This is a genomic window from Sulfitobacter sp. W027 (assembly GCF_025143985.1).
GTDB lineage: Bacteria > Pseudomonadota > Alphaproteobacteria > Rhodobacterales > Rhodobacteraceae > Sulfitobacter.
This window is the reverse complement of sequence record NZ_CP083564.1, coordinates 2,946,100-3,055,000: the sequence shown is the minus strand read 5'-3', so window position 1 is coordinate 3,055,000 and position 108,901 is coordinate 2,946,100. Positions and strand designations below refer to the sequence as shown.

General features: G+C 60.8%; 96 protein-coding genes, 1 tRNA gene, 2 rRNA genes and 1 riboswitch (2 of these 100 running past the window's edge). Of the genes, 55 read left to right on the top strand and 44 right to left on the bottom strand.

What is annotated here, in order from left to right:
• The 4 genes from K3759_RS14935 to aspS form a co-directional block, all read left to right on the top strand.
• Positions 1 to 2,830 (top strand): 23S ribosomal RNA (locus tag K3759_RS14935); it begins 4 nt to the left of the window's first position.
• Between the two features lie 180 nt (positions 2,831 to 3,010).
• Positions 3,011 to 3,125: ribosomal RNA gene (gene rrf / locus K3759_RS14930) — 5S ribosomal RNA — on the top strand.
• 220 nt (positions 3,126 to 3,345) lie between these two features.
• A tRNA-Met gene (locus tag K3759_RS14925) sits at positions 3,346 to 3,422 on the top strand.
• 354 nt (positions 3,423 to 3,776) lie between these two features.
• Positions 3,777 to 5,552, top strand: coding sequence for an aspartate--tRNA ligase (gene aspS / locus K3759_RS14920; RefSeq protein WP_259982964.1), 1,776 nt, complete (start codon positions 3,777 to 3,779; stop codon positions 5,550 to 5,552).
• 30 nt (positions 5,553 to 5,582) lie between these two features.
• On the opposite strand, the gene K3759_RS14915 is transcribed toward aspS, so the two are convergent.
• The 4 genes from K3759_RS14915 to K3759_RS14900 form a co-directional block, all read right to left on the bottom strand.
• Positions 5,583 to 6,314, bottom strand: coding sequence for a BglII/BstYI family type II restriction endonuclease (locus K3759_RS14915; protein WP_244152172.1), 732 nt, complete (start codon positions 6,312 to 6,314; stop codon positions 5,583 to 5,585).
• Entirely contained in the window at positions 6,298 to 6,930 is a 633-nt protein-coding gene (locus K3759_RS14910) for an MT-A70 family methyltransferase (protein WP_007118014.1), read from the bottom strand. Before K3759_RS14910 ends, K3759_RS14915 begins: the two co-directional genes overlap by 17 nt.
• A gap of 112 nt (positions 6,931 to 7,042) precedes the next feature.
• On the bottom strand, positions 7,043 to 7,519 hold the full coding sequence (locus K3759_RS14905) for a hemerythrin domain-containing protein (RefSeq protein ID WP_259982959.1): 477 nt from the start codon (positions 7,517 to 7,519) through the stop codon (positions 7,043 to 7,045).
• A gap of 58 nt (positions 7,520 to 7,577) precedes the next feature.
• Positions 7,578 to 7,751 carry a hypothetical protein gene (locus tag K3759_RS14900; protein WP_259982958.1) on the bottom strand — a complete coding sequence of 58 codons (174 nt, stop codon included), beginning with the start codon at positions 7,749 to 7,751 and terminating at the stop codon, positions 7,578 to 7,580.
• A gap of 155 nt (positions 7,752 to 7,906) precedes the next feature.
• Between K3759_RS14900 and K3759_RS14895 the strand changes: the two genes are divergently transcribed.
• Positions 7,907 to 8,629, top strand: coding sequence for a GNAT family N-acetyltransferase (locus K3759_RS14895; RefSeq protein ID WP_259982957.1), 723 nt, complete (start codon positions 7,907 to 7,909; stop codon positions 8,627 to 8,629).
• Between the two features lie 21 nt (positions 8,630 to 8,650).
• Here the strand turns inward: K3759_RS14895 and K3759_RS14890 are convergent, their stop codons facing one another.
• The gene (locus K3759_RS14890; RefSeq protein WP_259982954.1) at positions 8,651 to 9,370 is read right to left on the bottom strand and encodes a response regulator; all 720 of its coding nucleotides are present in this window, start codon (positions 9,368 to 9,370) and stop codon (positions 8,651 to 8,653) included.
• A 126-nt stretch (positions 9,371 to 9,496) separates the two neighbouring features.
• Here K3759_RS14890 and mce point away from each other — a divergent pair, with 126 nt between their 5' ends.
• Entirely contained in the window at positions 9,497 to 9,901 is a 405-nt protein-coding gene (gene mce / locus K3759_RS14885; protein WP_259982952.1) for a methylmalonyl-CoA epimerase, read from the top strand.
• Between the two features lie 2 nt (positions 9,902 to 9,903).
• Positions 9,904 to 10,197, top strand: coding sequence for a DUF1467 family protein (locus K3759_RS14880; protein WP_007118008.1), 294 nt, complete (start codon positions 9,904 to 9,906; stop codon positions 10,195 to 10,197).
• Here K3759_RS14880 and K3759_RS14875 read toward each other — a convergent pair.
• The 4 genes from K3759_RS14875 to trpS all read right to left on the bottom strand — a co-directional run bounded on the left by K3759_RS14875 (position 10,130) and on the right by trpS (position 13,320).
• On the bottom strand, positions 10,130 to 10,864 hold the full coding sequence (locus tag K3759_RS14875) for an EI24 domain-containing protein (RefSeq protein ID WP_259982950.1): 735 nt from the start codon (positions 10,862 to 10,864) through the stop codon (positions 10,130 to 10,132). The two genes, K3759_RS14880 and K3759_RS14875, sit on opposite strands and share 68 nt — an antisense overlap.
• Positions 10,855 to 11,427: a nitroreductase family protein gene (locus K3759_RS14870; protein ID WP_259982948.1), complete on the bottom strand. Its 573-nt coding sequence runs from the start codon at positions 11,425 to 11,427 to the stop codon at positions 10,855 to 10,857. The genes K3759_RS14875 and K3759_RS14870 overlap by 10 nt, the downstream gene beginning before the upstream one ends.
• Before the next feature lie 300 nt (positions 11,428 to 11,727).
• Entirely contained in the window at positions 11,728 to 12,198 is a 471-nt protein-coding gene (locus tag K3759_RS14865) for a VOC family protein (RefSeq protein WP_259982946.1), read from the bottom strand.
• A gap of 105 nt (positions 12,199 to 12,303) precedes the next feature.
• Complete coding sequence (gene trpS / locus K3759_RS14860; protein WP_259982945.1) at positions 12,304 to 13,320, bottom strand: tryptophan--tRNA ligase; 1,017 nt, start codon at positions 13,318 to 13,320, stop codon at positions 12,304 to 12,306.
• Positions 13,321 to 13,394: 74 nt separating this feature from the next.
• Here trpS and K3759_RS14855 point away from each other — a divergent pair, with 74 nt between their 5' ends.
• Entirely contained in the window at positions 13,395 to 14,081 is a 687-nt protein-coding gene (locus K3759_RS14855; protein WP_259982943.1) for a rhomboid family intramembrane serine protease, read from the top strand.
• On the opposite strand, the gene murJ is transcribed toward K3759_RS14855, so the two are convergent.
• The 4 genes from murJ to K3759_RS14835 all read right to left on the bottom strand — a co-directional run bounded on the left by murJ (position 14,078) and on the right by K3759_RS14835 (position 20,373).
• Positions 14,078 to 15,619, bottom strand: coding sequence for a murein biosynthesis integral membrane protein MurJ (gene murJ / locus K3759_RS14850; RefSeq protein WP_259982941.1), 1,542 nt, complete (start codon positions 15,617 to 15,619; stop codon positions 14,078 to 14,080). The genes K3759_RS14855 and murJ overlap by 4 nt on opposite strands.
• A gap of 110 nt (positions 15,620 to 15,729) precedes the next feature.
• Entirely contained in the window at positions 15,730 to 16,281 is a 552-nt protein-coding gene (locus K3759_RS14845; RefSeq protein ID WP_259982940.1) for a CHAP domain-containing protein, read from the bottom strand.
• A 128-nt stretch (positions 16,282 to 16,409) separates the two neighbouring features.
• The gene (locus K3759_RS14840) at positions 16,410 to 19,190 is read right to left on the bottom strand and encodes a [protein-PII] uridylyltransferase (RefSeq protein WP_259982939.1); all 2,781 of its coding nucleotides are present in this window, start codon (positions 19,188 to 19,190) and stop codon (positions 16,410 to 16,412) included.
• 1 nt (position 19,191) lies between these two features.
• Positions 19,192 to 20,373: a penicillin-binding protein activator gene (locus K3759_RS14835; RefSeq protein ID WP_259982938.1), complete on the bottom strand. Its 1,182-nt coding sequence runs from the start codon at positions 20,371 to 20,373 to the stop codon at positions 19,192 to 19,194.
• Positions 20,374 to 20,460: 87 nt separating this feature from the next.
• Between K3759_RS14835 and rsmI the strand changes: the two genes are divergently transcribed.
• The 4 genes from rsmI (at position 20,461) to K3759_RS14815 (ending at position 23,697) form a co-directional block, all read left to right on the top strand.
• Positions 20,461 to 21,318: a 16S rRNA (cytidine(1402)-2'-O)-methyltransferase gene (gene rsmI, locus K3759_RS14830; RefSeq protein WP_259982937.1), complete on the top strand. Its 858-nt coding sequence runs from the start codon at positions 20,461 to 20,463 to the stop codon at positions 21,316 to 21,318.
• A 22-nt stretch (positions 21,319 to 21,340) separates the two neighbouring features.
• Positions 21,341 to 21,742: a YraN family protein gene (locus K3759_RS14825; protein WP_259982935.1), complete on the top strand. Its 402-nt coding sequence runs from the start codon at positions 21,341 to 21,343 to the stop codon at positions 21,740 to 21,742.
• 105 nt (positions 21,743 to 21,847) lie between these two features.
• On the top strand, positions 21,848 to 22,783 hold the full coding sequence (gshB, locus tag K3759_RS14820) for a glutathione synthase (protein ID WP_259982934.1): 936 nt from the start codon (positions 21,848 to 21,850) through the stop codon (positions 22,781 to 22,783).
• Complete coding sequence (locus K3759_RS14815; RefSeq protein ID WP_259982932.1) at positions 22,780 to 23,697, top strand: alpha/beta hydrolase; 918 nt, start codon at positions 22,780 to 22,782, stop codon at positions 23,695 to 23,697. Before gshB ends, K3759_RS14815 begins: the two co-directional genes overlap by 4 nt.
• Here the strand turns inward: K3759_RS14815 and K3759_RS14810 are convergent.
• The 4 genes from K3759_RS14810 to cobU all read right to left on the bottom strand — a co-directional run bounded on the left by K3759_RS14810 (position 23,660) and on the right by cobU (position 27,100).
• The gene (locus K3759_RS14810; RefSeq protein WP_259982930.1) at positions 23,660 to 25,177 is read right to left on the bottom strand and encodes a YifB family Mg chelatase-like AAA ATPase; all 1,518 of its coding nucleotides are present in this window, start codon (positions 25,175 to 25,177) and stop codon (positions 23,660 to 23,662) included. The two genes, K3759_RS14815 and K3759_RS14810, sit on opposite strands and share 38 nt — an antisense overlap.
• Before the next feature lie 73 nt (positions 25,178 to 25,250).
• Complete coding sequence (locus tag K3759_RS14805) at positions 25,251 to 25,880, bottom strand: glutathione S-transferase (protein ID WP_259982928.1); 630 nt, start codon at positions 25,878 to 25,880, stop codon at positions 25,251 to 25,253.
• A 120-nt stretch (positions 25,881 to 26,000) separates the two neighbouring features.
• Positions 26,001 to 26,582 (bottom strand): histidine phosphatase family protein, encoded by a 582-nt coding sequence (locus K3759_RS14800; protein WP_259982926.1) that lies wholly within the window; start codon positions 26,580 to 26,582, stop codon positions 26,001 to 26,003.
• Positions 26,579 to 27,100, bottom strand: coding sequence for a bifunctional adenosylcobinamide kinase/adenosylcobinamide-phosphate guanylyltransferase (gene cobU / locus K3759_RS14795; RefSeq protein ID WP_259982924.1), 522 nt, complete (start codon positions 27,098 to 27,100; stop codon positions 26,579 to 26,581). The genes K3759_RS14800 and cobU overlap by 4 nt, the downstream gene beginning before the upstream one ends.
• A gap of 99 nt (positions 27,101 to 27,199) precedes the next feature.
• Here cobU and K3759_RS14790 point away from each other — a divergent pair, with 99 nt between their 5' ends.
• The 5 genes from K3759_RS14790 (at position 27,200) to K3759_RS14770 (ending at position 32,908) form a co-directional block, all read left to right on the top strand.
• Complete coding sequence (locus K3759_RS14790; RefSeq protein WP_259982922.1) at positions 27,200 to 28,078, top strand: RNA polymerase factor sigma-32; 879 nt, start codon at positions 27,200 to 27,202, stop codon at positions 28,076 to 28,078.
• An 81-nt stretch (positions 28,079 to 28,159) separates the two neighbouring features.
• On the top strand, positions 28,160 to 29,353 hold the full coding sequence (gene coaBC, locus K3759_RS14785) for a bifunctional phosphopantothenoylcysteine decarboxylase/phosphopantothenate--cysteine ligase CoaBC (RefSeq protein ID WP_259982920.1): 1,194 nt from the start codon (positions 28,160 to 28,162) through the stop codon (positions 29,351 to 29,353).
• A gap of 10 nt (positions 29,354 to 29,363) precedes the next feature.
• A complete protein-coding gene (dut, locus tag K3759_RS14780) occupies positions 29,364 to 29,816 on the top strand; it encodes a dUTP diphosphatase (RefSeq protein ID WP_259982918.1) in 453 nt (150 codons plus the stop codon).
• Complete coding sequence (locus tag K3759_RS14775) at positions 29,816 to 30,847, top strand: molybdopterin-synthase adenylyltransferase MoeB (RefSeq protein ID WP_259982916.1); 1,032 nt, start codon at positions 29,816 to 29,818, stop codon at positions 30,845 to 30,847. The genes dut and K3759_RS14775 overlap by 1 nt, the downstream gene beginning before the upstream one ends.
• Before the next feature lie 48 nt (positions 30,848 to 30,895).
• Positions 30,896 to 32,908: a M3 family metallopeptidase gene (locus tag K3759_RS14770; RefSeq protein ID WP_259982913.1), complete on the top strand. Its 2,013-nt coding sequence runs from the start codon at positions 30,896 to 30,898 to the stop codon at positions 32,906 to 32,908.
• Between the two features lie 19 nt (positions 32,909 to 32,927).
• Here K3759_RS14770 and K3759_RS14765 read toward each other — a convergent pair whose 3' ends face one another.
• The 6 genes from K3759_RS14765 to K3759_RS14740 form a co-directional block, all read right to left on the bottom strand.
• Positions 32,928 to 33,866 carry a glyoxylate/hydroxypyruvate reductase A gene (locus K3759_RS14765; protein WP_259982911.1) on the bottom strand — a complete coding sequence of 313 codons (939 nt, stop codon included), beginning with the start codon at positions 33,864 to 33,866 and terminating at the stop codon, positions 32,928 to 32,930.
• A gap of 3 nt (positions 33,867 to 33,869) precedes the next feature.
• Positions 33,870 to 35,009: a rod shape-determining protein RodA gene (gene rodA, locus K3759_RS14760; protein ID WP_259982909.1), complete on the bottom strand. Its 1,140-nt coding sequence runs from the start codon at positions 35,007 to 35,009 to the stop codon at positions 33,870 to 33,872.
• Positions 35,006 to 36,955, bottom strand: coding sequence for a penicillin-binding protein 2 (gene mrdA, locus K3759_RS14755; RefSeq protein ID WP_259982907.1), 1,950 nt, complete (start codon positions 36,953 to 36,955; stop codon positions 35,006 to 35,008). The genes rodA and mrdA overlap by 4 nt, the downstream gene beginning before the upstream one ends.
• A gap of 15 nt (positions 36,956 to 36,970) precedes the next feature.
• Complete coding sequence (locus tag K3759_RS14750) at positions 36,971 to 37,510, bottom strand: rod shape-determining protein MreD (protein WP_259982905.1); 540 nt, start codon at positions 37,508 to 37,510, stop codon at positions 36,971 to 36,973.
• Positions 37,507 to 38,409 carry a rod shape-determining protein MreC gene (gene mreC / locus K3759_RS14745; protein WP_259982903.1) on the bottom strand — a complete coding sequence of 301 codons (903 nt, stop codon included), beginning with the start codon at positions 38,407 to 38,409 and terminating at the stop codon, positions 37,507 to 37,509. Before mreC ends, K3759_RS14750 begins: the two co-directional genes overlap by 4 nt.
• A 71-nt stretch (positions 38,410 to 38,480) precedes the next feature.
• On the bottom strand, positions 38,481 to 39,527 hold the full coding sequence (locus K3759_RS14740) for a rod shape-determining protein (RefSeq protein ID WP_040700660.1): 1,047 nt from the start codon (positions 39,525 to 39,527) through the stop codon (positions 38,481 to 38,483).
• Positions 39,528 to 39,717: 190 nt separating this feature from the next.
• Here K3759_RS14740 and K3759_RS14735 point away from each other — a divergent pair, with 190 nt between their 5' ends.
• Positions 39,718 to 40,299, top strand: a complete 582-nt coding sequence (locus tag K3759_RS14735) for a VOC family protein (RefSeq protein WP_259982901.1) — start codon at positions 39,718 to 39,720, stop codon at positions 40,297 to 40,299.
• Positions 40,300 to 40,584: 285 nt separating this feature from the next.
• Here the strand turns inward: K3759_RS14735 and K3759_RS14730 are convergent, their stop codons facing one another.
• Positions 40,585 to 42,153, bottom strand: coding sequence for a 2-isopropylmalate synthase (locus tag K3759_RS14730; RefSeq protein WP_259982899.1), 1,569 nt, complete (start codon positions 42,151 to 42,153; stop codon positions 40,585 to 40,587).
• Between the two features lie 299 nt (positions 42,154 to 42,452).
• Between K3759_RS14730 and K3759_RS14725 the strand changes: the two genes are divergently transcribed.
• Together K3759_RS14725 and K3759_RS14720 are read left to right on the top strand one after the other, a co-directional pair.
• Positions 42,453 to 43,121, top strand: coding sequence for an SDR family NAD(P)-dependent oxidoreductase (locus K3759_RS14725; RefSeq protein ID WP_259982897.1), 669 nt, complete (start codon positions 42,453 to 42,455; stop codon positions 43,119 to 43,121).
• Positions 43,118 to 44,644, top strand: coding sequence for a cryptochrome/photolyase family protein (locus K3759_RS14720; protein ID WP_259982895.1), 1,527 nt, complete (start codon positions 43,118 to 43,120; stop codon positions 44,642 to 44,644). The genes K3759_RS14725 and K3759_RS14720 overlap by 4 nt, the downstream gene beginning before the upstream one ends.
• A gap of 6 nt (positions 44,645 to 44,650) precedes the next feature.
• Here K3759_RS14720 and K3759_RS14715 read toward each other — a convergent pair whose 3' ends face one another.
• The 3 genes from K3759_RS14715 to K3759_RS14705 form a co-directional block, all read right to left on the bottom strand.
• Positions 44,651 to 45,016 (bottom strand): antibiotic biosynthesis monooxygenase, encoded by a 366-nt coding sequence (locus K3759_RS14715; RefSeq protein WP_259982893.1) that lies wholly within the window; start codon positions 45,014 to 45,016, stop codon positions 44,651 to 44,653.
• Positions 45,017 to 45,120: 104 nt separating this feature from the next.
• Positions 45,121 to 45,801, bottom strand: a complete 681-nt coding sequence (locus K3759_RS14710) for a DUF1236 domain-containing protein (protein WP_259982892.1) — start codon at positions 45,799 to 45,801, stop codon at positions 45,121 to 45,123.
• Between the two features lie 230 nt (positions 45,802 to 46,031).
• Positions 46,032 to 47,507, bottom strand: coding sequence for a nitrilase-related carbon-nitrogen hydrolase (locus tag K3759_RS14705; protein WP_259982889.1), 1,476 nt, complete (start codon positions 47,505 to 47,507; stop codon positions 46,032 to 46,034).
• A 203-nt stretch (positions 47,508 to 47,710) separates the two neighbouring features.
• On the opposite strand from K3759_RS14705, the gene K3759_RS14700 reads away from it, so the two are divergent.
• Together K3759_RS14700 and gltX are read left to right on the top strand one after the other, a co-directional pair.
• Positions 47,711 to 49,285, top strand: coding sequence for an MORN repeat-containing protein (locus K3759_RS14700; protein ID WP_259982888.1), 1,575 nt, complete (start codon positions 47,711 to 47,713; stop codon positions 49,283 to 49,285).
• Between the two features lie 65 nt (positions 49,286 to 49,350).
• Entirely contained in the window at positions 49,351 to 50,688 is a 1,338-nt protein-coding gene (gene gltX, locus K3759_RS14695) for a glutamate--tRNA ligase (RefSeq protein ID WP_259982886.1), read from the top strand.
• Positions 50,689 to 50,777: 89 nt separating this feature from the next.
• Here the strand turns inward: gltX and K3759_RS14690 are convergent, their stop codons facing one another.
• Positions 50,778 to 51,368 (bottom strand): gamma-glutamylcyclotransferase family protein, encoded by a 591-nt coding sequence (locus tag K3759_RS14690; RefSeq protein ID WP_259982885.1) that lies wholly within the window; start codon positions 51,366 to 51,368, stop codon positions 50,778 to 50,780.
• 101 nt (positions 51,369 to 51,469) lie between these two features.
• A riboswitch (glycine riboswitch) is annotated at positions 51,470 to 51,556 on the top strand.
• A 149-nt stretch (positions 51,557 to 51,705) separates the two neighbouring features.
• Here K3759_RS14690 and gcvT point away from each other — a divergent pair.
• The 3 genes from gcvT to gcvP all read left to right on the top strand — a co-directional run bounded on the left by gcvT (position 51,706) and on the right by gcvP (position 56,182).
• Positions 51,706 to 52,839 carry a glycine cleavage system aminomethyltransferase GcvT gene (gene gcvT / locus K3759_RS14685; protein WP_259982884.1) on the top strand — a complete coding sequence of 378 codons (1,134 nt, stop codon included), beginning with the start codon at positions 51,706 to 51,708 and terminating at the stop codon, positions 52,837 to 52,839.
• Between the two features lie 21 nt (positions 52,840 to 52,860).
• A complete protein-coding gene (gene gcvH, locus K3759_RS14680) occupies positions 52,861 to 53,220 on the top strand; it encodes a glycine cleavage system protein GcvH (protein WP_259982883.1) in 360 nt (119 codons plus the stop codon).
• Between the two features lie 115 nt (positions 53,221 to 53,335).
• Positions 53,336 to 56,182, top strand: coding sequence for an aminomethyl-transferring glycine dehydrogenase (gene gcvP / locus K3759_RS14675; RefSeq protein WP_259982882.1), 2,847 nt, complete (start codon positions 53,336 to 53,338; stop codon positions 56,180 to 56,182).
• Between the two features lie 32 nt (positions 56,183 to 56,214).
• On the opposite strand, the gene K3759_RS14670 is transcribed toward gcvP, so the two are convergent.
• Positions 56,215 to 58,746: an ABC transporter permease gene (locus K3759_RS14670; protein ID WP_259982880.1), complete on the bottom strand. Its 2,532-nt coding sequence runs from the start codon at positions 58,744 to 58,746 to the stop codon at positions 56,215 to 56,217.
• Positions 58,743 to 59,411, bottom strand: a complete 669-nt coding sequence (locus K3759_RS14665) for an ABC transporter ATP-binding protein (protein WP_067623362.1) — start codon at positions 59,409 to 59,411, stop codon at positions 58,743 to 58,745. Before K3759_RS14665 ends, K3759_RS14670 begins: the two co-directional genes overlap by 4 nt.
• 49 nt (positions 59,412 to 59,460) lie before the next feature.
• Between K3759_RS14665 and K3759_RS14660 the strand changes: the two genes are divergently transcribed.
• Positions 59,461 to 60,117, top strand: a complete 657-nt coding sequence (locus tag K3759_RS14660) for an arylesterase (RefSeq protein WP_259982876.1) — start codon at positions 59,461 to 59,463, stop codon at positions 60,115 to 60,117.
• Between the two features lie 50 nt (positions 60,118 to 60,167).
• On the opposite strand, the gene K3759_RS14655 is transcribed toward K3759_RS14660, so the two are convergent.
• Positions 60,168 to 60,374 carry a cold-shock protein gene (locus tag K3759_RS14655; protein ID WP_067623368.1) on the bottom strand — a complete coding sequence of 69 codons (207 nt, stop codon included), beginning with the start codon at positions 60,372 to 60,374 and terminating at the stop codon, positions 60,168 to 60,170.
• A 331-nt stretch (positions 60,375 to 60,705) separates the two neighbouring features.
• On the opposite strand from K3759_RS14655, the gene K3759_RS14650 reads away from it, so the two are divergent.
• Together K3759_RS14650 and preA are read left to right on the top strand one after the other, a co-directional pair.
• The gene (locus tag K3759_RS14650) at positions 60,706 to 62,037 is read left to right on the top strand and encodes an NAD(P)-dependent oxidoreductase (protein ID WP_259982874.1); all 1,332 of its coding nucleotides are present in this window, start codon (positions 60,706 to 60,708) and stop codon (positions 62,035 to 62,037) included.
• Between the two features lie 25 nt (positions 62,038 to 62,062).
• Positions 62,063 to 63,376, top strand: coding sequence for an NAD-dependent dihydropyrimidine dehydrogenase subunit PreA (preA, locus tag K3759_RS14645; protein ID WP_259982872.1), 1,314 nt, complete (start codon positions 62,063 to 62,065; stop codon positions 63,374 to 63,376).
• A 333-nt stretch (positions 63,377 to 63,709) separates the two neighbouring features.
• On the opposite strand, the gene K3759_RS14640 is transcribed toward preA, so the two are convergent.
• Positions 63,710 to 64,336 carry a TetR family transcriptional regulator C-terminal domain-containing protein gene (locus tag K3759_RS14640; RefSeq protein ID WP_259982870.1) on the bottom strand — a complete coding sequence of 209 codons (627 nt, stop codon included), beginning with the start codon at positions 64,334 to 64,336 and terminating at the stop codon, positions 63,710 to 63,712.
• A gap of 156 nt (positions 64,337 to 64,492) precedes the next feature.
• On the opposite strand from K3759_RS14640, the gene K3759_RS14635 reads away from it, so the two are divergent.
• The 6 genes from K3759_RS14635 (at position 64,493) to K3759_RS14610 (ending at position 70,844) form a co-directional block, all read left to right on the top strand.
• Positions 64,493 to 65,743: a Zn-dependent hydrolase gene (locus tag K3759_RS14635; RefSeq protein WP_259982869.1), complete on the top strand. Its 1,251-nt coding sequence runs from the start codon at positions 64,493 to 64,495 to the stop codon at positions 65,741 to 65,743.
• Between the two features lie 73 nt (positions 65,744 to 65,816).
• Positions 65,817 to 67,277, top strand: coding sequence for a dihydropyrimidinase (gene hydA, locus K3759_RS14630; protein ID WP_243261493.1), 1,461 nt, complete (start codon positions 65,817 to 65,819; stop codon positions 67,275 to 67,277).
• Positions 67,278 to 67,351: 74 nt separating this feature from the next.
• A complete protein-coding gene (locus K3759_RS14625) occupies positions 67,352 to 68,137 on the top strand; it encodes an ABC transporter ATP-binding protein (protein WP_067938593.1) in 786 nt (261 codons plus the stop codon).
• Positions 68,137 to 68,997, top strand: coding sequence for an ABC transporter permease (locus tag K3759_RS14620; protein WP_259982867.1), 861 nt, complete (start codon positions 68,137 to 68,139; stop codon positions 68,995 to 68,997). The genes K3759_RS14625 and K3759_RS14620 overlap by 1 nt, the downstream gene beginning before the upstream one ends.
• Complete coding sequence (locus K3759_RS14615) at positions 68,997 to 69,836, top strand: ABC transporter permease (RefSeq protein WP_259985653.1); 840 nt, start codon at positions 68,997 to 68,999, stop codon at positions 69,834 to 69,836. The genes K3759_RS14620 and K3759_RS14615 overlap by 1 nt, the downstream gene beginning before the upstream one ends.
• 27 nt (positions 69,837 to 69,863) lie before the next feature.
• Positions 69,864 to 70,844, top strand: a complete 981-nt coding sequence (locus K3759_RS14610; RefSeq protein WP_259982866.1) for an ABC transporter substrate-binding protein — start codon at positions 69,864 to 69,866, stop codon at positions 70,842 to 70,844.
• A gap of 228 nt (positions 70,845 to 71,072) precedes the next feature.
• Here K3759_RS14610 and K3759_RS14605 read toward each other — a convergent pair whose 3' ends face one another.
• Together K3759_RS14605 and K3759_RS14600 are read right to left on the bottom strand one after the other, a co-directional pair.
• Entirely contained in the window at positions 71,073 to 71,624 is a 552-nt protein-coding gene (locus K3759_RS14605; protein WP_259982865.1) for a L,D-transpeptidase, read from the bottom strand.
• Between the two features lie 143 nt (positions 71,625 to 71,767).
• Positions 71,768 to 71,974: a cold-shock protein gene (locus tag K3759_RS14600; protein ID WP_007117950.1), complete on the bottom strand. Its 207-nt coding sequence runs from the start codon at positions 71,972 to 71,974 to the stop codon at positions 71,768 to 71,770.
• Positions 71,975 to 72,351: 377 nt separating this feature from the next.
• Between K3759_RS14600 and K3759_RS14595 the strand changes: the two genes are divergently transcribed.
• Positions 72,352 to 73,329 carry a response regulator gene (locus K3759_RS14595; protein WP_259982864.1) on the top strand — a complete coding sequence of 326 codons (978 nt, stop codon included), beginning with the start codon at positions 72,352 to 72,354 and terminating at the stop codon, positions 73,327 to 73,329.
• Positions 73,330 to 73,626: 297 nt separating this feature from the next.
• Here the strand turns inward: K3759_RS14595 and ettA are convergent, their stop codons facing one another.
• On the bottom strand, positions 73,627 to 75,282 hold the full coding sequence (gene ettA, locus K3759_RS14590; protein WP_259982863.1) for an energy-dependent translational throttle protein EttA: 1,656 nt from the start codon (positions 75,280 to 75,282) through the stop codon (positions 73,627 to 73,629).
• Between the two features lie 356 nt (positions 75,283 to 75,638).
• On the opposite strand from ettA, the gene K3759_RS14585 reads away from it, so the two are divergent.
• The 3 genes from K3759_RS14585 (at position 75,639) to K3759_RS14575 (ending at position 78,311) form a co-directional block, all read left to right on the top strand.
• Positions 75,639 to 76,076 carry a universal stress protein gene (locus tag K3759_RS14585; protein ID WP_007117947.1) on the top strand — a complete coding sequence of 146 codons (438 nt, stop codon included), beginning with the start codon at positions 75,639 to 75,641 and terminating at the stop codon, positions 76,074 to 76,076.
• Between the two features lie 11 nt (positions 76,077 to 76,087).
• A complete protein-coding gene (locus tag K3759_RS14580; protein WP_259982862.1) occupies positions 76,088 to 77,635 on the top strand; it encodes a sodium:alanine symporter family protein in 1,548 nt (515 codons plus the stop codon).
• A gap of 82 nt (positions 77,636 to 77,717) precedes the next feature.
• Complete coding sequence (locus tag K3759_RS14575) at positions 77,718 to 78,311, top strand: nicotinate-nucleotide adenylyltransferase (protein WP_259982861.1); 594 nt, start codon at positions 77,718 to 77,720, stop codon at positions 78,309 to 78,311.
• On the opposite strand, the gene K3759_RS14570 is transcribed toward K3759_RS14575, so the two are convergent.
• Positions 78,303 to 79,136: a DMT family transporter gene (locus tag K3759_RS14570; protein WP_259982860.1), complete on the bottom strand. Its 834-nt coding sequence runs from the start codon at positions 79,134 to 79,136 to the stop codon at positions 78,303 to 78,305. The two genes, K3759_RS14575 and K3759_RS14570, sit on opposite strands and share 9 nt — an antisense overlap.
• A 100-nt stretch (positions 79,137 to 79,236) precedes the next feature.
• Here K3759_RS14570 and dacB point away from each other — a divergent pair, with 100 nt between their 5' ends.
• Positions 79,237 to 80,832 (top strand): D-alanyl-D-alanine carboxypeptidase/D-alanyl-D-alanine-endopeptidase, encoded by a 1,596-nt coding sequence (dacB, locus tag K3759_RS14565; protein WP_259982858.1) that lies wholly within the window; start codon positions 79,237 to 79,239, stop codon positions 80,830 to 80,832.
• A gap of 7 nt (positions 80,833 to 80,839) precedes the next feature.
• Here dacB and K3759_RS14560 read toward each other — a convergent pair whose 3' ends face one another.
• Positions 80,840 to 81,262, bottom strand: coding sequence for a tellurite resistance TerB family protein (locus K3759_RS14560; RefSeq protein WP_067622015.1), 423 nt, complete (start codon positions 81,260 to 81,262; stop codon positions 80,840 to 80,842).
• Between the two features lie 122 nt (positions 81,263 to 81,384).
• Between K3759_RS14560 and K3759_RS14555 the strand changes: the two genes are divergently transcribed.
• From K3759_RS14555 to K3759_RS14545, 3 genes are all read left to right on the top strand, one after another.
• On the top strand, positions 81,385 to 82,965 hold the full coding sequence (locus K3759_RS14555; RefSeq protein WP_259982856.1) for a lysine--tRNA ligase: 1,581 nt from the start codon (positions 81,385 to 81,387) through the stop codon (positions 82,963 to 82,965).
• Between the two features lie 60 nt (positions 82,966 to 83,025).
• On the top strand, positions 83,026 to 83,439 hold the full coding sequence (locus K3759_RS14550; RefSeq protein ID WP_259982854.1) for a DUF4864 domain-containing protein: 414 nt from the start codon (positions 83,026 to 83,028) through the stop codon (positions 83,437 to 83,439).
• A gap of 147 nt (positions 83,440 to 83,586) precedes the next feature.
• A complete protein-coding gene (locus K3759_RS14545) occupies positions 83,587 to 85,875 on the top strand; it encodes a glycoside hydrolase family 55 protein (RefSeq protein WP_259982852.1) in 2,289 nt (762 codons plus the stop codon).
• Between the two features lie 60 nt (positions 85,876 to 85,935).
• Here the strand turns inward: K3759_RS14545 and K3759_RS14540 are convergent, their stop codons facing one another.
• A complete protein-coding gene (locus tag K3759_RS14540) occupies positions 85,936 to 86,607 on the bottom strand; it encodes a hypothetical protein (RefSeq protein ID WP_259982850.1) in 672 nt (223 codons plus the stop codon).
• A gap of 118 nt (positions 86,608 to 86,725) precedes the next feature.
• Positions 86,726 to 86,911: a PLDc N-terminal domain-containing protein gene (locus tag K3759_RS14535; protein ID WP_259982848.1), complete on the bottom strand. Its 186-nt coding sequence runs from the start codon at positions 86,909 to 86,911 to the stop codon at positions 86,726 to 86,728.
• 181 nt (positions 86,912 to 87,092) lie between these two features.
• On the opposite strand from K3759_RS14535, the gene K3759_RS14530 reads away from it, so the two are divergent.
• The gene (locus K3759_RS14530) at positions 87,093 to 87,449 is read left to right on the top strand and encodes a PRC-barrel domain-containing protein (RefSeq protein ID WP_259982847.1); all 357 of its coding nucleotides are present in this window, start codon (positions 87,093 to 87,095) and stop codon (positions 87,447 to 87,449) included.
• Positions 87,450 to 87,687: 238 nt separating this feature from the next.
• A complete protein-coding gene (locus K3759_RS14525; protein WP_259982845.1) occupies positions 87,688 to 87,957 on the top strand; it encodes a GlsB/YeaQ/YmgE family stress response membrane protein in 270 nt (89 codons plus the stop codon).
• Positions 87,958 to 88,018: 61 nt separating this feature from the next.
• On the opposite strand, the gene uvrB is transcribed toward K3759_RS14525, so the two are convergent.
• Positions 88,019 to 90,223 carry an excinuclease ABC subunit UvrB gene (gene uvrB, locus K3759_RS14520; protein WP_259982844.1) on the bottom strand — a complete coding sequence of 735 codons (2,205 nt, stop codon included), beginning with the start codon at positions 90,221 to 90,223 and terminating at the stop codon, positions 88,019 to 88,021.
• A gap of 87 nt (positions 90,224 to 90,310) precedes the next feature.
• Entirely contained in the window at positions 90,311 to 90,595 is a 285-nt protein-coding gene (locus K3759_RS14515) for an antifreeze protein (protein WP_259982842.1), read from the bottom strand.
• Between the two features lie 141 nt (positions 90,596 to 90,736).
• Between K3759_RS14515 and K3759_RS14510 the strand changes: the two genes are divergently transcribed.
• On the top strand, positions 90,737 to 91,048 hold the full coding sequence (locus K3759_RS14510) for an ETC complex I subunit (protein ID WP_259982840.1): 312 nt from the start codon (positions 90,737 to 90,739) through the stop codon (positions 91,046 to 91,048).
• Between the two features lie 1,066 nt (positions 91,049 to 92,114).
• Here the strand turns inward: K3759_RS14510 and K3759_RS14505 are convergent.
• Both K3759_RS14505 and K3759_RS14500 read right to left on the bottom strand, forming a co-directional pair.
• Positions 92,115 to 93,539: an amidase family protein gene (locus K3759_RS14505; protein ID WP_259982839.1), complete on the bottom strand. Its 1,425-nt coding sequence runs from the start codon at positions 93,537 to 93,539 to the stop codon at positions 92,115 to 92,117.
• A gap of 209 nt (positions 93,540 to 93,748) precedes the next feature.
• Positions 93,749 to 94,555 carry an IclR family transcriptional regulator gene (locus tag K3759_RS14500; RefSeq protein WP_259982838.1) on the bottom strand — a complete coding sequence of 269 codons (807 nt, stop codon included), beginning with the start codon at positions 94,553 to 94,555 and terminating at the stop codon, positions 93,749 to 93,751.
• Between the two features lie 173 nt (positions 94,556 to 94,728).
• Between K3759_RS14500 and K3759_RS14495 the strand changes: the two genes are divergently transcribed.
• The 7 genes from K3759_RS14495 (at position 94,729) to K3759_RS14465 (ending at position 103,936) form a co-directional block, all read left to right on the top strand.
• On the top strand, positions 94,729 to 96,285 hold the full coding sequence (locus K3759_RS14495; RefSeq protein ID WP_259982837.1) for a M81 family metallopeptidase: 1,557 nt from the start codon (positions 94,729 to 94,731) through the stop codon (positions 96,283 to 96,285).
• Between the two features lie 35 nt (positions 96,286 to 96,320).
• A complete protein-coding gene (locus tag K3759_RS14490; RefSeq protein ID WP_259982835.1) occupies positions 96,321 to 97,931 on the top strand; it encodes an ABC transporter substrate-binding protein in 1,611 nt (536 codons plus the stop codon).
• 105 nt (positions 97,932 to 98,036) lie between these two features.
• On the top strand, positions 98,037 to 98,978 hold the full coding sequence (locus K3759_RS14485) for an ABC transporter permease (RefSeq protein ID WP_259982834.1): 942 nt from the start codon (positions 98,037 to 98,039) through the stop codon (positions 98,976 to 98,978).
• A 1-nt stretch (position 98,979) separates the two neighbouring features.
• On the top strand, positions 98,980 to 99,867 hold the full coding sequence (locus K3759_RS14480) for an ABC transporter permease (protein WP_259982832.1): 888 nt from the start codon (positions 98,980 to 98,982) through the stop codon (positions 99,865 to 99,867).
• Positions 99,868 to 99,870: 3 nt separating this feature from the next.
• Complete coding sequence (locus K3759_RS14475; protein WP_259982831.1) at positions 99,871 to 101,556, top strand: ABC transporter ATP-binding protein; 1,686 nt, start codon at positions 99,871 to 99,873, stop codon at positions 101,554 to 101,556.
• Positions 101,553 to 102,725 carry a M20 aminoacylase family protein gene (locus K3759_RS14470; protein WP_259982830.1) on the top strand — a complete coding sequence of 391 codons (1,173 nt, stop codon included), beginning with the start codon at positions 101,553 to 101,555 and terminating at the stop codon, positions 102,723 to 102,725. Before K3759_RS14475 ends, K3759_RS14470 begins: the two co-directional genes overlap by 4 nt.
• Before the next feature lie 71 nt (positions 102,726 to 102,796).
• Complete coding sequence (locus K3759_RS14465) at positions 102,797 to 103,936, top strand: M20/M25/M40 family metallo-hydrolase (protein WP_259982828.1); 1,140 nt, start codon at positions 102,797 to 102,799, stop codon at positions 103,934 to 103,936.
• A gap of 205 nt (positions 103,937 to 104,141) precedes the next feature.
• Here K3759_RS14465 and K3759_RS14460 read toward each other — a convergent pair whose 3' ends face one another.
• Positions 104,142 to 105,941, bottom strand: a complete 1,800-nt coding sequence (locus tag K3759_RS14460) for a hypothetical protein (RefSeq protein ID WP_259982826.1) — start codon at positions 105,939 to 105,941, stop codon at positions 104,142 to 104,144.
• 218 nt (positions 105,942 to 106,159) lie between these two features.
• Here K3759_RS14460 and K3759_RS14455 point away from each other — a divergent pair, with 218 nt between their 5' ends.
• From K3759_RS14455 to K3759_RS14445, 3 genes are all read left to right on the top strand, one after another.
• The gene (locus K3759_RS14455; protein WP_259982825.1) at positions 106,160 to 107,185 is read left to right on the top strand and encodes a glycosyltransferase family 2 protein; all 1,026 of its coding nucleotides are present in this window, start codon (positions 106,160 to 106,162) and stop codon (positions 107,183 to 107,185) included.
• Positions 107,166 to 107,588 (top strand): GtrA family protein, encoded by a 423-nt coding sequence (locus K3759_RS14450; RefSeq protein WP_259982824.1) that lies wholly within the window; start codon positions 107,166 to 107,168, stop codon positions 107,586 to 107,588. Before K3759_RS14455 ends, K3759_RS14450 begins: the two co-directional genes overlap by 20 nt.
• A 489-nt stretch (positions 107,589 to 108,077) precedes the next feature.
• A protein-coding gene (locus K3759_RS14445; protein ID WP_259982823.1) for a TRAP transporter substrate-binding protein crosses the window boundary here: on the top strand, positions 108,078 to 108,901 show its 5' portion. Its footprint extends 307 nt past the window's final position; 824 of the gene's 1,131 nt are visible here — the first part of the coding sequence; the start codon lies at positions 108,078 to 108,080; its stop codon lies off the right edge, out of view.

Here is a 108,901-nt window from a genome sequence, read left to right as displayed (position 1 = left end):
AAGCGCGAAAAGGGCGTTTGGTGAATGCCTTGGCAGTAAGAGGCGATGAAAGACGTGATACTCTGCGATAAGCCATGGGGAGCTGAGAATAAGCTTTGATCCATGGATTTCTGAATGGGGCAACCCACCTGATACTTTGTTATTACTGCACTTCGGTGCAGCTAATAACTTGGTAAACCAGGTATTTTTAGGCTGAATATATAGGCTTAAAAAGGCAAACCCGGGGAACTGAAACATCTAAGTACCCGGAGGAAAGGAAATCAATATGATACTCCCCTAGTAGCGGCGAGCGAACGGGGACCAGCCGAGCCATGACTGTGGTTAGAATGCGTTGGAATGCGCAACCAAAGTGGGTGATAGTCCCGTATAAGAAGCATGATTGGACGTATTAAGTAGGGCGGAACACGTGAAATTCTGTCTGAAGATCGGAGGACCACCTTCGAAGGCTAAGTACTCCTTACTGACCGATAGTGAACCAGTACCGTGAGGGAAAGGTGAAAAGCACCCCGACGAGGGGAGTGAAACAGTACCTGAAACCGAACGCCTACAATCAGTTGGAGCATCCTTGCGATGTGACAGCGTACCTTTTGTATAATGGGTCATCGACTTGGTCTCACGAGCAAGCTTAAGCCGTTAGGTGTAGGCGTAGCGAAAGCGAGTCTTAATAGGGCGTTGAGTTCGTGGGATCAGACCCGAAACCGAGTGATCTAGGCATGGCCAGGTTGAAGATAAGGTAACACTTATTGGAGGACCGAACCCACATCTGTTGAAAAAGATCGGGATGAGCTGTGCCTAGGGGTGAAAGGCCAATCAAACTCGGAGATAGCTGGTTCTCTGCGAAATCTATTTAGGTAGAGCGTCGACCGAATACCACCGGGGGTAGAGCACTGGATGGGTAATGGGGCCCCACAGGCTTACTGATCCTAACCAAACTCCGAATACCGGTGAGTACTAGTCGGCAGACACACGGCGAATGCTAACGTCCGTCGTGAAGAGGGAAACAACCCTAACCTCCAGCTAAGGCCCCTAATTCATGGCTAAGTGGGAAAGCAGGTGAGACGACCAAAACAACCAGGAGGTTGGCTTAGAAGCAGCCATCCTTTAAAGATAGCGTAACAGCTCACTGGTCTAAATAAGTTGTCTTGCGGCGAAGATGTAACGGGGCTCAAGCCATGAGCCGAAGCTGAGGATGCATTTATTGCATGGTAGCAGAGCGTAGTGTGACATAGTTCCATGTGTCCTTATCGTCCCTCGGGACGGATTGGACACAAGGAGCTTTCTGTGAAGCTGGCGCGTGAGCGATCCGGTGGAGAGATCACTAGTGAGAATGATGACATGAGTAGCGACAAAGAGTGTGAGAGACACTCTCGCCGAAAGTCCAAGGGTTCCTGCTTAAAGCTAATCTGAGCAGGGTAAGCCGACCCCTAAGGCGAGGCCGAAAGGCGTAGTCGATGGGAACCAGGTTAATATTCCTGGGCCAGATGGAAGTGACGGATCTCGAGGGTAGTTCATCCTTATCGGATTGAATGGGCTGCTTAGAGGTCCCTGGAAATAGCTCCATCGCTAGATCGTACCCTAAACCGACACAGGTGGACAGGTAGAGAATACCAAGGCGCTTGAGAGAACTATGTTGAAGGAACTCGGCAAAATACCTCCGTAAGTTCGCGAGAAGGAGGCCCGGTTTCTAGGCAACTAGAGGCTGGGGGCACAAACCAGGGGGTGGCGACTGTTTATTAAAAACACAGGGCTCTGCGAAGTCGTAAGACGACGTATAGGGTCTGACGCCTGCCCGGTGCCTGAAGGTTAAAAGGAGGGGTGAGAGCTCTGAATTGAAGCCCAGGTAAACGGCGGCCGTAACTATAACGGTCCTAAGGTAGCGAAATTCCTTGTCGGGTAAGTTCCGACCTGCACGAATGGCGTAACGACTTCCCCGCTGTCTCCAACATAGACTCAGCGAAATTGAATTACCGGTCAAGATGCCGGTTACCCGCGGTTAGACGGAAAGACCCCGTGCACCTTTACTACAGCTTCACACTGGCATTAGGCCGAACATGTGCAGGATAGGTGGTGGGCTTTGAAACCGAGACGCCAGTCTCGGTGGAGCCTCCCTTGAGATACCACCCTTGTTCTGCTTGATGTCTAACCGCGGACCGTTATCCGGTTCCGGGACCCTGTGTGGCGGGTAGTTTGACTGGGGCGGTCGCCTCCTAAATCGTAACGGAGGCGCGCGAAGGTTGGCTCAGAGCGGTCGGAAATCGCTCGTTGAGTGCAATGGCAGAAGCCAGCCTGACTGCGAGACTGACAAGTCGAGCAGAGTCGAAAGACGGCCATAGTGATCCGGTGGTCCCAAGTGGGAGGGCCATCGCTCAACGGATAAAAGGTACGCCGGGGATAACAGGCTGATACTGCCCAAGAGTCCATATCGACGGCAGTGTTTGGCACCTCGATGTCGGCTCATCTCATCCTGGGGCTGGAGCAGGTCCCAAGGGTACGGCTGTTCGCCGTTTAAAGAGGTACGTGAGCTGGGTTTAGAACGTCGTGAGACAGTTCGGTCCCTATCTTCCGTGGGTGTAGGATACTTGAGAGGAGTTGCCCCTAGTACGAGAGGACCGGGGTGAACGATCCACTGGTGGACCAGTTGTTATGCCAATAGCAGTGCTGGGTAGCTATGATCGGACAGGATAACCGCTGAAGGCATCTAAGCGGGAAGCCCCCCTCAAAACAAGGTATCCCTGAGAGCCGTGGTAGACCACCACGTCGATAGGCCAGAGATGTAAGCGTGGTAACACGTTCAGTTGACTGGTACTAATTGCTCGATAGGCTTGATTTGATCCAGTAGAAGCAAGACTTCAACTTATCAATCAAAAGCATACACATACAATCAGTTGTACATGACTTGGAAAACAAACGCTTTGCGCTCCAATGGAGACGGTGCGGGAACGGGCATCCTACGGATACCCTGCCTCCCGCCGTCGCTCTGCAGAGCAAAGCGCGTCAGGAATTTATTTGGTTTGGTGATCATAGCGCGAGCAAAACACCTGGTCCCATCCCGAACCCAGCCGTTAAGTGCCGTAGCGCCGATGGTACTGCGTCTTAAGACGTGGGAGAGTAGGTCATCGCCAAACCTAATAAGTTCCTGATAATCAGTATCTCTCTACGATGATCATTCAAAACCGCCGCTGCATAACATGCAGCGGCGGTTTTGCGTTGGGAAAAGCGGAAAGGTGCCGCAGACTTCAGCCGCGCAAGGCTAAAGGCGCCGACTAAAATCTCAAGAAAAATATGAATTTTCTGTACGAATACCCTTGCAGCCCTCACGCTATAAGTTTAGACCGAGGGCATTGGCGCGGGATGGAGCAGCCCGGTAGCTCGTCAGGCTCATAACCTGAAGGTCGTAGGTTCAAATCCTACTCCCGCAACCAATAAAATGAAGAAGCCGCTGGCCCTCGGGCCAGCGGCTTTTCTTTCGGCTGCTGTAAGGTTCGATAGGCAGCAAACGGTACGAAGATCGGCGGATCTTAACGGTCTATGACGGCCAGTGGGCAGGGCAGATCAAGGCAATTCGCCCAAAGAAGTTAACCGTCATCCAAGCCTTCCCTGTTATCGAGCTGAGAAAAACCACTATTAACAAAACCACCAATCCGCCCTGCCAATATCCATTTAAGCCACGCAATTTTCCTGCCTCGCGCGGCGTTATTGCCAGCAAACTCTTGACTTCCTGACCGTCAAACGGTGTACCTGCGCGAAACCTGAATTAGCCCTAGGAAGGGACCATCATGCACGCCTATCGCAGCCACACCTGTGCCGATCTGAGCCTTGAGAACAAGGGTGACAATGTGCGCCTGTCCGGCTGGGTACACCGGGTGCGGGATCACGGCGGGGTGCTCTTCCTTGACCTGCGCGACCATTACGGGATCACCCAAGTGATCTGCGATCCCGACAGCCCGGCCTTTGCCGAAATGGAAAAGGTACGCGCCGAGTGGTGTGTGCGCATCGATGGCACCGTAAAAGCACGGGATGAGAGCCTGATCAATCCGAAGCTGCCAACGGGCGAGATCGAAGTCTACGCACGCGACATCGAGGTGCTTGGCGCGGCTGCTGAGCTGCCGCTGCAAGTGTTTGGCGATCAGGAATACCCTGAGGAAACGCGCCTGCGTTACCGTTACCTCGACCTGCGTCGTGAGAAGATGCAAAAGAACATGACACTGCGCTCGGACGTGGTGACCTCGATCCGCAAGCGCATGTGGGACCAGAAATTCCGTGAGTTCCAGACCCCGATCATCACCGCATCCTCCCCCGAAGGGGCGCGCGACTTCCTCGTGCCGTCGCGCCTGCATCCGGGCAAGTTCTACGCGCTGCCGCAGGCGCCGCAGCAGTTCAAACAGCTGTTGATGGTTTCGGGCTTTGACAAATACTTCCAAATCGCGCCTTGCTTCCGCGACGAAGACCCGCGCGCCGACCGCTCGCCCACCGATTTCTACCAACTCGACATGGAGATGTCCTTTGTCACTCAGCAGGATGTGTTCGACACCATCCAGCCGGTGATCGCGGGCATTTTTGAGGAGTTCGGCGGCGGCAAAAAGGTCGACGAGACCTGGGAGCAGATTTCCTACAAAGACGCGGCGCTGTGGTATGGCTCGGACAAGCCTGACCTGCGCAACCCTATCAAGATGCAGGTCGTATCCGATCATTTCCGCGATTCCGGTTTTGCGATCTTCGCCAAGCTGCTTGAGCAGGACGGCACCGAGATTCGCGCGATCCCCGCGCCCACGGGCGGTAGCCGCAAGTTCTGCGACCGCATGAACGCCTTCGCCCAGAAGGAAGGTCTGCCCGGCATGGGCTATATCTTCTGGCGCGATCAGGGCAACGGCATGGAAGCGGCAGGTCCACTGGCCAAGAACATCGGCCCTGAGCGCACCGAAGCGATCCGCCAGCAGTTGGGCCTTGAGGTTGGCGATGCGGCGTTTTTCCTTGGCGGCAAGCCCAAGTCCTTTGAGGCTGTCGCAGGTCGCGCCCGGAACGTGATCGGCGAGGAGTTGAACCTCACCGACAAGGACCGCTTTGCCTTCGCTTGGATCGTTGATTTCCCGATCTACGAAAGAGACGAAGAGACCGGCAAGATCGACTTTGAGCACAACCCATTCTCCATGCCGCAGGGCGGGATGGATGCGCTGCAGGGCGATCCGCTCCAGGTGCTCGGCTACCAGTACGACCTCGCATGCAACGGCTACGAGCTGGTCTCGGGCGCGATCCGGAACCACAAGCCGGAGATCATGTTCAAAGCGTTTGAGATCGCTGGCTATGGCGAAGATGAGGTGCGCAAGCGTTTTGGCGGCATGGTTAACGCCTTCCAATACGGCGCGCCGCCCCACGGTGGCTGTGCTGCGGGCATCGACCGGATCGTCATGTTGCTGGCCGGAGAGGCGAACATCCGCGAAGTCATCCTCTTCCCGATGAACCAGCGCGCCGAAGACTTGATGATGAATGCGCCTTCCGAGCCCACAAGCGATCAGTTGATGGAGCTTGGCCTGCGGGTCATCCCGCAGGAGTGATCCTGTCTGAATAAAAACGTCACCCCTGGCTCAGTCGGGGGTGATATTGCCCGGTAGGATGCCCAGCACCAACACCGGGCAGCCGCCACTGCGGCCCGCGGCGATGCGGCTGATGAGTTTATGGGTGCCGGTGGTGCTGGCTCCAAATTTCGCGCTCACGGTTTTGTCGGTCTCATTGCCGAATTTATCCAAGCAATTTCCCAATGATTTGAAAAAGTCGTTCGACAATTCGCGTGTCACGATCACGCCTACGTCGATGACGCCAGCTTCGAAAAAGCTGCGGAAGGCGTAGAGGTCGCGGTCATAGGTCTGGTCTTTGCTGTTCCACTCATAGTCAAAGGCCACGCGCGCGCGCCAGAAGTCGACCATGTGGTTGTGAATGAAATCCTCGCGGATGATGCGGTCGACTTCGGGGGCACTGTCGCCCTTGCCGGCAGTCAGTTGCACCAATAGGTCGGCCTTGATCCGTACTTCCTCGTGGAAATTCTCGGCCGCCGCATATTGGGCGAACCGGGTCGTGGCCGACATGCGGTTGCCCCCCGGTGCGCGGATTTCGCTGCGGCTGATGGTGAACTGACGCAGCACGCGGATGATTGCGGCCAGTTCTTCCGGCGCACGCTGTTGCAAGACGGCGGCTGCGCTGCGGTAGCTGGTGACGGAGTAGCGGTCGCGCAGATCGGCAGGCAGCAGGTCTTCGACAAGCCTGTCGCTGTCGAAAACCGCATCGTCGATGCGCCGCGCCAGATTACTCAGCCGCGACACTGGAATTGTAGCTGTAGGTCTTCCAATCGGGCTTGTAATCCGCCTCGGCCTGATTGCCCCAAACGGTCCAACCATCGCGCACACCGCGCCCAAAAAGTTCGAGGTAGGGGCCCCAAGAGCAGCTTTCGATCAGATCATATTGCTCGTCCGGCTTGCGCGAATGCTCCCGCTTGCGGGTCTGCATCATGTTTACCTGACGCCGTCCGGCATCCAGCGTGCGGACGTTCTTGCCGCGCACGCCAAAAAGCAGAATTTCGGTTACATTGCGGAAATAGAACCCTACACCGCGCCCGTCACTGCCGCCATCTTTGCGGATTTTGTGCCAGATGATGTTGGATTTATACTCAAATCCCCACGCCTTAAGCACCTGAAGCCCTTCAGGCAGCAGCGCGTTGGGCACCCACATGTAGCAATGTGCACGGTCTTCGAGGTGATCGGCCACCGGCAGGGCGCATATGTCATCCACCGTCATCGTGGGATAACGGGCCAAGCGCTTATGCTCTGGCGCGACCTTGCCGGTACGGTTGGTGAAGCGCCACGGCGGGTCCGCCATGACGCAGCCAAACCGGTCTTTGCCCAGGAAGTCGCGTAGGTCTTGTGATGGATTATCGCTCATATCCAATATATTGCGTTTCCTCGGGCTTTCTTGCAACCGCTACCTGCCCAGAGGGGCTGGATATCCACAAGAACGTTAAGAGAACACATTTAGCAGGGCAAAGCGGCTTGGGTCAATCCTCAAGACTGTCTTCGCGCTTTTCCTCGATGAGCTTGGCTTCCTTTTCCTTGCGCTTCAGGAACTTGTCGCCAAATTCTTCGTTCTGCTCTTCGCCAATGACCTTTTTGGCGCGGGTAAAAAGCTCGTCTTCTTCCTCGTCCATATGATGTTCGTAATCATGCTTGAGCTTCTTGAAACGAGTCAGCCAAGCTGAGGAGGACATGTCGGTTTCGCGCAGTTCTTCCATAAGATCGTCAAGCTGCTGATGCTCATGGACCGAATGACGCGCGTGATCTTGGCCCCATGTCTCGGACATCAGCTTGGAATAGAAGGTTTCTTCCTCGGCGGCAGCGTGGGATTTAACGTCGTTGTAAAAACGGTCCCAGGCGTCGCGGCGCTCGGCGCTGTCGCCTTCGGTATCGGCAATGGTATTGAGCAGCGTGCGGTGCTCATCGTGATCTTCTTTGATTGCGTCATAAATGGAGGGCATGGGGAATATCCTTCGGAGTTACCTGTTGGTAACGCCGCAGGGACGGGCAGGTTCCTGCCTAAAAAACCGCACCAGAGGCCGCTTGGCTAGCGACCTGTTGGAACAGCCCGCCCGCTTGGGCGTGAAAGGCCGCCATCAAGACAATCGCTAGCCCGAGAACATTTGCGCCCACGACAATCCAATCAACCGGCGTTTCAGCCCCTGCGGTGTCATTGGCGTGTTTCTGGCTCATCTCACCCTCCCCGGGTGGCGGTTCTCTGTCAGCATAATGCTGAAGGTTGAATGTGGCGTGAATGTGTAACTCGAATGCCAAGACTGGGGTCTGTGGCGATTAATTCAAGTTTATTCATCTTGGCGGGTCGGAGGGGGCGGTGCATAACTTTGGCTATGAACAACAGATCAGCCGAACGCCCTGTCGGGTTTGCTATTGAGAATTGGGTCGAGCCTCCGCGGCCCGGCGGTGAGGTTATTACCGGTCGCTATGTGATGTTGGAGCCGCTGTCGGCGGAGAAACATGCCGCCTTGCTGTACCCTGCCTATGTGGGGGAGGATCACGTTTGGGACTACCTGCCTTACGGCCCATTCTCTTCGGCTGCGCAATATCACCGCTGGGTGCGCGACAATGCGGGCAAGCCCGATCCCTATTTCATGGCGGTGAAAGACCGCGCGCGGGACCAATGGGTGGGCGTGGCAAGTTTTCTACGGATCAAGCCCGAAGCAGGCAGTATCGAGGTGGGCCATATCAATTTCAGCCCTGCCTTACAGCGCACCCCTGCGGCGACCGAGACGATATTTCTGATGATGGAATGGGCCTTTGATGCGGGCTATCGCCGGTTTGAGTGGAAGTGCGATGCTTTGAACCGCCCATCTCGCCGCGCGGCGCAGCGTTTGGGGCTGAGCTATGAAGGTGTCTTTCGGCAAGCGACCATCGTGAAAGGGCGCAACCGCGACACGGCTTGGTTTGCCGCGATTGATGCGGAATGGCCAGCGCTGAAAGAAGCGTTTGAAGCTTGGCTTTCCCCCAGTAATTTCGACGGGCAGGGAAAGCAGAAAGAACGGTTGGGCGATTTGACCCGCCTTGTTCGCGTGGCAGGCGACCCGACGCTTTAACTGGCCTGTCTCTTGGCCCTCTCAGATTGCAATTTTCTCCGAGAGGCGAATTTGGATCATTCCAGCTATGGTCGCGGCCTCTGACCCCGCCGGTTGGCCAAGGGCGCGTTTGTGGGCCAAAGCTCTCGCAGCCTCCTCCAGCCGGAGGTCATTGGCCGAACGGGCGACGCCGCAGAGGAATTGCGCAACATAATCGAGGGTGTTTTCGTCGGGTTCGCCCCCGAGCACACCGGCGATATGGGCGATATCATCCTGAAACCCTATGCGGTCCGGCGAGACATCCTCATCCGGGAGGACGCGCGGCCCGGCGGGGCGGCGTTCTTCGGGGAGGGTTGCGAGAATGGCCTGTTGAAAGGAGGAGAGCGAAGTAATCGGTTTCGCGATAAATCCATCCACCCCGGCAGCGCGGGCATCAGGTTCCATATGGCTGTCGCCTGAAATGGCAATGATCGTTTCCACCCGTGGCGTGCTTTGCGTAAGTTCGGCAATCAGGTCCAGCCCGCTGCCGTCCGGCAAGCCAAGGTCTACCAATGCCACGGCGGGGCGATATACCTGCAGATGACGCCGGGCAGAGCGCAAACTATCCGCCCGTCTGATCCGCGCGCCAGAGCGTAGGCACAGCAAGCGCATCGCCTCGCAAGCGAAACGGCTGTCTTCCACCACCAAAACGGTGAGACCCAGCAGCGGCCGCTCCGCCGTGGGGGTGAGGGTGGTTCTTTCAAAGGGGTCCGTGTCGTCCATGTTCGCCTCCAACAACATCTGCGACTCAATCGTTACGCCGCGTTGGCTAATGACGCGTTAACGTGACGCATTGTTGTTCAGCGGATCGGCGGGCATAAAGCCGGCGAAACACGAGGAGCATTCAGGATGATCGGACGTCTTAACCATGTGGCCATCGCCGTGCCGGATCTCGATGCGGCGGCGGATCAGTATCGCCACGCGCTTGGCGCCAAGGTCGGCGCGCCGCAGGCCGAACCGGATCACGGGGTGACCGTGATCTTTATCGAACTGCCTAACACTAAGATTGAACTGCTGCACCCGCTGGGCGACGACAGCCCGATCAAAGGCTTTTTGGAAAAGAACCCGGCGGGGGGCATCCATCATATCTGCTATGAGGTCGAGGACATCATCGCGGCGCGGGACCATTTGAAATCTACCGGCGCACGGGTCTTGGGCACAGGGGAACCAAAGATCGGCGCCCATGGCAAGCCGGTGTTGTTCCTGCATCCCAAAGACTTCAATGGCGCGCTTGTCGAGCTTGAGGAGGTCTGAGCATGGGGATCGTTTCGGGCCTCGTGCTCTTTGCCGTAATCTGGTCGATGACCTTTATGGTTGCCCTGCCAATCCGGGTGCAGACCCAGGGGGACGCGGGCGAAGTTGTCCCCGGCACCCATGCGGGCGCCCCGGCACAGCATCATCTGGGGCGCAAGGCGCTTTGGACGACACTGGTCGCCGCGATCATCTGGGCGATCTGCGCCACGATCATTCTGTCGGGCTGGATCAGCGTGGCGGATATCGAAGGCTGGCTGCATCCGAATGCGGCACCAACGCATGGTACAGGTGGGTAAAGGTCGCCGCCCCTAGGATCGGGATCAACAGGTTTAGCAGCGGTACCGACAGCGGCACCGCCATGAGCACCCCCGCCATCCAGATCGTGCCCGCATGGCGGCGGCGCAGGCGCTTTGCCTCGTCCCGCCCGTGCCGGCGCAGCGCGGCGAGGGTGAAATACTCACGCCCCAGCAGAAAGCCGTTCAGCCCCCAAAAGATGAACAGCGCCGCCGGGGCGAACAGCAGGTAAAGCACCAGCGCCAGCAGGTTTGCCCCCACCAGCACCCCCATGAAGTTAACCGTATCACGGATCGCATCGGCCATCCCGACACGGTGGGCGGGGGGCAGCTGCGGATAATGCACCTCTTCCACCGCGTCGGCCACTTCATCGAGAAACATCGAGGTGATCGCCGAGGCCACGGGCACCATCAGGAAGACCGAGAGGACCATCAGCAGGATCAGCGCGCTCCAACTGAGCAGATCGTCGAGCCAGTTCACTTCCCCCAACACCGGCAGCCATGCGTCCTCGGGCGTGACCCAGTCCACCAGATAGGCAAAGCCCGCCGTGGCCGCGATCAGCAGCGCCAGCGACAGGCCAACGCCCAAGAGCACGACCTTGCGAAAACGCGCATCGCCCAATTGACCGAGCGCGCGGGTGAAGGACCGCAGGATCGCGCTTACAGCCATTTGGTGATCTCGTCGATATTGGGGCGCGGGCGTTCAGGTGGCGGGGCGGTTTCGGTGCCGATATGGATGATTCCCGCGATGCGCTCATGTGGGGCAAGGGCGAAGCCTTCCTCCATGAAACCACGGTCATGGCTGGGCCATCCGCTGAGCCAGTTTGCCCCCCAGCCTGCGGCAAGCGCCGCGTTGAGCAGCGCAAGGCAGACGGCCCCGGCAGAATAGGTCTGCTCTAGCGGCGGGATTTTGGGTGAAGGCTTTTGCACTTCAATCACCGCCACAGCGAGGTTGCCTTGATCGAACTGGCCGCGCCCTTTGGCGATGTCCTCTGGCGCAAGGCCAAGGGCCGCGCCACGTTGCTCTGCCACCTCGGCCAATTGTGCCATTGCTGTGCGGTCGATGACGACAAAGCGCCAAGGCTCCAACTTGCCATGATCCGGCGTGCGGGCGGCGGCGGTCAGGAGGGGGTGCAGGGCGTCGGCATCGGGTACCGGCAGACCAAGGGTCTTGGCCGGGCGCGAACGGCGGTTTTGCAAAAAGGCGAGGGCGGAGGGGTCAGCTACGGGCATTGCGGTCTCTTACAGGTCTAGTTGCCGCGCCATATCGTCAATCGACCGGCGCAGGAAGGCGTCAAAGGTAGGCGAGGGATGGCGGGCGTAGCGGGCGCTGACCAGAAACTGCGTTCATCTCAGTAATGCCTGCGGTCATCGTGTCTCTCCTATTCGAGAGCGAACCTGTCTTAGTAGATGGGGATTGTCCATTGCCGTGGGAGGGTGAACGCTGGTGGCAGGAAGTGAGGAGAGGGCGGGTTTCGGTATTTGGAAAAGGATGAAGGGGAGGAGTGGGCTGTTCTTTCGGCAGCGTTGCGCTCAGTTTGCCTCGGCCAGTAGGGCGGCGACATCGAGGGGGGTGTTGACCATTTTGAGGTCGCCTTGCGCATCGCGCGGCCAGTCTGCTTGGGGCCGGTCCCGGTACAACTCGACACCGTTGTTGTCGGGATCGCGCAGATAGACCGCTTCGCTGACGCCGTGATCGGCGGCGCCGTCCAATGTGATGCCAGCCTCAAGCACCCGGCGCAGGGCGCGCGCCAATTGCTGCCGGTCGGGGTAGAGAAAAGCGCTGTGATAGAGGCCGGTATGGCCCGGCGGCGGCGGGGTGGCGCCCGCGCTTTCCCATGTGTTCAGCCCGATGTGGTGATGATAGCCGCCCGCGCCCAGAAAAGCGGCCTGATCGCCGTAGCGTTGGGTTACGGCAAAGCCCAGCAAGTCGCTGTAAAAATGAATGGCGCGGTCAAGGTCGGCGACCTTGAGGTGCACATGGCCGATGGTGGGATGAGTCATCGCTTGGTCCTTTCGCTCTCCATTCAAGATGGCAGCGAGAGGGGGCAGGCGCAATTGCGCAGAAGAGCAGGGGGGCTGTGCGGCATTGCGCGCAGCCCCGGCCTGTTAGCCGACCATGCCGATGATCTCATAGGTGCGTTTGAGGATCGGGGCGGTAATTTCACGCGCCTGCTCCGCACCGCGGGCGAGGATGCGGTCGATCTCGGCCGGGTCGGCCATCAGCCGCTGCATTTCGGCGGTGATCGGGCCTAGTTTGGAGACAGCCAGTTCTGCCAGCGCGGGTTTGAAGGTGCCAAATTGCTGGCCGCCGATTTCGGTCAAGACCTGATCGATGGATTGATCGCTGAGCGCGGCGTAAATGTTCACGAGGTTGCGCGCTTCGGGGCGGTCTTTCAGGCCCTCGGCCTCGGACGGCAGCGCGTCGGGGTCGGTTTTGGCCTTGCGGAACTTCTTGGCGATCGTGTCTGCGTCATCGGTGAGGTTGATGCGGCTTGCAGGCGATGGGTCGGACTTCGACATTTTCTTGGACCCGTCGCGCAGGGACATGACGCGGGTGGCCGCGCCTTCGATGACCGGTTCGGTCAGCGGGAAGAAGTCGACGCCGTAGTCGTGGTTGAACTTTGCCGCGATGTCGCGGGTCAATTCTAGGTGTTGCTTCTGATCCTCGCCCACCGGCACATGGGTGGCGTGGTAGATCAGGATATCGGCGGCCATCAACGCGGGATAGGCGAAAAGGCCAAGCGAGGCGGCTTCGGCATTCTTACCGGCCTTGTCCTTCCACTGGGTCATCCGGCCCATCCAGCCCATGCGGGCGACGCAGTTGAAGACCCATGCAAGCTGCGCATGTTCGGGCACCTGGCTTTGGTTGATCAGGATTGATTTCTCGGGGTCGATGCCTGATGCGATGAAACCGGCGCAAAGTTCGCGGGTGCTCCGCTTGAGGTCTTCGGGTTTCTGCGGGACCGTGATCGCGTGCAGATCGACCATGCAATAGATTGACTGAACGCCCTGTTCCTGCGCATCGGCGAAGCGTTTGAGCGCGCCCAGATAGTTGCCCAGATGCAGGTCGCCTGAGGGCTGAATGCCGGAAAACACGCGCGGGGTGAATTGGTTCTCGGACATGGAACGTACCTCTGGGCTGGAAAGTCTTGCGCGGCAGGCTTACTTCTGGCCGCGAACCCCGTCAAGGAGCGCCCATGCAAGACCCTGATTTCCAACCCCCTGTGAACCCGCTGCCGCCAGCGGTTATCGTGCTGTTTTTGGCCATCGCCGGGGTTGAGGTGGTGCTATCGCTCGCCGAAGCCGGGCTGGTTGGCGGCCCCGCCGCCGTCGGCTGGCGGCTTGGGCTGGTGCGCGACTTTGGCTTTTCCGGGCTAATCTTTGACGCGATGATCGGCGCTGGCCAGTACCCGATTGAGCATATCTGGCGCGTGGTGACCTATCCATTCATCCATCTGGGCTTTACCCATGCGATCTTTGCCGTGGTGCTGCTTTTGGCCTTGGGCAAGTTGGTGGCTGAGGCGATGGGGCAGGTGGCTTTTTTGGTGATCTTCGTGCTGTCGGGCATTGGCGGAGCGCTTGTCTATGGGGCGCTGCTCAACGATCCGGTCTGGTTGGCGGGCGCCTATCCCAATGTTTATGGGCTGATCGGGGGCTATAGTTTCGTAATGTGGCGGCGGCTGCTTGGCTCAGGCGGGCCGCAGTATCAGGCGTTCACGCTGATCGCCCTACTGATGGGGCTACAGCTTTTCTGGGGCATCTTTTTTGAGACCGGCTTTTTGTGGGTCGCCGAGTTGGCCGGGTTCTTCTGCGGCTTCGGTCTGAGCTTCTTGGTCGCGCCCGGTGAATGGGCGCGACTGAGGGCGCGGTTGCAGCAGCGTTAACCGCGCCGAACCGCGCGTTTGAACTCGGACAGGCGGAAGGCGCCGATCAACTGGCCGATGCCAAAGTAGCTGACCGCGCCGATGGCGATGAGCAGCACCAGCGCTAGCCCGCGCCACCATGGCAGGCCCAGCATCGGTTGCAGGGCGGCATTGCCCAGCCAGAGGGCGACGCCCATCGCGGCGGAGGCGATGAGGATGCGCCAGATACGCTTGTGGAACCGCGCGTCGAACTTAGCCGCATCGCCAAACCGCCGCGCGCCGATGGCGAGGCAGGCAAACATCGTCCAGCCCGCCAGCGTGGTCGCAACGGCCGGGGCGATCCAGCCAATGAAGGGGGCAAGACCAACCGCGAGGGCCGCATTCACCACCATGGCGACCACGGCGAAATAAAAGGGGCGGCGGGTGTCTTCGCGGGCGAAATAGACCGGTTGCAGGATCTTTTGCAGCACGAAGGACGGCAGGCCGAGGCCGTAGATCATCACCGCTGTGGCAATCGCTGCGGTGTCATCGACGCCAGAGGCGCCGCGTTGGAACAATACGGTAACCAATGCGAAGGGCACCACCATCAGCGCCACTGCCGAAGGGATCGTCAGGGCCAGCGAAATCTCGGCGGCACGGCTGAGCGCAGTTTGCGCGCCGTCGTTGTCCCCGGCACGCAGGCGGCGCGAAAGGTCAGGCAGCAAGACGATGCCAACGGCAATGCCCACGACGCCCAAGGGCAGCTGATAGAGACGGTCTGCGGCAAAGAGCCATGAGACGGCCTTGTCATATTGGCTGGCGACCAATTGCCCGACCACGAGGTTGATCTGCATAACGCCGGAGGCCAGCGCGGCGGGCAGGGCGATGACGATCATCGCGCGCATGTCGGGGGTCCAGCGGGGCCGCGAGGGGCGCAGTGGATAGCCCGCTTGGGCGGCAGCGCGCCATGTCAGCGCAAGCTGCGCCACACCGGCCAGCGGGATCGACCATATCAGCCAAAGCGCCACGTCGCCCCCAGTGAGGGCGGCAAAGGTCATGGCGGCGATGACGAAGATATTCAGCAGCACTGGTGCTGCGGCGGCCACGGCAAAGCGCCCCGTGGCATTGAGAATGCCCGAGAACAGCGCCGAGAGTGACATGCACAGGATATAGGGAAAGGCGATGCGGCCAAATTCGACCGTCATATCGAAGCGGGCGTCGCCCACGAAACCCTCAGCCGTCAGCCAGACCAGCGCGGGCATGAACACCATGCCCAAGGCGGTCAGCGCCAGCACGACCAGCGACAGCCCGTTGAAGGCGTCGCGGGCGAATTTGCCAGCACCTTCCTCGCCCTCCAGCTTTTTGGCAAACATCGGCACGAAGGCCGCGTTGAACGCACCTTCGGCAAAGAAACGGCGGAACATATTGGGCAGGCGGAAGGCGGCAACAAACGCGTCCATCACCGGGCCGGGGCCAATGAGCGACAGCAGCAGCACTTCACGCAGGAAGCCAAGCACACGGCTGAGCAGGGTCCAGACCCCAACGGTAAAGAAGCCGGACATAAGACGAATAGGTTTCATTGGGGGAGCCTTAAGTTGCGCTGGGTGATCCCTAGCGCGGCGGCTCATCCGGTGCAATGCGGGGTGATTGGCCATGATGGGCCGCTTACCCCGCTTTGGCGGTACAACGCTTACCCGCCGGTCGGGTAGATAAAGCCGTTAACAGGATAGGTGCTTCCAAAGGCGCCGGGCTGGCTTTCGACCCGTACCGCGGACCAGTCGTTGCTGTCCGACACGTCGATCACGGCCATTTTCAGCGAGACTTCGTTGCGTTTCCAGTTGGCGTGATCCACCCGGATTTCGCGCGGCGAGACGACATCGGACACCACGGCGATATGCCCCATGGGTAGGGAGTTGGTTCCGCTAAACGCCATAACCGCGCCGACCACCGGCTCATCTCCGCGCGGATACAGCCCCTTGGCCTTGTCCCACCACGTTTCCGCGTTGCCGCGAATCTGAATGCCGCTGACATTGCGGGCAAAGGGCACGCACCACACGCGTTGGCCCTTGGCACGCATGTCCTTGGCGGTTTGCACTGCCATGAAGTGACGTTGGGGATTCAAGCCGCCGAAGTCATAGCTTTCTGGCATATCGGGCGTTTTGGCGCAGGCTGCTGTCAAAAGAAGTGTGGCGCAAAGGGCCATAAGGCCCCGGTTCGGCAGTGCTGCGCGTGTGACGCTCATATGTCCCTCATTCATGGAATCCCGCGCTGATGGCGGGTTGTATGGGATTTTGAGGATCCGGCGTCAAAAGCAAAGTGCGGAAATAGCGGGTGGCGAGAAACTGCCGGTAAGACGCATCCAAAGGAACCCTAGCCCTCGGCCCGCTCAACCCCGGCAGCAATCGCTTCGCGTAGGCGTTTTTCCAAGGTCCGCTGTTTGGCCTCGGTATAGTATTTCAGCCCGAACATGTCTTTTACGTAGAAGGTATCGACCACTTGCTCGCCAAAGGTCGCGATCACGGCGTTGGCGATATAGACATTCGAGGCGGCCAAGGTGCGGGTCAGGTCATAGAGAAGGCCGGGCCGGTCACGGGTATCGACCTCGATGATGGTATAGATTTCCGAGCCTTCATTGTCGAAAGTGATATGCGTTGGCACCTTGAAAGCACGTTCGCGTTTCTTGACCTTATCGCGGGACTTCAACGCATCACGGGCGACGATCTCCCCCCGCAGGGTCTTTTCAATCGTGTCGCGCAGGCGGGGCAGGCGCGAGGCTTCATAGGCGTTGCCTTCGCTGTCTTGTATCCAAAAAGCATCGGTCACAAAGCCGTCTTTGGTGGTATAACTGCGCGCGTCGACGACATTGGCTCCGACCAGCGCCAATGCCCCTGCGAGCCGGGCAAAGATGCCGGGGTGATCGGCCATGACAAAGCTGGCGCGCGTGGCGCCGCGATCTTCGTCTGGGTGTAAATCGATGCGGATGTCGTCATTGCCGATGTCGCGCAGCAGTTCTGCAAAGGCGACGTGAGCGGTGACATGCAGACCCTGCCAATAGGGCGGGTAGTGGCGGGCTGTCTCTTGCTGCAAAAGCTTGCGCGGCCAGTCGGAAAGCGCGGCGCGCAGGGCTTTCTTGGCCTCCGCCCCCCGGTTCTCACGGTTGAGGTCTTCAAGCCCGGTTTCAAGTGCCCGTTCGGTCTGGCGATAGAGCGCCCGGATCAGCACCGCTTTCCAATTGTTCCACGTGTTTGGCCCAACGCCGCGAATGTCGCAGACCGTCAGCACACACAGCAGGTCGAGCCGTTTGACCGTCTGCACCGCCTTGGCAAAATCGCGCACCGTGCGCGGATCGGCGATGTCGCGTTTCTGGGCCATGTCGGACATTAGCAGGTGATAGCGCACCAGCCATTCCACGGTATCGACCTCATCACGTTTTAACCCCAGCCGTGGGCCAATGCGCCGCGCGAGTTTGGCCCCGATGATCGAGTGATCCTCAGGCCGCCCTTTGCCGATGTCATGCAGCAGCAGTGCGACGTAAAGCACCTTGCGATTGACCCCGCGTTTCAGGATCGACGAGGCGACGGGCAGTTCTTCTTCCAATTCCCCCTTCTCGATCCGCGCAAGGTTGGCGATGCATTGGATGATATGTTCGTCCACGGTGTAGGAGTGGTACATGTTGAACTGCATCATCGCCACGATGGGCTCAAACTCCGGGATGAAGGCGCCCAAGACGCCCAATTCATTCATCCGCCGCAGGGCGCGTTCGGGATTGCCGTGTTTAAGCAGCAGATCAAGAAAGATGCGCCGCGCTTCGGGGGTGCGGCGCATGTCGTCGTCGATCAAGGCCAGATTTGCCTTGATCAGCCGCATGGCGTCGGGGTGGATTAACATCCCCGTGCGCAGCGCCTCTTCGAAAATGCGCAGCAGGTTCAGTTTGTCTTGCAGAAATTCGTGGTCGTCTTTCACGGCGATGCGGTTGTGCACCACCTGAAACCCTTCGCGCATCTTGGGACGGCGGCGAAAGATGCGCTCCAGCAACGGTTCGGCCTTCATATGTGAGGCTTCCAAACCGCTGACGAAGATGCGTGTTAAATCGCCCACCGCCGTGGCATGGCGGAAATAGGCCTGCATGAAGACCTCGACGCCCCGGCGTCCGCCGATGTCCTGATAGCCCATCGCCTGTGCCACCTGCACCTGCATGTCAAAGGTCAGTTGTTCCGTCGCGCGACCGGCGAGCAGGTGAAGGTGCCCGCGCACCGACCAGAGAAACGCTTCTGCCTCGCGGAAGGTGTCATATTCATCGGCACGGAAAACACCCAGATCGACAAGATCGGCAACCCGGTCAACATCATGAATGAACTTGGCGATCCAAAAAAGCGAATGCAGATCGCGCAGCCCGCCTTTGCCCTCTTTCACGTTGGGCTCGACCACATAGCGCTCACCCTGTTTCAAATGGCGGTTGTCGCGCTCCTCCAGCTTGGCTTCGATAAAGTCTTTCCCGGCGCCCGAAAAAAGATCGTTCTTGAGCCGCTCGGAAAGCTCTTCCGCAAGGGTGATATCGCCGTCGATAAAGCGGTTTTCCAGCAGCGCCGTCTGGATGGTGAAGTCATCCGCCCCAAGACGCAGGCAGTCTTCGATGGTACGGGTGGCGTGGCCGACCTTCAGCTTTAAATCCCAAAGGATATATAGCATCGATTCAATAACGCTCTCAGACCACGCGGTCGCTTTGTAGGGGATCAGGAAGAGCAGATCGACGTCGGAATGCGGGGCCATCTCCCCCCGGCCATAGCCCCCCACGCCTATCATGGCGAGCCGCTCACCCTCGGTCGGGTTTGGATTGGGGTGCAGGACCTGCGTGGCGATCTGTAAGACACAGCGCAGCAGTTGGTCGGTGAGATAGGTATAGGAAGAGGTCATCGCCCGTGCGTCAAAGGGCGATTCAGCAAAGCCCGCGGCAATGGCCTTACGGCCTGCTTGTTGGGCGTCCCGGATAAGGGGGACAATCTCACCCCGCAGCGCGGTACCTTCCAGCGTGCTGTCGCGCTGCGAGAGTGCCTGCCAGATCGCCGCGTCGTTAAAGATCTGGTCGGGCGCGCAGATCAGGCGCGGGTGTCGACGCGCGCCTGATGTTGTTGTCGGTTTCGCTAGGTCCAATTCAGAAACCAGCTCCGCCAAAGCCGCGTGGCGCTGGGTCCAGCACGACGACACGGCTATTGCGGATCGTGGCTACGGCCAGCGCACGCTCGTTGGTGCCGTCCCGGCGCAGACGGAAGATGCCGCTGGCGCCTTGGAAACCCGCTCCTTGGGTCAGTGCCGCCCCGGTGAGCGCATTGGATTTGCCACCCTTCACCAAAGACCCAATCGCCGCGATCCCGTCAAAGGCCAGCCCGGCCAAAGGATGGGGCTCGCTGCCATAGGCCGCCTTATAACGGATGGAGAAAGCACCACTCGCCGCTGTGTCAGGCAGGGCAAACCAGCCGCCCTGTACGCCGGGCAGAGCCAGCGTTTGCTGCGGGATGTCCCAACGGGTCAGACCTACATACTGCGTGGTTGCAGACTGAATGCCGGCCTGGGGAAGAAGCTCTGCGAAAAGCGGCAAGGCGCTAGCTGAGGAAGTGGTGAGGAACAGCGCATTCGCATCGCTGCCTTCGATGGTCGCTTTAACCCGCGGCACGGCGGCCACGACCGATTCTTGGCTCAGCGCATAGTCAACGGTGCCCGCCAGCGTCGCGCCATTGGCGCTGATCGCCTGCACGATCGCATCGCGGCCCAATTGACCGGCAAGGTCTTGGCCATGCAGGACAACCATTTTGTCCTTGCCGTTGCGCTTGGCAAAGCTGACCAAACGGTTGGCGGTATTGGCAAAGGTCGGCCCGAGCACGAAGACATTGCCACCTGCAATGGTCGGATTGTTGGAGAAAGAGATCACATTGACGCCGGAGGAGGCAACCGCCACCCCGGCCGCATTGGCCGCTTCGCCGTAAACCGGCCCGAGGATAATTTTAGCCCCCTCATTCACCGCCTGAGAGGCCGCGGCGGCGGCTTTGCTGGCATTGCCCGCGGTGCCGTAGACGCGCAGATCAATCTGGACCCCACCCAGATCACGCATGGCAAGACGCGCCGCGTTCTCAAGGTTCTTGGCCAGCAGCTCATCGCTGGCAGAGCCGCCACGCGGCACCAAAAGCGCGACCGGTACGGGGGCCGAAGGATCAATGCTTGGGCCGCCAGAATTGGCGCCGCCGATGGCAACTGGCTGACAAGCCGCCAGAATGACCGCGAAGAGAGGCAGCAAAAGCAAGTGCATCTTCTTGCGGAAGGCTCGGAAACAGGCAATCATTTGTATTCACTCCCCGGTGGTGGCAAGACGACGACGGTCGCCGGAACATGGCCGCGATCATAGTCACTGCGAAAGGCGGGTCCAGCGTTGAAATTCCTCAAGACAGAGCTAGCCCCGGGACTTTATTTCGTGGGCGTCCCAATTGGCACCGCGCGCGATATCACGCTGCGCGCGCTGGACACGCTCGCCTCGGCAGATCTGCTGGCGGCGGAGGACACCCGTAGCCTGCGCCGACTGATGGAAATTCACGGGGTGCCGCTAGAGGGGCGCAGGGTGATCGCCCTGCACGACCACAGCGGCACTTCGGTGCAAGAGCGGCTTATCGCAGCAATCAGAGAAGGAAAATCGGTGGCCTATGCGTCAGAGGCAGGGATGCCCCTGATCGCCGACCCCGGCTTTGAGTTGAGCCGTGCCGCCGCCGAGGCCGGGGTGATGCTGACCTGCGCGCCGGGGCCCTCGGCCGTGCTGACCGCGCTGGCGCTGGGCGGCTTGCCGACGGACGCATTTTTCTTTGCGGGTTTTCTGCCCAATAGCAAATCCGCCCGGATCGCGGCGCTGGAAAAGCTGCGCGACGTGCCCGGGACGCTGGTTTGTTACGAATCGCCGAAACGACTTGGGGCGATGCTGCGCGACGCGGCCACCGCACTGGGCGCGGGGCGCAAGGCTGCGATGTGCCGGGAGTTGACCAAGAAATTTGAGGAGATCCAGCGCGACACGCTCGAAAATCTTGCAGAGATCTATCAAGCCCAAGCACCAAAAGGCGAAGTGGTCGTGTTGATTGATCGAGGCCGTTCAGACTCTGTTAATCAACTTGATCTAGAAACTGACCTACAACGGGCGCTGAAGGAACTGTCAATGCGTGACGCTGTCGATTTGGTGGCACAGGCCCATGGCCTGCCACGGCGGCAAGTTTATCAAGCGGCATTGGCGCTCGGCAAGGGTTAGGACAGAGATCGGAGTAATGTAGATGGCGCAGGGTGATACAGGAACGATGCGAATTCCGGCCAAACGCCAACGGGGTCGCATGGCCTATCACGCCGGGATCGCCGCCGAGAATAGGATCGCGCAAGACTACGAAAGGCGGGGCTTTGCCATTGCCCGCCGCCGCTGGCGGGGTCGCGCCGGAGAAATTGATTTAATCCTACGCGATGGAGCCGCCTTAATCTTTGTCGAAGTGAAGCAAAGCCGAAGTTTCGCGCGCGCCGCGGAGAGCCTTTCTGCCCGACAGATGCAGCGCATTTACCGCTCTGCCGAAGAATTCCTGGCGGGCGAGCCTGCCGGTAGCCTGACTGAAGTGCGTTTTGATGTGGCGCTTGTCGATGGGCAGGGGGCTACGGAAATCATTGAAAACGCCTTTGGCCACGGCTGACCCATTGCGCATAGGCCCCTGCTGCGCCATCTAAGAAGCGATCCCAAAAGCCTGCACCGTCGGTCCGGGTCGGGTCACCATAGAGGTTAGCAGCGGGAGACGCCGATGAAGATCGCCTTTCAAATGGACCCGATCGGGGACGTGAATATCAACGCCGACAGCAGCTTCCGGCTGGCCGAAGAGGCGCAGGCGCGCGGGCATGAGTTGTTCTTTTATACACCCGATCATTTGGCCTACCAAGAGGGGCGGATTACGGCGCGGGGCTATGACTTTACCGTGCAGCGCGTACAGGGCGACCACGCCCAGTTCGGAGAAGAGCGAGAGGTCGATCTGGCCGACTTCGACGTGGTTTGGCTGCGCCAAGACCCGCCTTTCGACATGCATTACATTACCTCGACCCATCTGCTGGACCGGTTGAAACAAACCACTTTGGTGGTCAACGATCCTTTCTGGGTGCGCAATTACCCCGAGAAGCTCTTGGTTCTCGACTTCCCGCATCTGACGCCGCCCACAACGATCGCGCGCGATCTATCGACCATCAAAGCGTTCAAAGCGAAACATGGCGATGTGATCCTAAAGCCGCTCTATGGCAATGGCGGCGCCGGGGTGTTCCGGCTTGACGCCAATGACCGCAACCTCACCTCACTGCATGAATTGTTCACCGGTTTCTCGCGGGAACCGCTGATCGTTCAAAAATTCCTGCCGGCCGTGTCGAAAGGCGACAAGCGGGTCATCCTTGTGGATGGTGAGGCTGTGGGCGCAATCAACCGCGTTCCGGCGGAGGGGGAGACGCGGTCGAACATGCATGTCGGCGGGCGGCCTGAGAAGGTCGGGCTGACTGAGCGCGATCTTGAAATTTGCGCGGCGATCGGTCCTTTGCTGAAAGAGAAAGGTCAAATTTTTGTCGGTATCGATGTGATCGGCGACTACCTGACTGAAATCAATGTCACCTCTCCCACAGGCATTCAGGAACTGGAACGGTTCGACGGGGTGAACATCGCGGGGAAAATCTGGGAGGCGATCGAGGCCCGTCGCGGGTGAGCCTGCGCCAGCATTTTTTGAATCGCTGCCTGCGTCTGGCAGAGAAACCTCTGCTGGCGCGTGCAAACCCTCAACTCCTGCGGGCAGCGATGGAGATGCAAGCGCGGCTCTTTTTCAAGGGGCCGCGCGAAGTGGCCGCCGAATGGCGGGACTTGCCGGGGGCGGGATCGGCGCTTTGGCTTATACCACAGCGCCCTCCCACGGGCAGCGTGATCCTATACATCCATGGTGGCGGATTTGTCTTCGGCAGCCCGGAAACCCACCGCGCCATGGTCGCGCGTCTGGCGCTGCTGACCGGCGCGCAGGCGGTGCTGCCCCGCTATGCGCGGGTGCCGGAGGTGTCCTTTCCCAAACCTGCCGAAGACGTTCGCGCCGCTTGGGAGGCGCTGCGCCAGCTGGGCATCGCGGCGCGGGATATCGTGATCGGCGGCGACAGTGCGGGTGGTGCTTTGGTCTTTGACCTGTTGGCACAGCTTTGCCGCGAAGGGTCGGCACTGCCCGCGGGAGCTTTCGGGCTTTCCCCTCTGTTGGACATGACCTTTTCGGGGTCAAGTTTCACGCAGAACGCCGAGAATGACGTGCTGCTGCCCGCAGCCCGTGCGGCTGAGATGGCGCGGCTATATCTTCAAAATCAAAGCCCGGAAAACCCGCGCGCCAGTCCGCTCTTCGCTGAATTCGATGGCGCGCCGCCGGTTTGGCTCACCGTGAGTGACAGCGAAATTCTGCGCGATGACAGCCGTCGTTTTGCGGCCCGCCTGCGGAATGCACGCGTGTCTGTCACTATCGAGGAGGTTCATGATCTGCCGCATGTCTGGCCGCTGTTTCAGAACCACCTGCCGGAGGCGCGCGAGACCCTTGCGACCCTCGCCGATTGGATTAACGCCCTGCCGCCGGGTCAGGCAGGCGAAAGCTGATCGCTTCGGCCATATGGGGGCGGCGTACGTCGGCTGCCCCCTCTAAATCAGCGATGGTACGTGCCACGCGCATCACCCGGTGATAGCCGCGTGCAGAGAGGCGAAAGCGCTCTGCCGCGCGGTGCAGCAGGTCACGCGCTTCCACATCCGGGCTGACCACAGTTTCGAGCAGCGCGCCCGCTGCATCGGCATTGGCCGACATGCCTTCATGTCCGGCATAGCGCGTCGTCTGCACCGCCCGCGCAGCGGCGACCCTCGCGGCGACCTCGGATGAGCCTTCGCCGCTGGGCGGCAGGTTGAGGTCGCTGTAGCTTACCGGGGGGACATCGACGCGCAGGTCAAAACGGTCCATCAGCGGGCCTGAGATGCGGCCCATATAGTCTTCGCCGCAGGCTGGAACGCGGGCGCAGGCGCGGGCCGGATCGGGCAGGTATCCGCATTTGCAGGGGTTCGCTGCGGCCACGAGCATGAACCGGCAGGGGTATTTTATGTGGGCGTTGGCGCGCGCGATCATCACCTCTGAGGTCTCGATGGGTTGGCGCAGGGTTTCGAGGACCGTCCGGTTGAATTCAGGAAATTCATCCATGAAAAGCACGCCGTTATGCGCCAGTGATACCTCCCCCGGGCGCGCCTGCCGTCCGCCGCCGATGATGGCGGCCATGGAGGCGGTGTGATGCGGCTCGCGAAAAGGGCGACTGCGGGAAATGCCGCCTTCGTCGAGCAACCCTGCGAGGGAATGGATCATCGAGGTCTCAAGCGCCTCGGTCGCGGTGAGCGGCGGCAGGATGCCCGGCAGCCGCGCCGCCAGCATGGACTTGCCCGAGCCCGGCGTGCCGACCAACATCAGATGGTGCCGCCCGGCGGCGGCGATCTCCAGCGCCCGTTTGGCCCGCTCCTGACCTTTGACTTCGCGCAAATCGCGGCCTGCTGCGATTAACGGCACCTCCCCCGGCTCTGCGGGAGTGATTGGCACTTGGCCTGTGTAATGGCGGACGACATCGCCCAAATTGGCGGCGGCGATGACCTGTGTTTTACCCACCCAAGCGGCCTCTGCCCCTGATCCTGTGGGGCACAAAAGGCTGCGGTCGTGGGTGGCAGCGGCCATGGCTGCGGGAAGGGCGCCGACGACGGGCATGAGCGTTCCGTCGAGCGAAAGCTCCCCCAAAGCCACGACGTTTTGCGTGATATCATCCGGCAGGATGTCCAGCGCCGACAGAAGTGCGAGTGCGATGGGCAGGTCGAAATGGCTGCCTTCTTTTGGAAGGTCGGCGGGGGAGAGGTTCACGGTGATGCGTTTCGACGGCAAGGCGATGGCCATGGCGCTGAGCGCAGTACGCACCCGGTCGCGCGCTTCTGACACGGCTTTGTCCGCCAGCCCCACGATGGAGAAACCGGGCAGACCCGCAGTCACCGCACATTGCACCTCGACGATGCGCGCCTCGACCCCCTGAAATGCGACCGTATAGGCCCGCGATACCATCGCCTGTTCTCCCGCCTTGCTATGGTTAATCGGTAGGCAAGACGGGTTTAGGAATGGTTAACGCAGGTCTCAGTCAGGCGACTGGCCAGTTCCGTTTGGGCAGGCCAAGCTCATAGGGGAACGGGTCATATTTGGTTTCCAGCCCTGCGGCGCGCCATGCCTTAAAGGCCGGATCATTGATCGTGGCCTCGCAATAGGCCCGCGCCTCCGACGAGACGGGGAGGTCGTAGCCGACGATCCGTGCCGCGACCGGGGCATAGAACACATCGGCGAGCGAGTAGGCCCCGAAAAGCCACGGCCCTGCGCTGCGCTGCTGGCTGCGGGCATGGCGCCAGAGATCTTCGATGCGCTCTAAATCCTGCCGGGTGTCGGCATCCGGTTCGAACCCGTCCCACACATGTTGCAACTGCATCGGGCAGGCCCCGCGCAGCGCGCCGAAACCGGAGGCCATCGCAGCGCATAGCCAACGTGCTGTGGCGCGGGCAGCGGGATCGGCGGGCCATAGCCCGGCGTCAGGATGCCGTTCGGCCAGTGTTTCAGCCATGGCAAGCGTCTCTCCTACCACTGTGCCGTCGGGCAGACGCAGGACAGGCACCAGCCGCGCCGGGGCGAGCGGGGCGAGCGGGGCGAGGTCATCGGCCATGGTCCCGCTGTAAAGACCAACCAGATGCGCGCGGTAAGGCAGATCGAAGTTCTCAAGCATCAGCCACCCCCTAAGGGACCAACTGGAGAAGGTGCGATCGCCGATATAAAGATCATATGTCATGGGCGAAATTAGGCAGAAGAAGGTCGCCAAGCAAAGCTCTTTATGCGGCGATGTTGGCTATGGGGTATGATTAATTCCGTTGATCCGCCAAGTACCGCGGTCGTGCACCAAATGTGTGACCGAGAGGTTGTCGATCTTATGGGCCATCGCCTCAAGCGGGCCGCCACCTTGGGCCTGCTGAACCTGTGTGAGTATTACCCCAAAATGCGCCACGGCGATCACATGGGCGTTTGGATGGGCCGCGTTAATCTGCGCGACCACCCCGTCGACGCGCGCTTTGGTCTGATTCCAACTTTCCCCATCGGGGGCCGCGACATCACCGGGGGTCTCCCAATAGGCGCGGCTTAGGTCGGGATCGCGCGCGGCGACTTCGGAAAAATGCAGCCCGTCCCACGCGCCGAAATGCAGCTCTCGCAGTCCATGTTCATGGGGCAGACGAAGACGGGAGGGCAGGGACAGCGCATCTGCCGTATGCACCGCGCGGATCAGGTCCGAGGACACGAGCAGCGCCTCATTGGGCAGGTGCAGGTTCAACCGTGCGAGGCGGGGGGCATCGGAAAGGTCAGCCGGGACATCCCGCCAGCCGACGAAGTTTTTTTCATGGGTTGGGCCGTGGCGCACCCAGTGCCAAATGGTCACGGCAGTTCACCTTTCAGCAGTTGCGGCAGGCCAACGACGACCTGCACCACGGTTTCCGCCTCCGCCGCCAGTGCGATATTCAACCGCCCCTGCGCCTCGCGGAACTGACGGGCCATGGCGTTGTCGGGCACGATGCCTTGGCCGACCTCGTTAGAGACGATGACCCAATGGGGCGCGCAGCCGCGCAGGGCATCCAAAAGCTGCGACTGCGCCGCGTCGAGATCACTGCCTTCCATGAGATGATTGCTCAGCCACATCGTCGCGCAATCGATCAGCACAATTTCGCCAGCGGGGAGTTCCGCCAGCGGCGCGGACAGATCAAGCGGGCATTCGACGGTGCGCCAGCCCGTATCGCGTCTTGCTTGATGTTTGTTCACACGTTCTTGAACTTCATCATCCCAGATGCGTCCGGTGGCGAGGTAAGTCTTTGGCATACCGGTGTTATTCACGAGCGCTTCCGCCCATTCCGACTTGCCTGAGGCCGCCCCGCCTAGGGCAAAGGTAGTTCTAGGCAACATCTTCTCACCAAATATTTGAACCAAATGGCATGTCTCTGCGTATCTCCACCAAAGGCTCATCACAAGGTGCGCCGCGCATTTCTCAAGGGGGATATACAAATGTCATTGCAGACTGCTCGCGAATTTTCACTCACCCGCACCGCCATGAAAGCCGAATTGCTGGACGCTGAAACCGAGTTGCAACTGGCCTATGCGTGGCGTGATCAGCGGGACGAGGCCGCGCTGCATCGTCTGATCACCGCCTATATGCGCCTGGCAATCTCGATGGCTGGCAAGTTCAAACGCTACGGCGCGCCGATGAACGATCTGATTCAAGAGGCGGGTCTCGGCTTGATGAAAGCCGCCGACAAATTTGACCCCGACCGGGGCGTGCGGTTCTCGACCTATGCGGTTTGGTGGATCAAAGCGAGCATCCAAGACCACGTGATGCGCAATTGGTCCATGGTGCGGACCGGTTCGACTTCTTCGCAGAAATCCCTGTTCTTCAACATGCGCCGCGTGCAGGCCCGGTTGGAGCGTGAGGCTTCGGCAATGGGAGAGACACTCGACAAACACCAGTTGCGCCAGATGATTTCGACCGAGATTGGCGTACCGTTGCATGACGTCGAGATGATGGAAGGGCGGCTGTCTGGCTCTGACTACTCTCTTAATGCCACTCAGTCTGCTGAGGATGAGGGCCGCGAGTGGATTGAGGCCTTGGCCGATGAGAGTGCGCAGGCGGCTGAACGCGTCGAAGAGCAGCATGATACGGCGCAACTGCGCAATTGGCTGCTGACCGCAATGCAAGGGCTGTCTGAGCGCGAACAGTTCATTGTCCGCGAGCGTAAACTGCGCGATCCATCGCGCACGCTGGAGAGCCTTGGAGATGAGTTGAGCCTCAGCAAAGAGCGGGTGCGTCAGCTCGAAGCTGCGGCTTTCGGTAAAATGCGGAAATCGCTTGAATTGCAATCGCGTGAGGTCTTTGCCTTTCTGGCCTGATCCTGCAGAGTGATGCCCGCCGGGGCTGGCAGATTGTTACGCCCCGGATTAAGGTCTCCTGAACGCAAACGGGGGGCCTTTATGCTGTCGGGCAAACATATTCTGCTGATCATCGGCGGGGGGATCGCTGCGTATAAATCGCTTGATTTGATCCGGCGTTTGCGCGAACGCGGGGCCAAGGTAACCCCAGTTCTGACCCGCGCGGGCGAGGAATTTGTCACACCGCTCTCCGTCTCAGCCCTGACCGGGGTGAAGGTCTTTCGCGATCTCTTTGACCTTGGTGATGAGGCCGAGATGGGCCACATTCAACTTAGCCGCGCGGCTGACTTGCTGGTGGTCGCCCCCGCCACGGCAGATCTGATGGCAAAGATGGCACAGGGCGCGGCGAATGATCTCGCGTCGACCCTGCTTTTGGCCACCGACACACCAGTTCTGCTGGCGCCTGCAATGAATGTGCGCATGTGGCAGCACCCCGCGACGCAGCGCAACATTGCCACCCTGCGCGGCGATGGCATCACCATGGTCGGCCCGAATGACGGCGACATGGCCTGCGGTGAATACGGGCCGGGACGGATGGCCGAACCACTTGAAATCGCGACCGCAATCGAGGCGAAGCTCGGCGATGGGCCGCTGAAGGGCAAACGCATCCTCGTCACTTCAGGCCCCACGCATGAGCCGATCGACCCGGTGCGTTATATCGCCAACCGTTCCTCTGGCGCGCAGGGCACGGCCATTGCGCGCGCGCTTGTGGCTCTGGGGGCAGAGGTCGTCTTTGTCACCGGTCCGGCAGAGGTTACCCCTCCCGCAGGGGTTGAAGTGGTGCCCGTACAAACCGCACAACAGATGATGCAAGCGGTTGAGGCAGCATTGCCTGCTGATGCCGCTGTTTTCGCCGCGGCGGTGGCCGATTGGCATGTGGTGGGGGCAGGGGACCGCAAGTTGAAGAAATCCAAGGATGGGCTCCCCAGCCTGTCCTTTGCCGAAAACCCCGATATTCTGAAAACCATAAGCCAGCGCAGCGCAGGCCGGCCCGCACTGGTCGTGGGTTTCGCGGCAGAGACGGACGATGTGCTGGCCCATGCCACAGCCAAACGCGCGCGGAAGGGGTGTGATTGGATCGTCGCCAATGATGTCTCTCCCGCCACCGGCATCATGGGCGGCAGTGAGAACGCCGTGACGCTGATCACCGGCGCCGGCGCTGAGGATTGGCCGCGCATGGGGAAAGATGCAGTGGCCGCGCGCCTTGCCGAACGTATCGCCGCGGCGCTGGCTTGAGGGGGACGCTATGACCACGATCAAACTCTGTTGGGCCGATGGCGCGGACCGCAGCCTGCCACTGCCCGCCTATGAAAGCGCGGGGGCGGCGGGCGCGGACCTGCGGGCCAACCTGCCCGGCGGCGCTGTCACCTTGGCCCCCGGCGCGCGGGCGCTGGTTTCAACCGGGTTGCATATGGCGATCCCGCAGGGGTTCGAGGTGCAGGTCCGCCCGCGCTCGGGGTTGGCGCTGAAACATGGGATTACCTTGATCAACAGCCCCGGCACCATCGACAGCGATTATCGTGGCGTGGTTGGGGTGATCCTTGGCAATACCGGAGAGGCGCCGTTTGTCGTGGAACACGGTATGCGCATCGCGCAGATGGTGGTGGCCCCGGTGGTGCAGGCGGGGTTCGATCTGGCCGACAACCTTGATGAGACGTCACGCGGTACGGGCGGTTTTGGCTCAACGGGGGCAGTCTGATGCTGGCGGTTCTGATCATTGCCGTAGCGCTTTGGTTCGGCGGTGGGTTCCTCGGCCTGCCCCGCGGCCTGCGGGTGGGGCTGATCGCGGTAATGTATCTGGCCTTGGTCGGGCTGCATCTGTCCTTTCCAGTAGGCCATCCGCTGCGCCTTGCGACCGGTGGAAGTGCTGCACCGTGGCTGCTACTCGGCGGCTTTGTCGTGCTGGTGGTGCTATACCGGCAGGGGCTGCGGACCCTGCGCACCCGCGCCACGCCGCGCGAAGCGGTCCCGACGTCGGGCAGTTTTTCCGACAGCGAGTTGAACCGCTATGCCCGCCACATTGTCTTGCGCGAGGTCGGCGGGGCCGGGCAGAAGGCGCTGAAGAATGCCAAAGTGCTGGTGGTGGGGGCAGGGGGCCTCGGCGCGCCCGCGCTGCAATATCTCGCGGCGGCGGGAGTGGGCACCATCGGGGTGATTGACGATGACAAAGTGGAGAACGCCAATCTTCAACGGCAGGTGATCCACAAGGACGCCGCCATCGGCACGCCCAAGGTCTTCTCTGCTCAGGCCGAGATGCTGGCGCAGAACCCGCATATTACCGTACGCACCTACCACCGCCGCTTGACTGACGAGATCGCCGCCGAACTGGTGGCCGACTATGACCTCGTGCTCGACGGCGCCGACAATTTCGACACCCGCTACCGCGTCAACGCCGCCTGTGTCGCGACGGGCGTGCCGCTGATCTCGGGTGCGCTCAGCCAGTGGGAGGGGCAGTTGAGCGTTTTCGACCCCGCCCGCGGCGCGCCCTGCTATCGCTGCATCTTCCCCGAAGCGCCCGCAGCCGGGCTTGCGCCCTCTTGCGCCGAGGCCGGGGTGATCGGGCCGCTGCCCGGCGTGATCGGCACGATGATGGCGCTGGAGGCGGTGAAGCTCATCACCGGCGCGGGCAGCGTGCTGCGCAGCGATATGATGATCTACGACGGGCTTTATGGTGAGACTCGCAAGATTGGTCTGAAGCGGCGGAAGGGCTGCGAAACCTGCGGCGGGTGATTGCAAGTCTCTGCCCCGCGCCCCATCTTGGGCGCGAAGGAGACATTCATGACAAATCCGCTGCTGGCCGACTGGGACACCCCCTTCGGCATCGCCCCCTTTAATCGCATTTCCGACGAGGATTTCGCCCCCGCGTTGGACGAGGCGCTCTCCGCCCACCGGGCCGAGATCGACGCCATCGCCGACAATTCCGAAGACCCCACATTCGCCAATACCATCGAGGCCCTGGAAGCCTCGGGTGAGGCGCTCGACAAGGTTCTGAGCGTCTTCTTCACCGTTGCGGGCGCCGACAGCAACCCCAAGCGCGAGGCTCTGCAGCGCGACTTCTCGCCCAAGCTCGCCGCGCATCAATCGGCGATTTCGGGCAATGCCAAGCTTTTCGCGCGGATCGCTGCCGTTTGGGATGCGCGGGATGATCTGGGTCTGACCGAGGAACAGGCGCGGGTGCTGATGCTGTCCCATCGTGGCTTCGTCCGCTCCGGCGCGGCGCTGAGCGGCGATGCGGCCAAACGCATGAAAGAGATCAAGGCACGGCTTGCTGTGCTGGGGACGCAGTTCACCCAGAACCTGCTGGCCGATGAGCGGGCGTGGTTCATGCCACTGGGTGAAGGTGATCTGACCGGCCTGCCCGATTTCGTGATCGACACCGCTCGGGCGGCGGGTGAAGAAAAGGCGGCGGACGGTCCTGTGGTCACGCTGTCGCGCTCGCTGATCGTGCCTTTCCTGCAATTTTCGGACCGTCGTGACCTGCGCGAGAGGGCTTTTCGCGCGTGGGAAGCACGTGGTGCAAACGGCGGGGAGACCGACAACCGCGAGATTGCCGCCGAGACGCTTGCCCTGCGCAAGGAACGTGCAACGCTTTTGGGCTATGAGAATTTCGCGGCCTTTAAGCTGGAAACCGAAATGGCTAAAACACCTGAGGCTGTGCGCGACCTGCTGATGTCGGTCTGGAAACCGGCCAAGGCGCAGGCCGACGCCGATGCCGAGGTGCTGACCGCGCTGATGCGTGAGGGCGGGGTGAATGGCGCGCTGGAGCCGTGGGACTGGCGCTACTACGCCGAGAAACGCCGCGCGGCCGAACATGACCTCGATGAAGCGGCGCTGAAGCCCTACTTCCAACTCGATCGGATGATCGACGCGGCCTTTGACTGTGCCAACCAGTTGTTCGGGCTGGAGTTCGCGCCCCTCAACGTGCCGCTCTACCACCCCGACTGCCGGGCGTGGGAAGTGACTCGAGGCGGCAAGCATGTGGCGGTCTTCATTGGCGATTATTTCGCGCGCGGCTCAAAACGCTCGGGCGCTTGGTGCTCGGCCATGCGGTCGCAGGCGAAGTTCCCCCGTCAGCAGGCCCCCGTAGTGATCAACGTCTGCAACTTCGCCAAGGGCGATCCGGCGCTGCTGTCCTACGACGACGCGCGCACGCTGTTTCACGAGTTCGGCCACGCGCTGCACCAGATGCTGTCGGATGTGACCTACGAAAGCGTCAGCGGCACTTCCGTGGCGCGCGACTTCGTGGAGCTGCCCAGCCAGCTTTATGAGCATTGGCTGGATCAGCGTGAGGTCTTGCAAAAATTCGCCACACATGCCCGCACTGGTGAAGCGATGCCGGGTGAGATGTTGGAAAAGGTGTTGAAGGCCGCGACCTTCGACATGGGGTTCCAGACGGTGGAATACATCGCCTCGGCGCTTGTGGACCTGGAGTTCCATGACGGTGAGCCGCCTGCCGATCCGATGGCGAAACAGGCTGAGGTTCTCGACAGCATCGGCATGCCGCAGGCGATCCGCATGCGCCACGCCACGCCGCAATTCGCGCATGTATTCTCGGGCGATGGCTATTCCAGCGCCTATTACAGCTACATGTGGTCCGAGGTGATGGACGCCGACGCCTTCGCCGCCTTCGAGGAAGCGGGCGGGGCCTTTGACGCGGAACGCGCCGAGGCGTTGGAGACGCATATCCTTTCGACCGGCGGCAGCCGTGATCCGGCGGAACTTTACACCGCGTTCCGGGGTCGCCTTCCGGGGGTTGAGGCGCTGCTCAAGGGGCGGGGGTTGGTCGCCTGAGCACCACCGCAACCGGGGGTCAATACCCCCGGTCGCGGTCCACCAGATGCAGCAGGGGCTCGCCGGCCTCGCTGCGGCGGATGTTCTCTGCGATCACTTCCGAGGCGGTGCCGTTGCGCGTGGCGGCGGCAATATGCGGGGTCACGGTGACGCGTGGATGTGCCCAATAGGGGTGGTCGTCGGGCAGCGGCTCTACCCGGAACACATCCAGCGTCGCATGGGCGATTTGGCCGCTGTCGAGCGCGGCAAGCAAGGCGTCATCGTCAATCAACGGCCCGCGACCGGGGTTGATGATGAAAGCCCCTTTCGGCATCTGCGCCAAGGTCTCCGCATTTATAACGTTCTGCGTGGCGGGTGTATCGGGCATCAGGAGCACGGCGATATCGGCCCGCTGCAACGCTTCGGTAAGACCAGTATCACCATGTAGACAGCGCACACCCTCCACCGCCTTTTGGCTGCGTGACCAGCCGCTGACATCAAAACCCAGACCCACCAGAGCCTCGGCCACAGCCTGACCAAGCGCGCCGAGCCCAAAGATCGTCACACCGCGCTCCCGCGCCAGCGGTTGATCGCGCGGCTCCCATTTCGCGTCCCGTCGGGTGATGTCGATATCCAGCCCCAGATGATAGCGCAGCACATGGCCGGTCACCCATTCCACCATGCCCTGCGTCAGGCCGAAATCGACCATACGGGCCAGCGGGATTTTGAGGGTCTCATTGCCCGTGATCGCCTCCACCCCGGCCCATAGGTTCAGCACCGCCTTGGCCCGGGTATAGGGCGCGAAATCTTGCAAATCGCTGTTGGGCGCATAGACGATGTAATCCACTTCTTCGGGCGGCAGATCGGTGGCCAGTTTGAACTCCCGCCCCGGCAGTGCGTCGGTCAGGGCGCGGGTCAGGGGCGCCTCATAGCCGGTCCAACGTTCGGCCTTGGCGGCGAAGAGAATATTGATTGTCATAAGTTACCTCGGTCTATGTACGTGCGCCGATTGCACAAAACCGAAGGCCAAAAGCAGCACTAGCATGGCAGAGCCACCGTAGCTCACCATCGGTAGCGGCACGCCGACCACGGGTGCCAGCCCCATGACCATCGACATGTTAACGGCGAAAAAGAGAAAGAAGTTCAGCGCGATGCCCAGCGTCAGCAAGCTGGAAAACCGGTCCTTGTTCTTCACTGCTGAGGCCACGCAGAACAGGATAATCAGCGCATAGAGCCCCAGTAGAGAGACGCCGCCGACAAAGCCAAACTCTTCGGCCAGCGTGGTAAAGATAAAGTCGGTGTGTTTCTCAGGCAGGAAGTTCAGCCGCGACTGCGTGCCTTGCATATAGCCACGTCCGGCCCAACCGCCCGAGCCGAGCGCGATCTTAGATTGGGTGATGTGATAGCCCGCCCCCAGCGGATCCTGACTGGGGTCGAGAAAGGTATCGATGCGGCGATATTGGTAGTCTTTCAACAACTGCCACGGGGTGCCGCGCGACTGAAACACGGCGGTGACCAGCCCGATGCCGGCGGTGATAACGGCGGCGAAATAGGCCCAATGGACGCCCGCCAGAAACATCAACCCGCCCCCGGCCGTGAGCAGTAGGATCGAGGTGCCGAGGTCGGGCTGTTTCAGCACCAGCGCCGTTGGTACCACGATGATCAGGATCGGCAGCAACACCCAGAAGGGGCGAGAGACCTTCTTGATCGGCAGCCAGTCGTAATAGGCGGCCAGAAACAGCACCAGCGTGATTTTCATCAATTCCGAGGGCTGGAGCCGCATAAATCCAATGTCGATCCAGCGCTGCGCCCCCATGCCGACAGAGCCGAAAAGCTCAACCGCGACCAGCAGTACCAGCGTCGCCCCATAGGCCACGCCCGAAAGGTTACGCCACAGCCAGATCGGCACCATCGCCACGGTGAACATGATCGCCATGCCGATGCCAAAACGCTTCATCTGCGGCTCGGCCCAGGGTGAGAATGACCCGCCCGCGACGGAGTAGAGCATCAAAAAACCAACGCCCGCGACACTGGCCAGTAGGATTGCCAGCGGCCAGTTCATAAAGAGGATTTTGCGCAGGCCGGTGGGGACGGATTTGACCGTATGCTCAAGATAGCTCATGCCTGATCTTCACCCTCCACGCTGGCCGAGGTTTCGGGCGCGGTGTTGCGCAGTTCTTCTTGCTGAGTGGCAATGCGCCCCCGGTCGGAGGAGGGATAGGCCTCAAGCGGGGGTTCGCCCCCGGCCATGGCCTGCAACATCACGTCACGCGCAATCGGCGCGGCAGCGGTCGAGCCGCCACCGCCGTGTTCCACCAGCACGCAAGCCGCGTACTTCGGCTTGTCGTAAGGTGCAAAGCAGACGAAAAGCGCGTGGTCGCGGCGTTCCCACGGCAGGTCGGCGTTGCTGGTCACACCGCGGGCACGCTCGGCGGCGGTGATGTTGCGCACCTGACTGGTGCCGGTTTTGCCTGCCATGCGCATGGTGTCGTCGATGATGCGGCTGCGATAGCCGGTGCCGCGGCGATCATTGACCACGTCGTACATCGCCTTGCGCAACTGACGCAGGTTGTTTTCGTTCAGGCCCATCGGCTCGCCCGCGCCGCTGGGCTGCTCCACCCCATCGATAGATTTAATCAGCCGCGGCGTGACTGCGCGCCCCGTGGCGATCCGCGCGCTCATCACCGCAAGTTGCAGGGGGGAGGAGAGGGTGAAGCCCTGCCCGATGGAAGCGTTGACCGTGTCACCGACGACCCACTCTTCGCCGCGGGCCGAGCGTTTCCATTGCTTCGTCGGTGCCAGCCCTCCCGCCACCGAAGAGAGCGCCAGATCATGTTTGATTCCAAGGCCAAAGCGGTTGGACATGGCAGTAATCTTCTCGATACCCACCTTCACAGCCAGATCGTAGTAATAGACGTCGCAGGATTGCTTGAGCGAATCCTGAAGGTTCACCCAGCCATGGCCCGCGCGTTTCCAACAGTGAAACCGACGCCCCGCGACCTCCAGATGGCCGGGGCAATAGACCGTTTCATCCGGGGCGACGATGCCCTCTTCGATGGCGGCAAGGGCGACGATCATCTTGAAGGTCGAGCCGGGCGGGTAGGTGCCCTGCACGGGTTTGTTCACAAGCGGGCGGTATTTGGAATTCAGCAGCGGGTTGTAATCCGCCGAAGAGATGCCGCCGATAAAGAGGTTCGGGTCATAGCTGGGCGATGAGGCAAGTGCCGCCAGATCGCCATTCTCGCAGTCGATGATGACCACGGCGGCGCTTTCCTCGCCCAGACGGGCCTGTACATAGCGTTGCAGATTGGCGTCGACGGTCAATTGCAGATCGGCCCCGGCCTGACCTTCGCGTCGCTCCAGCTCGCGCATCACCCGGCCAGTGGCGTTCACCTCGACGTGTTTGGTGCCCGCAGAGCCGCGCAGCAGGCTTTCTGCGCGGGCTTCGACGTTGATCTTGCCGATTTGGAAACGAGGAATGCGCAACACCTGATCGGGGTCTTCCAGCGCATCAAGGTCGGCTTGGCTCACCCGGCCCACGCGTCCCACCACATGCGCAAAATCCGCGCCGCGCGGGTAGACGCGGGTCAGGCCAACCTCGGGCGTGACGCCGGGCAAGGCGGGGGCGTTGACGCTGACCTTGCTCACGACCTCCCAGCTGACGTCATCAACGATGGTGACCGGCAAGAACGGGGCAGAGCGGGCCATCTCGGCCATAGCGCGTTCGCGGGTCTCCTCATCAATCTCGATAACTTGGGCCAAACGCTCCATCACCGCGCCCACGTCGCCCGCATCTTCGCGCACCATGACAATGCGGTAAGAGGGCACGTTGTCGGCAAGCTGCACGCCGTTGCGGTCAAAAATCTCCCCCCGGGAGGGCGGGATCAGGCGGATGTTGATGCGGTTTTCCTCGGCCAGCAGGCGGAACTGGTCGGCCTGATCGACCTGTAGGTAGCGCATCCGCGCCGCCAGCCCGCCCATGAACAGCAGTTGTGCGCCCCCTAACAGGGCGGCACGGCGGGTCAGGCGCGTGTGGTTGGCATCGTTATCTGCGCGGCTACGTCTCATCTCATCGGCCCCCGATCACACCCGTTTGCCAAGCGCATCCAGATCGCCCGGCGCGGTCTTGCGCACGCCCATGATACCATGGGTCACGGCCACAATCAGCGGATAAGCGAGCGCAGTCAGTGCCAATTCCGTGAGGTTCAGCGTCATGGAGGGCGTCGGCACCAGCGCAAGGCTTAGCAGAACGCGGTTGGCAAAAATCACCATGGTCAGGATCACGACCACAGTCAGCCATTCAGCGGCAAAACTTGCATCCCGCAGATGTCGCCCGCGCGATTTAAGGTTCTCCACCCCAATCAGCGCCAGCACCGCCCAAAGCCCGGGCGGACGTTGCAGCAAGAGATCGGACAGCAAAAAGACCAGAGTCAGAAACAGCGCGGGCACATATTCCGGCCGCCGCAGCGCCCAAGCGCAGGCAAAGCCCAAAAGCAGGTCCGGCCCCGCCCAGCTGCGCGGAATCGTCTCAAGCGGGAGGAGGTGGAAAAACAGGATCACCAGCGCCAGCGCCACAAAACTCAGGCGCATGACCCAAAGCCTGCTGCGCGACAGATCGGTCATTGCTCCACCCCAAGGGGCGCTGCCGGTTCGGCCAATGGGCCATCGGAGGTAATGACATGGGCGGTGTCAGGCACTTTCTCATTGCCGTGGTGGCGCAGCACCCGCAGGAACTCGAGCCGCTCGTAATCCGCAGCCAGCCTTACGCGAAGCCGTCCACCCGGATCGGCAGCGACCTGACCGATGAGGATGCCTGCCGGAAAAACCCCGCCATCGCCCGAGCTGATAACCCGGTCACCGGGACGCACCAGTTCGCGGTTTTCAATGAAATCCAGCGGCGGCGCGGCGCTGTTGTCGCCTGCCACGATGGCGCGCTGGCCCGAAGGCTGGATCGTCGCCGGAATGCGGCTGGAAGCGTCGGTTAGGAGGATCACGCGGGCGGTGTTCTTGCCCACGCCCGCGATGCGGCCCACAAGCCCGATGCCATCCATCGTCGCCCATCCCTCGACCAGCCCGTCGCGCGCGCCGACGTTCAGCAGCACAGATTGGCGATAGGGCGAGCCGCTGTCGGCCAGCACGGTGCCGGTGATGAAGGTAAGCCGCGGGTCAAGCCGCACGTTGTTAAGGTCCAGCAGGCGGGCGTTCTCTTGCTCAAGCTGAAGGGCCGCCTCTTTCCACGCCTGCATCTGACGCAATTCCGAGCGCAGCTCTCGGTTCTGCTCGCTTAGCCGTTGGTAGCTCTGGAAATCGCGCAGCAGATTAATCGTGCCGGTCACTGGGGCCATGGCCCAGTCGAGGTTGGGCACGAAACGATCCGTCACCTGCGCGCGGAAGCGTTCAACGCGGGGGCTGTCGATCCGCCAGAGCAGGAAAATTCCGATCAGCGCCAGCACCAGCACAGACAGCAGCAAACGGCGCAAAGGGCCGGTGAAATCGCTGGAACTGGAACGGTCTTTGGGCATCTTTGCCGAAACTCCCACCCGGTCAGGCGGGGCGGTGTCGCCGCGTGCCGGGTCTGGCTAACTTGCCAGTGTTAACTGTCGTAGTCGATCGCGTGGCGCAGCTGTTTCTCATATTCCAGCGCCTTGCCGGTGCCGAGGGCCACGCAGTTCAGCGGCTCATCCGCGACCGAGATCGCAAGGCCGGTCTGTTCACGCAGGGCGAGGTCCAAGTCACCCAGCAGCGCGCCGCCGCCTGTCAGCATCACGCCCCGGTCGACGATGTCGGCGGCCAGATCCGGCGGGGTGGTTTCCAGCGCGGTCATCACCGCTTCGCAGATTTGCTGGACCGGCTCGGCCAGCGCCTCGGCGATCTGTGCTTGGGTCACTTCGATCTCTTTGGGCACGCCATTCAGCAGGTCACGCCCCCGGATCTGCATTGAGGTGCCGCGCCCGTCGTCTGGCATCCGCGCGGTACCGATGGAGGTTTTCACCCGCTCGGCAGTCGTCTCACCGATCAGCAGGTTCTGCTGGCGGCGCAGGTAGCTGATGATGCCTTCGTCCATGCGGTCACCGCCGACGCGGACAGAGCGGGCATAGACGATGTCGCCCAGAGACAGCACCGCCACCTCGGTGGTACCGCCGCCGATGTCGACGACCATGTTACCGGTTGGATCGGTGATCGGCATCCCCGCACCGATGGCGGCGGCGATGGGCTCCGCAATCAGCCCGGCGCGGCGCGCGCCAGCGCTCAGAACCGACTGGCGGATCGCGCGTTTTTCCACTGGGGTCGCGCCATGGGGCACGCAAACGATGATCTTAGGCTTCGAGAAAGTCGAGCGCTTGTGCACCTTACGGATGAAGTGCTTGATCATCTCTTCGGCGGTGTCGAAGTCAGCGATGACACCCTCGCGCATTGGGCGGATCGCCTCAATGCTGCCCGGTGTCCGGCCCAGCATCAGCTTGGCGTCTTCGCCCACGGCCAGCACTTTCTTGACGCCATCCTTGACGTGATAGGCGACAACCGAAGGTTCGCTCAGCACGATGCCCTTGCCCTTGACGTATACCAGCGTGTTCGCGGTGCCGAGGTCGATCGCCATATCGGAGGAGAACAGGCCGCGGAATTGATCGAGGATGGACATAACAGTAGCGGAGCCTTGCAAATATTCGAACAGGCCCGCCAGCATGGGTCCACGCGCGGGCTACTGGCTCTTATAGGGCGCACGGGGTCAGGGTGAAAGGGGCAAGACCGCAAAGGTGGCGCGATATTGCCGCCGCGCTATTATAGAGTGGTCCTTTCAGGGCGCGGTTCAGACAAAGGTGGGCAATATCATGCAGAAAATCCAGACACTCGGGGTGCATCACATCACTCTTACCGGGGCCGACCGGCAAAGCTCGATCGACTTTTGGGAAGGGGTTTTGGGAATGCCTTTCATCTTTGATCAGCCCAATCTGGACGACCCGGACGAAGGGCATTTGTATTTCGATCCCGGCGACGGGCGGCTAATCACGGTTTTCACCAATGAGACCCGCAAGCGGGTGCACAACCGCACGCCGATGGATCCGGGCTGCGTGCATCATCTGGCTTTTGAAGTGGACCGTGCGATGTTCGATCAGGTGCCGGAGCGCCTGGAGGCGCGGGGCATCGGGCATTCGGGGGTCAAGGATCGCGGCTTCATGCATTCGATCTATTTCAAAGACCCGCTGGGGCAGTTGATTGAACTGGCCTGCTACACCTTCATCCCGCCGCGTGGGTCGAGCCATGCCGAGGTGATGCTTGAGGCGCATAAGCTACGTGTGGCTGCGGGGGATGATCATATTCAGCGACAGCATCTCGCGGATGCAGTGGTGAAGATCGTGGAGCGGGGACAGGCGTCGCTGAGCGCGGATCGCGGGGCGAAGAACCCTTATTGAGGGGAGTGTGCCACCCCCGCCCGGAAGCAAGCCGCAGGTGCCGGGCCATCGCCTGCCCGCCCGGACGGGTAGGCGATTGGGTGAGGCTGGGTGTTACATTGCTGAAACACATCATGGCTGAACCATAAAGTGGCACGAAGCAATGTTGGATCGCCAACCCGCGGGCAGGCGCTGGCCCTCAATCTGCAACTTTTACTAGTTCAGAAACAAGACAATGACATCGAAAACACCGGGCAGGCGATGGCCCTCTCGTACAAAAAAGGCGGGGTTTCCCCCGCCCTTCGATCAACTCACATCTTTATAATTGATCTCGCGCTTATCCGTGCCGCCCTTCTCACGCCGCACCAACAGCCGGTTCAGCGCATGGATATACGCCCGTACACTCGCCACCACGGTATCGGTATTCGCCGATTGACCGGTCACGATGCGGCCCTCTTCCTCCAGCCGAACGGAAACCGTGGCTTGTGCGTCAGTGCCCTCGGTCACAGCATGCACCTGATAAAGCTGCAAGCGCGCCGAGTGCGGCACCAGCGCCTTGATGCAGTTGAACGCCGCATCGACTGGGCCATCGCCAGTCTGGTTGGTGCTTTGCTCTGCGCCATCTATCTCAAGCACCATGTCGGCGGTCTGCGGGCCATCGGTCCCGCAAACGACTTTGAGCGATTTCAGGCGAATACGGTCTTCTTCAGGGTCGGTCGCGGTGCGCATCAACGCAATCAGGTCATCCTCGTAGATTTCCTTTTTGCGGTCAGCCAATTCCTTGAACCGCACAAAAACATCCTTGAGCTGGTTGTCGCCCAGTTCAAACCCGAGGTCTTCCAACTTGGACCGCAGCGCGGCGCGGCCCGAATGCTTGCCCATGACGATGTTGGTCTCGGTGAGACCCACGTCCTCGGGGCGCATGATTTCGAAGGTCTCAGCATTCTTCAGCATGCCGTCTTGGTGAATGCCACTTTCATGGGCAAAGGCGTTCTTGCCGACGATGGCCTTGTTGAACTGCACCGCAAAGCCTGAGACAGCAGCGACCCGGCGCGAGATGTTCATGATCTTGCGGCTGTCGATGCGCGTCTCGTAAGGCATGATGTCATTGCGCACTTTCAGCGCCATGACGACCTCTTCGAGCGCCGTGTTGCCCGCGCGTTCGCCCAGACCGTTGATGGTGCATTCCACCTGCCGCGCCCCGGCCTCGACAGCGGCAAGGCTGTTGGCCGTCGCCATGCCCAGATCGTTGTGGCAATGGGTGGCAAAGATGATCTCATCCGCGCCGGGCACGTTCTCCAAAAGCTTCGCGATCAAATCGGCGCTTTCGCGTGGGGCGGTATAACCCACGGTGTCGGGGATGTTGATCGTGGTGGCCCCGGCTTTGATGGCGATCTCGACCACGCGGTAGAGGTAATCAAGCTCGGTCCGTGTCGCGTCCATTGGCGACCATTGCACGTTGTCACAGAGGTTGCGCGCATGGGTCACGGTCTCATGGATGCGGTCGGCCATCTCGTCTTGGGTCAGGTTCGGAATGGCGCGGTGCAGGGGAGAGGTGCCGATGAAAGTGTGGATGCGCGGCTGACGGGCGTGTTTCACGGCTTCCCAGCAGCGGTCGATGTCACCCAACTGCGCGCGGGCTAACCCACAGATCACGGCGTTCTGGCTTTGGCGGGCGATCTCGCTCACCGCGTTAAAGTCGCCTTCAGAAGCGATGGGAAAACCCGCTTCGATGATGTCGACGCCCATCTCATCCAAAAGCTGCGCGATCTCCAGCTTTTCGGCATGGGTCATCGTCGCCCCGGGGGATTGTTCGCCATCCCGCAAGGTGGTGTCAAAAATCAGCACACGGTCCTGTTTCGTCATATCTGTCATCCTGGGTTCTTTCTTTGCTGGTATCCTTGGCGCGCGACACATCCCTCTGAGCGGGCGCGCCGAAGGGCACGCTCAGAGGCGAATTAGTAGCAGCAAGGTGGCGCGCAGCAGGCCCGCGCGGTCGCGCGGCAGGGTCGGGATATGGACGGCCTGTGTCATGGCAGTAGTTATACGCCCGTCTTTTCAAATGAAAAGGGGGTGTTGCGGCTTTTGTTTGCCCCTGCGTCAGCGCCGCCTATCTGCCTATGAGCAAGGGAGATGCGGATGCGGCGACAAGCGATACCACGAGAGGCGGCAGCGTGAGCGCGCGGGTGCTTGTGATCGGTGCCAGCGGCGGGATTGGCGCGGCGCTGACCGAGGCTCTGCGGGCGCGGGATACGGAAGTGACCACGCTGTCGCGCGCGGCGGATGGGTTTGACGTAACGGATGAGGCTTCGGTCAATGCGACGCTAAAGGGGCTGAGCGGCCCCTTTGACGCGGTGATCGTCGCCACCGGCGCTTTGGAGATCAATGGGGCGGCCCCGGAAAAATCGCTCCGCGCGATCACGCAGAAGGCGATGATGGACCAGTTCGCCGTGAACGCCATTGGCCCTGCGCTGATCCTGCGTCACGCGGCGCGGCTCCTGCCGTGCGACAGGCGGTCGGTGTTCGCCGTGCTTTCGGCACGGGTGGGCTCTATCGGGGATAACCGTTTGGGCGGCTGGATCAGCTACCGCAGCGCCAAGGCAGCGGTGAACCAGATCGTGCATACCGCCGCGATTGAGCTCGGCCGCAGCCATCCGCAAAGCATCTGCGTGGCGCTGCATCCCGGCACCGTGGAAACCCCCTTTACCGAAAAGTATCTTGGCCGCCATCCCGCAGTCCCGCCGAGCGAGGCCGCAGGCAACCTTCTACGGGTAATCGATAGGCTGACCCCGGACGACAGCGGCGGGTTCTTCGACTGGGCCGGAAAGGGGGTGCCGTGGTGACTCGTCTGGTTCTGGTCTTGGGGGATCAACTCTCACTCAACCTATCCTCGTTGCGCGAAGCCGATAAGGCGCGCGATGTGGTGGTCATGGCCGAGGTGGCGCAGGAGGCGGAATATGTCCGCCACCACCCCAAGAAAATCGCGCTGGTCTTTGCAGCAATGCGCAAATTTGCGTGTACGTTGGAAAAAGACGGCTGGTCCCTGCGCTACACGCCTTTGGACGATCCTGAGAACGCAGGCTCTATCGTCGGCGAGTTGTTGCGGCGGGCGGAGGAGACCGGCGCGAGCGAGGCGATCGCGACCGAACCGGGGGAGTGGCGGCTGCTCTACACGCTGACCGAAGCGCCGATCCCAACACGCCTCTTGTCGGATGACCGTTTCATCGCCAGCCGCAAACGGTTCGAAGATTGGGCCGAGGGGCGCAAGGCGCTGCGAATGGAGTATTTCTACCGCGAAATGCGCCGCGAGACCGGCCTGTTGATGGAGGGCGACGATCCCGCAGGGGGCAAATGGAATTTCGACCACGACAATCGCAAGCCCCCTAAGGAGGGGCTGGAGTTCCCCGAGCCGATCAGCTTTGCGCCTGATGCTGAGACCCAAGCGGTGCTGGACCTTGTTGAGGCCCGCTATGGGGACAATTTTGGTGATCTCCACCCCTTTGACTTTGCCACAACGCGCGCGGAGGCCCTGCAGGTCTTGGCGCATTTCATCGACTACGCCCTGCCGCGATTTGGCGATTATCAGGACGCGATGTTGGAAGGACAGCCCTATCTTTTTCATGCGCTGATCTCTCCGTATCTGAACCTTGGGTTGCTCGACCCGATGGAGGTCTGCCGGGCCGCCGAAAAGGCGTGGCAGGAGGGCGCTGTGCCGATCAACGCCGCCGAAGGGTTCATCCGCCAAATCCTCGGTTGGCGGGAATACGTCCGGGGCATCTATTTCCTTGAAGGACCGGAGTATGTAGAGCGCAATGTGCTGCGCCATGACCGCGACTTGCCCGCCTTTTACTGGGGCGCCGATACTCAGATGAATTGCCTGCGTCAGGCCATCGGGCAGACCCAGAAATACGCCTATGCCCACCATATTCAGCGATTGATGGTGACGGGCAATTTCGCCCTGCTGGCGGGGATCGACCCGCATCAGGTGCATGAATGGTATCTGGAGGTCTACGCGGATGCCTATGAGTGGGTCGAAGCGCCCAACACGGTGGGCATGAGCCAATTCGCAGATGGCGGAGTCATCGCCTCGAAACCCTATGTCTCGTCGGGTGCCTACATCAATCGCATGTCGGACTACTGCAAAGGGTGCAGCTATAGCGTCAGCGCGAAGGCGGGAAAGAAAGCCTGCCCCTTCAACCTGCTTTATTGGCACTTCCTTGACCGTCACCGCGAGCGGTTTCAAAGCAATGCACGCATGAGAAATATGTACGCGACATGGGACCGCATGGATGCAGAACGTCGTGAGGCGATCTTGCGCGATGCGGGCAACTGGTTGCAGCGGTTAGAGGCCGGGGAGACGGTCTAGGCCCGATCAGCCCTTGGCTACAGGCCGTGGCGGATGGATATCCTGACTGTCCTGTGGTGCTTCGGCGCGGTCGAACATGCCATAGTCACGGATCACATGGGCAATGCGCAGGTGATAGTCGGTAAAGATCCCCTCGCGCCCCGCGGCCTGCGCGCCGCGATGCGCAGTTAGCTTGCGCCAGTTCTGCACCGCTTCTTCATCGCGAAAGAATGAGATTGAGAGCAGCTTGTCGGGGTTGGTCAGGCTCTGGAACCGTTCGACAGAGATAAAGCCATCCACCTCATCCAACAGAGGCCGCATCTTGGCCGCGATGTCGAGATATTCCGCGCGGCGGTCGGGGTGGGGGAAGACTTCGAAGATGACGGCGATCATGGTGGCTCCCTCAGATTGCTGCAACCATGCTAGCCCTAAATTTCGGATAAAGAAAAGGCCCGGAGATCGCTCTCCGAGCCCTCTTTAACCAAGCCTGTTGCGACTTAGCGCACAACGTCGACGATCAGGTTCGTCTCGTTGTCAACGATCACGGTCGCGCCGTTGATGTTTACATAGCGGTATGTGGTCTCCGGCACTTCATATGTGGTCACGGTCGTAGGGATGCCCGCGCCGACAACGACTTCGCCGTCGAGGTACACGGTCTCAACCGGGTTTTCACGCACATAGGTAATGGTGGATTCTTCGGGCTCAGCCGCGGCAGAACCTGCAGCACCCCCTGCAATGCCACCAGCGATGATGCCACCAATCGGGCCACCAACGGCATATGCGGTCAGCGCGCCAAGGGTCGCACCGGCAGCAGCGCCTTCGGTCTCATTCTCGGCAGTGCCTTCGGGATCTTCATAGGTCACAGTGCCGATTTCGACGGTCGCGGGGCGGGTGGTCAGAGCCACGGCCTGCTCTTCGACTTCAACGGCGAGGTAATCAGAATAGGACCAGCCCATCGCGTCGCCAAATTTGACTTGGCACCAGGATTGGCCGTCAAGGCAGCCTTCCACCATAGTAGCTTCGCCACCGGGGATGACACCGACGATGTCGTACTGCGGGCCGGGGCCCGAACGGATGTTAAGATCGGTTGCGGCATAGGCTTCGGCCGATTGTGCATAGACAGGTGCAGCGGCACCCAAAGCGATGGCAGATACCATTCCAAGTTTAACGATATTCATGTCTTAACCCTTTCTGTTCGGCGATGAGTGCCCTGTGGGAAATCCGGCGCCGTTGTTGGTCGTGTTTGGACAACCTTGGAGGGAAGATTTCGTTCCGTATCATTTTTCAGGACACGATTTCTCACTCTCCAGAAGGGGTTTATTGGGCGGTAACCTGCTGACAGGTGGCGGAAAAATGCGTGAGCGCCGCGCTCTGCGAATGGTTGGAAACTTAACTCGCTGTCTAAGCGTTATGAGCGGCCGCGCCAGCGGGCGGGACGTGGGTATTCAGTGCGCGGGGCAGTGACGCGCGGGCCGGGCGTGGATCGGTTTCCCTGCGGTCGATGCTCTAGGTGGCGTCGCGCGACTTCTTGAGCGATCCGTTGGTCCAGGCCTTCCGCGACACAGTCCTCAACGCTGCCATCCTTGTCCATCAAAACTCGAAGGATGTCGTCCAATTGGTGTTCCTCAGTGGACTGTTCTGATATTGCCATCGCCGCAGCCTCCGGCCCCAGCATCCACGCGCGATGGGTCTCACTGCGCCATTGGCAAAGCGCGTGAACTTCCGTCTGGTAAAGGTCTTTGATTGGATTAAAATCGCCCAGCACGGCCCCGTGACCCATGGCGGCTGCAGATTTGTTCTGTGCCGTGAGCAGCAGTTCTCCCGCGTCATCCGCCAAAGCGCGCAGCATCAGGCTGCGCAGAGGGAGGGAGAGGGAAGCAACACTGACCTCCGCGCCAAGCGCTGCCAGACTATCGCGCAGTGAAGAGTATAGAGAGCCCTCCGCAGCGACCGCGATCTCGCGCAGATTGTCAGCCCCCAAAGCATCACGTGCGATCATCGCTGCAAGTGCTGCATCATGCCCCCCCGCGTTTTCGATCAGCACTTTAGCGGCCCCCACCTTGGACACATAGTCCCGCAGGCCCACGACCAACGCGCGGTAGTCACGTTCAAGCGTACTTGGTTGAGGCGCGCGGTCTCCGGCCGCGATCAGCCAGCCTTCCGGGCCACGTTCCAGATCGACATGGGCAATGGCCTCCTCAAAGGCGGGCAGTTGAAGCGCAAGCTTGCCGCTGGGGTTCAGCGCGAAAGAGGCGCCGTCATAAACCGCCTCATCCTGCCCACCGGCCATATTTAGATAGACCAGTGGCAACTCTGTCTCGATCACCCGCGCGACCATGTGATTTAGCCGCCGGTCCATCGCGCCGCGCAGATGGGGCGCAGCATTGGGGATTAAAAGGAATTCGGCCCCGGTCTCGGCCTGCGTCTCGGCCACGTCGCTTTCCCAGCCATCCGCGCCGATGGGGGAGCCGATGCGCAGCCCCTCAACCGCATAGGGGCCACTGATCGGGCCTGCGTCAAAGACAGAATGCGGTACGGGGCTGTGTTGAAGTACCCGCTGGGTAATCTTGCCGCCCTGCAGGATGAGGTAGGCGTTATGGAGTTTTGTCCCCTCGACCCAAGGTGCGCCAAGCGCCAAGGCGGGGCCATCGGCGCAATCGGCGGCGAGCGCCTCAAGATGCGCCGTGACATCGCGCTGGAAGGCGGGGTTGCGCAGCAGGGCTTTGGCATCATGCCCGGTCAGGAACAGCTCCGGCAGGGCGACGAGCTGCGCCCCGGCGTCGCGCCCGGCCTCCCACGTTTTGCGCGCTAAAGCCGCGTTCCCCGGCAGATCGCCGACAGTCGGGTTTAATTGCCCGAGGGTAAGGCGAAAGCGGTCTGACATGGGAAGGCTCCGGGCTGACTGGCGTTGGTTCGATGTAGCAGATCAACGCCAGACCGAAACCCCCAGGTGCGCGCGGCCCGCAGCGCCGGTTGCGCGGGATCCGCCCAAACCGGCGTGCCAGTCCTGCAAACACGTTGCCTCTGCCCTCCATCACCCGTAACCTCAGGGCAAATGACACCTAACGAGATCGGGAATTTCCGCCCATGTTGCACCGCAGCCTGCCCCTCTGTCTGATCGCCCTTCTGGCCACGCCGCTCGCGGCGCAGGACGGGCAGGTGCTGACCAAGGAATATGACGACGGTGGCATCTATGAAGGCACCTTTCAGGGCGGCCTTCAACATGGCAGCGGCACCTATAAGCTCCCCAATGGTTATGAATATTCCGGTGAGTGGGTCGAGGGCGAGATCAAGGGCGAAGGCGTCGCACGTTTTCCAAACGGATCGGTCTATGAGGGTAACTTTGCCAAGGGCAAGCCCGAAGGTCTGGGCAAGATCACCTTTGCCGATGGCGGCACCTATGAGGGCGAATGGGAAGCCGGCGCAATCATGGGCCAAGGCGTGGCGATCTATGCCAATGGCGTGCGCTATGAGGGTGAGTTCCGCAACGCCAAACACCACGGCAAGGGCGTGATGCAAAGCCCCGGTGGCTATGAATACAAAGGCGATTGGGTCGATGGCGTCAAACAGGGCGTTGGTACGATCACCTATCCCGATGGCGCGGTCTATGAAGGCGAGATCGAAGCCGGCAAACGCAGCGGCGAAGGCACGCTGACCATGCCCGACGGTCTGATTTATGTCGGCCTGTGGAAAGACGGCCAGATCGACGGCACCGGCACGCTGACCCAGCCTAATGGCGATGTTTACGAAGGCACGTTGGTGGCGGGCCGCCGTGAGGGCAAGGGCAAGGTCACCTATGAGAATGGCGATGTCTATGAGGGCGACTTCAAAGACGACCGCCGCGACGGGCAGGGCACGTTTACCGGCACCGATGGCTATGTCTACACCGGCTCATGGGTGGCCGGGCAGATCGAAGGCGAGGGGCAGGTGACCTATCCCGACGGCTCGGTCTATGTCGGCACCTTCCGCAATGACTTGGCCGATGGCACGGGCAAGATCACCTACCCCGATGGCTCTACCTATGAAGGCGCATGGGTCGCCGGTGTGATCGAAGGCGAAGGTATCGCGACCTATACTAACGGTGTGGTCTATGAAGGCGCGTTTAAAGACGCCCGCAACCACGGCCAGGGGGTGATGACCTATGCCGACGGCTATCGCTATGAAGGCGGCTGGCAGGACGGTCAGCGCCATGGGCAGGGCAAGGCGACCTATCCCGATGGGACTGTCTATGAGGGCGAGTTTGCCGAAGGCCAGCGCCATGGCAAAGGCAAGATCACCATGGCCAGCGGCTTTGTCTACGAAGGTGACTGGACCGACGGGGAGATCGAAGGGCAGGGCGTGGCGACCTATGCCAATGGCGATGTCTATGAAGGCACCTTTAAAGCAGGCAAACGGCAGGGCAACGGCACCATGCGCTATGCCAGCGGCGAAGAAGCCTCGGGCGATTGGGAGAACGGTGCGTTGAGCGATGGGGCTGCTGAGGCAGCGCCGGAAGCCGAGGCCGAAGCGCCCGAGGAAGAGGCGCTGCCTGCGGATGCAACCCCGGCAGAAACGGCCGGGGAAGAGGGAGCCGCCGTAGAGGAGGCCCCTGAGCAAAGTGTCGAGGAAGACACCTCAGAGGTCGTGCCCGCGCCGACCGGCACCCCGGCAGACGGCGGCTGACCCCCGCCTTTACTGGACAACGCCCGCGCCCTGTGGCAAGCCCGCGCGCAACAGGAGTACGCCAGATGTCCAACCCCACCGTTACCCGTTTCGCCCCGTCCCCCACTGGCTATATCCACGTGGGCAACCTGCGCACTGCGCTGATGAACTACCTCATCGCGCGCAAGGCAGGCGGCACTTTTATCCTGCGCATCGACGACACCGATCCTGAGCGCAGCAAAGAAGAATATGTCGACGGCATCAAGCAAGACCTCGAATGGTTGGGCTTGGAATGGGACCGGGTTGAGCGTCAGTCCGAGCGGCTGGACCGCTACCACGCCGCCGCCGAAGACCTGCGCGAAAAGGGCCGTTTCTATGAGGCATTCGAGACGCCGACGGAGCTGGACCTCAAGCGGAAAAAGCAGCTCAATATGGGCAAGCCGCCGGTCTACGACCGCGCTGCGCTGAAACTCGGCGACGAAGAGAAACACGCCCTACGTGCTGAGCGGGGTGATGGTGTCTGGCGTTTCAAGCTCGACCACCAACGGATCGAGTGGGACGACGGTATTCTAGGCGCTATCTCGATCGACGCGGCCTCGGTCAGCGATCCGGTGCTGATCCGCGGCGATGGGCAAATCCTTTATACGCTGGCGAGCGTCGTGGATGACACCGATATGGGCGTAACCCATGTCGTGCGAGGGTCGGACCATGTGACCAACACTGCGACGCAAATTCAGATCATGCAGGCCTTGGGCAATGGCGCCGTGCCGTCCTTTGCGCATCACTCACTGCTGACCGGTCCGCAGGGCGAGGCGCTGAGCAAACGCCTGGGCACACTGGCCCTGCGCGATCTGCGTGAGCAGGGGGTGCAGCCCTTCGCGCTCTTGAGCCTGATGGCGCGGTTGGGGTCGTCGGATCCGGTGGAATTGCGCAACGACATGGCGCAATTGATCGAGGGGTTTGATATCAACCGCTTTGGCTCGGCTCCGACCAAGTTCGACGTGCAGGACCTCTTCCCGCTGACGGGGCGCTACCTACAGCAACTGCCGCTTGAGGCCGTGGCCGATGATATCGCCGCGATTGGCGTGCCGGAGGATAAAGCCGCGCAGTTCTGGGCGGTCACCCGTGAGAATATCTCGACGTTAAACGATCTGGGCCCATGGTGGGCCATGTTCCGCGACGGGGCCGAGCCGGTGATTGCCGAGGAAGACCGCGAGTTCGTGGCGCAAGCGATGCTGCTGCTGCCGGAGATGCCGTTTGATGAGACCACATGGTCAAGCTGGACCGCCGCGGTCAAAGAGGCCACGGGCCGCAAGGGGCGCGGGTTGTTCCGGCCCCTGCGTTTGGCGCTGACGGGGCAAGAACACGGGCCGGAGATGGCGCAGGTGATGCCGTTGCTGCAGAACGTGAAGGCGCGCGGCTGAGCAGACCGAGCGACCGGGGGCTCTGCCCCCGGACCCCCGCGGGTATTTGAAAAAGGATGAAGGAGGTTTGGGGGCTGTGCTTGCGGCCCTCAGAAGTTCCTTGCTGCGAAGGTGGTTTCTTCGCGTTGTTTGATTTGCACCGACAGGCGGTTCATATGCTGGTCGACCACGGTGGTTTCCGCCTCCGTCAGCGTTTGGTGACGCGGGTAGATCGGCGCGGCGCGGTCGTTGAGAATGGGTGTGTCCCAGCCATCGGTCGTATCGAAGAAGCGTGCCGCGCCATCGGTGCCGAATTCGCGCAGGAAGCCTTGAACCACCACGTCGAGGTAGCTCAGCAGGATGACGTGATCGCCGTGGTCTACCGCGATGTCGGCGGGGATGGCGTAGTGGGCGATGTCGGGGGCGGGGGCCAGATCATGCACCACCGCGCCGCCTGAGGCGTGGCGCTCGTAGCTGTATTCGCGCTTGTCCAGTGCGGCCCAGTCTGCACCCGGCACCGCAGCGATCAGCCCGTCGATGCGGGTGGCGGGGTTTTGCACTACCGAGAGATAGACGATATCGCGGCCCTCGGTTCGGATCCATTGCCGCCGCCAACCGTCAAGCTGCGCCGGGCGGGCGTCTGGGTAGCTGTGGGTGTTGCGGTTCACAAGGCTGCCGTAGCCAAAGAAATAGGGAGTCATGCGGGGTGCTTTCCGTTTGCCATGTCGCGCGCAACAAAACATGTGTCGCATCTGCCTACAAGCACGCTTGACGCAGAGGTATGCGGCAGCATACGAAAGGCCAAATCGTCACGGGAGAATCGGTTAACACCGATGCCGAAGGAGCAACCGCCCCGGAAACTCTCAGGCCCCAGGACCGTGACGTGACCAAGACTCTGGAGAGATGCGCGGATGCGCACGCCGAAGGGATAACGATCTCAGGCGGAAGGACAGAGGGGGCATCATGCGCGGCAGCAGCGGCGCTAAGGTGCCGGCATGGTCAAAAGGTCATCCGGAAGCGACAGGAAAGGCGAACCGGATGAGCGATCTTAAGCAGACGGCATTGCATGATTTGCATGTGGAACTGGGGGCTAAGATGGTGCCCTTTGCGGGCTATTCGATGCCCGTGCAATATCCCCTTGGTGTGATGAAGGAACATGTGCACACCCGTGCGGCCGCCGGGCTGTTTGACGTGAGCCATATGGGGCAAGTCGTGGTGCGGGCGAAATCGTGCAGCTATGAAGATGCGGCTTTGGCGATGGAGAGCCTCGTGCCGGTCGATGTGCTGGGCCTTGATGAGATGCGCCAGCGCTATGCGATGTTCACTGATCCCAATGGCGGTATTCTGGACGATCTGATGTTGGCCAATCTGGGCGATCATCTGTTTGTCGTGGTCAATGCAGGCTGCAAGGATGATGACATTGCTCTGATGAAAGAGGCGCTGTCGGACCGTTGTGACATCGAGGTCTTGGATGACCGTGCGTTGCTGGCCCTTCAAGGGCCGAAAGCCGAAGCGGCGCTGGCGCGGTTGCAGCCCTCGGTGGCGGAAATGAAATTTATGGACGTGGCGCGGGACGTCGACATTGACGGGATCACCGTCACCCTGTCGCGCTCAGGCTACACCGGCGAAGACGGTTACGAGATTTCAGTGGCCAATGCGGATGCTGAAGCCTTGGCGCGCAAGCTTCTGGCGCTGGAAGAGGTCGAGCCCATCGGTCTGGGCGCACGCGACAGCCTGCGGCTTGAAGGCGGTCTGTGCCTTTATGGTCATGACATCGACACCACCACAACGCCAGTCGAGGCGGCGCTGAACTGGGCGATCCAGAAGGTGCGGCGCAATGATGGTGAGCGGGCGGGTGGTTTTCCCGGCGCGGGTGTCGTGCTTCAACAATTGACCGATGGGGCACCGCGCAAGCGGGTGGGGCTGCTGCCCGAAGGCCGTGCGCCAATGCGCGAAGGGGTGGCGATCTTTGATGCGGCTGAGGGCGGTAATGAAGTCGGCACCGTCACCTCCGGCGGCTTTGGTCCGACGGTTGGCGGCCCCGTTGCCATGGGCTATGTCAGCGCCGAGCATGCGAAGGTCGACACTCCGCTTTGGGGCGAGGTCCGCGGCAAGCGCTTGCCATTGACTGTCACGAAAATGCCGTTCGTTGCGGCGAACTTCAAACGCTGAATCTACACAGGGAACTCCAAAATGAAATTTACCGAAGAACATGAATGGCTGCGCGTCGAGGGTGACGAAGTGGTCGTAGGCATCACCACACATGCCGCCGAGCAGCTGGGCGATGTGGTCTTTGTCGAACTGCCCGATGAAGGCACCGTGGTTAGCAAGGACGACGAAGTGGTCGTGATCGAATCCGTCAAGGCCGCGTCTGACATTCTGGCCCCCATTGACGGTGAAATCACCGAGGTGAATTCTGCGCTGACCGACAACCCCAGCATGGTGAATGATGATCCACAGGGCGAGGCGTGGTTCTTCAAGCTGAAGTTCACTGACGCCAGCCAAATGGACGACTTCATGGACGAAGCCGCTTACCAAAAGTTCATCGGCTGAATGGCCCCGATGTCGGCAGGCCCGGCATCTTGAGTTGACAACTTGCGTCGCCCGCTTGGGCGGCGCGCATGAAACAGGGGGCGCCGCTGCCGCGCCGCGCGACGAGGAATCTGACATGAGCTTCAAGCCCACCGACTATTTGCCATATGACTTCGCCAACCGGCGTCACATCGGCCCGTCCCCTTCCGAGATGTCGCAGATGCTCGACACCGTGGGGGCCGAAAGCCTCGACGCGCTGATCGACGACACGATGCCCAAGGCGATCCGCGCCAAGGAACCGCTCGATTTCGGCAAAGCGATGAGCGAGCGCGAAGTGCTGGAGCACATGCGGACCATTGCGGGCAAGAACAAGGTGCTCACCAGCCTGATCGGGCAGGGGTATCATGGCACCGTCACGCCCCCGGCGATCCAGCGCAACATTTTGGAAAACCCCGCGTGGTACACGGCCTATACGCCTTACCAGCCCGAGATTTCCCAAGGCCGTCTTGAGGCCCTGCTGAACTTCCAGACCATGGTCAGCGACCTGACCGGGCTTGAGGTCGCCAATGCCTCGCTGTTGGATGAAGCCACCGCCTGTGCCGAAGCGATGACCATGGCGCTCCGTGGGTCGAAATCCAAGGCGATGGCCTTCTTTGTGGACCGCGACTGCCACCCGCAGAACATCGCCGTGATGAAAACCCGCGCTGAGCCGCTGGGCATCGAAGTGATCGTTGGCGACCCCGACAAGATGGAGGCCGACAAGGTCTTTGGCGCGATCTTCCAATACCCCGGCACCTACGGCCATGTGCGCGATTTCACCGACCACATGACCGCGCTGCATGACGCCAAGGCCATCGGCATCGTCACCGCCGACCCGCTGGCGCTGACGCTGCTGAAAGAGCCGGGCGCGATGGGCGCCGACATTGCCGTGGGCTCGACCCAGCGGTTTGGCGTGCCCGAAGGTTACGGTGGCCCGCACGCGGCCTATATGGCCTGCCGCGACGCGATGAAGCGCACCATGCCGGGCCGGATTGTCGGCGTCTCGATCGACGCCCATGGCAACCGCGCTTACCGCCTGTCTTTGCAGACCCGCGAGCAGCACATTCGGCGTGAGAAGGCGACCTCCAACGTCTGTACCGCGCAGGCGCTTTTGGCGGTCATGGCCTCAATGTATGCGGTATTCCACGGTCCCGAGGGGCTGAAAGCCATCGCGCAGCGCATCCACCGCAAGACGGTGCGTCTGGCAAAAGGGCTGGAGGCGGCGGGCTTCAAGGTCGATCCGAAAGCCTATTTCGACACGATCACCGTTGACGTTGGCCCGTTGCAGGCCGCGGTGATGAAATCCGCTGTGGATGAGGGCATCAACCTGCGCCGCGTGGGCGAGACCCGCGTCGGCATTTCGCTGGACGAGCGCACCCGGCCCGATACCATCGAAGCCGTTTGGCGCGCTTTCGGCATCCGTCAGGCGGATGACGATTTCACGCCCGAGTACCGCCTGCCCGACGCGATGGTGCGCACCAGCGACTACATGACCCACCCGATCTTCCACATGAACCGGGCCGAGACCGAGATGATGCGCTACATGCGACGCTTGGCCGACCGTGATCTGGCGCTGGACCGGGCGATGATCCCGCTGGGCTCCTGCACCATGAAGTTGAACTCGGCGGCTGAAATGATGCCGGTGACGTGGCGGGAATTTTCGCTCATTCACCCCTTCGTGCCTGCCGATCAGGCGCTCGGCTACAAGGAAATGATTGACGATCTTTCCGACAAGCTCTGCGAAATTACCGGTTATGACGCGATCTCCATGCAGCCGAACTCCGGCGCGCAGGGGGAATATGCGGGTCTGCTGACAATCGCGGCTTACCACCGCGAACAGGGGCAGGGGCACCGTAACATCTGTCTGATCCCGATGAGTGCGCATGGCACCAACCCGGCCTCCGCGCAAATGGTGGGCTGGAAGGTCGTGGTCATCAAGACGGCGGCCAACGGCGACATCGACCTCGACGATTTCCGCGCCAAGGCGGAGCAGCACAGCGAGAACCTCGCCGGTTGCATGATCACCTATCCCTCGACCCACGGCGTGTTTGAGGAAACCGTGCATGAGGTGACCAAAATCACCCATGACCACGGCGGTCAGGTCTATATCGATGGGGCCAATATGAATGCCATGGTGGGCCTGTCGCGCCCCGGCGATCTGGGCGGCGACGTGAGCCACCTGAACCTGCACAAGACCTTCTGCATCCCGCATGGCGGCGGTGGCCCCGGCATGGGGCCGATCGGTGTCAAATCGCACCTGATCCCGCATCTGCCGGGCCATCCGAATGAGGAAGGCACAGCGGTCTCGGCGGCCCCCTACGGCTCGCCGTCGCTGCTGCCGATCTCTTGGTCCTACTGCCTGATGATGGGCGGCGAAGGGCTGACACAGGCCACACGGGTCGCGATCCTGAACGCCAACTACATCGCGAAGCGCCTCGAAGGGGCTTACGACGTGCTCTACAAAGGCCCCACAGGCCGGGTGGCGCATGAGTGCATCATCGATGTACGCCCCTATGAGGAAACCGCCGGCGTGACCAACGAAGACGTCGCCAAACGTCTGGTCGACTGCGGCTTCCACGCGCCGACGATGTCTTGGCCGGTCGCGGGGACGCTGATGGTCGAGCCTACGGAGTCGGAGAATAAGGCCGAGCTTGACCGCTTCTGCGATGCGATGCTGGCGATCCGCGAAGAAATTCGCGAGATCGAAGAGGGCCGCATGGACCGCACCAACAACCCGCTCAAGAACGCGCCACATACGGTCGAAGATCTGGTGGTGGAATGGGGCGACCGGCCTTACAGCCGCGAACAGGGCTGCTTCCCTCCCGGTGCCTTCCGGGTCGACAAATACTGGCCGCCGGTCAACCGCGTCGACAACGTGCACGGCGACCGCAACCTGATCTGCACCTGTCCGCCGCTGGAGGACTACGCCGAAGCGGCGGAGTGATCAGACCCCCAAGACAGCCAAAGGGCGCGGGATCATTCCTGCGCCCTTAGCATATCCGCAGGCCGGGCGTTCAGCGCCTTTAGCGCAAAGCCCAAGCCCGCGAGAACCGTCGCCAGCACCCCGCCTGCGATGATCATCAGCGCATTGGGCCAGATCACGGTGAAATCGGTCTCCATCACGTAATGGCTCACCGCCCAGCCACCCGCGATGCCTGCCATCAGCGCGACGCCCCCGGCAAAGAGACCCAGCAGGGCTGCACGCAGCACAAAGCTGCTGGCGATGGTGCGTCGCGAAGCGCCCATGGTTTTCAGCAAGGCCGCCTCATAGCTGCGCGCCCCCGTGCCTGCGGCGGCAGCGCCGATCAGCACCATGAAGCCGGTAGCGAGCGTCGCCAGCGCCCCGAACGAAATCGCCGAGGCCAGCCCCGCCAGCACCGCCGCCACCCGGTCGATCGCATCGCGCACCCGGATCGCGGTGATGTTGGGGTAGGCTTCGGCCAGATCGCGCAGGATCGCGGTTTCGGCCTCTGGCGCGGCATAGACGGTCGAGATGAAACTATGCGGCGCGCCGGCCAGTGCAGCGGGGTTCATCGTCAGCACAAAGCCGATCCCAGCGGTGGAGAAATCAACCTCGCGGAAGCTGGTGATCTCGCCGGTGATGGCGCGACCCAGCACGTTGAGGGTCAGGCTGTCGCCAAGGCTCAACCCCAGTTCCTCGGCCTCCTCGGCGGCAAAGCTGATCTGCGGCGGGCCGGTGTAGTCTTCGGCCCACCAGTCGCCCGCCGTGATCCGCGTGTCTTCCCCCGGCTCTGCGGCATAGGTGATGCCCCGGTCGCCGCGCACCACCCAGTGATCGCCCGCCACCTCTTGGGCCGGCTGGCCATTGATCTCGGTCACCACGCCGCGCAGCATCGGGGCGCTCTCAACCCGGCCGACTGCCGCATCGCTGGTGAGCCTTTCGGTGAAACCGTCGATCTGATCCTTCTGGATGTCGACAAAGAAGTAAGACGGCGCCACGTCCGGCAAGTTGCCCGAGATCGCCCGGCGCAGGTTGCCGTCGATCTGGCCCACCGCCGCCAAGACCGACAGGCCAAGGCCGAGCGCCAGCACCACTGCCGTGGCCCCTTCACCCGGCCCGCCAATCGCCGCCAGCGCCCACCGCAGGCGCGGATGCCCCCGCACGCGCTTGGCTGCGGCCCGCGCGATCAGCCGCAACACGGCTGCCGCCAGCGCCAGCACCGCCAGCGTCGCCGCCAAACCGCCAAGCGTCCAAAGTGTGAGCGACCACGATCCGTTAAACCAGCCCGCCAGCGCCAAGACCGCGGACAAGAGCAGCGCCATCGCCACAAGGTAGGGCGCGCCGGGCCAAGGCGATTGGCGCTGCCAGTCATCGCGAAACAGTGTGGCGGCACGCACGTCAGCGCTTCGGGCCAGCGGCCAAAGCGTGAAGAGCGCGGCCGTGAGCAACCCGTATAGCGCAGCCTCGGCCATCGGGGCGGGATAAATCGCAAAACGGGCGGGGAGGGGCAGCTGCGCTTCGATCAGCGGGGAAAGCAACAGCGGCAGCCCGGCACCGATCAGCAGGCCAAGCGCGACGCCCATCACGGCCAGCAGCCCGACCTGAATGAAGTAGGTCTGAAAGATCGTCGCCCGCGTCGCGCCCATGGCGCGGAAGGTGGCGATCACGGCGGTCTTGCGTTGCAGATAGGCCCGCACCGCTGCCGCCACGCCAACCCCGCCCACCGCGAGGCCCGACAGCCCCACCAGCACCAGAAAGGCGCTGAGCCGTTCGACGAAACGCGCCACGCCGGGCGCGCCGTTGCGGGCATCGGTCCAGCGCATCCCGGCGTCGGCAAACCGCGCCTCGGCCTCGGCTTCCAACGGGTCAAGCGCGGTGCCTTCGGGCAGATCGAGCCGGTACTTGCTGTTAAAGAGCGTCCCCGGTGCGAGCAGGCCCGAGCCATCTAGCGCGGCGCGCCGCACCAGCGTGCGAGGACCGAGCGAGAAGCCACTGGCGGCGGAATCCGGTTCGCGTTCGATCAGGGCCGTCAGGCGAAATTCGGTTTCGCCGAGGGCAAAAACATCGCCCGGGGCAAGGCCGAGCCTGTCCGACAGGGCACGTTCCATCAGGGCGCCGGGCCGTCCTTCGGGACCGGTCTCAAGCGCCTGCTCCAGCGGCAGGACAGGGTCTAATACCATCTCACCGATCAATGGATAGAGGTCGTCCACCGCCTTGACCTGCGTCAGTGCGCGTTCTGACGTGTCCCCCGCGCCGACCACCGCCATGGAGCGGAACTCAACGATTTCGGATACACGTTCGGCCCGCTCGGCCATCCACGCCTGCTCATCAGGGCTGGCGGAGCGATAGGTGAAATCAAGCTCGGCGTCGCCGCCCAAAAGTGCGGCACCTTCGGCTTCCAGCCCCGCCTCAATCGCAGCGCGGACTGAGCCGACGGCGGCCAAAGCGGCCACGCCAAGCGCGAGGCAGGCCAGCAATAGACGAAAACCGCGCAATCCGCCGCGCATTTCACGGCGGGCAAAACGGGCTGCGAGGGACAGGCTCATGCGAGACGCCCGTCGGCCAATTGCACCACCCGGTCACAACGCGCGGCCAGATCGTCGGCATGGGTCACCAGCACCAGCGTCGCGCCATGGCGGTCGCGCAGTTCAAACAGCAAGTCCATGATCGCTGCGCCATTGCGGCTGTCGAGACTGCCTGTCGGCTCATCCGCCAGCAGGATCGCCGGGCGCGGGGCGGCGGCGCGGGCGAGGGCCACGCGCTGCTGCTCGCCGCCTGACATCTGCGCAGGGTATTGATCAATCCGGTGGCCAAGACCGACGGCCTCCAACTCGCTGCGCGCGCGGTCAAAGGCGTCCTCCGCCCCCGAAAGCTCAAGCGGGGTGGCGACATTTTCCAGCGCGGTCATGGTGGGAATGAGGTGGAAGGATTGAAAGACGATCCCCATGCGGCCTTGCCGAAACTGGGCCAACCCATCCTCGCGCAGCGCGCTGAGATCATGGCCGAGAGCCATAACCTTGCCGCCCGTGGCACGCTCCAGCCCGCCCATGACCATCAGTAGCGAAGATTTTCCCGATCCCGACGCCCCGGTCAGCGCGATGCTTTCCCCTTGCTGGACCTGCAGCGAAATGCCGCGCAGAATATCGACGGTTCCGGCATTGCCCTTGAGGCTTAGCGTGACATCTTGAAGGTCATAGACTGGGTCGCTCATCAGGCCGCCTTTGTTCTGAGTATCAGTTGGATATGGAGGTCCGTGAAGGATGCGCAAGGTATTGATCTGCTGTGCCTTTATTTTAGGCAGCGCGGCACAGGCCGAAGAGGTGGTGATCGCCGCCCTTGGCGACAGTCTGACCCAAGGCTATGGCCTGCCCGCCGAAGAGGGGTTCGTGCCGCAATTGCAGGCTTGGTTGGATGCCGAAGGCGTTGAGGCGAAAATCGTCAATGCGGGTGTTTCGGGCGATACGACCGCAGGCGGCCGGGCGCGGGTGGATTGGACCCTGACGCCCGAAGTCGACGCGATGATCGTGACACTCGGGGGTAATGACATGCTGCGCGGGCTGGACCCGGAGCAGGCGCGCGGCAACATCGATGACATTCTTGCGGCGGCAAAGCGCGCCGAGGTTGAGGTGCTGCTGGTCGGCATGTCGGCGCCGGGCAACTATGGCGCGGGATATAAGGCCGATTTCGAAGCGCTCTATCCCGACTTGGCCGAAGCCCATGGAACGCAGTTCTACCCGGATTTCTTTACCGGACTTCTGGCCGAAGAGAAGGGCGCGGCCAGCGCGCGGAGCGAGACGGTGCAGCGCTATTTCCAAGGGGATGGCATCCATCCCAATGCCGAAGGCGTGGCGCTGATCGTGGAGGATATCGGCCCGGCGGTGGCCGAGCTTGCCGCACAGGCCGCAGAGACCCGCTAACAAGAAACGGACGCCGCAGCGTCCGTTTCGATCATCGAAAAGTGGCCCTGTCAGGCCAGCGCGATATTGCTCGCGCTTTCGCGGCCATCACGGCCTGCTTCGACATCAAAGGTAACCTTTTGATTGTCGGCAAGCCCGGTCAGGCCTGCGCGCTCTACTGCGGATATGTGGACAAAGATGTCTTTGCCGCCGCTGTCCGGCGCGATGAAGCCGTAGCCTTTTGTCGTGTTGAACCATTTGACGGTGCCAGTAGCCATGACCCGTGTCTCCCTCTGTCTGATCTGCCCGCAACATGCGGCAGCGCGGCTCGGTCGAATTCGTGATCGCTGGAGCCTTAGGGCAGCCGGGTCGAAAAGTCTTCGCGTCGCAGTCGTGATATTGGAATCTCTATTTTTAAAATCAAGGATTTTTACGGGGCGGCATGGGGCAAGCAAGGAAGCGCCCATGAAATATAACCTGCCTGTTACAAAACTGGCAGGTGTCACGGGTTTTTCGGGAAGTCGCGTTTTTCAAAAATTTACCAGTTGATAAAAAAATGATTCCGTGTGAGCATTTTCAAAACACCAAGAAAACGACAGGGATTTTGATATGGCACATGATGTCTTTGAGCCGGGGATCGTTCCGGGGCGGCTGGCGCCGCAGAACTACAACGAGGGGTTTTCGGACCTGCATCCGCCTTTGGATGAACATGAGGCGCTGGTCGCGGCGGATCGGTGCTACTTTTGCCACGACGCGCCCTGCATGACGGCCTGTCCGACGGACATCGACATTCCCCTGTTCATCCGCCAGATCGCCACCGGCACGCCGGATGCGGCGGCCAAGACGATCCTGAGCCAGAACATCCTTGGTGGCATGTGCGCACGGGTCTGCCCGACCGAGACCCTTTGCGAGGAGGTCTGTGTGCGCGAGGTGGCCGAGGGCAAGCCGGTGTTGATCGGCCAGTTGCAGCGCTATGCGACGGACCATCTGCAACAACAGGGCAAACATCCGTTTGAGCGTGCGGCCCCTACGGGCAAGCGCGTTGTCGTCGTCGGCGCAGGCCCGGCGGGCCTGTCCTGCGCGCACCGTCTGGCAATGCTGGGCCATGAGGTTGAGATCATCGACGCGCGGCCCAAGCCGGGTGGGCTTAACGAGTACGGCATCGCGGCCTATAAGACCCCGAATGGTTTCGCACAGGCCGAGGTGGATTGGCTGATGCAGATAGGCGGGATCACCTTCCGCCATGAGGTTGCCGTGGGCCGGGATGTCACCCTCGAAGAGTTGAAGGCCGATTACGATGCGGTTTTCCTTGGCATGGGGCTGGTCGGCGTCAATGCCCTCGGGGCCGAGGGCGAGGATAAGGCCGGGGTCGCCAATGCGGTCGATTTCATTTCGGAGCTGCGTCAATCGGGCGATCTCTCCGGCGTGCCGATTGGTCGCGACGTGGTGGTGATCGGCGGCGGGATGACAGCGGTGGATGCGGCAGTGCAGGCGAAACTGTTGGGCGCGCTTAATGTGACGCTGGTGTACCGCCGGGGCCGTGATCGGATGAACGCGAGTGTGTTCGAGCAAGACCTCGCCGCGTCCAAGGGCGTGCGGATCGTGACCCATGCGGTGCCGATTGCCGTGCATGGCAACGGCTCGCTGCGCGAGATCGAGTTCGAATATGTCAATGAGGCGATGAAGGGCACGGGCCAGACCCTGCGCCTGCAAGCGGATCAGGTGTTCAAGGCCATCGGTCAGACGCTGTTGGGCGAGGGGCTGCCTGAACTCGACGGGCGCAAGATTAAGGTGGATGGCACCGGACGCACCAGCCTTGATCGTGTCTGGGCGGGCGGCGACTGCGCCAGCGGCGGCGATGATCTGACCGTGACCGCGGTGGCCGAGGGCCGCGATGCGGCGATGGACATTCACACCACATTGATGGGGGCGGCGGGCTGAGGCCGCGCCGAGAGGGAGACATAACATGGCTGATCTGAGAAGCGACTTCATCGGGATCAAATCCCCCAACCCGTTCTGGCTGGCCTCCGCGCCGCCGACGGACAAGGAATACAACGTGCGCCGCGCCTATGAGGCGGGCTGGGGCGGGGTGGTCTGGAAGACCCTCGGCATGGAAGGCCCGCCGGTCGTGAACGTCAACGGCCCACGCTACGGCGCGATCTATGGGGCGGACCGGCGGCTGCTGGGCCTCAACAACATCGAACTGATCACCGACCGCCCGCTGGAGGTGAACCTGCGCGAGATGAAATCGGTCAAGCGCGACTATCCGGATCGTGCGCTCATCGCCTCAATCATGGTGCCGTGTGAGGAGGAGGCGTGGAAGGCGATCCTGCCGCATGTGGAGGAAACCGGGGCTGACGGGATCGAGCTAAACTTTGGCTGCCCGCATGGCATGGCCGAGCGCGGCATGGGCTCTGCCGTGGGGCAGGTCCCGGAATACATCGAAATGGTCACCCGCTGGTGCAAGATGTACACCCGCATGCCGGTGATCGTGAAGCTGACGCCGAACATCACCAATGTGCTCTACCCCGCTGAGGCCGCCAAACGCGGCGGCGCGGATGCGGTCAGCCTGATCAACACGATCAACTCGATCACCTCGGTCGATCTGGACCTCTTTGCGCCGGAGCCGATGATTGACGGCAAAGGTACCCACGGCGGCTATTGCGGTCCGGCGGTGAAGCCGATCGCGCTCAATATGGTGGCGGAGATTGCCCGTAACCCCGAAACCCACGGCCTGCCGATCAGCGGCATCGGCGGCGTTACCACATGGCGCGACGCGGCGGAGTTTCTGGCCCTCGGCGCGGGCAACGTGCAGGTCTGCACGGCGGCGATGACCTATGGTTTCAAGGTTGTCCAAGAGATGATCTCGGGCCTGTCGGAGTATATGGACGAAAAGGGCATGACCTCGGTCGATGAGCTTGTGGGCCGCGCGGTGCCGAATGTCACCGACTGGAACCAGCTGAACCTGAACTACGTCGCCAAGGCGAAGATCGATCAGGATCTCTGCATCTCCTGTGGACGCTGCTTCGCCGCCTGCGAGGATACCAGCCACCAAGCCATCGCCATGTCCGAAGACCGCACCTTTACCGTGATCGAAGAGGAATGCGTGGCCTGTAACCTTTGCGTCAATGTCTGCCCGGTTGAGGACTGCATCTCGATGGAGCCACTGGCCGCAGGCGCGACCGACCTGCGCACAGGCAAGACGGTGACGCCGGACTACGCCAATTGGACCACGCATCCCAATAACCCCTCCGCCCAATTGGTTGAGCCTGCGGAGTAGGAAAAAGGCCCGCCGCCCCGCGTTCAGGATTTCCTGCGCGACGGGGCGGCGGTTTTGGCCTGTAGTGGTGGAGCCATCTGTGCCACATCGCGCCGTGCCGCGATTAGCGCCATGGCTGCATCACGCGCCATATCATCGCGCGTAATGGGTCGCGCATAACTCGCGTCATCGGACTCATGTGAAGTCCGCGCGGGTCCTGCGCTGCTACAATCACCTACATTCATCACTGCCCCTTTGCATCTTAAGGAGCCCACACCCTCATGCAGACTGCGCGCAACCTGCTAACAAGCCGTTAAGCAACGCGCGTTTCGGCAATTAGCGTTAATGGTCCGTTTATTGCGCCGGAAGGTCTAAGAGCGCGCCAAACATCGCCTGAAGATGCGCCTGCGCGCGGGGGCGGGGATCGGTCTCAGGCCCGAGCAGGATTTGCGCCTGCGCTTCGAAATCCGCGTAGTGTTGCGTCGTAGCCCAGATGGAAAAAATTAAATGCTGTGGGTCCAGCGGGGGCAGCTTTCCCGCGCTTACCCAGCCCGCGATCACGGCGCATTTCTCGTTGAACAGGGGTTTGAGGTGGCGGTGCAACTCTGGCTCAATCCGGGGCGCGCCTTGCAGGATTTCATTGGCGAAAAGTCGGCTTTCGCGCGGCAATTCGCGCGACATAGTGAGCTTGCGTTCGACATAGCCGAGGATCTCGCGGCGCGGGTCGCCATCGGGGTCCAGCTCCACCAAGGGGTCCAGCCAAGTCTCCATCAGTTGCGACAGCAAAGTGACGTGAATGTCTTCTTTGCCATTAAAGTAATAGAGAATATTCGGTTTGCTCAGCCCAGCCTCGGCGGCGATCTGATCCAGCGTGGCGCCCCGGTAGCCGTGTTTGGAAAAGACTTCGAGCGCGGCATCCAGAATCACCCGGCGGTTGCGTCTTTGGATGCGGCTGGGTTTCTTGGCGGTGCTTTCGGGCAAGGCAATGATCCTTGGTGCTGCTAAAAAAGGCGTTTGCCGGATCGGCGGCGGGTTGTTTCAAACCAGTTCTTGACAGAGCCTAACCTAATCGCAATCGTGGATTTACCAAATGGTAAAAAAACAACACGGCCTAAGCCGATGACAGAGGAGTGACCTATGCCCGCGCCCGGAGAGAACCTCAAGATTGATCCCGACCGTCTGTGGGATTCCTTGATGGAAATGGCCAAGATCGGCCCCGGCGTGGCGGGAGGCAACAACCGCCAGACGCTGACGGATGAAGACGCCGAGGGCCGCGCCCTGTTCCAGAAATGGTGCGAAGAGGCGGGCTGTACCATGGGGCTCGACCAGATGGGCAATATGTTCGCCCAGCGGAATGGCACCGACCCCGAGGCGTTGCCAGTCTATGTGGGCAGCCACCTCGACACCCAGCCGACGGGCGGGAAATACGATGGTATCCTCGGCGTGCTCGGCGGGTTGGAGATCATCCGCACGATGAACGATTTGGGCATCAAGACCAAACACCCGATCGTCGTGACCAACTTTACCAACGAAGAAGGCACCCGCTACGCCCCCGCGATGCTGTCGTCGGGGGTTTTTGCTGGCATTCACACCCAGGATTGGGCTTACGAGCGCACCGATGCGGAAGGCAAAACCTTTGGTGATGAGTTGCAGCGGATCGGCTGGAAGGGCGACGAGGAAGTCGGCGCGCGCAAGATGCACGCTTTCTTTGAATTGCACATCGAACAGGGGCCGATCCTAGAGGCCGAGGGCAAGGATATCGGCGTTGTCACCCACGGGCAGGGGCTTAGCTGGACCCAAGTGACGATCACCGGCAAGGATAGCCACACCGGCTCCACCCCCATGCCGATGCGCCGGGACGCGGGGCTGGGCATGGCGCGGGTGCTGGAAAAGGTGAACGAGATCGCGCTCAGCCACGCGCCCCATGCGGTGGGGGCGGCGGGCCATATCGAGGTCTATCCCAATTCGCGCAACGTGATCCCCGGCAAGACGGTCTTTACCGTCGATTTCCGGTCGCCCGAACTGTCGGTGATCGAGGATATGGAGGCCCGTCTGCGCGACGAAGGCCAAAAGATCGCCGATGATATGGAGTTACAGATCGAGTTTGAAAAGGTCGGCGGCTTTGATCCCGTGGCTTTTGACGAGGGCTGCGTCACGGCTGTGCGCAACGCCGCCGAGCGGTTGGGCTATAGCCATATGAACCTGATCTCAGGCGCGGGCCACGATGCCTGTTGGATTAACCGCGTGGCACCGACTGCGATGGTGATGTGCCCCTGTGTTGATGGTCTTAGCCATAATGAGGCAGAAGAGATCACCAAGGATTGGGCCAAGGCGGGGGCGGACGTGTTGCTCCATGCGGTGCTGGAGACAGCGGAAATCGAAGGCTGAACACGCGGGCGGCGGACTGGGGCGCTGCCCCGGTCCCCCGACGTGGATTGCCATAAAAGATGGGGAGAAGACAATGAGCAAGGTAATCAAAGGTGGCATGGTCTGCACGGCGGACCGCACATGGAAAGCCGATGTGTTGATCGAAGGAGAGAAGATCAAGCAAATCGGCGAAGACCTGAAGGGCGATGAATATATCGACGCGGAAGGGGCCTATGTGATCCCTGGCGGGATCGATCCGCATACGCATCTTGAAATGCCCTTCATGGGGACGACTGCCGCCGAAACGTTTGAGAGCGGCACATGGGCGGCGGCCTGTGGTGGCACGACAATGGTGGTGGATTTCTGTCTGCCGGGCGCGGATGGCTCGATTAAAAACGCGATCAATGAATGGCACCGTAAATCGGCGCCGCAGATTTGCAGCGACATCGGCTATCACATGGCGATCACCGGCTGGGATGAGACCGTCTTTAACGAGATGAAAGACGCCGTCGACATGGGGGTGAACAGCTTCAAGCACTTCATGGCATACAAGGGCGCGCTAATGATTGAGGATGATGAGATGTTCGCCTCCTTCAAACGCTGCGCCGAACTGGGTGCGCTGCCGATGGTCCATGCCGAGAACGGCGATCTGGTGGCCGAGCTGCAGCAGAAGTATTTCGATCAGGGCATCACCGGGCCAGAGGGCCACGCCTATTCCCGCCCGCCTGAGTTGGAAGGCGAGGCCGCCAACCGCGCCATTACCATCGCAGACACGGCAGGCGTGCCGCTTTATATCGTGCATGTCTCCTGCGAGCAGACGCATGAGGCGATCCGCCGGGCACGGCAGAAGGGGATGCGGGTTTACGGCGAGCCATTGATCCAATTCCTGACGCTGGACGAGTCCGAGTACTTCAACAAAGATTGGGACCATGCCGCACGGCGTGTCATGTCGCCTCCGTTCCGCTCGAAGGATCACCAAGACAGTCTCTGGGCCGGGTTGCAGGCAGGCAGTTTGCAAGTGGTGGCAACGGACCATGCGGCTTTCTCGACCGAACAGAAACGCGCAGGCCGCGATGATTTCCGGATCATTCCTAATGGCTCCAACGGGTTGGAAGAACGGCTTGCCGTGCTTTGGACCGAAGGGGTGGAAACAGGGCGGCTCACGCCGAACGAATTCGTCGCCGCGACCTCGACCAATATCGCCAAGATTCTCAACATCTACCCGCAGAAGGGCGCAATCGTCGAGGGGGCGGATGCCGATATCGTGGTCTGGGATCCGAAGATCACCAAGACGATCAGCCCGGCCAATCATCATTCGGTGTTGGACTACAACGTCTTCGAGGGTTTCGAAGTCAAGGCGCAGAGCCGCTATACGCTCAGCCGTGGCGAGGTGATCTGGGCTTGGGGTCAGAACAGCCAGCCGCAACCGGGACGCGGGCGGTTTGTGCCGCGACCCGCTTTTCCCAGTGCCAATGTCGCGCTGAGCAAGTGGAAAGAGCTGAACAGCCCCAAGATGATCAAGCGTGATCCACTGAACATTCCGGCGGGGATTTAAGCGATGTAGAACCGCGCCGACAATTCGGTAAAGTGCCGCGCTAAAAGCGGCCGACCAACAGGGAAGTAAAATTTGTGAATGACAGCCAGAGCGTGATCAGCGCCAGCAATCTAGATCTGACCTTTCAGACCAACGACGGGCCGGTTCATGCGTTGAAAGACGTGAACCTTGAGATCCACAAGGGAGATTTCGTTAGCTTTATCGGCCCCTCGGGCTGCGGCAAGACGACCTTTCTGCGGGTCATGGCCGACCTTGAGCAGCCCACCGGCGGCACCGTGACCATCAACGGTGTCTCTCCCGAGGAGGCGCGCAAATCGCGGGCTTACGGCTATGTGTTTCAGGCGGCGGGGCTATACCCGTGGCGCACCATCGGCGGCAACATCCGCCTGCCGCTTGAGATCATGGGCATCCCCCGCGCTGAGCAGGCCGAGCGGGTGCAGCGCGTGTTAGAGTTGGTTGAACTCAGCGGGTTTGAGAAGAAGTTCCCTTGGCAATTGTCGGGGGGGATGCAGCAACGGGCCTCTATCGCGCGGGCGTTGTCGTTCGATGCCGACATCTTGCTGATGGACGAACCCTTCGGCGCGTTGGATGAGATCGTGCGGGACCACTTGAATGAGCAACTGCTGAAGCTCTGGGCCCGGACGGAAAAGACCATTGCCTTCGTTACCCACTCGATCCCCGAGGCGGTGTATCTGTCGACCAAGATCGTGGTGATGAGCCCGCGGCCCGGTAGGATCGCCGATGTGATCGAAAGCCCGCTGCCGCGCGAACGGCCCTTGGAAATACGCGAGACGCCAGAGTTCCTTGAGATCGCGCATCGTGTGCGTGAGGGGCTGCGCGCCGGGCATGGGGACGATTGATGCGTAACATTATCCCCGTTCTCACGGTCGTGGGGCTGTTGATCGTCGTTTGGTATGGCGCTGCCGTCGCGCTTAACGCGCAATGGGCGCGGGATGTGGCGGCGCGGGCGGACAAGACGCTGACATTCTCGGAACTGGTGGCCGACACGTGGTCGCAGGACAAACCCAAGCTGCCCGCGCCGCATCAGGTCGGTGCCGAACTGTGGGAGACCACGGTGATGAAGAAGGTCACGTCAAAACGCTCGCTGGTCTATCACACATGGGTCACCTTCAGCGCGACCTTCCTAGGCTTCGTCATGGGGACCGCACTCGGGACGCTTTTGGCCGTGGGGATCGTGTTTAACCGCACCATGGACATGTCGGTGATGCCTTGGGTGATCGCCAGCCAGACCATCCCGATTTTGGCGATCGCGCCAATGATCATCGTGGTTTTGAATGCTGTGGGCCTCTCGGGACTGCTCCCCAAGGCGATCATCAGCATGTATCTGTCGTTCTTCCCGGTGGTCGTGGGCATGGTCAAAGGACTCCGCAGCCCGGATCAGATGCAGTTGGACCAGATGCGCACTTGGCACGCGAGCGGTTGGCAGACTTTCTGGAAGCTGCGGTTGCCGTCGTCGATGCCGTACTTCTTTACCTCGCTGAAAGTCGGGGTCGCGGCATCGCTGGTCGGGGCCATTGTGGGAGAGATGCCAACGGGCGCTGTGGCAGGTCTTGGTGCGCGGTTGCTGGCGGGCAGCTACTACGGTCAGACGGTGCAAATCTGGAGCGCGCTTCTTATGGCGGCGGCCTTGGCGGCGGTGATGGTTGGGCTGATCGGACTGATCCAGAGGCTTACGCTGAAACGGATGGGAATGGCATGATGGGCTGGGTTCTTTTCGCCATCGTCGCTTGGCTGGTCGGTCTGTCAATTAACGTCTGGCTGGCGCGGCAAAAACCGTCCCGCTGGGCGGCGCTCGCTTCGCCGATTGTCTTCGGTCTGACGCTCATCGCTGTCTGGGAAGGCGTGGTGCGGGGCTTTGACATCAACCAAGTCCTGCTGCCTGCACCTTCGGTGATTGCTGCGCGGTTTGCAACGTCGCTGGACATCCTCTGGGTCGACTTTGTGCAGACCGTTATCAAAGGCGCGCTGAGCGGTTATATCATCGGCTGCGGCGCGGCGTTCCTGACGGCGCTGGCGATTGACCGCTTTCCTTTCCTGCAACGCGGGCTGCTGCCGGTGGGCAACTTCGTCGCCGCCCTGCCGATCATCGGTATGGCCCCGATCATGGTGATGTGGTTCGGCTTTGGCTGGCAATCCAAGGCGGCGATTGTGGTGGTCATGGTGTTCTTCCCGATGCTGGTGAACACGGTGCAGGGCTTGCAGGCCAGCGACGCCATGCAGCGCGACTTGATGCGGACCTATGCCGCCGGTTATTGGCGCACGCTTTTGAAACTGCGTCTGCCTGCGGCGATGCCTTTTGTCTTCAACGGGTTAAAGATCGGCACCACCCTTGCCCTGATCGGCGCCATCGTTGCTGAATTCTTCGGCTCTCCGGTGCTGGGAATGGGCTTTCGCATCTCTACCTCGGTCGGGCAGCTTGCGCTTGATCTGGTCTGGGCCGAGATTGTTGTCGCGGCAATAGCCGGATCGGCGTTCTATGGTATCATGGCCCTTATCGAAGGACGGGTGACCTTTTGGCACCCTAGCCAGAGGAACTAAAGACGACCAACCAACAGGGAGATAAAAATGAAAACCATCACGAAGATCGCTGCCGGGGCCGCCTTGGGCCTCTGGGGGGGCGTGGCGCAGGCCGCCGACGACCTGACGCTGCAATTGAAATGGGTCACGCAGGCCCAGTTCGCGGGCTATTACGTCGCCAAAGACAAGGGCTTTTACGAGGAAGAGGGGCTGGACGTCACGATCAAGCCCGGCGGGCCGGACATCGCGCCTGTGCAGGTGCTTTTGGGCGGCGGTGCCGACGTGATGGTGGATTGGCTGCCTTCTGCACTGGCCGCCCGCGAGAAAGGCGCGCCGATCGTGAACATCGCGCAGCCCTTCGCGAAATCCGGCCTGATGCTGACCTGCCTTAAAGAGCATGGCATCGAAAGCCCCGAGGATTTCCCCGGCAATACACTCGGCACATGGTTCTTCGGGAACGAGATTCCGCTGATGAGCTGGATGGGTAAGCTGGGCTATGCCACCGATGGCTCCGAAGGCGGCGTGACGATCCAGAAGATCAACTTCAACGTCGATCCTCTGCTGCAAAAGCAGGTCGAATGCGCCACCACCATGACCTACAACGAATATTGGCAGGTGATCGACGCGGGGCTGACGCCCGAGGATCTGGTGGTCTTCAAATATGAGGATGAGGGCATCTCGACGCTGGAAGACGGTCTCTACACCACCGAGGAGAACCTTGCGGATCCTGAGATGGTCGACAAGCTGGCGCGTTTCGTGCGGGCCTCAATGAAGGGCTGGAAATACGCCGAGGAGAATGTCGAGGAAGCCGCCGACATCGTGTTGGAGAATGACCAGACCGGCGCGCAGACTGAAAAGCACCAGACCCGTATGATGGGCGAGATTGCCAAGCTGACACAAGGTAGTGATGGTCGTCTCGACGAGGCCGCGTTTGACCGCAGTGCCGCGATCACCATGGAAGGTGGCATGATCACCAAGGCCCCCGAGGGTGCTTGGACACATGTCATCACCGACAAAGCGCTTCAGTAAATTTGAATGCTCTTGAGTTGGAAGGGGCCCACGCTTTGCGCTGGCCCCTTTCTTGTTTGCACAAAGGGTCAGCGCCTGCTCGCGGGCCGGCGGTCCAACGTTGCATCGTGCCACTTTATGGCTCAACCTTGACGCGCCTTCGCAAAGTCACGCCGAGCTTGACGATATCGCCTACCCGGGGGGCAGGCGATGGCCCGGTGCCTGCGGCTTGATTCCGGGCCGGGTGCCTTACAGCACGGTAACCTTCGTCCCAATCGGTACGCGCTGATAGAGATCAATTACATGCTCATTCAACATGCGGATACAACCGTTGGAAACCGAACGCCCAATTGAGTTCGGCTGCGTCGTGCCGTGAATGCGGAAGTATGTGTCCCGCCCATTCTGGAACAGGTAAAGCGCCCGCGCGCCAAGTGGATTGCCGGGGCCGCCGGGCTGGGCGTCGGTATTACCGATGAAGCGTTTGTAGGCCTGAGGCTCGCGCTCAATCATCTCATCGGTGGGGCGCCAGGTGGGCCATTCTTTCTTAACGTCGATGGTCGCGGTGCCCGTGAACTCCAGCCCCGCTTTGCCAACGCCGACACCATAGCGCATCGCCTGACCGGGGGCGGTCACAAGATAGAGGTAGTGACTGCGCGGCAGGATCAGCAGCTGACCGGGCGCGTATTGCGCTTTCATCGGCACGGCCTGCGGTGTGGGGTCATAGGCGGCGGTGCGCGCCTGCGCCATCAGGGGGAGGGCGGCGGCTGCTACGGTGCTGGTCAGAAAAGTACGGCGGCGCATGGCAGGCTCCATCAAAATATCAGTTTTTCGCCCTGCATTTTGCCACGGGGGCGCATTTTATCAAGGCTGGACATAAAAAAACCGACCTGCCGTGGCCAGCAGGTCGGTTAAAATTCTTGGGTCAGGGCCGAAGCCCCCAGCCATTAGGCCAGCGCGATGTTTGTCGCGGACTCGCGGCCGTCACGGCCTGCTTCGATGTCGAAGGTCACTTTCTGGTTGTCGGCAAGGCCGGTCAGACCAGCGCGCTCAACAGCGGAAATGTGAACGAAAACGTCTTTGCTGCCGCCATCGGGAGCAATGAAGCCGAAGCCTTTAGTTGTGTTGAACCATTTTACGGTGCCAGTGGCCATATCCGTAGTCTCCATATTTACGCCATCCGCTTAAGTGCGATGGCCCGGCGTTGTTGGTCTGGATCGATAGACTGAGCGCCGTATGAGGGAGACAGTGGGTCGAAAAAGATAACGTCTGCATCGCCTATATTGCATTGGGAGGGGATTCGTTCAAGGGGCAACGCATATTAGACCGCAACGACGGTGTCGCCACTCTGATTATCGGCAAATTACTGCCACAAATTCCCCGAAAACCTCTGATTTATAGGAAATACCATCAAACAGACTGTCTCAAGTTTGTCTAAAACCTGTCTCATTGCTGCCCGGCATAGGTGGTTTTTTGCCAGAAAGCCCCAAGTGCGCCTGCCAGCGCCCCCCCTCATGCGGAGTAATGAGACATGATGCGTATCCTTGCTGTAGACGATGACCCGGTTATCCTTGATCTGCTTACAGGTTGCCTGACCGAGAATGACAACTACGAGCTGACCTGCTGCGAAAGCTCGGAAGAGGCGCTTGATATCATGCAGGAGTCGAGCCAACCGTTCGATTCATTCCTGCTGGATATTATGATGCCGGGCATCAACGGGATCAGCCTGTGTGAGATGATCCGCGATGTGCCCTTCTACCGCGCCGTGCCGATCATCATGATCACCGCCAGCAAAGAGCCCGCGATGATGCAGCGGGCCTTTGATGCGGGGGCCACGGATTTCCTGTGCAAGCCTCTTGATGGTGTTGAACTTAGTGCGCGGATCAATGCGGCGAGTATGCTTAATGCGTCACTGCTGCGCGAGCGTGAGGCGCAGCATACGCTGGCCGAACTGACCCAGATGATGCAGATCCGTTTTGACGAGGATTTCGATCTTGATGTCTCGGCCTGTAGTGACGTGTCCACGCTGGAGAATTACCTGCTGCGCTTGCCAAGCGGTTGTTTCTCGATGAGCCTCTTTTCGATCTCGGTCGATGGGGCACGTGGCATCTACCGCGCGGTCAAGGCACCAGCCTTCCGCCGCCAGATGGAGCAGGTGGCCCGTGCCTCTGTTTATTCGCTGGAGGGGATGCGCTTTCATCTGGCCTATGCGGGCAGTGGCCGTTTCATCGGTGTGGTGATGAGCCGCGCACGGTTGAACACCGCCTCCATGGCCGAGCGGATGCGCGAGCATCTGGAGAAGAACTGGGACGGCAAGGGCATGAACGGCGGGCTGGCCCCGTCACTGCAAGTGCATTCGGTGACCGAGCAGCGCCTATGGTCGGGCCTGTCGGCTAGCAATAAGCTGCGGGAGTACCTGCAAAGCTGGGATCCCCTGCACGGTCTGGCGCGGCATGACGAGGACAACCTTTTTGCCCAGTTGGAAACCGCGATCGAGGACGAACGCTGAGGGCTCTGCTCGTTCTCAGCTTAGTGACGCGCCCGTTCTACTGAGAGGTGGGGCGGGCGTTTCGCGTTCACGCGCTGACTGTGTCGCCCTGCCTGAGGGGCGATCCTGACGTTTTAGATTTGCGAAAGGTGGGCAGGGAGCGCTGACGTACTTGTATGTCGGTACGTTGGAAAATCGCCCTCCGGGGGGAGGGAGGGCGATGCCCGGTGTGCCACCGGGTGGGGCTGTTGCGGCGTTGCGTAAAAGGAAAAGGCGGCATGAGGGCCGCCCTTTCTTATCCGATTGCAACGGTAAACCTTACCGCGCGAACTTCTTGTGCTTCAGGCGCTTGGGCTCTAGCGCATCGGCACCCAGACGGCGCTTCTTGTCCTCTTCGTAATCTTCAAAGTTGCCCTCGAACCACTCCACATGCGCTTCGCCCTCAAAGGCGAGGATATGGGTACAGATCCGGTCAAGGAAGAACCGGTCGTGCGAGATGACCACGGCGCAGCCCGCGAAATCGACGAGCGCGTCTTCGAGCGCACGCAGGGTTTCCACGTCCAAGTCGTTGGTCGGTTCATCGAGCAGCAGGACGTTACCGCCTTCTTTGAGCAGCCGCGCCATATGCACTCGGTTGCGCTCACCACCTGACAACAGGCCGACTTTCTTCTGCTGGTCGCCGCCCTTGAAGTTGAACGACGAGCAATAGGCGCGGGAGTTCACTTCGGCATCGCCGAGCTTGATGATCTCGGCCCCGCCGGTGATCGCCTGCCACACGGTGTCGTCGTGGTTCAGGTCATCGCGGGACTGGTCGACATAGGATAGCTCGACCGTGTCGCCGTATTCAATGGTGCCATCGTCGGGTTTTTCATGCCCGGTCAGCATTTTGAACAGCGTGGATTTACCCGCGCCGTTGGGGCCGATCACACCGACAATGCCGCCGGGCGGCAGGCTGAAGTTCAGCCCATCGATCAACTGCTTGTCGCCCATGTGCTTCTTCAGGCCTTCGACCTCAATCACCTTATTGCCAAGTCGCGGGCCGTTGGGGATGACGATCTGGGCGCGGGACAGCTTCTCGCGCTCGGAAGTTTCGGCCATTTCGTTATAGGCGGCGATACGCGCTTTGGATTTAGCCTGACGGGCCTTCGCACCTTGGCGCATCCACTCAAGTTCGCGCTCCAGCGTTTTTTGCTTGGATTTGTCTTCGCGGGCCTCTTGGCTCAGACGCTTGGCCTTTTGCTCCAGCCAGTCGGAGTAGTTGCCCTCGTAGGGGATGCCGCGGCCACGGTCCAATTCGAGGATCCAGCTGGTGATGTCATCAAGGAAGTAACGGTCGTGGGTGACGGTCAGGATGGTGCCCTTGTACTCGATCAGGTGCTGTTGCAGCCAGGCGATGGTCTCGGCGTCGAGGTGGTTGGTCGGTTCGTCCAAGAGCAGCATGTCAGGCGCTTCGAGCAGCAGTTTGCACAGCGCCACACGGCGCGCTTCACCGCCCGAGAGGTTTTCCGGCATCGCGTCGTCCGGGGGGCAGCGCAGTGCCTCCATCGACACGTCGATCTGGCTGTCGAGGTCCCACAGGTTCTGCGCGTCGATGTCGTCCTGCAGCTTGGCCATCTCATCGGCGGTCTCATCCGAGTAGTTCATCGCCAGTTCATTGTAGCGGTCCAGAATGGCCTTCTTCTCGGCCACGCCTTCCATCACGTTCTCGCGTACGGTCTTGGTCGGGTCGAGCTTGGGTTCCTGCGGCAGGTAGCCGACCTTGGCGCCCTCGGCGGCCCAGGCCTCGCCGGTGAAATCCTTGTCGAGCCCGGCCATGATCTTGAGCAGGGTGGATTTACCCGCGCCGTTGACGCCGACGACACCGATCTTCACGCCGGGCAGGAAGTTCAGGTGGATGTTTTCGAATGTCTTCTTGCCCCCGGGGTAGGTCTTGGAGACGCCGGACATGTGATAGACGTATTGATAGGCAGCCATTTGGAGAATCCTCGAAACGCGATTTGGGGTTTGCAGTGCAATATCGCCCGGGCGGGGCAATATCAAACACTCTATCCATCGCAGGGCTGGGGCCCCTTGATGCGCTGCGAGGCACGTCGCTCGGGGTAAGGCCGTAAGAGGTGATCCGGGCTATTGGATGGTTTTACAACGGTTTGGCAGGCGATCCGTGCAACCGAAAAGCGAAATTCGGTCGACTTTTCTGCGGTTTTTGCGCTAGGATTCTTTCAATCTGCGATTGGGCGGCGATTTTCGGCCATCGTGGAGTAGGCAGGCTGAAAGCGGTGCTCTCCCTTCGCAGTGCATCGACTGGCAGTCACAAAAACAGGGAAATACTCATGTCAAAATCCACAATTGTTGTGGGTCTGGACGGTTCGGAGGCTGGCGCGCGTGCTTTGGCCTTCGCTCAGGCTCAGGCCAAACAGATCGGGGATTGTTCGATCACGGTTTGCTTTGTGATCGAATGGTCGCCTTTCACCTTTCAGACCAAGGAAGAGAACGAGCAGCGCCATATGCGGCGCGAGCAGGAGTTGCAGCGCGCGCATGACGTGGTGCTTGATCCGGCGGTGGCAGAGGCCAAAGCCTCGGGCGTGGAGGTCGAAGGAATCGTGCGGCACGGTGATGTGGCCGATATCCTTGAAGGTGTCGCCAAAAAACGCGGCGCGATCCAGATCGTTGTGGGGCGGGTCGGTGAGCGCGGGCTCAAGCGGCTTTTTGGTGGGGTGACGGGCCGGTTGGTCGCAGGCTCCAGCGTGCCGGTCACGATCATTCCCTGAAAGGACAAGCCATGAACAAGCTGTTTACCTATATGATGGCCGTTTTCGCGTCATTGCTGCCGAGCCTTGCCGCTGCGCAAGAGGCTGTTGGCGTCGACGAACGTATTAACCAGATTTTTGCCGATTACACCGGTTGGTATGTTTCCTTCATTTTCGCCCCGCTGCCCGGCACGGATTTCTCATGGATCGCGCTGTGGCTGGTCGTGGGCGCGGTGGTCTTTACCGTCTATTTCGGGGCCATCCAGATCAAAGGGTTTTGGCATTCGATCCAGCTGGTGCGGGGCGATTATTCCGACCCCGACGATGCGGGCGAGGTGAGCCACTTTCAGGCGCTGGCGACGGCGCTGTCGGGCACCGTGGGTCTGGGCAATATCGCGGGCGTCGCGGTGGCGGTCAGCATCGGCGGGCCGGGTGCGACATTCTGGATGGTGGTTGCCGGTCTCTTCGGCATGGCGACCAAGTTCACCGAATGTACGTTGGGTGTGAAATACCGCAATGAATTCCCCGATGGCCATGTTTCAGGCGGGCCGATGTATTACATCGTCAAAGGCTTTGCCGAGCGCGGCCTGCCGCTGGGCGGGTTCATGGCGGTGCTGTTCTCGATCTTCACCATTCTGGGCGCTTTGGGCGGCGGCAATATGTTCCAAGCCAATCAGGCGCATGCGCAGCTTGCCGGGGTCTTGGGTGATTATCCGGGCTGGATCACAGGCGTCATCCTTGCCGGTGTGACCTTTGCGGTGATCGCAGGTGGCCTTAAGTCCATCGCCCGTGTGACTGAAAAGATCGTGCCTTTCATGGGCGTCTTTTATGTGCTGGTCTCGATCCTGATCCTGATCATTAACTGGGACATGATCGGCTGGGCCTTTGGCCAGATCTTCATGGGGGCCTTCACCGGTCTCGGTGTTGTCGGCGGCTTTACCGGGGCGCTGATCCAAGGCTTCCGCCGGGCGGCGTTTTCAAATGAGGCGGGCATCGGCTCGGCGGCCATCGCCCACTCCGCGGTGCGCACCAAAGAGCCGGTGACCGAGGGCTATGTCGCCCTGTTGGAGCCCTTTATCGACACGGTGGTGATCTGCACCATGACCGCTCTGGTCATCGTGATCAGCGGCGTGCTGAACCAAGACCCCGAAACCGGGCTCTACATCTGGAACGCTGAGGCGGGCCGGATCGCGACCGAAGGTGAAGTCAGCGGCGTGGCCCTGACCTCGGCGGCCTATGCGCGGGCCTTCTCATGGTTCCCGGTGCTGCTGATGATTGCGGTGGTGCTCTTTGCATTCTCGACCATGATCAGCTGGTCCTACTATGGCCTCAAAGCTTGGACCTATCTGTTCGGCGAGGGTGCGGTGAAGGAGTTGGTGTTCAAGATCATCTTCTGCGTCTTCATCGTGATCGGCGCGGCGGCGAGCCTTGGACCGGTGATCGACTTCAGCGATGCCATGCTCTTCTCCATGGCGATCGTGAACATCATCGCGCTCTACTTCCTAATGCCGATCGTGAAACGTGAGTTGAACAGCTATGTTACACGGCTACGCTCGGGCGAGATCGTGAAACACAAGTAAGCGCCTTGCATTGACAAAGGGCAGCAATGCCCCTCCTTTGGCCCCTGATTTCGGATCGGGGGCCATTTTCTTGCGCAATACCATGCCATTCGCGACTAAGGGGCAGGTCATCGGCCTGTTGGGCGGGTCGTTTGACCCGGCACATGAAGGGCATGCGCATATCACCCGCGAGGCGTTGAAACGGTTCGGGCTGGATCGCGTCTGGTGGCTGCTCAGCCCCGGCAATCCGCTGAAAGAACACGGACCAGCGCCGATGGCGCAGCGCAAGGCGCGGGCCGATGCGGTGATGGGCCACCCGAGGGTTGAGATTACGGACATCGAAGCGCAGCTTGGCACCCGTTACACCGCGCAGACGCTTGAGGCCCTACGGCGGCGCTATCCCGGTGTGCGGTTCGTCTGGCTGATGGGGGCCGATAACCTTGCGCAGTTTCATCTGTGGCAAGACTGGCGGCAGATTATGGAGACAGTGCCGGTCGGTGTGCTTGCACGACCCGGCCAACGTATCTCGGCCCGGATGAGTCGGGCGGCGGCGCTGTATGCGCCCTACCGGATCGCGGGGCGGAACAGTCAACTGCTGTCCCATGCCACAGCGCCCGCGTGGTGTTTTGTGAATGTGCCGATGGTCGATGTCTCTTCCACCGCGCTGCGGGCCGCCGGGGGCTGGCGCTCAGCGTAGCCGTGCCGAGGTGATGCCAGCGGTGATGATCACCGCAAGCCCCGCCCATGTCAGCGCATCGGGCAGGGTGCTGAACAGGAACAGACCCAGCAGCACCGCTGCGATCAGTTGGAAGTAGACCAAGGGTGCCAGTCGTGTGGCGGGCGCACGGCGATAGGCGTAGAGCAGCAGCAGATTGCCCAGCATGGAGAACAGCGCGCTGGCAGTCGCCAGACCGGCCACGGGCAGGGTGGCTGCCGGCAGGTTCATCAGGCCCAAGGGCAGCAGCATCACCGCACTCATCGCCAGTTGGGTAAAGGTCAGCGCGAGGGGCGGGGCGAGCTCAGACAGCCATCGCGACATGGTGAGAAACACGCCGTAGAACAGCCCCGCCGCTACAGCAAAGAGCAGGCCCGGCCCGCCCGTGCCACCGCCCATGCCGGGGCGCACCACCAGCAGCACACCGCAGAATCCCAGCAGGATCAACGCGCTGCGCAACAGGGTGATCCGCTCCCGCAAGAAAAGCGCGGCCAAGAGGTAGCTGACCATCGGCCCAATAAAAAAGGCGGCAAAGACATTGGCAATCGCCTCGGTCTGGAGCGCGGTTTGGATGCAGGTGATGCCCAAGGCCAGCGTTGCCGCCCGCAGCCAGAGCCGCCAGTCGCGCATCAGGCCCCAAGTGCCGCGCGGCAGGAACGGCAGCACCATCAGCGCGCCGATGGCAAAGCGCGACCATGCCACGAAAACTGGTGCCACGCCCATCCCCGAGGTCAAAATCTTGCCCGCGCTGTCCCCTGCGGGGATCAGTGACATGGCGATAAACATGATCGGAATAGCGCGTTGCATAACGTCGGGTTAGCAGGTCGGCGGTTTTGTGCAACCGCGAAAGGGGGGCGGGTGTCAGACAGGTTGTGGCCGAACGCCGCATGGGGTTTATATCAAGCCCATGAGCCAGAGATTTACACGACGCATTTTCCTTGGAACGGCTGCTGCTGCGATGGCAACGGTCTCCGCTTGGGCCGAGGCACCGACAACTTCGTTGCGCCCGATTGGGCGCGATAGCGACCTATATAAACAGGCCATTCCAAATGTGTCCGAGATCATCGCGGACAGCGGGATCACCGGCACGGTCGCCTTTGCCGTGATCGATGTCGAAAGCGGGATCTGGCTGGAAGCATCCAACGCGACCGACGGCATTCCGCCTGCGAGCAGTATCAAGGCGATCACCGCGCTTTATGCGCTGGATCAACTTGGGCCTGATCATGTGTTTGAGACGCGGTTGCTGGCGACCGGCGGCGTGGTCAACGGAGAAGTGCAGGGCGATCTGATCCTTGTCGGCGGGGGCGACCCGACGCTCGACAGTGACAACCTTGGTCAGATGGCCGAAGAATTGAAAGAGGCGGGAATCATCGGGGTGAAGGGCAAGTTCAAGGTCTATGAAGGGTCTTTGCCCGCGACCTTTGCGATCGATCCCGAACAGCCCGATCATGTGGGATATAACCCCGGCGTCTCAGGCATCGCGCTGAACTACAACCGCGTGCATTTCGAATGGAAACGCGACGGAAACGGTTATGACGTGACGATGGAGGGCCGCTCGGCGCGTTATGCGCCAGCGGTGCGTGTCGCCACGATGGAGGTCGTGGACCGCAGCGGGCCGGTCTATACCTACGAGAACCGCCCCGACCGCGATGTCTGGACCGTGGCGAAGTCTGCCTTGGGCTCTGGCGGCGCACGTTGGTTGCCGATCCGGCGGCCCGGCGTTTACGCGGGCGATATCTTCGCAACGATTGCCCGGAGCCACGGTATCAAGTTGGGCGATGCGGAACTGGCCGAAACACTGCCCGAAGGGGAAACCCTCGTTACCCATCGCAGCGCCGAGTTGCGGCCGATTCTGAAGGACATGCTGGAATATTCCACCAACCTCACGGCAGAGATGGTCGGCTTGGCCGCCAGCGCCAAGCGGCTGGGAACGGTGCCAAGTCTGCGTGCCTCTGCCGCCGAGATGAACAAATGGGCGATTGAGGAGCTGGGCATGGAAAAACCGGCGATGGTCGACCATTCGGGGCTGGGCGATGACAGCAAGATGACCGTGCATGACATGGCCGGGGGGCTGGCGCGCATTCATGGTACGGGGCTGCGACCTATTCTGAAACCAGTCTATCTGCGCGATGATCGGGGACGCCCGGAACGGGACAATCCGATCAAGATCGACGCGAAGACCGGAACGCTGAACTTTGTCTCGGCGCTGGCGGGATTTCTGACCACGCCCGAAGACCGGGTGTTGGCCTTTGCGATTCTGACCGCAAATACCGATGAACGGGCCAAAATCAGCCGGGCAGAGCGGGAGCGTCCGCCGGGGGCACGGACGTGGAACGGACGGGCCAAACGTGTGCAGCGTGGGCTGCTGGAGCGTTGGGGGCTTTTGTATAACGCGGTCGTAAAGCCCGAGCCGGAAGCCGCAGCCGAGCCTGAACCTCAGACGGCCCCCGAAACCGACGCCGAGGTCGGCACCGAGCCGGAAGCCGTTTTGGAAGAGTCCTGACGTCCGCTTAGGTCAGATGCCGCGCCCGCGCGCCGCGTTCGATCGCGGCGGCGTGGAGCCGGTCGATGTTAAGCTCATAGCGGATTTCTTCGAGCAAGCGCAGTTCAGCCTCGTCCAGCGTACCATCGGCGGCGGCCACGTCACAGGCCAGCGCATAGGCTGTTTCATGCAGGCGTTCGGGCAGGGCTTCGCGGATCAGGCCAAAGAGGGCATCCAGCCCGTCTTCCTGCTCGAACAGGTCAAAGACCGTCTTGCTGATCGTTGCCACGCGGTCATTGTCATAGCCGGAAAACACCGGCAGCAGGTTCAGTGCGGATTCAATTTTAACCAGTTCGGCGGTGCGGATGTCTTCGTCCGAGGCCGAGACCGCGATCATCAGCGCGACAAGGCTGTCTTGGGCGCTGAGCGAGAGGGAGGATGTGTCGGGCATCGGGAAATCCTTTGAACAGTTATGTTGCAGCGCAGAATATTGACCCTCAGGGTCCGAAGCAATAGGAACGGGCGACCCCGTGCGCATTGGGCGCAGGGGCGGCAAAAGATGGATGATCCGACATGTCCGAGACCCGAGACGCGGCACTCAGCAGCAAAGCATGGCCCTTTGAAGAAGCGCGCCGGGTGCTCAAACGTTACGCCAAAAAACCGCCAGAGAAGGGATATGTGCTGTTCGAGACGGGCTATGGCCCCTCTGGCTTGCCGCATATCGGCACCTTCGGCGAGGTCCTGCGCACCACGATGATCAAGCGCGCCTTTGAGGAGATCAGCGACATCCCGACCAAGCTGGTCTGTTTCTCGGACGATCTGGACGGCATGCGCAAAGTGCCGGGCAACGTGCCGCAGCAAGAAATGCTGAAAGAGCATATGCACAAGCCGCTGACTGTGGTGCCGGACCCGTTCGGCACGCATGAAAGCTTTGGCCACCACAACAATGCGATGCTGCGCCGGTTCCTTGATACTTTCGGGTTCGAGTATGAATTCTACTCGGCCCGCGAATTCTACCGCTCGGGCCAGTTCGACGAGGTGCTGCTGCGCGCCTGCGAAAAGTATGATGAGATCATGGCGGTGATGCTGAAGTCGCTGCGCGAAGAGCGGCGTCAGACCTATTCGATCTTCCTGCCGATCCACCCTGAAACGGGCCGCGTGATGTATGTGCCGATGAAGAAGGTCAACGCAAAAGACGGCACGATCACCTTTGACGACGAGGACGGCACCGAGATGACCCTGCCGGTGACCGGTGGTAATGTGAAATTGCAGTGGAAGCCCGATTTTGGCGCCCGCTGGGCTGCGCTGGACGTCGACTTTGAGATGTACGGCAAGGAGCATGCGACCAATACGGCGATCTATGACCGAATCTGCGAGATCCTTGGCGGCAAGAAGCCGGAGCATTTCAGCTATGAACTGTTCCTAGACGAAAACGGGCAGAAGATTTCCAAGTCCTCCGGCAACGGTATTTCGATCGACCAATGGCTGACCTATGCCAGCACTGAGAGCCTGTCGTATTTCATGTTCCAAAAGCCAAAAACGGCCAAGCGCATGTATTTCGACGTGATCCCCAAGGCGGTCGACGAATACCATCAACAGTTGCGGGCCTATGAGACACAGGACGTGAAGGCGCGGCTGAACAACCCGGTCTGGCACATCCACGGTGGCGATGTGCCGAAGTCCGATATGGTCGTGCCCTTCTCGATGCTGTTGAACCTCGCAAGCGTGTCGAGCGCCGAGGACAAGTCGCAGCTTTGGGGTTTCATCCAGCGCTATGCGCCTGACGCCACACCCGAAACCAACCCTGGTATGGATCAGGCGGCGGGCCATGCGGTGCGCTATTTCAATGACTTCGTAAAGCCGCAGAAGGTGTTCCGCGCGCCTACAGAGTTGGAGCGCGAGGCGCTGGAAGACCTGCGCGAGCGGCTGAAGGTCTGGGACGGCGGTCTGGACGCCGAGGCATTGCAGAGCATGGTGTTCGCTGTCGGAAAAGAGCGTTTCGACCCGCTCCGCGACTGGTTCACAGCGCTTTACGAGGTCCTGCTCGGCGCCAGCCAGGGGCCGCGTTTCGGTGGGTTTATCGCGCTTTATGGCGTGGATGAGACCGTGGCGCTGATCGACGACGCGCTGGCGGGCAAGCTGACCACCGCGTGAAACTTTTGCCTCTTGCCCTGCGTGACTTAGATCATTCAGCAAGGGTAAGGGGGAAAGGCAATGCGCAAAGGGATGTTCACATTTTTCGGAGGGCTGGTGCTTTCGGCCCTCCTGAGTTTTGGCGCTATGGCGCAGCAGGCCGAGATCGAAGAGACGATTAACAGCCAGTTCGACGCCTTTCGAGCGGATGATTTCGCCGCTGCTTTGGAGTTCGCCACGCCGAATTTGCAGCGCTATTTCCAGACCCCCGAGAACTTTCGCAGTATGGTCAGCAATGGCTATCCAATGGTGCAGAACCCTGCCGAGGTGCGGTTTTTGGACCGTCGCGCGGATGGGTCGCGCTTTTATCAGGTGGTGCAGGTTGTCGACCCCAAGGGGTTCACCCATTTGCTGGGCTATCTGATGGAGCAGACGGACGCGGGCTGGCGCATCGGAGGGGTGCAGATCCTCGACGCGCCGGGGGCCAACGTCTGAGCGCTGTTGCGCGATGCCCGCTCGGCGGGCCAAGCGGCGTTTAACATATCGTTGATACTTCCCTGACTTCACGGTTCGGCCTGTCCGAGCCAGAGCAGTTGAGCGGCGCGCCCCGGTGGGAGGTGCGGACCGGGGAAAGGAAAAGCGATGAACAAAGCGATTACCGACGGCGTGGTGCTGATGCCGACACCCTTTGCGGCGGGTCTGGATGTCTGGTCGAGCGGCGACGGCACGCCCGGGTCGGACACCTATGAAAATGCCTCAAACGCGGCCTTTGTCCCGGCAGATCAGGATTTTGGCGGGGCGCTGGAATTGCTGAAGACACAGGCCACACAGCGCTTGCGGTATATGGGGCAGACGATCCTGCTGCCGGGTTGCTATCTGCGCGTAACGGCGCGGGTGAAGGCGATCAGTGGCAACCTGCCCACGGTGCGGATCGCTGGATATCCGGCGCAATCGGGCGGGAGCCGGGTAAGCGGCGTGCCGGAGTTCGGACCGGCCACCACACTTAGCAGCTACGGCGAGGTGGTTGAGGTCAGCGCGATCATAGGCAGTGGCGACCGCGGCGGGGTCGATATGGTCTGGGGCACGCAGGCGGCCTATGGCCATTTCGGGCTGGACCTGACCGGGCCGACAGGTGGCGTGGTCCGAATTGATGATATTGAGATCGAAGATGTCACGGCGGTGTTCCTGCGGGACATGCTAGCGCAGGTTGATGTGCGGGACTTTGGCGCAATCGGCAACGGCGTAACCGATGACACTGTCGCCTTTGAGGCGGCTAATGCCGCCGCCGATGGGCGCACGGTCTTGGTCCCTGCGGGGAACTATCTGCTGAACGGTGATGTCACTTTTGACACGCCGGTGAAGTTCGAGGGCCATGTGACCATGCCAACAGCGGCGGTCCTGCTGCTGCGCCGGAATTTCGACCTGCCCAGCTATATTGAGGCGTTTGAAAATGAAGAGACTGCCTTCCTCAAAGCGTTTCAGGCGCTGCTGAACAACGCGGATCACGACTCGCTCGATATGGTCGGGCGTAAGGTGAATGTGACCGGGCCGCTGGATATGCAGGCGGCGGTGCCGGACAAGACCAGCTATGCCACGCGCAGGGTGATCCGCAACGGCCAGCTTGAGGCGGCATCGAGCAGCAATTGGGATACGGTCGTGGTGACCTCGCAGGCGAGCTACTCAACCTCAGACAGCCGCAAGCTGACCAATGTGGTCAATATCGCCAATGTCCCGGTTGGCGCGCTGGTCGAAGGCAGCGGGGTGGGGCGCGAGATCTATGTGCGCTCCAAGAACGTTGCCACGCAGGAGATTACCCTGAATGCGCCTCTATACGATGCGGCGGGCACGCAGAATTTCACTTTCCGCAAGTTTCAATACATGGTGGATTTCAGCGGCTTCGCTTCGCTGTCGAAATTTGTAATGGCCGATATAGAATTCCAGTGCAACGACCGGTGCAGCGCCATAAATCTTGCACCTGCGGGGCTGATCTTTCACCTGCGCGATTGTTTTGTCAGTCGCCCCAAGGACCGGGGCATCACCTCGATCGGCGGAGGCTGTCAGGGGATGTTGATCGACCGTTGTCAGTTCCTGTCGGCCGAAGATGCGCTGACCGTGCCGAACCGCAGCAGTATCGCGCTCAACACGAACGCCAACGATGTGAAGCTGCGCGATTGCCGTGCGACGAAGTTTCGTCATTTCGCGCTATTGGCGGGGGGAAATAGCATCGTGACGGGCAATCACTTCTTCCAAGGGGATGATGTCGACAACGGTGTACGTTCGGCGGGCTTGATCCTTGCCTCGGCCCATACCAGCGCGGTGGTGACGGGCAATTACGTCGATAACTGCTTTATCGAATGGACGAATGAGCAGGACCCGACGCCGGGTTTCACTTCGGGTTATTCGTTCAGCGCGCTTAGCATCAGTGACAATATCTTTCTGTCGGGTGAGGTTGCGCCATGGTTCAGCTATATCGTCGTGAAACCGCATGGGGCGGGGCATTTCCTGAGCGGGGTAAGCATCACCGGAAACCGTTTCCGCAGCCTCAACGGCAGCATTGACCGGGCAGAGCGGGCGGATACGACCTTTGCCGATCTCGACCTGTCGCGCTGCAAGAACGTAGTGATGAAAGGGAATTCCTTTCACGCGGTAACGACGCAGGTAGAAAATATGGCCGAGATTGAGTTCACCCAGTCCACGCCGTCAGAGACATGGGTGATCGATACCTCCGGGCATCTTCCGTTTGAGGGGCAGGCGCTGAATACCGATGCGGTGGTGGCCCACGGCGCGATCCGCAACAGCAACAACGTGGCGCAGTTTGACATGCCTTACGTGACACATGCGGAAGGGGCCAACCGGGACCAGATCCATGTGGTCTGGCCCACGGCAGTGAAGGGGAAAGTCTCTGTCATGGTGCGGATGGACAACCGTTAATCTTCGCTTTGCAATGGTGCGACACATGGCCCCGCCGCTAATCCGGTGGGGCCATTTGCGTTAGAACTCTCGCCAAAGACTAAGGGTGAGGGCGGTGTTTTCTGGCGCATCAAGAGGGACTTCGCTGCCCAGCTGCACACGGTATTTGCTGAAGCGGGGCGAGAGAACGATGGAGGGCGCAAACTTGGTATAGGTTTCGCCCCCGGTATAGGTGACGAAGACCTGCGTCATACCGGTGACGCCCTTGGTGAAATCGATCCCGGCGGTGCTGTCGAGTTTGATGACTTCTTGCGAAAATCCGAATTCCCATTTCGCGGAGGCATCAACGGTCAGCCAACCGTTCCGCTCTCCCAAAGTAAAGCCCCGACCCCACGACAGCCCTGCCCGAAGATGGGGAGAAATAAGCTCTCCCGTCCAGCTTGCTCCGGCACCGAGGTCATAGGCCCAACGGCCCCGCTCGGTCGGCTCTCCCAGCGGGAAACGCAGGAACACGGTCGCAGAACCGCTTTGCAGTCCCAAACGGTTTTGGGCTGTGTTGAGGTCAAAGCCGAGGGTCAGTGTCTCGCGTAGCCCGTATTCGATGTAGGTGCTTTGGGTGAGGTCATAAAAGTAGGTCGCGGAGAAGGAGGATGAGAGGAAACTCGTCCCCTTTTCGCGTAGCCATGGTCCAGCATGGGCGGCAGCGGCGCAAAGCTGGTAGGCCAGCAAGGTGAGGCAAAGGGCAGATCGCATGGCAGGCTCCTGCAGCGATCTTGGTTAATAGCGGTTAACAAATGGTTTCTTCGGATGGTCGAACGTAAAAACCCGGTGCCAAGAGCACCGGGCTTCAGGGTCGTCTATGTCAGTCGTATCACACGTGGGCTTTGTTGCCCCGTGGGCCCGCAATGAGCCAGACGATAAAGCCCAGCACCGGCAGGATGATGATGCCCAAGACCCAAGCGATTTTGGCCGCGCCCGACGCGCTTGAGGTGACGACCTGATAGATTGCGTAGATGTCAGCGATGAGGACAATAAGCCCAATAAGTCCATATTCCATTGTGCAGCCCCTCTTGAATGCGTGAATTTCCTATTGGTTGTTTAACCTCAGTGCGGCCATTTTGGTTCCCGCGCCGTACCGCAGATGGATGAGCCAGAACCCGCCAGCCCGCTCGTTATGCGGGAACCGGGGACCCCTGCCTCGGGTTTTATCGCTACAGCAATCACGAGAGGAACAGGCTATGACTGACACGACAGCACCCGCATCGCTGGTTTCTTCGGACAATGTGAACGGCACCGCCGTTTTCAGTGCGGATGGGACCGAAATCGGCCATATCGACCACCTGATGATCGACAAGAAATCCGGCAAGGTCGCCTACGCCGTCATGGGTTTCGGCGGCTTTCTGGGCATCGGTGAAGAGCATTACCCGGTGCCATGGAATGCGCTGGATTATGATCCGGCCCGCGACGGTTTCATGACAAACATTGATGAGGCCACGGTAAAAGGCGCACCAGAGCGAACAGATCGCTGGGACAGCGACCGCGCATGGCAAGAACGCACTTTTGACCACTACGGTGTCCCGTACTACTGGCTCTGATCGGCATTTTGAAAGTTTGCGGGGGAGGCGGCAGCGCCTCCCTTTTGCTGAGCGATATCCTGCACAGCCCATTGTTTTTGCGACGTGGATCGGGTCTCATAGGAGGGCGGTAATTGGACCGTGACTGGAAAGGGAATTTCCGATGTACCGTTTGATCGCTCTTAGCCTGCTGCTTACCCTCTCGGGTTGTGGTGTGCCGTTCGTCCCATTCATCTGATTGATTTAGGAGACCCGCTTCATGGAAGCTTTTCTTGATACGCTCGGTGCGGTGGCGCTAATCGCGCTGGTGGTGGTCGGGCTTGTCGCGGGGGCGATTGCCGGAGCCGTGGCAGGCCGCAATCGGCTGCTCTATCTCATTCTGGGTGTGGTCGGTGCTGTGGCACTGCCGTTCATCCTAGCCGCGCTTGGCGTCACGGTTGTGGCGGCAGGGGGGCTGCTTTTGCTGCTGGTTGTGGCAGCAATTGGTGCGGGGCTGGTGTTGGCCCTCGTTACCGCGCTGCGACGGTAGATTGGGGTAGATTTTTAGACCTAACGCACGGGCCACCCCCTAAGGGGCGGCCCTTTTTCATTCAGCGTTTGCGCCGTTTCACATTGCCGCCGCGCATTCCGCCCCGGCCAGAGGTGCTGCGCCCGGAGGCTTGCTGAGCCGCATCAACGGCGCGTTCCACTGCTTGCTGCCGGGCCAGCGGGTCATCCGCCACGGCCAAATCGACCGCTTCCAGCCGTTTGACCTCATCCCGCAGCCGCGCCGCCTCTTCGAACTCGAGGTTCTCTGCCGCCTTGCGCATGTCGGCCCGCAACCCGTCAAGGACTGTCTGAAGATTGCCCCCGGCAAGCGGATTATCGACCTTGGCGGTCACGCGGTTCATATCGACATCACCTTTGTAAAGGCCAGCCAGAATGTCATCGACGTTCTTTTTGACCGTGGCGGGGGTGATGCCGTGTTCTTCGTTATAGGCAACCTGCTTGGCGCGGCGGCGGTCGGTTTCGCCCATCGCACGCTCCATCGAGCCGGTGATGCGGTCGGCATACATGATCACGCGCCCTTCGGCATTACGCGCCGCGCGCCCGATAGTCTGGATAAGCGAGGTTTCAGAGCGCAGAAAGCCTTCTTTGTCCGCATCAAGAATGGCCACCAGCCCACATTCGGGGATGTCGAGCCCCTCCCGCAATAGGTTGATCCCGATCAACACGTCAAAGGCGCCCAAGCGCAGATCGCGCAGAATTTCGATCCGCTCAATCGTGTCGATGTCGCTGTGCATGTAGCGCACGCGGATGCCCTGTTCGTGCATGTATTCGGTGAGGTCTTCGGCCATGCGCTTGGTCAGCACGGTGCAAAGGGTGCGGTAGCCTTCAGCGGCGACTTTGCGCACCTCATCAAGCAGGTCGTCGACCTGCATTTCCACGGGGCGAATTTCTATATGAGGGTCGATCAGACCGGTCGGGCGAATGATCTGTTCGGTGAACACACCCCCCGTCTGTTCGATTTCCCACGCCGCGGGCGTGGCCGAAACAAAGACCGATTGCGGGCGCATGGCGTCCCATTCCTCGAACTTGAGAGGGCGGTTGTCCATGCAGGACGGCAGGCGGAAGCCGTGTTCGGCCAGCGTGAACTTGCGCCGATAGTCGCCCTTGTACATGCCGCCGATCTGCGGGACCGAAACGTGGGATTCATCCGCGAAAACGATGGCGTTGTCCGGGATGAATTCGAACAGGGTGGGGGGCGGCTCGCCGGGCGCGCGGCCTGTGAGGTAGCGCGAGTAGTTCTCGATCCCATTGCAGACGCCCGTGGCCTCCAGCATTTCGATATCGAAGTTGGTACGTTGCTCCAGCCGCTGCGCTTCCAGCAGTTTGCCGTCGGCGACCAGTTGATCCAGCCGCGTGCGCAGCTCTTTCTTGATGCCGATGATCGCCTGAGACATCGTCGGCTTGGGCGTCACATAGTGGCTGTTCGCATAGACGCGGATTTGGTCGAAAGTGTCGGTCTTTTCGCCCGTGAGCGGGTCGAACTCGGTGATGCTCTCCAACTCTTCGCCAAAGAAGGACAGCCGCCACGCGCGGTCATCAAGGTGGGCGGGGAAGATTTCGAGACTGTCGCCGCGTACCCGGAAGGAGCCGCGCTGGAAGGCGGCATCGTTGCGCTTGTACTGCTGTGCGACAAGATCGGCGATGACTTTGCGCTGGTCGTAGCTCTCGCCGGCTTTCAGATCTTGGGTCATCGCGCCGTAGGTCTCGACGCTACCGATACCATAGATACACGACACCGAGGCCACGATGATCACGTCGTCACGCTCCAAAAGCGCGCGTGTGGCGGAGTGGCGCATCCGGTCGATCTGTTCGTTGATCTGCGATTCCTTCTCGATAAAGGTATCGGACCGCGCCACATAGGCCTCGGGCTGGTAGTAGTCGTAGTAGGAGACGAAATATTCCACGGCGTTGTCGGGGAAGAACCCTTTAAACTCACCGTAAAGCTGCGCGGCCAGAGTCTTGTTCGGCGCAAGGATGATTGCCGGGCGCTGTGTTTCTTCGATGACCTTAGCCATGGTAAAGGTCTTGCCCGTGCCCGTCGCACCCAAAAGCACCTGATCGCGCTCGCCCGCGTTCACCCCTTCGGTCAGCTCTTTGATCGCGGTAGGCTGGTCTCCCGCCGGGGCAAACTCGGTGACCAATTTGAACCTATGCCCGCCCTCAAGCTTGGGACGGTTGCGTACATCGGGGGCGGGGTTTGCCAGCAGCGGCATACCTTCCGATTTATCGGTTTGGGCATAGGGCATCACGGGTATCCTTCGTCGGGCTCCCCATAGGTGCCCTCTTTCGCGCCGTGTTCAAGGGGCAGGAGGCCGCTGGAGTCGGTTTTCAGGCTACTTCATCAGCCGTTTGCGATTCTGTCGCACCTTGCGGGCCAGAGGGGCCAGCGAAGCGTTCATGATCTGGTCGGGGCTTTTGCCGGACATCGCCGCCTGCGCGCCAGCGGTGAAAGCCTTGGCCATGGCCGGGCCTTTTTCCGCGACCATACGGTTGTTCTCACCGGGGCGTGCGGGCAGGGCGCCGGCCATGGCCAGTATGCGCAAAGACATGACGATTTGAGTTTCGATGGCCAGCGAGGCAAGCTGGCTTTGCATGGCGAAGACGGCGAAGGGATTCATGTGGAAGGCTCCAATGGGGTCCTACTCATGTAGTCTCTGCACTGCAGCATGGTAGGGTCTATCTGCATTGTCTTGCATTCCCTTGCCCCTTGGCACGGAATATTAGATAAAGCGCGAGGTTCCTGAAGCGAGAGTCCCGAAATGCGCGCACGTATCTTCCAACCCGCCCGTACAGCGATGTCCTCCGGCACGGCCAAGACCCGTATCTGGCTGCTTGAGTTTTCGCCGGCCGAAGCGCGCAGTGTCGATCCGTTGATGGGCTGGACCTCCTCCGACGATACGCAAAGCCAAGTGCGGCTGCAGTTTGACACCCGCGAAGCGGCGGAAGAATACGCGCGCGATCACGGCATCGACGCGCAGGTGCAACTGCCGAACAAACGCAGGCCCAACATCCGCGTCGGCGGTTATGGTGAGAACTTCGCGACCGGGCGCCGTGGGGCGTGGACGCACTGAGGCCCGTGTAGGTTCCGTCCTTTTCGGTCGCGCGGGCAACGGCACCGACCGAGAAGTTACTTGAAGCAATACCGATTGCTTAAGTGGCCTTGCCAGCGAATGGGTCATCCGAGGTCTTGCCAAACCTCTGAGGTGTTAAGCTCAAAGCCTCCTTTCCGGCTTTGCGAGCCAGAGAATTGATCCAAACAGCCGTCAGCCGCTTCAAGATAGAGGCAGAGTGTCCGTCCAGTGCAGAGGGCTGATCCTCAATAAGGTAATGTTTTCCAGCATCATGTGATATGCTCAGAATACGCATTAAGGCGGGAATGCGGTTTTTGAATCGATCTCTGGGGCGGGTTCTTATCAGCATTTGCCTACTTGGGATCAACTTAGCATTGATGAATGGAACTGGTTTTCTTTGGTTCCGACGGCAGAAGAGCCCGGTATTTGTTGAGGGCAGCCGTAAGTAACCCGCTCTAAGAGCTGCTGAATTATCAGTAGCATTTGCAGTCTTGGCTATTCCGGGAGGGGGGCTTGCACATGACTGTCTCTAAGCGGCCGCGAGAGGGTATCGCGGATACAGAGCGCACAACATCAGCCGAGAAACGGCTCAAAAAGGATTTGCTGCGCATTGCTTGCTGGATCGAAGCACGGCATCCGGAATGCCCCGTGTGTATTGAGCTGCAGCGTTGCGATGGATGTAAGCTCAATGAGATCGCACAGGTCGTACCCTTGGTGCAGGATCAAAAACTGCGGCGCGTTATACGGGACGAGGCCGAAGCTGCTTTTCGTCTCTTAGGCTGGGTTATCAGACCGGACATTCAGACCGTCCATTCGTTATTTGGTGAGGCTCAGAGCCAACCGGAGCACAGCCGCCTTCGCTACTGTTCCGAGATCGATAATCTTCTGCAGGATATCGAAAGCAAGCTATCCTTGATGAGACTTCGGGACCCTTAGCTTTGTATTTCGGCTGATGGTGCCAAAGTGACGCCATCAGTCGTTTGGATTGCTTCAATATTTACCGCGGTCTCTCGGGTTGGTGAGGCAGTATCAGCAGCCGGCTTTCATGTCGTTGGCAATTCCGCCGTCAGCCTTGGTCGCCCCACAATCTCGTGCAGACCGGAGGGATTTCGCTTTCGATCGCGGCCATCGCATCCACGATAAGATCCTCACGCCAGCGGCGGCCTGCAATCTGCACGCCGATGGGCTGCGGTCCGCTGGACAGTTCTGCGATATGCGTGGGGATATTGCCGGCGGGCAGGCCGGTAAAGTTCATAACGAAAGACCATAGCCCCGTGCCCAAGACCTCCCGAACGCCTACCAGACCTTCGGTGTCGCGGCCCGCTGTGAAGAACGGAGCGAACATGAAGGGGGTCAGCACAAGGGGGTATTTATCGAGGAAGATCGACCATTCGCGCGCGTAATGGGTGCGTTTAGCCATCATGGCGAGTTGTTCGCTGCCCGTGAAGGGCGGGTATTCGGTGTAATAGTTTTCGAAGATCGCCTTCAGGTCATCAGATCCATGGGTGCGAATATCCTCGCCCATCAGGGCCTGAACTTCGCCTAATAGGGCGCGGTAGCCATTTTTCCCCGCCTCATGGGCGAGGGGAGGTTCCACCTCCTCGACGGCATAGCCCGCGTTGGCGAGCGCAGATGCCGCCTTGTCGAGCGCGGTCGCCACATCAGGGTGCAGGCCGAAGCCAAAGTCATCGCGGGTGAAGGCCACGCGGATCGGGCCTTCGATGGGTTCGCCGCGCCATGGCAAGGGCACGTGGAACGGATCACGCGCATCTGCGGCGATCAGGCTTGGCATCGACAGGTGCAGGTCCGCTGCATTGCGTGCGATCAGCCCCTGTACCGACATGGACTGTGCCAACAGGCCCCGCTCGGCCGTTTGGCTGGGGTTATACGCGGCCACGCGGCCCAGACCGGGCTTTACTGTCACCGCCCCATTGGCCGAGGCCGGGAAGCGCAGGGAGCCGCCGATGTCATTGCCATGGGCGAGCGCGCCGATCCCGGCCATGACGGCCGATCCCGCCCCGCCGGACGAGCCGCCCGCCGACAGATGCCGCCCCCAAGGATTGTAGGTCCGCCCATAGAGCGGGTTGTCTGTATCTGCGCGAAAGGAAAACTCCGGCGTGTTGGTGCGCCCGATCACGATGGCGCCCGCCTGTTTGAGGTTGCGCACCAGCGGTGCATCCTCGGGCGCGATGATGTCTTTGAAGGCGGGCACCCCGTTGCTGGTGGCGTGGCCCTTTTGATCTACGTTGATCTTAATCGTCACCGGAACACCATGCAGCGGCCCTTTGGGCGCGTCGCTTTTGTCAAGGGCCGCTGCCTCGGCGCGGGCTTCATCGGCGAGGTTTTCGACCACCGCGTTCAATGCTGGATTGACCTCGTCCATACGGGCAATCGCCGCCTCGGTCGCCTCGCTTGCCGAGAGCTTTCCCGCGCGGGTAGCGGTTGCGATTTCCTGCGCGGTCCATTGCCAAAGCGGTTTACTGTCGGTCATTCCGGTTCCTTTCGTTCGATAAATTTTAGCGCATCGCCTGGGCCTTCCTGCGGCGAACTTCGCAAGAAAGAATTTAGCAAAGCAAGTAAATTCGGAGTGTTTCGCAATTTGGCTTTGAGGGCTGATTGGATCGGAGGCGTTTGCGTGGAGACGCAGCACGGACGCGTGGCATGCTCGCAATGCCCTGCCTTCATAAGACCGAAGCGCAATCATCCTGCCATGATCGCGCTTGCGGCTTCGATGGCCAGGGGGGCTGCTTTGGCGACAAACTCTTCTGGAGTGTATTCAGAGAGCGACCCAGCGACATGGATGGCGCTCAGCGGGGCGCCGTTTCGGTCGGTGATGGCGACGCCTAATGCCACTTCGCCCAAGGCGTATTCATCGCAAACCACGGCGTAGCGGTTTTCGCGTGCGATTGCGAGTTCGGCCATGATCTCTTCAGGGTCGACCTTGGTGCTGGAGGTGAAGGGGTGCAGCGGGGTGCGATGGAGGATTTCGCGCGCTTCCTCTTCGGGAAGCTGAGAGAGAACGGCACGGCCCCCGGCGGTACAATAGGTAGGCACACTGTGTCCGACGAGCGTTGCAAAAAATGTTTCGCGTTTGCTCTGCATGCGCAGGGCATAGATCAACCGCGTTTCATCGTAGAGGCTCAGATCTACCCGCTCGCGCAGGGATTTTCGCAGTTCCAGCAGGACCGGGGTGGCTTTTTGCACCACGGGGTCGAGCCGCAGCAGGTCTAGCGTGTGGTCCATGAGCCGGATGCCGGGAAGATATCCACGATCGTCACTGCTGCGCCGGATATAGCCAAGCTTCATAAATGTATGCACGAGCCGTTGAGCGGCGGACCGGTCCAACCCCGCGCTTTCGGAAATACCGGAAAGCGTCAGCGGGCCGGTCGCATGATGAAAGGCCCCAAGCACCTGCATGGCGCGCTCTGCCGCGCGGACGAACAAACGGTCTTCATCTGCCTGATTGTGCGCCGACTGCGGAGCCTCCACGCGGAAATATCTGTTCATGAGTGAGCCATAGTTGACGAATCGTTAAGGTGCTGCTTACGCTTGCTGTGCACTATAGGTGTATTGCAATGCGATACTCAATAGGCGAAGGTCCCTGATCACGGTTGGGGGTGTATGGGCAGGGGAGCCTTTGGCGGATGGCTAGGGAGACCGGTTTGGGACGTGGTTCTGGAATGCGCGTTGCGTTCGCGGGCTTTCTGCATGAGACGAACACTTTCGCCCCTCATCCGGCGGATCTTGAGGCTTTCCAGCGGGGCGGCGGCTATGTCCCGATGGTGCGCGGTGAGGCGATGTTGGCCGCGTTCAAGGAAGTCAATTTAGGCATGGCGGGCGCATTACGGGTCGGGCAAGCGCAGGGATGGGACATCGTTCCGATCCTCTGGGCAGGTGCCATTCCGTCGGCCCATGTCAGCCGCGACGCCTTTGAGATGATTGCGCATGAGATCGTCGAAGGGGTGCGAAATGCAGGCCCGCTCGACGGTGTTTTTCTGGATCTGCACGGTGCCATGGTCGCTGAGCATATCGATGATGGCGAGGGAGAGCTGCTGCGGCGGCTGCGCGCGGTCGTGGGACCTGATCTGCCTATCGCCACCGCGCTTGATCTACATGGCAATATCTCTGCCGAATTTGTTTCCAATGTCGACCTGCTGGTCGGTTTCCGCACCTATCCGCATGTTGATATGGCCGAAACCGGCGCCAAGGCGGCCCAGCATCTCGACCGGATAATGCGCACCGGCTTGCGCCCCGCTAAGGCCTTTCGACAGATGTCCTATTTGGTGCCGATCCCGTTTCAGTCGACCGAGTTGTCACCGGGGCAGGCGCTTTATGAAAACGTTGCCGCTTGCGAAGCTGATGGGGCGCTTTCAGCGAGCCTGTTTATGGGCTTTCCGGCGGCGGATATTCCCGACTGTGGCCCGGTCGCCGTGGCCTATGGAGAGACACAGGAGGCAGCGGATAAGGCTGCCGACAAACTTGCCGCCGCATATGAAGCGGCAGCCCCCGACTTTCTGAAAAACGAAGCCTTTGAGCCCGATGCTGCGGTGGCAGAGGCGCTCACACGCGCGGCCAAGGCGGGCAGGGGGCCGGTCATCATTGCCGACACACAGGACAATCCCGGGGCGGGCGGCATTTCGGCGACCATGGGGATGTTGCGCGCCTTGGTCAAAGCTGGGGCTAAAGCTGCGGCGATCGGCCTGATTGTCGACCCCGCCGCTGCGGCTGCGGCCCATCGGGCGGGGGTCGGTGCTGAGATCAATGTCACCCTTGGCGGCCATGCCAGTGTGGCCGGAGATACTCCTTTCCAGACCGCAGCAACCGTAATGCATCTTTCTGACGGGGGGCTACGCGCAACGGGGCCTTACTATGGCGGAACGGAATTGAACCTTGGCCCGTCCGCCTGTCTGCGCATTGCTGGGGTCGATGTCGTTGTCACCAGCCGCATTGCACAGATGGCTGACCGTGAGATGTTCCGTTTTGTCGGCGTCGTGCCCGAAGAGATGGACTTGCTAGTGGTCAAGAGTTCCACCCATTTCCGGGCCGACTTTGCCCCCATTGCACGCGATATCCTTGTCGCTTGCGCGCCCGGGCCGATGCCCCTCAATCCAGCCGATTTGCCCTTCACCCGCTTACGGGCGGGGCTTCGGCTGTCTCCCGATGGTCCCCGGTTTGGGGCCGACGGTGCCCAAGCCGCACCACCTGACCACGGCAGCGTGACTGCCGTGGCCCAATAAAAAAGTCAAAAGATCAACCAACAAGGGAAAATCAAATGATACCTCTACGATCGGCACTGAAACAGACGCGCGGCCTTGCCACCGCCTTCGCCGCAACAACGGCACTGTTGGCCCCGGGATCACTGGCCGCGCAAGACGGTGAAACCACGATTACCGCAGTTATGCATTCGGGCCTGCGGGTTCTTGATCCGGTCATCACGACCGCGCATATCACCCGTAACCACGGTTATATGGTTTACGACGTGCTGACCGCCGTGGATGCGAATTTTGAGTCGCAGCCGCAGATGGCCAGCTGGGAAGTCTCAGAAGACGGGCTGACCTATACGTTCACCCTGCGCGATGGTCTGATGTTCCACGACGGCGCGCCTGTGACCGGTGAGGACGTTGTGGCCTCGCTCAAACGCTGGGGCGAACGTGACGGCGGCGGGCAGATGATTTTCGACGTAACCGAAAGCCTTGAGGCCAGCGATGACAAGACCGTTGTCTGGACATTAACCGAAGCTTTCGCACCGCTGCTGACAGTGATCTCCAAGCAGTCCGCCGTGCCGCCTTTTATCATGCCCAAGCGCGTGGCCGAAACCTCTCCGGATGAGACCATCACCGAATATATCGGCTCCGGTCCTTTCGTCTTCAATCAGGACGAATACGAACCCGGCGTGAACGTGACCTATGAGAAGTTCGACGATTACGTTCCGCGCGAGGAAGAAGCATCTTGGATGGCGGGCGGCAAGGTCGTTAATGTTGACCGTGTGGTCTGGACCACGATGCCGGATTCCCTCACCGCGATCAACGCGTTGGCGGCGGGCGAAATTGACTTCCTCGAGCAGGTGCAGATCGACCTTTTGCCGATCCTAGAAAGCAGCCCCGAGGTAACGGTCGAGACGCGAGATGACCTTGGCTATGTTACCATTGGCCGGCCGAACTTCCTGCACCCTCCCTTCGACAACAAGCTGATCCGTCAGGCGGCCATGGCGGCATTGGATCAAGAGTCCATGCTTCAGACGATGCAGGGGGATCCGGCCTACTACAATGTCTGCGGTGCAGTTTTCGGCTGTTCGACCCCTTTGGGTGATGAAGCCGACTCCGAGATCGTAACCGGCGGCGCGGATCCCGAAAAGGCCAAGGCGCTGCTTGAAGAGGCAGGCTATGACGGCACGCCCATCGTGCTTATGGCACCGACGGATGTAACCAGCCTGATCAACCAGCCGGTCGTCGCGGCTCAAGCCCTGCGCGAAGCGGGTTTTGAAGTCGACATGCAGTCGATGGATTGGCAGTCGGTCGTGCAGCGCCGTGCGCAGCAGAGCGCGGTCTCTGAGGGCGGCTGGAACATCTTCTTCACCAACTGGATGGTGCCTGAGATTTCGGACCCGCTGATCAACGTCATGCTAAACGGGCGCGGCGATGATGCTTGGTTCGGTTGGCCGGACGATCCCAAGATCGAGGAACTGCGCGCCGCTTTCGTGAAGACCGACGACCCTGCGAAGCAAAAGGAAATCTCCGTAGAGATCCAGAAGCACGTAATGGACAACGTCAACTATATCATGATGGGCGAATATCTGATCCCGCAAGCCCGCCGCAATGCGATCCAAAACATGATCCCGTCGCCGGTGCCGGTGTTCTGGAACATGACAAAAGAAGCGGAATAATCCGCACAGCGGAGAGCGCGTACGCCGCGCTCTCCGCCGCTACTTTTGCACGCGGGCAGCGCCGCCCGGCCTGCCTTCTTTCCGCCGAAAGGGACCTTCCGGAAAATGCTCGTCTATATCCTGAAGCGCGTCTTGGCCACGATCCCGGTCATGCTGATCGTCGCCATCTTCGTCTTCCTTCTGCTGCGTCTCACCCCCGGTGATCCGGCAGCAATCCTCGCCGGCGATGCCGCCACCCCTGCACAGCTTGAACGGATCCGCGACCGTCTGGGACTAAACGACCCATTGCTGACGCAGTTTTTCACTTGGATGGGGCAATTGCTGCGCGGCGATCTGGGCGTGTCGCTGCTGTCGAATACCTCGGTCGCGGGTATGTTGGGTGACCGGTTGGGGCCGACCATCAACATTGCGCTGATGACCATCACCATTTCCGTTCTCTTGGCGGTGCCGATGGGTGTGATCGCTGCATGGCGTCATCGCACATGGGTCGACTTTCTGGTGATGTCCTTTTCGGTGCTAGGCTTTTCCGTGCCGGTCTTTGTGATCGGCTACATCCTGATCCAAATCTTCGCGATTGAACTGCGCTGGGTGCCCGTCCAGGGCTACAAGGCACCATCCGAGGGCTTCGGTGCCTTTTTCTCGCGGGCCATCCTGCCCTCGCTGACGCTGGCCACAATCTATGTCGCGCTTATTGCGCGCATGACGCGGGCCTCGATGCTCGAAGTTCTGGGCGAGGATTACATCCGCACCGCGCGGGCCAAGGGCGTGCGCGAGAATGTTGTTCTGTTCCGCCATGCGCTGCGCAATGCTGCCGTGCCGATCCTGACGATCATCGGCACCGGTTTTGCATTGCTGATTTCTGGCGTGGTGGTGACCGAAAGCGTCTTTAACATTCCCGGTATCGGGCGGCTGACGGTCGATGCGATCCTCGCGCGCGATTACCCCGTTATTCAAGCGATGATCCTGCTGACCGCGGGCATCTATGTCTTCGTGAACCTCTTGGTTGACGTCTCCTATTCATTCTTCGACCCAAGGATCCGGTACTGACATGATCGAGCAACCCCAATCCCGTCACAGCGCCTTTCAGGTGCTAACCGGTCTGCTGTCACTGCCTGCAGGCGCAAGGGTCGGCATCGGTCCCATCTTGGCAGCTGTCACCCTCGCGGCCATCGTGCTCGCCTCGATCTTGGCACCGCTTTACGTGCCCTATGATCCGCTGACGATGAATTCGGCGGCGCGGCTCAAGCCTCCGTCCGAGGAGTTCCTGCTGGGCACCGACCCCTATGGCCGGGACACGTTCTCGCGGGTGATGGTTGGTGGGCGCGTGTCGCTGTTGATTGGCATTGGTGCTGCCGTGGTCAGCGTCGCCATCGGGCTGGCGATCGGCCTTGTAGCCGGTTTCTTTCGGATGGCCGACAGCATCATCATGCGGATCATGGACAGTCTGATGGCGATCCCTGCGATCCTTCTGGCAATTGCCTTGGTGGCGCTGAACGGGCCGAGCCTTGGGTCTGTCATCATCGCGATCACGGTGCCGGAAGTGCCGCGCGTGGTGCGGCTCGTGCGCTCGGTCGTACTGTCTGCGCGGGAGGAACCCTATGTCGAGGCGGCCATCGCGCTTGGCTCTTCCATGCCCAAGATCCTGATCCAGCACCTGATGCCGAACACCATGGCGCCCCTGATCGTGCAAGGCACCTATATCTGCGCCTCTGCGATCCTGATTGAAGCGATCCTGAGCTTCCTCGGCGCGGGCGTCAGCACCGAGATCCCGACATGGGGGAACATCATGGCCGAAGGACGCACCTACTTTCAGATCAAGCCGGGGCTGATCTTCTGGCCGGGCCTGCTGCTGTCGCTTTGCATCCTGTCGATTAACCTGTTGGGCGACACCGCACGCGATCTGCTCGACCCGCGCATGAAGAAACGGGAGGGCTGAGAGATGCAGTTCAAGACCAAGGATTTCTCGGACGCCCGCACGGTGCTCAAGGTGCGCGACCTGCGCATCGGTCTGAGCGGGCGGCCAAATGCCAAGCCGGTGATTGATGGGATCGATTTGACCATCCGCGCGGGAGAGACCCATTGCCTTGTTGGGGAATCAGGCTCCGGTAAATCGGTGACCTCGTTGGCCGCCATGGGACTCTTGCCGAAAGACGCGCTCGAGGTGCAGGGCGGCAGCATCACGCTGGATGATTTCGAGATTACCAGCGCCAGCCATTCCCAAATGCGCCAGCTGCGCGCGCGCCGCATCGCGATGATCTTCCAAGAGCCGATGACTGCGCTGAACCCGGTGCTGCGGGTGGGCGAGCAGATCATGGAAGTGCTGAACATGCACAGCGACATGGGCCAGTCTGAGGCTAAGAAACGCACGCTCGACATGATGGATCAGGTGCATCTGCCGGATGTGAACCGCATCTTCTCGGCCTTTCCGCACCAGCTTTCGGGCGGGCAACGCCAGCGCATTATGATCGCCATGGCGCTGATCCTCGACCCCGATCTGCTGATCGCGGATGAGCCGACGACGGCGCTGGACGTGACCACCCAGTTGCAGATCCTCAAGCTGATTGCCGAGATGCAAGAGCGCCATGGCACTGCCGTTCTCTTCATCACCCATGACATGGGCGTGGTGGCCGAGATCGCGGATACCGTCACGGTCATGCAGCAGGGCAAGATCGTCGAACGCGCCCCAATCGAAAAACTGCTGACCGATCCGCAAAAGGAATACACCCGCACGCTGCTGACAGCGGTGCCGAACCTCACCCCACGTCCCGCCCGTGCGGCGGCGTCGCAAAGCGAGGTGGTGCGCGTCGCAGGGCTCGATATGACCTATGGCGGCGGCGGGTTCTTCCGCCGGAGCGAGGGGGTGAAGGCTGCTCAGGATGTAAGCTTTACCATTCAACCCGGTCGCACGCTTGGTATTGTCGGCGAATCCGGCTCGGGCAAATCCACCGTTGCGCGGGCCATCATGCGGCTGATCGACCCGACAGCGGGCAGCGTGAATGTCGCCGGGACCGAGATTGCGCAGCTTTCGCGCCGCCAGTTGCGCGATCACCGCAAACACCTCCAAATCGTGTTCCAAGACCCCTACCGCTCGCTCAACCCGCGCTGGACAGTGGCGCGCAGCCTTTGCGAAGGGCCGATCAACTTTGGCACCCCGCGTGAGGAGGCGATGCGCCATGCGGCTGAATTGATGGAACTGGTCGACCTGCCGCGCGATGCGCTGGACCGCTATCCGCATCAGTTCTCGGGCGGGCAGCGTCAGCGTATCGCGATTGCGCGGGCGGTGGCGATGAAACCCGATCTGCTCGTCGCGGATGAGGCCGTCTCGGCCCTCGACGTGAGCGTGCAGGCGCAGGTGCTCGACCTCTTGGATGACATTCAGGAGAAGTTCGGCGTCGCAATGTTGTTCATTACCCATGATCTGCGCGTCGCGGCACAGATCTGCGACGACGTATTGGTCATGCAACGCGGAAAGGTCGTTGAATACGGCCCTGCGGGCGATGTGCTGGCCAACCCGCACCACGACTACACCCGCAACCTGATCGAAGCGGCGCCGGGCCGCCATTGGGATTTTGCCAACTATCGCGCACTCGGCAGCGCCACCATGAAGACAGGAGCCACCGCATGACCGTCCTTCCCAAGATCGAAGCCTTTGCCGCCGATCTCACCGCCATCCGCCAAGACATCCATGCCCACCCCGAACTGGGGTTCGAAGAGGTCCGCACCGCAGGGATCGTCGCGGAAAAGCTGCGTGCTTACGGCGTGGACGAAGTCCACGAAGGGCTGGGCGGCACGGGTGTTGTCGGCATCATCAAGGGTGCGGGCGGTGGCAACCGCCGTGTGGGGCTGCGCGCGGATATGGATGCCCTGCCGATTGTTGAGGATTCCGGCGTGCCCTACACCTCGACCAATCCGGGGCGGATGCATGCCTGCGGCCACGACGGCCACACCACCATGCTCTTGGGCGCGGCGCGGTATCTGGCGGAAACCCGCGATTTCGACGGCACCGTGGTGCTGATTTTCCAACCTGCCGAAGAAGGCTTGGGCGGCGCGCGGCGGATGCTTGAAGAGGGGCTCTTCGAGAAATTCCCCTGTGACGAGATTTACGGTATGCACAACGATCCAAACTCGGAGCCGGGTGTGGTCAATGTCACCCCCGGTGCGGCCATGGCAGGGGCGGCGTTCTTTGACATCACCGTCAAAGGCACCGGCAGCCATGCCGCGATGCCACATCAGTCGCGTGATCCGATCGTCATCGGCACGGCGCTGGTGCAGCAGTTGCAATCCGTCGTCAGCCGCAACACCCCGCCGACCAAGCCGATCGTGCTGTCGGTGACCAAGTTCAACGCAGGCTCGGCCTATAACGTGGTGCCGGATGCGGCCACCATTGCGGGTACAATCCGGTACTTCCATCAGGACGTGATCGAGATGGCCGAGGCGCGGATGCGCGAGCTTTGCGCCGGTATGGCCATAGCCTACGGGATCGAGATCGAGGTCGATATCCGCAATGTCTTTGACGTGTTGATGAACGATCCCGAACTAACCACCGCCTATGTCGAAGCGGCCGCCAGCGTGGTCGGGGGCGAGAACGCCCATGTCTCGACCGAACAGGCCAGCGGGTCGGAGGATTTCGCGGATATGCTGAAGGTCGTGCCGGGCGCCTATTGCCGGGTGGGCCACGCAGGCAGCGTGCCGTTGCACAATCCCAGTTTCGTGCTGGACGACGGCATCCTGCCCATCGGCGCTTCGATCTATGCGCGTATCGTCGAAACCCGCCTGCCCAAGGTCGGCAGCTAAGTCTGTGCACTGATTGCTTTAGTTTAAGCCATTCGCCCTGCTGTCGCGCGGCGGAAGAAAGGATTTTGACGATGACTAACCCGCTTGATTTGCCCTTTGATGCCAGAGAAATGCTCAACGGGCTGCGCCCTTGGATCGAAACGGAAAGCCCTACATTCGACGGGGCGGCGGTGAACCGCATGATGGATGTGGTCCAGCACGATCTGGCGGTCTTGGGCGCGCGGACCGAGCGTATCCCAAGCCCGATGGGGCTGGGCGACAGCCTGCGCGCCGAAATGCCTCACCCGAAGGCGGGTGAGGGGGGCATCCTGCTCTTGGGTCACATGGACACGGTCCACCCCATCGGTACCCTGAGCAAGCTGCCCTTTAAACGCGAAGGCGATATTTGCTACGGCCCCGGCCTTATGGACATGAAGGGCGGCAACTACGTCTACCTTGATGCGCTGCGCAAGCTGTTGACCGCCGGGGTCGAGACGCCGCTGCCTGTGACGGTGCTCTTCACCCCTGATGAGGAAATCGGCACCCCCGCCACCCGCCGCTTGATCGAAGAGGAAGCCAAACGTCATAAATACATCCTCGTCCCCGAACCTGCGCGGCCCGACGGCGGCGCGGTGATCGGGCGCTATGCAATCGCGCGGTTCAACCTCCAGACAAGGGGCCGCCCTAGCCACGCGGGCTGGGCGCTCTCCGAAGGCCGCTCGGCCATCGCGGAGATGGCAAAGGCCGTGGGCACGATCGAAGGCATGACCACCGAAGACTGCACCTTCTCGCTTGGGGTTTTTCACGCGGGCCAATGGGTCAACTGCGTGTCCTCGGTCTGTGATGCCGAAGTGCTGACCATGGCCAAGACACAAGAGCAGTTGGACGCCGGTGTTGCGAAAATGATGGCGCTGAACTCGGACGAGGGCGACGTGATCATGGAAATCCGCCGCGGCGTCACCCGCCCGGTTTGGGAACCCGACCAGCCCGGCACGATGGCGATGCTGAAGCTTGCCCAGGACATCGGCGGCGAACTGGGGATCGAGATCACCGGAAGCTCTGCCGGGGGCGGATCGGACGGCAACTTCACCGGGTTTCTTGGGCTGCCTACGCTGGATTCCATCGGCGTTCGCGGCAAGGGGCTGCATACATTGCAGGAGCATATCTATGTCGACAGTCTGACCGAACGCGCTAAGCTGGCGGCGGGTCTGTATTGTCGGCTGACACCTTGAGGAGTTGATCGGGGGCGGGCGGTTTCGGCGGGCCCTATCTTCGGGCATTAACATTGGTGTTAGGGCGGATTAAGGGCTCACCGGTGCTACCAAGCTTTACGGATCGTACGGCGGGGTTCGCATTAGCAGCTGTTACCCGCTAAACAGGGGCATATTGAGAGGTCTATCCAAAATTCTAGTATATTTCCGTGGTGGGAAAATCTGTTTACTTCTCTCCGACCTGCAGCAGAAGTAACTTTGGGTCAGGCCCGAAGACCGCAGTGAACCCCGTAGCGGCTGCGCCGCCTGCCAATGCCGTGGTGAAGGACGCTGCCGTTCCATACAGTGCATTACGGCAGAGCAGCAGGTAGTCCGCGCCGGTGCGGGCAAGTGTAGCACGCATCTCAGTTTCATACCCGTCAAATGGCAGAACCCCATCCGCCATTGCCTGTATGCTGCGGTGATAAGGGCCAGTCAGTACCTTATGGTGCGACAAAAGCAGGATCGGCGGGCCAAGGTTACTGCTGCTAAGGATCACTCCGGGAGGGACAGAGTTCAGGCTGCGGACGAGATCGGGGTGGCGGCAGGAGCTCGCCTTCACATATTCGACCTCGCCAATTGCTACGTTTCCGGCACGGCCCTCAGTGCCAGCCAAAAGACCGAACAGGGCCGGCGCAAAAATCGTTGCTGTCCCTAATGGGATCAGTACTAAGCGCCGCAGCGGTTGGGCGTTGTTTCTGGTCAAGAAAGGGGCGAGCACCAACCCCATAAGAAGCGGTATCGCTGAAGCGCCAAGGATTGTCAGGCGAACCTGATGCAGCCCAGCAAACAGCCCCAGCCAGCCAAACATCAGCAAGATGCCAAGACGCCGCGAAAAAGCGGGCGCTTGTTCGTTTGATACGCGGCCCGATATCCACATTGCGCTGGCAAGAACCAACGTAACGGCTGTTGGTACGAAGAACCCAAAGGCGCCTTCATTTCCCTCAAAGAGGGGCTCTAAGATTGGACGGGCTTCTTCGATGCGGTCTGTGATGATTGCCTGCACCTCCGCGGGCAAACTGGCGTAGGGCCCGTATAGACAGTTTGCGAGTAGGGGCCAGATCAGCGCAATGCCCACCCCGCTAGCCGCTAGAAAGACGAGACTACGGGTAAGGGGGGTAGGCAGCCGCGGCGCCAACGCTACCGTAAATAGGCCAAGGACACCGCCCAGTAGGGTTACCGCGATAAATGGGGGAGAGACCTCATCACAGCGTGTGACGAGCCATTCAACGGCAGGGATCTGCAACGCATACAGGACTACGGTGCCGAGGGCGAGGCTGAGACTAAAGCCAACCAACGCCCGGTCTTCCTCAGGGTGGCGCAGGATCACTCCCGCCACAAGAATTAACCCCGCCAAGGCTATTGGGGGCAGCATTTCAAGTCCGACCGCAAGCGAGAGGGCCGCTGCCCCACCGCCGATCACACCCCGCATTAGGGGACGACCTGACAGCAAAAGCATGAAGACCATAACAGTTGCGAGTAGGATCTGGACGTTGTGGTGATCAAGGCCGCCAATAGCAAAGTAATTTGGCGCGATCGGTGGCCAGAGAAGAACACCGAGCACGGCACCAAGGGCAACAGTAGGGCCAAAGATGCGGCAGCTCACCGTGCCGGTCAGCAAGAGCAGCGTTAGGAGCAAGAAAGTTGGCCAAAGCACAATTGCCGCACTCAATGCGGCCTCTAGGGAAAGCACCTGTGCCAGCGGCGAGACAATAAGCGCAATGCCAAGATCAACATAGCGCGACCAATGCAAGTCCAGCCCCTCAGGGGGCAGCATGCGGTATTGTGTCATGTCGTACCATGATTGCCCCTCAAACCACGCCAGCACCGAAAGATAGCGCATGATACTGTCATTATCTGCCGCGGCCAGAAAATCGATTGGATGATGACCCAAGATCACGGCTTTCAAAACGGTTACGACAAGAGCGAAACCTGTGACGATGAGGAACAAGCGCCTTTGACTGGCGGGATCGTTTGGGGTCTGCATGGGGTCTGCTTTCTCGTCTTGGCACCCTCTGCCTGGCGCGCGTGTCATGTAAAGCTAGCAATCCCGGCGAGAGAAAGGCGGGGCCATGGTGGATTTATGACGGATCAATCGCGAATAGACGGCGTGGAATGGTCGCGAACTTGCCTCAATCTCGCCGCGTTCTGCAAGGATCTTTCAGGACAAAAATACCGGTATATTTGTCCGGCAAGGAGAGCAACATGAAGGTCGTCGTTTCAAATGCCTTTCAACAGTCCGCCCCTGTACCGCGGTTCGGAGCGCTTAGCATCGCAGTATTGATCCCTTGTTATAACGAGGCGACGGCCATTGGCACCGTGGTCCGCGATTTCCGCGCGTCCCTGCCTGAGGCTGATATCTATGTCTACGACAACAACTCCACCGACAATACCGCCGAGATCGCGGCAGAAGCCGGAGCCATCGTGCGCCGCGAGCCGCGCCAAGGCAAAGGTCATGTAGTGCGCCGCATGTTTGCTGATGTAGAGGCGGATATCTTCCTTATGGTGGACGGCGATGACACCTACGACGCCAGCGCCGCGCCGCAGATGGTTGCACGAATGGTCAACGAAGGGCTTGATCTGGTTAATGGTGTGCGCGTCGCGCGGAGCGAGACAGCCTATCGCCCGGGTCACAAACTGGGCAACCGGGTGCTCTCCGGTCTGGTGCGATCGATCTTCGGGCGCGGCTCTTCCGATATGCTTTCTGGCTACCGAGTTTTTTCCCGCCGTTTTGTTAAGACCTTTCCAATGATGTCACGTGGGTTCGAGATTGAAACAGAGTTGACCGTTCATTCGCTGGAACTAGACATGCCAACGGCCGAGGTTCCGGGCTATTTCAAAGACCGTGCGGAAGGCTCGGAAAGCAAACTCAACAGCATCCGCGATGGAGTGCGTATCCTTTCCACGATTACCAAGTTGCTCAAACAGGAGCGCCCCTTGCCCGTTTTTGGTGCCTTGGCAGGGACGTTGGCTGTACTTTCCATCGCATTGTCCCTGCCAATCTTTGCAGAGTATTTCGCGACTGGCCTCGTACCGCGGCTGCCAACGGCGGTCTTGTCGACAAGTATCATGCTACTGGCCTTCCTAATGGGAGCGGTAGGCCTAATCCTTGATACCGTGACCCGTGGCAGACAAGAGACCAAGCGGATGCGGTATCTTTCGGTCCCTGGCGTACTGAGCATGGTCATAAAGCACGGTAAAGAAGGTACCAGTGCGCCCGGCAAAGGCTGAACTTATGCGCCCAACAAGGCAATTCACAAGATTTCTGGCGGTCGGAACGCTGGGGTTCATTGTCGACGCGGGTACGCTATTGCTGCTCGTCTCGGCTGGCGGTGATCCCTATGTCATGCGGCTAGTCAGCTTTGCCGTGGCTGTCAGCGTGACATGGTGGTGCAACCGCAACTGGACGTTTCGCAGTGCCAGCCGGCTAGCATGGCAGGCCGAATATTTGCGGTACTTCGGGGTCCAAACCGCGGGTGCTGCTGTTAACTATGCTTTTTACGCTGGCGTTCTGACTGTCATCGGATTGACTGCGCTTAATTTGGTGCTGGCGCTGGCAGTGGGTTCTTTTGTTGCGCTTGTAGTGAATTTTAGCGGCGCAAGAGCGCTCGTGTTCAAACCCCGCCCAGCCTGACACCAAGCTACGCTACCCTCGCGAGCATTCGCTGCGCGTTGCCCCGCCAGCGAAAGACGGTCCATAGCTGCGCTGGACCGCCAGCCTGAAGGGAACGGGGCTCACGTAGATTGCAACTATCGCTAACTAGCTGATCAGGGAAACCTGTGGGAAAGGCGTGCGGCGCAAACCCGCGAAGCTTATCTTGGTCTTGGCATGCAGGGCATATCACCATTGGCGCTTGGCGGTTCAGGATGGACAACAATATGCAGATTGGTTCAGGCCTATCAGGCGTAAATCGTTTGAACTGTATGCTGTCGCCCGGCCGTCACGATCTTGATCTGAACCGTCGCTCAATCCAAAAACTGCACAAGAATATTGCACCTGAAGAGTCCCATACGGACAAATCTTGCCAAATGAGATCATTCGTTTAGTCTCTGATCTCGGGTCGCCCGACCAAAAGCGTATTTTAAAGTAAGCAAAGGGGCGATCACTCTGGGAGGAGGAAACATGACTGACACTAAAAAGTTCAACCGACGTTCGTTTCTGACGAAGTCTGCACTTGCTGGGGGGGCGGCTACCGGGAGCATGCTGGCCGCACCGGCTGTGTTGGCGCAGGCGCCGATCGTCATCAAGATGCAGACGTCGTGGAATGACGCCAACATCTGGCAAGACTTTGCGCGGGACTACGCGACACGGGTGGAGGAGATGTCGGGAGGACGCCTCAAGGTCGACGTGCTGCCTGCCGGCGCTGTTGTTGCTGCGTTTCAGGTGCTTGATGCCGTCAACGACGGTCTGATTGACGCGGCCCACTCGGTGCCCGTCTATTGGTACGGCAAAAACAAAGCCGCGTCGCTCTTTGGCACTGGCCCCGTCTTCGGCGGCTCCGCTACCACCATGCTGTCGTGGTTCTATCAAGGCGGTGGTCAGGAGCTTTACAACGAGCTGACGCAAGACATCATGGGCCTCGACGTTGTCGGTTACATGGGCTTCCCGATGTTCGCGCAGCCTTTTGGTTGGTTCAAGGAAGAAGTGAATTCGGTCGACGATCTGCAGGGCTTCAAATACCGCACCGTGGGTCTGGCTGCTGATCTGATGGCCAAGCTGGGCATGTCGGTCGCACAGCTGCCGGGCGGGGAGATCGTGCCCGCGATGGAGCGCGGCGTGATCGACGCGTTTGAATTTAACAACCCGTCGTCGGACAAAGATTTTGGCGCGCAGGACGTGGCCAAGAACTACTACCTGTCGTCCTATCACCAAGCGTCCGAAAGCTTTGAGTTCCTGTTCTCGAAGATGTTCCTCGAAGATCTCGACCCTGATCTCCAGGCGATTTT

What these genes read in the sequence shown, in the direction of transcription:
- dacB (WP_259982858.1), top strand. Translation starts at nt 79,237, where the DNA reads ATGAGCCAGAGATTTACACGACGCATTTTCCTTGGAACGGCTGCTGCT.
- K3759_RS14535 (WP_259982848.1), bottom strand. Translation starts at nt 86,911, where the DNA reads ATGGAATATGGACTTATTGGGCTTATTGTCCTCATCGCTGACATCTAC.
- hydA (WP_243261493.1), top strand. Translation starts at nt 65,817, where the DNA reads ATGAGCAAGGTAATCAAAGGTGGCATGGTCTGCACGGCGGACCGCACA.
- K3759_RS14495 (WP_259982837.1), top strand. Translation starts at nt 94,729, where the DNA reads ATGCGCGTTGCGTTCGCGGGCTTTCTGCATGAGACGAACACTTTCGCC.
- K3759_RS14705 (WP_259982889.1), bottom strand. Translation starts at nt 47,507, where the DNA reads ATGTCAGACCGCTTTCGCCTTACCCTCGGGCAATTAAACCCGACTGTC.
- K3759_RS14855 (WP_259982943.1), top strand. Translation starts at nt 13,395, where the DNA reads ATGCAAGACCCTGATTTCCAACCCCCTGTGAACCCGCTGCCGCCAGCG.
- K3759_RS14505 (WP_259982839.1), bottom strand. Translation starts at nt 93,539, where the DNA reads ATGACCGACAGTAAACCGCTTTGGCAATGGACCGCGCAGGAAATCGCA.
- mrdA (WP_259982907.1), bottom strand. Translation starts at nt 36,955, where the DNA reads ATGAGACGTAGCCGCGCAGATAACGATGCCAACCACACGCGCCTGACC.
- cobU (WP_259982924.1), bottom strand. Translation starts at nt 27,100, where the DNA reads ATGTTGCCTAGAACTACCTTTGCCCTAGGCGGGGCGGCCTCAGGCAAG.
- K3759_RS14600 (WP_007117950.1), bottom strand. Translation starts at nt 71,974, where the DNA reads ATGGCCACTGGCACCGTAAAATGGTTCAACACAACTAAAGGCTTCGGC.
- dut (WP_259982918.1), top strand. Translation starts at nt 29,364, where the DNA reads ATGACCACGATCAAACTCTGTTGGGCCGATGGCGCGGACCGCAGCCTG.
- K3759_RS14765 (WP_259982911.1), bottom strand. Translation starts at nt 33,866, where the DNA reads ATGACAATCAATATTCTCTTCGCCGCCAAGGCCGAACGTTGGACCGGC.
- K3759_RS14490 (WP_259982835.1), top strand. Translation starts at nt 96,321, where the DNA reads ATGATACCTCTACGATCGGCACTGAAACAGACGCGCGGCCTTGCCACC.
- K3759_RS14690 (WP_259982885.1), bottom strand. Translation starts at nt 51,368, where the DNA reads ATGACTCCCTATTTCTTTGGCTACGGCAGCCTTGTGAACCGCAACACC.
- K3759_RS14805 (WP_259982928.1), bottom strand. Translation starts at nt 25,880, where the DNA reads ATGCTTGAGAACTTCGATCTGCCTTACCGCGCGCATCTGGTTGGTCTT.
- K3759_RS14775 (WP_259982916.1), top strand. Translation starts at nt 29,816, where the DNA reads ATGCTGGCGGTTCTGATCATTGCCGTAGCGCTTTGGTTCGGCGGTGGG.
- K3759_RS14875 (WP_259982950.1), bottom strand. Translation starts at nt 10,864, where the DNA reads ATGGCTGTAAGCGCGATCCTGCGGTCCTTCACCCGCGCGCTCGGTCAA.
- K3759_RS14660 (WP_259982876.1), top strand. Translation starts at nt 59,461, where the DNA reads ATGCGCAAGGTATTGATCTGCTGTGCCTTTATTTTAGGCAGCGCGGCA.
- K3759_RS14890 (WP_259982954.1), bottom strand. Translation starts at nt 9,370, where the DNA reads ATGGACGACACGGACCCCTTTGAAAGAACCACCCTCACCCCCACGGCG.
- K3759_RS14470 (WP_259982830.1), top strand. Translation starts at nt 101,553, where the DNA reads ATGACCGTCCTTCCCAAGATCGAAGCCTTTGCCGCCGATCTCACCGCC.
- K3759_RS14480 (WP_259982832.1), top strand. Translation starts at nt 98,980, where the DNA reads ATGATCGAGCAACCCCAATCCCGTCACAGCGCCTTTCAGGTGCTAACC.
- K3759_RS14655 (WP_067623368.1), bottom strand. Translation starts at nt 60,374, where the DNA reads ATGGCTACTGGCACCGTCAAATGGTTCAACACGACAAAAGGCTACGGC.
- K3759_RS14595 (WP_259982864.1), top strand. Translation starts at nt 72,352, where the DNA reads ATGATGCGTATCCTTGCTGTAGACGATGACCCGGTTATCCTTGATCTG.
- K3759_RS14865 (WP_259982946.1), bottom strand. Translation starts at nt 12,198, where the DNA reads ATGACTCATCCCACCATCGGCCATGTGCACCTCAAGGTCGCCGACCTT.
- gshB (WP_259982934.1), top strand. Translation starts at nt 21,848, where the DNA reads ATGAAGATCGCCTTTCAAATGGACCCGATCGGGGACGTGAATATCAAC.
- K3759_RS14555 (WP_259982856.1), top strand. Translation starts at nt 81,385, where the DNA reads ATGTCCGAGACCCGAGACGCGGCACTCAGCAGCAAAGCATGGCCCTTT.
- K3759_RS14750 (WP_259982905.1), bottom strand. Translation starts at nt 37,510, where the DNA reads ATGACCGATCTGTCGCGCAGCAGGCTTTGGGTCATGCGCCTGAGTTTT.
- K3759_RS14895 (WP_259982957.1), top strand. Translation starts at nt 7,907, where the DNA reads ATGAACAACAGATCAGCCGAACGCCCTGTCGGGTTTGCTATTGAGAAT.
- K3759_RS14570 (WP_259982860.1), bottom strand. Translation starts at nt 79,136, where the DNA reads ATGCAACGCGCTATTCCGATCATGTTTATCGCCATGTCACTGATCCCC.
- K3759_RS14465 (WP_259982828.1), top strand. Translation starts at nt 102,797, where the DNA reads ATGACTAACCCGCTTGATTTGCCCTTTGATGCCAGAGAAATGCTCAAC.
- K3759_RS14510 (WP_259982840.1), top strand. Translation starts at nt 90,737, where the DNA reads ATGCGCGCACGTATCTTCCAACCCGCCCGTACAGCGATGTCCTCCGGC.
- murJ (WP_259982941.1), bottom strand. Translation starts at nt 15,619, where the DNA reads ATGAAACCTATTCGTCTTATGTCCGGCTTCTTTACCGTTGGGGTCTGG.
- K3759_RS14500 (WP_259982838.1), bottom strand. Translation starts at nt 94,555, where the DNA reads ATGAACAGATATTTCCGCGTGGAGGCTCCGCAGTCGGCGCACAATCAG.
- K3759_RS14845 (WP_259982940.1), bottom strand. Translation starts at nt 16,281, where the DNA reads ATGAGCGTCACACGCGCAGCACTGCCGAACCGGGGCCTTATGGCCCTT.
- K3759_RS14900 (WP_259982958.1), bottom strand. Translation starts at nt 7,751, where the DNA reads ATGAGCCAGAAACACGCCAATGACACCGCAGGGGCTGAAACGCCGGTT.
- trpS (WP_259982945.1), bottom strand. Translation starts at nt 13,320, where the DNA reads ATGTCCGAGAACCAATTCACCCCGCGCGTGTTTTCCGGCATTCAGCCC.
- K3759_RS14530 (WP_259982847.1), top strand. Translation starts at nt 87,093, where the DNA reads ATGACTGACACGACAGCACCCGCATCGCTGGTTTCTTCGGACAATGTG.
- K3759_RS14620 (WP_259982867.1), top strand. Translation starts at nt 68,137, where the DNA reads ATGCGTAACATTATCCCCGTTCTCACGGTCGTGGGGCTGTTGATCGTC.
- K3759_RS14730 (WP_259982899.1), bottom strand. Translation starts at nt 42,153, where the DNA reads ATGACAGATATGACGAAACAGGACCGTGTGCTGATTTTTGACACCACC.
- K3759_RS14670 (WP_259982880.1), bottom strand. Translation starts at nt 58,746, where the DNA reads ATGAGCCTGTCCCTCGCAGCCCGTTTTGCCCGCCGTGAAATGCGCGGC.
- K3759_RS14575 (WP_259982861.1), top strand. Translation starts at nt 77,718, where the DNA reads ATGCCATTCGCGACTAAGGGGCAGGTCATCGGCCTGTTGGGCGGGTCG.
- K3759_RS14700 (WP_259982888.1), top strand. Translation starts at nt 47,711, where the DNA reads ATGTTGCACCGCAGCCTGCCCCTCTGTCTGATCGCCCTTCTGGCCACG.
- K3759_RS14880 (WP_007118008.1), top strand. Translation starts at nt 9,904, where the DNA reads ATGGGGATCGTTTCGGGCCTCGTGCTCTTTGCCGTAATCTGGTCGATG.
- K3759_RS14905 (WP_259982959.1), bottom strand. Translation starts at nt 7,519, where the DNA reads ATGCCCTCCATTTATGACGCAATCAAAGAAGATCACGATGAGCACCGC.
- K3759_RS14485 (WP_259982834.1), top strand. Translation starts at nt 98,037, where the DNA reads ATGCTCGTCTATATCCTGAAGCGCGTCTTGGCCACGATCCCGGTCATG.
- K3759_RS14635 (WP_259982869.1), top strand. Translation starts at nt 64,493, where the DNA reads ATGCCCGCGCCCGGAGAGAACCTCAAGATTGATCCCGACCGTCTGTGG.
- uvrB (WP_259982844.1), bottom strand. Translation starts at nt 90,223, where the DNA reads ATGCCCTATGCCCAAACCGATAAATCGGAAGGTATGCCGCTGCTGGCA.
- K3759_RS14560 (WP_067622015.1), bottom strand. Translation starts at nt 81,262, where the DNA reads ATGCCCGACACATCCTCCCTCTCGCTCAGCGCCCAAGACAGCCTTGTC.
- K3759_RS14475 (WP_259982831.1), top strand. Translation starts at nt 99,871, where the DNA reads ATGCAGTTCAAGACCAAGGATTTCTCGGACGCCCGCACGGTGCTCAAG.
- K3759_RS14825 (WP_259982935.1), top strand. Translation starts at nt 21,341, where the DNA reads ATGGCGCAGGGTGATACAGGAACGATGCGAATTCCGGCCAAACGCCAA.
- preA (WP_259982872.1), top strand. Translation starts at nt 62,063, where the DNA reads ATGGCTGATCTGAGAAGCGACTTCATCGGGATCAAATCCCCCAACCCG.
- K3759_RS14835 (WP_259982938.1), bottom strand. Translation starts at nt 20,373, where the DNA reads ATGATTGCCTGTTTCCGAGCCTTCCGCAAGAAGATGCACTTGCTTTTG.
- gcvP (WP_259982882.1), top strand. Translation starts at nt 53,336, where the DNA reads ATGAGCTTCAAGCCCACCGACTATTTGCCATATGACTTCGCCAACCGG.
- K3759_RS14455 (WP_259982825.1), top strand. Translation starts at nt 106,160, where the DNA reads ATGAAGGTCGTCGTTTCAAATGCCTTTCAACAGTCCGCCCCTGTACCG.
- K3759_RS14540 (WP_259982850.1), bottom strand. Translation starts at nt 86,607, where the DNA reads ATGCGATCTGCCCTTTGCCTCACCTTGCTGGCCTACCAGCTTTGCGCC.
- coaBC (WP_259982920.1), top strand. Translation starts at nt 28,160, where the DNA reads ATGCTGTCGGGCAAACATATTCTGCTGATCATCGGCGGGGGGATCGCT.
- K3759_RS14545 (WP_259982852.1), top strand. Translation starts at nt 83,587, where the DNA reads ATGAACAAAGCGATTACCGACGGCGTGGTGCTGATGCCGACACCCTTT.
- ettA (WP_259982863.1), bottom strand. Translation starts at nt 75,282, where the DNA reads ATGGCTGCCTATCAATACGTCTATCACATGTCCGGCGTCTCCAAGACC.
- rodA (WP_259982909.1), bottom strand. Translation starts at nt 35,009, where the DNA reads ATGAGCTATCTTGAGCATACGGTCAAATCCGTCCCCACCGGCCTGCGC.
- K3759_RS14770 (WP_259982913.1), top strand. Translation starts at nt 30,896, where the DNA reads ATGACAAATCCGCTGCTGGCCGACTGGGACACCCCCTTCGGCATCGCC.
- K3759_RS14460 (WP_259982826.1), bottom strand. Translation starts at nt 105,941, where the DNA reads ATGCAGACCCCAAACGATCCCGCCAGTCAAAGGCGCTTGTTCCTCATC.
- K3759_RS14610 (WP_259982866.1), top strand. Translation starts at nt 69,864, where the DNA reads ATGAAAACCATCACGAAGATCGCTGCCGGGGCCGCCTTGGGCCTCTGG.
- K3759_RS14515 (WP_259982842.1), bottom strand. Translation starts at nt 90,595, where the DNA reads ATGAATCCCTTCGCCGTCTTCGCCATGCAAAGCCAGCTTGCCTCGCTG.
- K3759_RS14615 (WP_259985653.1), top strand. Translation starts at nt 68,997, where the DNA reads ATGGGCTGGGTTCTTTTCGCCATCGTCGCTTGGCTGGTCGGTCTGTCA.
- K3759_RS14665 (WP_067623362.1), bottom strand. Translation starts at nt 59,411, where the DNA reads ATGAGCGACCCAGTCTATGACCTTCAAGATGTCACGCTAAGCCTCAAG.
- K3759_RS14605 (WP_259982865.1), bottom strand. Translation starts at nt 71,624, where the DNA reads ATGCGCCGCCGTACTTTTCTGACCAGCACCGTAGCAGCCGCCGCCCTC.
- K3759_RS14580 (WP_259982862.1), top strand. Translation starts at nt 76,088, where the DNA reads ATGAACAAGCTGTTTACCTATATGATGGCCGTTTTCGCGTCATTGCTG.
- mreC (WP_259982903.1), bottom strand. Translation starts at nt 38,409, where the DNA reads ATGCCCAAAGACCGTTCCAGTTCCAGCGATTTCACCGGCCCTTTGCGC.
- mce (WP_259982952.1), top strand. Translation starts at nt 9,497, where the DNA reads ATGATCGGACGTCTTAACCATGTGGCCATCGCCGTGCCGGATCTCGAT.
- aspS (WP_259982964.1), top strand. Translation starts at nt 3,777, where the DNA reads ATGCACGCCTATCGCAGCCACACCTGTGCCGATCTGAGCCTTGAGAAC.
- gcvT (WP_259982884.1), top strand. Translation starts at nt 51,706, where the DNA reads ATGAGCGATCTTAAGCAGACGGCATTGCATGATTTGCATGTGGAACTG.
- K3759_RS14740 (WP_040700660.1), bottom strand. Translation starts at nt 39,527, where the DNA reads ATGTCCATCCTCGATCAATTCCGCGGCCTGTTCTCCTCCGATATGGCG.
- K3759_RS14810 (WP_259982930.1), bottom strand. Translation starts at nt 25,177, where the DNA reads ATGGTATCGCGGGCCTATACGGTCGCATTTCAGGGGGTCGAGGCGCGC.
- gcvH (WP_259982883.1), top strand. Translation starts at nt 52,861, where the DNA reads ATGAAATTTACCGAAGAACATGAATGGCTGCGCGTCGAGGGTGACGAA.
- K3759_RS14525 (WP_259982845.1), top strand. Translation starts at nt 87,688, where the DNA reads ATGGAAGCTTTTCTTGATACGCTCGGTGCGGTGGCGCTAATCGCGCTG.
- K3759_RS14790 (WP_259982922.1), top strand. Translation starts at nt 27,200, where the DNA reads ATGTCATTGCAGACTGCTCGCGAATTTTCACTCACCCGCACCGCCATG.
- gltX (WP_259982886.1), top strand. Translation starts at nt 49,351, where the DNA reads ATGTCCAACCCCACCGTTACCCGTTTCGCCCCGTCCCCCACTGGCTAT.
- K3759_RS14710 (WP_259982892.1), bottom strand. Translation starts at nt 45,801, where the DNA reads ATGAATATCGTTAAACTTGGAATGGTATCTGCCATCGCTTTGGGTGCC.
- K3759_RS14650 (WP_259982874.1), top strand. Translation starts at nt 60,706, where the DNA reads ATGGCACATGATGTCTTTGAGCCGGGGATCGTTCCGGGGCGGCTGGCG.
- K3759_RS14735 (WP_259982901.1), top strand. Translation starts at nt 39,718, where the DNA reads ATGCAGAAAATCCAGACACTCGGGGTGCATCACATCACTCTTACCGGG.
- K3759_RS14715 (WP_259982893.1), bottom strand. Translation starts at nt 45,016, where the DNA reads ATGATCGCCGTCATCTTCGAAGTCTTCCCCCACCCCGACCGCCGCGCG.
- K3759_RS14550 (WP_259982854.1), top strand. Translation starts at nt 83,026, where the DNA reads ATGCGCAAAGGGATGTTCACATTTTTCGGAGGGCTGGTGCTTTCGGCC.
- K3759_RS14910 (WP_007118014.1), bottom strand. Translation starts at nt 6,930, where the DNA reads ATGAGCGATAATCCATCACAAGACCTACGCGACTTCCTGGGCAAAGAC.
- K3759_RS14870 (WP_259982948.1), bottom strand. Translation starts at nt 11,427, where the DNA reads ATGCCCGTAGCTGACCCCTCCGCCCTCGCCTTTTTGCAAAACCGCCGT.
- K3759_RS14585 (WP_007117947.1), top strand. Translation starts at nt 75,639, where the DNA reads ATGTCAAAATCCACAATTGTTGTGGGTCTGGACGGTTCGGAGGCTGGC.